This is a genomic window from Dongia sp. agr-C8, assembly GCF_054658695.1.
Map to the genome: position 1 here is coordinate 943,500 of NZ_BAAGHZ010000002.1, position 107,447 is coordinate 1,050,946.

A 107,447-nucleotide genomic window follows, 5' to 3' on the forward strand; every position below is an offset into this window, starting at 1 on the left:
CCGTCGAACAAGGGCTCGTGCAATTCGGCCCGGCTCCGAAGGTCGCGGACGATCTCGCGATAGGCATTGGCCAAGTTGGCGATCATGACCGGGTCGTCGCTCTCCAGCACCCGGGCGACCCCGATTTCCAGGGTGAGACCGACCTGGCGGCGGATCTGCTCGGGTGTCGGTTCGGGCAACCCGTAACGGCGCCAGGCCGCGATCATGCCGGCCACGATGTTGTGCTGGCTGTCCACCAGCGTCCCGTCGCAATCGAAGACCACCAACCGATAACGCCCCAGGTCGGTCATTTCTTGGTCTCGAGACCGGCGAAGGGATCGCCCTCGGTTTCCGCGGAGAAGCCGAAGAACTTCCAGGTCGCCTTCATGTGCGGCGGCAAGGGCGCGGTTGCCTCGATCCAGCCCTTGCGCGGATGCGGGATCTTGATCGAGCGGGCATGGAGATGAAGCTGGCGCGGCAGGTTCTCGCGGGCGAGATGCGCTGCGACGCCGCCATACTTGCCGTCGCCCAGGATCGGCGTGCCGAGGATGACGCAATGGGCGCGCAGCTGGTGGGTGCGGCCAGTCTCCGGCATCAGCGCCACCCAGGCGGCGCGGTTGCCGGCGCGCTCGATCATGGCGTAGCGCGTCACCGCATGTCGGCCTTCCTCTTCGTCGATGCCGACCCGCTCGCCATATCCGCCGGCCTGTTTCGACAGCGGCGCGTCGATGGTGCCGCGGTCCGGCTTCGGGATACCGACCACCACCGCCCAGTAGACCTTGCGCGCCGACTTGTGTCGGAAGGCTTCGGCGAGTTCGCGCGCCGCCTTGGCATTCCGCGCGAGCACCAGCACGCCGCTGGTATCCTTGTCGAGCCGGTGCACCAGGCGCGGCCGTTCCGCCGCCTCGAATTTCAGGCTGTCGAGCATGGCATCGAGGTTCTTGTCGAGGCCGGTGCCGCCCTGGACCGCGAGGCCGGCCGGCTTGTCGATCACCAGCACGTCGGCGTCCTTGTAGAGCACGGCGTCGCGCAGGATCTTGGCGTCTTGTTCGGAAACGACCTTCGGCTTGGGGATGCGCGGCTTGTCCACGTCCGGCGCCGGTGCGATCGGGGGCACGCGAACGATCTGGCCGGCTTCCACGCGGTCGCTGGCCCTGGCGCGCTTGCCGTCGAGGCGGATCTGGCCGGTGCGCAGCAGCTTCTCCAGGCGGCCATGGCCGATCTCGGGGAAATGCTTCTTGAACCAGCGGTCGAGCCGCTGCTCGCCGTCATCCGCGGCAATAGTGACTTGCTGAACGCCGGCCACGCTCAGGCGGCCTGGCGGTCGCGCTTCAGCCAGTTGAGAAGCTGCTCGCTGCTCATCAGGTAGACGCCGATTTGCGCGAGTTCGTCGAGGCCGGCATCGGTCGCGCCCGAGATGGCGTCGGTGGCGAGGACGATGCGGAAATCCCGGTTGGAAGCGGCGTAGACCGTGGAGCGGGGCGAGGTCGGGAAATCGGTGCCGCAAAGAACGATGGTGGTGATGCCGAGGGACTTCAGGTGATCTTCGAGCGGAGTCTGGAAGAAGGCGGAGAGGCGCGGCTTGTAGCAGAGCCACTCGCGATGGCCGATCTCCTGCAGCTTGCCGTCGAGCAGGAGTTCCGGCTCGAGGCGCTGGCCGAGACTCGGCTTCAACTCATCAATCAACTCGGCGCCCGAGGTGCCCGGCATGACGATGCGCTGGCCGGCTTCAATCGCCGCGCGATGGCAGAGATCGACATTGGAACCGTTGCAGCGGTAGAGCCGAAGCGTGTGCACGATCGGCGCACCGGCGCCGCGGAAGGCATCGATCAGGCGACGCATCGCGGGGATGGTGGAGAGCGCACCGGCGACCGTCGCCGGCGAATTGGGAAGAACGAAATCGCGCTGCGCGTCGATGGTGACCAAGGCCACCCGTTCGCGCTCCGGCGCCAGATACTCTTTCATACTGCCCCGAACCTCTTCGAACGGGCTCTCCCCAGATGAGCCCAACCTCAATTCGCCGGAACCCTAGCCTCAGGTCCGAAGGGCTGACAAGCCCAGCCGGTGCATGGCTCAAGCGACTGCCATGCAAGGCTTTTTGTCTTGCTCAACGTCAGATAACTTCCCGGCGACCATGGGCACGTTTCGTGCCGTTCAATCGTTGTTCTCGGCGCCACGCTTGGGTCGCCCGTCGGTTGCGCGCTGCGCACGGAGACGATCCCAGTATTCGAGGCGCTTGACGATCTCGCGCTCGAAGCCGCGTTCCTTGGGCTGGTAGAAGCGGCGCCGCGCCATGCCTTCAGGGAAGTAGTTCTGACCTGAAAAGCCCTCGGCGGTGTCATGATCATATTCATAGCCCTTGCCGTAGCCGATCTCCTTCATCAGCTTGGTCGGCGCGTTCAAGATATGCTTGGGCGGCATGAGAGAGCCGGTCTCTTTCGCGGCGCGAATGGCTTCCTTGTAGGCGGTATAGGCCGCGTTCGACTTGGGCGCGGTGCCGAGATAGATGACGCAATGGGCAATGGCGAGCTCGCCTTCCGGCGAGCCCAAGCGTTCATAGGTGTCCCAGGCGGCGATGGCTTGCGGCAGCGCGTTGGGATCGGCGATGCCGATATCCTCGACCGCGAAACGCACCAGGCGCCGGGCGATGTAGAGCGGATCCTCGCCGCCCGCCAGCATGCGCGCCAGCCAATAGAGCGCCGCATCGGTGTCGGAGCCGCGCAGCGACTTGTGCAGCGCGCTGATGAGGTTGTAGTGGCCCTCCTGCGCCTTGTCGTAGAGCGGCGCCCGCTTCTGCACCGCCTTGGCGAGGGCGGCGGGATCGAGGATCTTTTCGGGCGGGAGCCGAAACAACTCCTCCGCCATGTTGAGCAGATAGCGGCCGTCGCCGTCGGCCATGGCGCGGACCGCGGCGCGGGCGTCGGCATCGAGCGGCAGGCGCTGGTGCATGGTCGCCTCGGCGCGGGCCAGAAGCTGCTCCATCGCCGCATCATCCAGGCGATTGAGCACGAAGACCTGGCAGCGCGAGAGCAGCGCGCCGTTCAGCTCGAAGGAGGGATTCTCCGTGGTGGCGCCGACCAGCACCACGGTGCCGTCCTCGACATAAGGGAGGAAGCCGTCCTGCTGCGCGCGGTTGAAGCGGTGGATCTCATCGACGAAGAGCAGGGTCCCCTCGCCCATCCGCCGGCGCTCGCGCGCGGCCTCGAACACCTTCCTCAGATCCGCGACGCCGGAGAAGACCGCCGAGAGCGGCTCGAAGGCGAGGTTGACGTCCTCGGCCAGCAGCCGCGCCATCGTGGTCTTGCCGCAGCCGGGCGGACCCCAGAGGATCATCGACGAGATCTGGCCGTTCTTCAGCATGCGGCCGATCGGCGCCTCGGGGCCGATCAGATGGTCCTGGCCGACCACCTCCTCGAGCTTGCGCGGCCGCAAGCGGTCGGCCAATGGCCGCGGCGCGTTCTGCTCGAAGAGGCTCACCACCTCAGTGCACCTCGAAGGTCTTGGTCTGCCCGTTGCGGCTGACGGTCAGGGTCCAGTCGTCGGCCGGCTGGGACAAGGCAGCCACCGCGTCCGCGACCGAATAGACGTCCTTGCCGTTGATCTTGATCAAGAGATCACCGGGCTCGAGGCCGAGCTTGTCCGGGTAGGAGCCGCGGCGGATCTTGGCGATGGCGACGCCCTTCCAATCGCTGACGCCGAGCTCGTCGCTGACCGCCGGCGAGAGGTTGACCACCACCGCGCCGTTCAGCGGCTGCTCGCCCTTGAGCTCGGTTTCGTCCCGGGCCGGCTCTTCCGGGGCCTCGATCAGCTTCACCGGCAGATCGAGCTCCTTGCCCCGGCGGATGACATTGAGCGCGGCGGTGCCGCCGACCTTCTGGGTCGCGAGCCGGAAGCGGAGGCCGCCCGGATCGGCGATGCTGCGGTCGTTGACGCCCACGATGACGTCGCCCGGCTGCAGCCCGGCGCGATCGGCCGGGCCCATGGGGTAGACCTGCTGCACCACCACGCCGCCCGGGTGCTTCAAGCCCATGCTGGCCGCGATATCGGCGGTGAGCGCCTCGCCGGAGACGCCGATCCAGGGCTGCACCAGCTTGCCCCCCGTCGCCTCGGCATCGACGATGCGCGCCACCATGTTGGAGGGGATGGCGAAACCGATGCCGATGCTGCCCCCGGTCTTGGAATAGATCGCGGTATTGATGCCGATCAACCTGCCGTCGGTGCCGATCAGCGCGCCGCCGGAATTGCCCGGGTTGATCGCCGCGTCGGTCTGGATGTAGTAGCCGTAGTCGCCGACGCCGATATTGGTGCGCGCCAGCGCCGAGACGATGCCCATGGTGACGGTCTGGCCGACGCCGAACGGGTTGCCGATCGCCAGCACCAGGTCGCCGACATTGATGTCGTCGGAATCCTTGAGCTCCAGGGTCGGCAGGACCTCGCCCTTGGTGTCGATCTTCAGGATGCCGATGTCGAACTTCTCGTCGGCGGCGATCACCTCGGCCGGAAACTCGCGGCCGTCGGAGAGCACCACCCGGATCTCGTCGGCCTTGGCGATGACATGGTTGTTGGTGACGACCAGCCCGTCCGCCCGCACAATGACGCCGGAGCCGAGCGAGTTCTGCACCCTTTCGCGCGGCTGCTGCTCGCCGAAGAACTGCTGGAAGAAGGGATCGTCGAAGAACGGCGACGGCCGCTCCTTCACCACGGTGCGGGTGAAGATGTTCACCACGGCGGGCGCCGCCTTCTTCACCAGCGGCGCGAAGGTCAGCTCGATCTGGGTCTTCGATTGCGGCACCGCCTCCTGCGCGAGGGCGGGGGTCGCGAGGATGAGGGCCAGGGCGAGAGAGGCAGCAAGTCGCAGCATCGTTTCTTCTTTCAGTCCTGCATGATCGGCCGCAGCTTCAAGGCCCTCACCCCAACCCTCTCCCTACGGGCGAGGGGGCTCACCGAGCGCTCGCTGGCAGCGAATTGGAAGGTTGCTGCGACAGCGTCCCCTCGGTGAGCCCCCTCGCCCGTAAGGAGAGGGACAGGGTGAGGGTCTTGCCACAGCGGGCATCTTATCAAGTGGATACGCGCCGCCAAAAAGCAAAAGGGCGGCACCATCGGCGCCGCCCCTTCACGACTTCGGTTCCGGAAGCTTCGCCTTACGCGGCTTCGGCTTCCTCGCCCTTCTTCTCCGCGGTCGGGCCGGAATCCTGGCCCTTGGCGGCGGGATCGCGGTCCACGAACTCGATGATCGCCATCGGCGCCGCGTCGCCATAGCGGAACCCGGCCTTCAGCACCCGGGTGTAGCCGCCCGGACGACCCTTGTAGCGGTCGGCCAGCACGGTCAGCAGCTTGGTGGCCAGCGCTTCGTTCTGGAGGTGAGAGATCAGCTGGCGGCGGGCATGGAGGCCGCCGCGCTTGCCGAGGGTGACCAGCTTCTCGACGATCGGACGCAGGTCCTTCGCCTTCGGCAGGGTGGTCTTGATCTGCTCATGCTTCACCAGGGCCTGGGCCAGGTTCATGAACAGCGCCTTGCGATGGCTCTTGGTCCGATTGAGCTTACGCCCGGACATTCCGTGACGCATGGTTCCTCTCCTCTCTCACTGGCCTTCCGTCGTCTGCTGACGGCAAGGCCGATTGCGGGACCCGAGGGCCGGGACAAACGTGATGTCCTGTACACCGGGTTCGGGCCGGATGGCCCTGTTCGGAAAACTCAGGCTCAGTACGGCTCGTCGAGCCGCTTGGCCAGTTCCTCGATGTTCTCGGGCGGCCAGTTCGGGATTTCCATACCGAGATGGAGACCCATCTGCGCCAGCACTTCCTTGATCTCGTTCAGCGACTTTCGGCCGAAGTTCGGGGTGCGGAGCATTTCCGCCTCGGTCTTCTGCACCAGATCGCCGATGTAGACGATGTTGTCGTTCTTCAGGCAGTTGGCCGAACGGACCGACAGCTCGAGCTCGTCCACCTTCCTGAGCAGGTTGCGGTTGAACGGCGGCTCGGAGGTGCGCTCCTCCGCCATGACCGTGGTCGGCTCTTCGAAGTTGATGAAGAGCTGGAGCTGGTCCTGCAGGATGCGCGCGGCGATCGCCACCGAATCCTCCGGAGTCATCGCACCGTTGGTCTCGATCTGCAGCGACAGGCGGTCATAGTCGGTGACCTGGCCGACGCGGCTGTTCTCGACCTTGTAGGAGACCTTGCGGACCGGCGAGAAGATCGCATCGACCGGGATGAGGCCGATCGGCGCGTCTTCCGGACGGTTCTGCGAGGCGGCGATGTAGCCCTTGCCGGTGTTGACCGTGAACTCGATCGCGAGATTGGCACCCTGGTCGAGGGTACAGAGCACGAGATCCGGGTTCAAAATCTCGATGTCGTGACCCGCTTCGATCTGGCCGGCCTTCACTTCGCCCGGACCCTGGGCCTTCAGGCGCATGCGCTTCGGGCCGTCGCCGGACATCCGCAGCGCGATCTGCTTGATGTTGAGGACGATGTCGGTCACGTCCTCGCGGACACCCGGGATCGAGGAGAATTCGTGCAGCACGCCCTCGATATGCACCGCGGTCACCGCGGCGCCCTGCAGCGAGGACAGCAGCACGCGGCGCAGCGCGTTGCCGAGGGTGAGGCCGAAGCCCCGCTCCAGCGGCTCGGCGACGATCGTGCCGTGGCGCTTGGCGTCGCCGGCGGAATCGACCTTCTTGTTCGGCTTGATCAGCTCGGTCCAGTTCTTCTGAATCACGTTATTCGTCCTTTCGCATCGAGCCCCGCAGCCATCCAATCGCTCGGGCGCTCTAAATTCGAAAAGCGGACCCAGCATGTGGGCCCGCATTCGAAGCAGACTGGCCGGCCCAATGAGTGGGCGGCCGAAACTCAGATCAGACGCGGCGGCGCTTCGGCGGCCGGCAGCCGTTGTGCGGGATCGGGGTCACGTCACGGATCGAGGTGATCGTGAAGCCCGCCGCCTGCAAAGCGCGGAGCGCGCTCTCGCGGCCGGAACCGGGGCCGCGCACCTGGACTTCCAGGGTCTTCACGCCATGCTCCATCGCCTTCTTGGCGGCGGCATCGGCGGCAACCTGCGCCGCATACGGCGTGGACTTGCGCGAACCCTTGAAGCCATTGCTGCCCGACGAGGCCCAGGCCACCGCGTTGCCCTGGTCGTCGGTGATGGTGATCATGGTGTTGTTGAAGCTGGCGTTCACATGCGCGACGCCGGAGGTGATGTTCTTGCGCTCGCGCCGCTTGACGCGTCCGCCGCCCGGTGCTCCGCCTGCCGCCACTGGTTTAGCCATGTCTTCTGTCCGTTCCTTATGCAGCGCTCGATGCGCCGCTCGTTCCAAAAATTACTTCGTCGCCTGCTTCTTGCCGGCGATCGCGACCGCCTTGCCCTTGCGGGTGCGCGCATTGGTATGCGTACGCTGGCCGCGGACCGGCAGGCCCTTGCGGTGACGGAGGCCGCGGTAGCAGCCGAGATCCATCAGACGCTTGATGTTCATCGCGGTCTGGCGACGCAGATCGCCTTCCACGGTGTAGCCCTGGTCGATCACTTCGCGGATCTTCACGACCTCGGCGTCGGTCAGCTGACTGACGCGCCGGTCGGCCGGAATGCCCACCTTCTCGACGATTTCCTTGGCCTTCGCCGGACCGATGCCGGTGATGTAGGTCAGGCCGATGATCACCCGCTTTTGCGTCGGGATGTTGACGCCGGCAATACGCGCCACTGCAGTAACTCCTCAATATTCCCGGATCACGGCAACACGAAACAACTCGGTCACCTGGGTGGTCGAGAGGCGCGCATTATATGAAGATTCGCCTGCCCGTCAACCACTGCGCAAGATCCATGCTAGCGCAAATTTACTCTATCAGATCAAATGCTTAGGCCTTAACTCCGTCCAGCGCCCGGTCGATCTGCCCGGCTACTTCCGACATGGCAGCCATGCCGTCCACCGAATGCAGTAGGCCCTTGGCCTGATAATACGGCAGGATCGGCGCCGTCTGCTGCCGGTAGGCAACCAGGCGGGCCTTCACGGTCTCGGCGTTGTCGTCGGCGCGCCGGGTGAACTCGGTGCTGCCGCACTTGTCGCAGATGCCGTCCTTCTTCGGCCGGGCGAACTTGTCGTGGTAGCCGGTGCCGCATTTGGCACAGGTGAACCGCCCGGAAATCCGCTCGATCAGCGCCGCGTCATCGACCTTGAGCTCGACCACGGCGTCGATCTTCTTGCCCTTCTTCGCCAGCATCGCGTCCAGCGCCTCGGCCTGCGCCACGGTCCGCGGAAAGCCGTCGAAGATGACACCCTTGGCCGTATCCGGCTTGTCGGTCCGGCCGTCGATCATCCCGATCACGATCGCGTCCGAGACCAGCTGGCCGGCGTCCATGATCTTCTTGGCCTCCTGACCCAGCGCCGAACCGGACGCCACTTCCGCCCGCAGCATGTCGCCGGTCGAAAGCTGCACGAGCCCGCGCTCGTCGGTCAGTTTCTTGGCCTGGGTCCCCTTCCCTGCCCCGGGGGGTCCCAGCAGAATCAGATTCAAACCGTCTCTCCCCCGAGTTAGCGGCGGCCCCTCAGCTTGGCCTTCTTGATGAGCCCTTCATACTGGTGCGCCAGCAGATGCGAATGGATCTGCGCCACCGTGTCCATGGTGACCGAGACCACGATCAGCAGGCTGGTGCCGCCGAAGTAGAACGGGATCGCGTAGTTGGCGATCAGCACTTCCGGCAGCGCGCAGACGACGCAAAGGTAGGCGGCACCGACCACGGTCAGGCGGGTCAGCACGTAGTCGAGATATTCCGCGGTGTTCTTGCCCGGACGGATGCCCGGGATGAAGCCGTTGTACTTCTTCAGGTTCTCCGCGGTGTCGTCCGGGTTGAAGACGATCGCGGTGTAGAAGAAGGCGAAGAACACGATCATCGCGCAATAGAGCACGATGTAGAGCGGCTTGCCGTGGCCCAGGTAGGCCATCACGTCCTGCAACCAGCCCGGCGCGCCGGCGCTGGAGCCGTAGAAGCCGGCGACGGTCAGCGGCAGCAGCAGCAGCGACGAGGCGAAGATCGGCGGGATGACGCCCGAGCTGTTGAGTTTCAGCGGCAGATGCGAGGACTCGCCGCCCATCATCTTGTTGCCCATCTGGCGCTTGGGATACTGCACGATCAGCCGGCGCTGGGCGCGCTCGAAGAACACGATGCCGGCGATCACCACCACCACCATGACCGCGACCACCAGCACGAAGATGCCGCTGATCGAGCCGGTCCAGAGCTGGGTCAGCATCTGCTCGACCGCGGTCGGCAGGCGGGCGACGATGCCGGCGAAGATGATGAGCGAGATGCCGTTGCCGATGCCGCGGGCGGTGATCTGCTCGCCGATCCACATCAGGAACACGGTGCCGGCGGTCAGCGAGACGACCGCGGTGATGATGAAGGTCATGCCGGGATCGATGACCGCGGAGCCGCTCGGCCCGGCCATGCGGATCAGGCCGTTGGCCATGCCGAAGGACTGAACCAGCGCCAGGCCGACCGTCGCATAGCGGGTGTATTGGTTGATCTTCTTGCGGCCGCTCTCGCCTTCCTTCTTCAGCGCTTCCAGGGTCGGGACGACCGAGGTCATGAGCTGCATGATGATGGAGGCGGAGATGTAGGGCATGATGCCCAGCGCGAACACGGTCATCCGGCTGATGGCGCCGCCGGCGAACATGTCCACCATGCCGAGGACGCCGCCCGAATGCTGACTGAAGATCTGCGCGAAGGCCGCGGCGTCGATGCCGGGCAGCGGAATATAGGCGCCGATCCGGGCCACGATCAGCGCGCCCAGGGTGAACCAGATCCGCTTCTTGAGCTCTTCGGCCTTGGCGAAGGCGCCGAGATTGATACTGGAGGCTAACTGTTCGGCGGCTGAAGCCATGGTCCTCTTGCCTTCGCGGCTAAACGCGGGAATTGCCCATCAGAGATCGCAATTCCCGCGGAATGTTCAAGCCCCAGCGCTGTTTAGCCAGGTTATTCCTTGGCCGGCTTCTCGGCCTTGGGCTTCTTCGCGGCTTTCGGCTCGGCAGCAGCCTCGGCTTTCGCCGGCTTCGCCGCCTTGGCTTCGGCCTTCGGCTTGTCCTCGCCCTTGGCGGCCTTCTCGGCCTGCGCCTTGGCGAAGAGCTCGGCCTTGGTCGGGCCCTTCGGGGCCTCTTCCTTCACCGGAAGGGTCACCTTCACCGAACCGCCGGCCTTCTCGACCAGGGCGATCGCGGACTTGGAGGCGCCGGCGACTTCGATTGCGAGCTTGGCCTTGAGGTCCCCCTTGCCCAGCAACCGGACGCCGTCGCGCGGGCGGCCGATCAGGCCGGCAGCGCGGAGGGTCTCGGCATTGACCGGCTTCGCCGCATCGAGACGGCCGGCATCGATCGCCTGCTGCAGGCGGCCGGTGTTCACCTCGACGAACTCAAGAGCGAAGATGTTGTTGAAGCCGCGCTTCGGCAGGCGGCGGTAGAGCGGCATCTGGCCGCCCTCGAAGCCATTGATGGCGACGCCGGTGCGCGCGGTCTGGCCCTTGCCGCCGCGGCCGCCGGTCTTGCCCTTGCCGGAGCCGATGCCGCGACCGACGCGGATGCGGGACTTGCGGGCGCCCGGATTGTCTCGGAGTTGGTCCAGTTTCATCGTCATAAACCTTCAGCAGGCGCGTCAATGCGCCAGGTTGTTCAGTTCGCCGGCTCGACTTTCAGCATATGGGCGACCTTGTCGACCATGCCGCGGATCGAGGGCGTGTCCTCGACCACGTTCGAGCGGTTCATCTTGTCGAGACCGAGGGCCCGCAGCGTGGCCTTCTGGCCGGGCTTGCGGCCGATCGGGCTGCCGGTCTGGGTGATCTTGAGCTTGGCCATTGTACCAGTCCTTACTCGCGGGCTTCGGCGGCCGCATCGCCGCGCTTGCCGAGGATGTCGCTCACCTTCTTGGAACGGCGGGCGGCAACCGAACGCGGCGAGTTGCAATGCTGAAGCGCATCGAACGCCGCCTTGATCATGTTGTGCGGGTTCGAGGTGCCGACCGACTTCGCCACGACGTCATGGACGCCGAGCGCTTCGAAGATCGCACGAACCGGGCCGCCGGCGATGATGCCGGTGCCGGCTTCCGCCGCACGGATCACCACGCGACCGGCGCCGAAGTGCCCGTCGGCGTCATGATGCAGGGTCCGGCCCTCGCGCAGCGGAACGCGGATCATCGTCTTCTTGGCATGCTCGGTCGCCTTGCGGATCGCTTCCGGCACTTCGCGGGCCTTGCCCGAGCCGTGGCCGACGCGGCCCTTGCCGTCGCCGACGACGACGATCGCGGCGAAGCCGAAGCGCTTGCCGCCCTTCACCACCTTGGCGACGCGGTTGATGCCGACGAGCTTCTCGATCAGCTCGACTTCCTCAGAACGGTTTCCGCCCCGCTCGCGATCGCGGTCGCGACGACCACCTTCGGATTTCGCCTGACGTGCCATATTCGTTTCCTGTCCTTAGAAGGAGAGTCCGCCCTCGCGGGCGGCGTCGGCCAGGGCCTTGACCCGGCCATGATACTTGTAGCCGCCGCGATCGAAGGCGACTTCCTTGATGCCCTTGGCAACCGCGCGCTCGGCGATCAGCTTGCCGACCTTCTTCGCCGCCTCGATGTTGGCGGTGGTCTTCAGGCCGCCCTTCACGTCCTTCTCGATGGTCGAGGCCGAGGCCAGCGTGGTGCCGGCGGCATCGTCGATGATCTGGACGTAGATGTGCAGGCCCGAACGGAAGACCGACAGGCGCGGACGGCCGCCGGAATTCTTCCGGAGCCCGGTCCGAACCCGCTGCTGGCGGCGGGCGAAAAGCTTGCTGACGTTCGACATGGCGCTTGGCCCTTACCTTACTTCTTCTTGCCTTCCTTGCGGAGGATGTGCTCGCCCTCGTACTTGATACCCTTGCCCTTGTAGGGCTCGGGCGGGCGAACGGCGCGGATTTCCGCAGCGATCTGACCGACCTTCTGCTTGTCGAAGCCGGTGATCGAGATCGCGGTCGGCTTCTCGCATTTGATCGCGATCCCTTCCGGGATCGGGAAGGTCACATCGTGGCTGTAGCCCATCTGCAGCTGCAGGTTCTTGCCCTGCACCGCCGCACGATAGCCGGTGCCGGTGATCTCCAGGTTCTTGGTGTAGCCCTTGGAGACACCCTCGACCATGTTGCGCAGATTGGCGCGGGTCGCGCCCCAGCTCATGCGGGCCTGCTTCGACTCGTTGATCGGCTTCACCCAGACCTTGCCGTCCTTCACGGTGACCTCGACCTCGGCGGTCGAGATCGGAAGCTTCAAGGTTCCGAGCTTGCCCTTCACGGTCGCGGCGCCGCCGGCGACGTCAACGGTGACGCCCTGCGGAACCTCGACTGGATTCTTACCGACGCGGGACATTGCATACGCTCCTTAGAACACCCGGCAGAGCACTTCACCGCCGACATTGGCGGTGCGTGCCTCGCCGTCCGACATGACGCCGCGCGGGGTCGACAGGATCGAGATCCCGAGACCGTTGTAGTAGCGCGGCAGGTCGGCGATCTTCGAATAGACCCGACGGCCAGGCTTGGAGACGCGATTGATCTCCTTAATGACCGGCGTGCCCTCGTGATACTTCAGCTCGATCGTCAGCTCGCCGCCGGGCTTCGAGGCATCCACGGAGAAATCGCGGATGTAACCCTCGCGCTTCAGCACTTCGAGAACGTTCGCGCGCAGCTTGGACGCGGGGCTTGCAACCTTCTGCATGCCCGCCTTCTGACCGTTGCGGATCCGGGTCAGCAGGTCGCCCAATGGATCATTGATTGCCATGCTTCATCGTCTCCCGATTACCAGCTCGACTTGACCATGCCGGGGATCTGCCCGGTGGAAGCGAGGTCGCGCAACGCAATGCGCGAAAGCTTGAACTTGCGATAGGTGGCGCGCGGACGGCCGGTCAGCTCGCAGCGATTGCGGATCCGCACCTTCGACGAGTTGCGCGGCAGCTCGGCCAGCTTCAGGCGGGCGGCGAACCGCTCTTCCATCGGCAGGTCCTCGTTGTCGGCGATCGCCTTCAGCCGGTTGCGCTTGGCGGCGTACTGCTTCGCCATCCGCTCCCGCTTCTTGTTTTTCTCGATCGAGCTCTTCTTAGCCATCTCTTGCTCCTAACGGGCCGGCTCAGTTGTTGAAGGGCATGTCGAAGCCCTTCAGCAAAGCCTTGGCCTCAGCGTCGGTTTTCGCGGTCGTGCAGATCACGATGTCCATGCCGCGAACCTTATCCACCTTGTCGTAGTCGATCTCGGGGAACACCAGCTGCTCCTTCAGGCCCAGCGTGTAGTTGCCGCGGCCGTCGAAGCTCTTGCCGGAGATGCCGCGGAAATCGCGGACCCGCGGCAAAGCGATGTTCACCAAGCGATCAAGGAACTCATACATATGCTGCTTGCGCAGGGTGACCTTGCAGCCGATCGCCATGCCTTCGCGCAGCTTGAAAGTCGCGATCGACTTCCGCGCCTTGGTGATCACCGGCTTCTGGCCGGCGATCGCGGTCAGCTCGGCAACCGCGAGGTTGATCTTCTTGGAATCGGCGGTCGCTTCGCCGACACCCATATTGATCACGATCTTGTCCAGCTTCGGCACCTGCATCGGGTTCGTGTAGCCGAACTCCTTGGTCAGGGCCTCGCGGACGACCTTCTTGTAGTGGTCTTGCAGACGGGCAGCCATATCAGGCCTCCTCAATCAATCGCTTCGCCGGAACGACGGGCGACGCGGATCTTCCGCTCGCCGTCCATCCGGTAGCCGACGCGGGTCGGCTTCTGGGTCTTCGGGTCGATATGGGCGACGTTGGAGACGTGGATCGAGGCTTCCTTCTCGATGATCCCGCCCTGCGCCTGCATGGTCTGGCGCTGGTGGCGCTTCACCATGTGGACGCCCTGCACGATCAGCCGGTTCTCCTCGCGGAGCACCTTCATGACCTCGCCGGTCTTGCCCTTGTCGCGACCGGTGATCACAACCACCTTGTCGCCCTTCTTGATCTTCAGCTTCGTCGCCATTTTCTACCGGTCCTTCCCGCTCACAGCACTTCAGGTGCCAGCGAGATGATCTTCATGAACTTCTTCGCGCGGAGCTCGCGGGTCACCGGGCCGAAGATGCGGGTGCCGATCGGCTCGCCCTGCTTGTTGATCAGCACCGCCGCGTTGCGGTCGAAGCGGATCGAGCTGCCGTCGGTCCGGCGGATTTCCTTCGCGGTCCGGACGATCACCGCCTGGTGCACGTCGCCCTTCTTCACCTTGCCGCGCGGGATCGCCTCCTTGATGGAGACGACGATCACGTCGCCCACGCTGGCGGTGCGGCGCTTGGAACCGCCCAGCACCTTGATGCACTGCACGCGGCGCGCGCCGGAATTGTCGGCAACGTCCAGGTTCGTCTGCATCTGGATCATGGTTGGGTCCTCTTACTGCGCGGACGCGGAGGAATTGGCGGCGTTCGCAACGACCGAAGCCTCGGCCGCCGACACCACTTCCCAGCGCTTGTTCTTCGAAATCGGGCGGCACTCGCGGATGTAGACCACGTCGCCGACCTTGCACGCGTTCGCCTCGTCATGCGCCTGGAAGCGCTTCGAGCGACGAATGAACTTCTTGTAGACCGGGTGCATGACGCGACGCTCGACCGAGACGATCACGGTCTTCGCGTTCTTGTCGCTCACCACGGTGCCTTGCAGGACTCGCCTTGGCATCTCTCTTCTCCTCTACCCGCGCCGCTCAGGAGGCCTTGGCCTGCGCCTTCTGGCGCAGGAAGGTCTCGACCCGTGCGATGTCACGCCGGACGGCGCGCACGCGGGCGGTGTTCTCCAGCTGACCCGAGGCGCGCTGGAAGCGCAGGTTGAACGCCTCCTTCTGCAGCGACACCAGGTCGGCCTTCAGTTGGTCTTCGCTCTTAATGCGCAGATCTTCTGCCTTCATGATCCGATCTCCTACTCGTCACCCAGGCGGGTGACCATGCGCGCCTTGATCGGCAGCTTGGCGGATGCGAGCGCGAAGGCCTCCACGGCGAGGTTCTTCTGCACGCCGTCGATCTCGAACATGATCCGGCCCGGGTGGATACGCGCCACCCAGTATTCCGGCGAGCCCTTGCCCGAGCCCATGCGGACTTCGGCGGGCTTGCGGCTGACCGGCACGTCCGGGAAGACGCGGATCCAGACCTTGCCGACGCGCTTCATGTGGCGCGTGATCGCGCGGCGGGCCGCCTCGATCTGGCGCGCGGTGATACGGCCCGGCTCGACGGCCTTCAGGCCGTAGGCGCCGAAGTTCAGCTCGAAGCCGCCCTTCGCCTTGCCGTGGATCCGGCCCTTGTGGGCCTTTCTGAACTTGGTTCGCTTCGGAGAAAGCATGGTCCCAATTCCTCGTTAGCGCGCGGGCTGAGCTTCGCTGGCGCGCTTATCGGTCGCCAACGGGTCATGCGCCATGATCTCGCCCTTGAACACCCAGACTTTGACGCCGCAGGTGCCGTAGGTCGTCTTCGCCGTACCCTCGCCGAAATCGATCTCGGCGCGGAGCGTGTGCAGCGGAACGCGGCCCTCGCGGTACCACTCCATGCGGGCGATCTCGGCGCCGCCCAGACGGCCGCTGCAGTTGATGCGGATGCCGAGGGCACCCAGGCGCATCGCCGACTGCACCGCGCGCTTCATGGTGCGGCGGAAGGCGACGCGGCGCTCGAGCTGCTGCGCGATGTTCTCGGCAATCAGCTTGGCGTCGATCTCGGGCTTGCGGATCTCGACGATGTTCAGGCTCACTTCCGAGCCGGTCATCTTGGCGAGATCGGAACGCAGCTTCTCGATGTCGGCGCCCTTCTTGCCGATCACCACGCCCGGGCGCGCCGAGTGGATGGTGACGCGGGCCTTCTTCGCCGGGCGCTCGATGATGATCTTCGAGATGCCGGCCTGGGCCAGACGGTCGCGCAGGTATTCCTTCAGCTTCAGATCCTCATGGAGGAGCTGCGCGTAATCCCGGCCAGCGAACCAGCGGCTGTCCCAGGTCCGGTTGATACCGACCCGCAGGCCGATCGGATTGACCTTCTGACCCATTACTTCGTCTCCTCGGCTTCGGCGCGCTCGCGCACGACGACCGTCAGATTGCTCCACTTCTTCTCGACGCGGACGCCGCGGCCCTTGGCGCGGGCGGCGAAGCGCTTCAGCTTGAAGCTGCCGCCCACATAGGCTTCCGCGACGAACAGGCGATCGACGTCGAGCTGGTGGTTGTTCTCGGCGTTGGCAATCGCGGCCTGCAGCACCTTCTTCACGTCGCCGGCGGCGCGCTTCTTCGAGAAGGTGAGCGCAGCCAGCGCCGGCTGGGCGCCCATGCCGCGGATCATCCCCGCCACCAGGTTCAACTTGCGCGGCGTGGTCTGGACCACCGAGGCGACAGCCTGCGCCTCGTTGTCCTTCAGCTTGCGCTCGGTCTTTTGCTTGCTCATGCCGACGGCGCCTTCTTCACCTTCTTGTCGACCGCGGTGTGACCGGTGAAGGTCCGGGTCGGCGAGAATTCACCAAACTTGTGGCCGATCATGTTCTCGGTGACCAGAACGGGCAGGAACTTGTGACCGTTATAGACACCGAAGGTCAGGCCGACGAACTGCGGCAGGATGGTCGAACGACGCGACCACGTCTTGATCACTTCGTTGCGTCCGCTGCCACGGCTCGCCTCTGCCTTCTTCAGCAGATAGCCGTCGATAAACGGACCTTTCCATACGGAGCGCGCCATCTTCGCTTTCCTTACTGCTTCTTCTTCGCGGCCTGACGGCGGCGGAGAATGAGACCGTCGGTCTTCTTGTTGTGACGGGTCTTCTTGCCCTTGGTCGGCTTACCCCACGGGGTGACCCAGGCACGACCGCCGTTGGTACGACCACCGTGCGGGTGATCGACCGGGTTCATGGTGATGCCGCGGACGGTCGGGCGCTTGCCGAGCCAGCGCGCGCGACCGGCCTTGCCGATCGAGACGTTCTGCTGGTCCGGGTTCGAGACCGCGCCGATCGTGGCCATGCACTCGGCCTTGACCATGCGGACTTCGCCCGAGGGCATCTTCAGCAGCGCGTTGCCCTGGTCGCGGCCGACCAGCTGCAGGTAGGTGCCGGCGGAGCGGGCCATCTGGCCGCCGCGGCCCTGCTTCAGCTCGACGTTGTGCACGATGGTGCCGACCGGGATGTTCCGGAGCGGCATCGCATTGCCCGGCTTCACGTCCACGCGCTCGCCGGAGACGACCTGGTCGCCGGCCTTGAGGCGCTGCGGGGCCAGGATGTAGGCCTGCTCGCCGTCCGAATACTTGATCAGCGCGATGAACGCGGTGCGGTTAGGATCGTACTCGAGATGCTCCACCGTCGCGGTCACGTCGAACTTGCGGCGCTTGAAATCGACGATGCGATAGCGCTGCTTGTGACCCCCGCCCTGGCGGAAGTTCACGATGCGGCCGTAATTGTTGCGGCCGCCCTTGCGCTTCTTGCCCTCGGTCAGCGCCTTGACCGGTCCGCCCTTGTGGAGCTCGGACCGATCGACGATGACCAGCTGGCGGCGGCCAGCGGAAGTCGGCTTGAAAGTCTTCAATGCCATGGCGTCAGATTCCCGTCGTCACGTCGATGGTGTTGCCCTCGACCAGGGTCACCACGGCTTTCTTGAAATCGTTGCGCTTGCCGGGGCGACCGCGCCACAGCTTGGTCTTGCCCTGGACCCGCAGCGTGTTGACCGCCTTCACCTTCACCTTGAAGACAGTCTCGACCGCCGCCTTGATCTCCGGCTTGGTCGCTTCCAGCGGAACGCGGAAGGTCACCTGGTTGTGCTCGGAGCCCTGCGTCGACTTCTCCGTCACCACCGGGCGACGGATGATCGTCAGCATCTGGGCTTCGTCGAGCTTCACGACCGGCTTTTCGATCTTGCGCGCGCGGCTCATTTCAAACGCTCCACCAGGTGCTCCACGGCAGCCTTGGTCAGGACCAGGGTGTCGCGGCGCAGGATGTCGTACACATTGGCGCCCTGCTGCGGCAGCACATCCACGTTCGGGATGTTGCGCGCAGCCAGCGCGAACTTCTCATCGACCGCCGGACCGTCGATCACCAGCACCGACTTCAGGCCGAGGGTCTTCAGCTTCGCCGTCAGGTCCTTGGTCTTGCCGGTGGCACCCGTGGTGCCGTTCCAGATGATCAGCTTGCCGTCCTTCACCTTGGACGACAGCGCGGTCTTCAGCGCCAGCTTGCGGACCTTCTTGGTCAGGTCGTGGGCATGGCTGCGCACGACCGGGCCGAAGATGGTCGCGCCGCCGCGGAACTGCGGCGAGCGCAGCGAACCCTGGCGGGCGCGGCCGGTGCCCTTCTGCGAATAGGGCTTCTTGGTCGTGCCGGAGATATCGCCGATCTCCTTGGTCTTGTGATTGCCGGAGCGGCGCTTGGCCAGCTGCCAGTTCACACAACGGGCCAGGATGTCGCGGCGGACCGGACGGCCGAAGATGTCCTTGAAGACCTCGTCGGCGAGGTCGAGCTCGCCATGGGCCTTGCTGTCGATGTCGGTGATCTTGAGTTTCATGATCGCGATTCCTTAGGCGGCCGCTTCGGCTTTGCCCTTGAGGGCGGCCGGCTTCGGCGCCTCCTTCGGCAGAGCGCGCTTCACGGCGTCCTTCACCAGGACGTAGGAGCCTTCATGGCCGGGGACCGCGCCGTGCACGTAGATCAGGCCCTGCTCGACGTCGGTCTCGACGATCTTCAGGTTCTGCTGCGTGACGCGCTCGACGCCGAGGTGGCCGGCCATCTTCTTGCCCGGGAAGGTACGACCCGGATCCTGGCGGTTGCCGGTCGAACCGTGCGAGCGGTGCGAGACCGAGACGCCGTGGGTGGCGCGCAGGCCGCCAAAGTTCCAGCGCTTCATCGAGCCGGCGAAGCCCTTGCCGATCGTGGTGCCCACGACATCGACGAACTGCCCGGTGACGAAATGCGCGGCGGAGAGCTCGGCGCCGACTTCCAGGAGATTCTCCTTGGAGACCCGGAATTCCGCGAGCTTCTGCTTCGGCTCCACCTTGGCTTTCGCAAAGTGGCCGCGCTGGGCCTTGGAGACGTTCTTGACCTTCGCCTTGCCGACGCCGAGCTGCACGGCATTGTAGCCGTTCGTCTCGTCGGTGCGGACCGCGACGACCTGACAATGGTCGACCTTCAGCACGGTAACGGGCACATGGTTGCCGTCAGCGGCGAAGATGCGGGTCATGCCCAGCTTCTGGGCGAGGAGACCGGTACGCATGGCTGCCTCAGTTCTTCAACTTGATTTCGACATCGACGCCCGCGGCGAGGTCGAGCTTCATCAGCGCGTCCACGGTCTGCGGGGTCGGATCGACGATGTCCAGCAAGCGCTTGTGCGTCCGGATCTCGAACTGCTCGCGGCTCTTCTTGTCCACGTGCGGCGAACGGTTCACCGTGAAACGCTCGATGCGGGTCGGCAGCGGGATCGGGCCGCGGACCTGGGCGCCGGTGCGCTTCGCCGTGATCACGATCTCGTTCGTCGACTGATCGAGAACGCGATGGTCGAACGCCTTGAGGCGGATGCGGATATTCTGGCTGTCCATCGTCTAGGTGCCTTTACTCGATGATGCTGGCAACGACGCCGGCGCCGACGGTGCGGCCGCCTTCGCGGATCGCGAAGCGGAGGCCTTCGTCCATCGCGATCGGCGCAATCAGATGCACCTCCATCGAGATGTTGTCGCCCGGCATCACCATCTCGGTGCCCGCCGGCAGCTGCACGGTGCCGGTGACGTCGGTCGTGCGGAAGTAGAACTGCGGGCGGTAGTTGGTGAAGAACGGCGTGTGGCGGCCGCCCTCTTCCTTGGTCAGGATGTAGGCCTCGGCCTTGAACTTGGTGTGCGGGGTGATCGAACCCGGCTTGGCCAGGACCTGGCCGCGCTCGACTTCCTCGCGCTTGGTGCCACGAAGGAGAGCGCCGATGTTGTCGCCCGCCTCGCCGCTGTCCAAGAGCTTGCGGAACATCTCGACGCCGGTCACCGTCGTCTTCACGGTCGGGCGCAGGCCGATGATCTCGACTTCCTCGCCCACCTTCACGATGCCGCGCTCGACACGGCCGGTCACCACGGTGCCGCGGCCCGAGATCGAGAACACGTCTTCGATCGGCATCAGGAACGGACGATCCTTCGGACGCTCCGGCTGCGGGATGTACTCGTCCACCGCCTGCATCAGCTTCAGGATCGCGTCATGGCCGATCTCCGGCTGCTTGTCTTCCAGCGCGCAGAGCGCCGAGCCACGGATCACCGGGATCTTGTCGCCCGGGAACTGGTAGGAGGTCAGCAGCTCGCGCACTTCCAGCTCGACCAGGTCGAGCAGCTCCGGGTCGTCCACCATGTCGACCTTGTTCATGAACACCACCAGCGCCGGAACGCCGACCTGGCGCGCCAGCAGGATGTGCTCGCGGGTCTGCGGCATCGGGCCGTCGGCAGCGCTCACCACCAGGATCGCCCCGTCCATCTGCGCCGCACCCGTGATCATGTTCTTCACGTAGTCGGCGTGACCCGGGCAATCCACGTGCGCGTAGTGCCGGTTCTTGGTCTCGTATTCAACATGCGCGGTCGAGATCGTGATGCCGCGGGCGCGCTCTTCCGGCGCCTTGTCGATCTGGTCGTACGCGGTGAACGTCGCACCGCCGGTCTCCGCCAGCACCTTCGTGATCGCCGCCGTCAGCGACGTCTTGCCGTGGTCAACGTGACCGATCGTGCCAACATTGCAATGCGGCTTGTTCCGCTCAAACTTAGCTTTCGCCATTGGACTGCTCCGTTCCTAGCCGCGTTACGCCATCTTGGCGCGGACTTCGTCCGCAACCGCCTGCGGCACTTGCTCATAATGATCGAAGTGCATCGTGTACTGCGCGCGGCCCTGGCTCATGGACCGCAGGTTGTTCACGTAGCCGAACATGTTGGCGAGCGGCACCATGGCGCTGACCACCTGCGCGTTGCCGCGGCTGTCCATGCCCTGCACCTGGCCGCGCCGGCTGTTCAGATCGCCGATCACGTCGCCGAGATACTCTTCCGGGGTCACGACCTCGACCTTCATCATCGGCTCGAGCAACTTCGGACCGGCCTTCGGAATGCCTTCGCGATAGCAAGCGCGCGCGGCGATGTCGAAGGTCATGACGTTCGAGTCAACGTCGTGGTACTGGCCGTCGATCAGGGTCGCCTTGAAGTCGATCATCGGGAAGCCGGCGATCACACCGGATTCCTTGGCGAGCTTCAGGCCCTTCTCGACGCCCGGGACGTATTCCTTGGGCACCGTGCCGCCGACCACGTCGTTCTCGAACACGAAGCCGCTGCCCGGAGCCAGCGGCTCGAAGCGGATCTTCACCTTCGCGAACTGGCCGGAGCCGCCGGTCTGCTTCTTGTGGGTGTAGTCGTGCTCGACGGTCTTGGTGATGGTCTCGCGGTACGCCACCTGCGGCGCGCCGACGTTGGCCTCGACCTTGAACTCGCGCTTCATGCGATCGACGATGATCTCGAGATGAAGCTCGCCCATGCCCTTGATGATGGTCTGGCCGCTCTCGTGATCCACCGACACGCGGAACGACGGGTCTTCCTGCGCCAGGCGATGCAGGGCGACGCCCATCTTCTCCTGGTCAGACTTCGACTTCGGCTCGACCGCGACCTCGATGACCGGGTCCGGGAATTCCATGCGCTCGAGCACGATCGGGTGCGCGGGATCGCAGAGCGTGTCGCCGGTGGTGGTCGCCTTCAGGCCCGCGAGCGCCACGATGTCGCCGGCGCGGGCTTCCTTGATGTCTTCGCGGGAGTTGGCGTGCATGGCGAGCATGCGGCCGACCCGCTCCTTGTCGCCCTTCACCGTGTTCATGACCTGGGTCGCCGCATTCAGCACGCCGGAATAGACGCGCACGAAGGTCAGCGAGCCGACGAACGGATCGGTCATGATCTTGAAGGCGAGGCCCGCGAACGGCTCGTCGTCCGAGCTCTTGCGGGTCATTTCCTTGTCGCCGTCCACTTCCACGCCCTTCACATCGGGCACGTCCAGCGGCGACGGCAGGTAGTCGATGACGGCGTCCAGCATCGGCTGCACGCCCTTGTTCTTGAAGGCGGAGCCGCACAGCACCGGCACGAAGGTCCCGGCGATGGTGCCCTTGCGGATCAGCTTCTTCAGGGTGTCGATATCGGGCTGCTTGCCCTCGAGATAGGCTTCCATCGCCTTGTCGTCGAGCTCGACGGCCATCTCGACCAGGCGGTGGTGATATTCCTCGGCCCGGGCCTTCATATCCTCGGGAATGTCGCCGACCACGAATTCCGCGCCCAGGCTCTCATCCTTCCAGACGATGCCCTTCATCTGCACCAGGTCGACCAGGCCGGCGAAATCGCTTTCGACGCCGATCGGCAGATGGATCACCATCGGCTTCGCGCCGAGGCGATCGACGATCATGTCGACGCAACGGTCGAAGTTGGCGCCGATGCGGTCCATCTTGTTGACGAAGCAGATGCGCGGCACGCCGTACTTGTCGGCCTGGCGCCACACGGTCTCGGACTGCGGCTCGACGCCGGCAACCGAGTCGAACACGGTGACGGCGCCGTCGAGGACGCGCAGCGAGCGCTCGACCTCGATGGTGAAGTCGACGTGGCCCGGGGTGTCGATGATGTTGATGCGGTGGTCGCGCCAGAAACAGGTCGTCGCGGCCGAAGTGATGGTGATGCCGCGCTCCTGCTCCTGCTCCATCCAATCCATGGTGGCAGTGCCCTCATGGACTTCACCGATCTTATAGGACTTGCCGGTGTAGTAGAGGATTCGCTCCGTGGTCGTGGTCTTGCCGGCATCGATGTGAGCCATGATGCCGATGTTGCGGTAGCGATCGAGTGGAGTGGTGCGCGCCATGATGCGTTCCTAAGCCGCCGTTATTACCAGCGGTAATGGGAGAAGGCCTTGTTGGCCTCCGCCATGCGATGGGTGTCTTCGCGCTTCTTCACCGAGGCGCCGCGGTTGTTGGCGGCATCCAGCAGCTCGGCGGCGAGGCGGTCGGTCATGGTCTGCTCGGAACGGCCGCGCGCGGTGGCGATGATCCAGCGGATCGCCAGCGCCTGGGCGCGATCGGGACGGACTTCGACCGGCACCTGGTAAGTCGCACCGCCGACGCGGCGGGAGCGGACTTCGAGATGCGGCTTCACGTTGGTGAGCGCCTCGTGGAAGGCCTTCACCGGATCGCCCTTGGACTTCTTCTCGACCTGGGCCATGGCGCCGTAGACGATGGTCTCGGCAGCCGACTTCTTGCCCTGGTACATGAGGCAGTTCATGAACTTGGTGAGCACGATATCGCCATACTTGGCGTCCGGCAGGACTTCGCGCTTCTCGGCAGCGTGACGACGGGACATTGCGCGTTCTCCTTACTTCGGCCGCTTGGCGCCGTACTTCGAACGGCGCTGCTTGCGGTCCTTGACGCCCTGGGTGTCGAGCGTGCCGCGGATGATGTGATAGCGAACGCCCGGCAAATCCTTCACGCGGCCGCCGCGGATCATGACGACCGAGTGTTCCTGAAGGTTGTGGCCTTCGCCGGGGATGTAGGAGGTGACTTCGAAACCGTTGGTGAGGCGGACGCGGGCGACCTTACGGAGCGCCGAGTTCGGCTTCTTCGGGGTCGTCGTGTAAACGCGGGTGCAAACGCCACGCTTCTGCGGGTTCGCCTGGAGAGCCGGCACTTTGTTTCGCCCAACCAGTGGCGAGCGCGGCTTACGGATCAATTGGTTGATCGTCGGCATTCTTAGTCCTCACCTCGTGCGCGTCCGGACCGTGTCCATCGGGCGCTTTTCCAAACAGCGATACGCGAAACGACCGACATCCAGGCCTGCCCTCTCGGGCTATACCTCGATGCGGTCTCTTTGTACGCCTGCCCTCAAACTGAGAGAGCTATGTAATTTCAATGCTTTGTAGGGGGGCAGCGTCTGGTTCGTTGCATCCCGGAGGACGGCTGGAACCACCACCTGCCCCGTCAAAGGCGCGCGGAATATATTGATTCGGGCATGGGGCGTCAAGGAAAAGCGGAGAGGCCGATTCGCAAGGAAAACCAGCGGGTTAGTGCGAGTCTTGCGAATCTGTGCATGCACCCATTCCACGCCCCGATCCCGCCCTCCGGACCCGCAGAACCCGCGCGACCTCTACCCCAATGTGAGCTTCCAAATATAGTTAAACTTGTCCCGGAAGGACGCCAGTCATAGCCTCGTTTAGTCGTGGTCATGGGTGGACGAGGTCGACAGTGCGACTTTGGGGCGTTCTCTCCTTATTGCTGGCGGGCCTGCTGACCTGGGCCGGTCCGGCAGCGGCCGAGGCCCGGGTCGCCCTGGTCATCGGCAACAGCGATTACGGCTCCACCTTCAGCAGCCTGCCCAATCCGAAGAACGACGCCAAGCTGATCGAGAAGGCACTGAAGGGCGCCGGCTTCGAGGTCACGACGGTGCTCGACGCCGACCAGAAGCAGATGAAACGGGCCTTTGCCGATTTCGGGGAGAAACTCGCCAGCAAGGGCAAGGATGCCGTCGGCCTCTTCTACTACGCCGGCCACGGCGTCCAGGTGGACGGCAAGAACTTCCTCATCCCGACCAAGGCCGAGATCAGGAACGCCAAGGACGTCGACATGGAAGCGGTCGATGCCGACTGGGTGCTCCAGCAGATGGAGTTCGCCGGCAACCGCATGAACATCATCATCCTCGACGCCTGCCGCAACAACCCGCTCCCGAGTGACAAGCGTTCGGCCGACAAGGGGTTGGCCCGCATGGACGCGCCGAAGGGCAGCTTCCTCGCCTATTCGACCGCTCCCGGTGCCACCGCGGTCGACGGCAAGGGTTCGAACAGCCCCTATTCCGCCGCCCTGGCCAAGGCGATCGAGAGCGACGCCGTGCCGCTGGAGCAGCTGTTCCGCAATGTCCGGGTCAACGTGATGAACGCGACCGGCGAGGAGCAGGTCCCCTGGGATGCGTCATCCCTAACCGGCGAGTTCTACTTCAAGAAACCGGACGGATCCGCGCCCGCGCAGCAGACCGCGGTGCTGGCCCCTGCCCCGGCGCCGGCGCCCAGCACCGGCGATGCCGTCGGCACCAGCCGCACGCCGGAACCGGCAGTGGCGCCCGGCAAGGTGTTCCGCGACTGCCCCGACTGCCCCGAACTGGTCGCGGTCCCGGCGGGCAGCTTCAGCATGGGCGTCAGCACGGGCGACCAGGCCAATCGTCCGGAGGAGAAGCCCGCCCACAAGGTCGACGTCAAATCCTTCGCGATCATGACCAAGGAAGTCACCCGCGATCAATTCGACGCCTTCGTCCTGGCCACCGCGCGCGACACCAGCGGCGGCTGCCAGCAATCGGATGGCGGGAACGGCAAGTGGGACGAAAAGGGCGACTACCTGCATCCGGGCATCGACCAGCAGGGCAACCACCCCGTCGTCTGCGTCAATGGCTACGACGCCGCCGACTACGCGGCCTGGCTGAGCGAAAAGACCGGCAAGCAGTACCGCCTGCCGAGCGAAGCCGAATGGGAATACGCCGCGCGCGCCGGCAAGAAGACGTCTTATCCCTGGGGCAACGATATCAGCGCGAACGGCTGCCGGTTCATCAACGCGATGGATGCCAGTGGGCATAAGAAATACCCGATCAACGAAGCCCTGGGGTGCGACGACAAGTTCACCACCACCGCCCCGGTCGGATCGTTCCCGGCCAATGCCTTCGGCATCTATGACATGCTCGGGAATGTCTGGGAGCTGGTCGGCGACTGCTACCACAATACCTACCAGGGCGCGCCGACCGACGGCTCCGCCTGGGTGGAAGGCTGCGAGACGCCGATCGAAGGCAAGGCGGAGGATGGTCCGTTCCAGCCCATGCGCGGCGGCGCCTGGCTGGAGAATCCCTGGGATTCGCGGCTGAGCGCGCGTTGGGCCGCGACATCCAACGGACGGGAGACATCCATCGGCTTCCGCCTGGCGCGGGATCTCGACTAGGATCGACCTTCACCTTCGGGTAGGAGCGCTGGGGTCCATGGCGAAGCATCCGTTTCGGATCTTCTCCATCATCTGGTTGTTGTTGATCGCGGCCGCGCTTCCGGCCGCAGCCGAGACGCGCCTGGCGCTCGTCATCGGCAACGGCAGCTATGGCGGCGGAATCGGCCCGCTCGCCAATGCGCCGAACGACGCCACCCTCATAACCAAGGCGCTGCAGTCGGCCGGCTTCGCCGTCACCACCGTGATCGATGCCGATCAGAAGGCGATGAAGCGCGCCTTCGCCGATTTCGGGCAATCGCTGGCTGCTGCCGGCGCCGATACCGTCGGTCTCTTCTACTACGCCGGCCACGGGGTGCAGGTGGACGGCAAGAACTTCCTGGTCCCGTCGGGCGCTGCAATCCAGAACCAGGCCGATGTCGAGATGGAAGCGGTCGATGCCAACTGGGTGCTTAAGCAGATGGAATTCGCCGGCAACCGGATGAACATCATCATCCTCGACGCCTGCCGCAACAATCCGCTGCCGCCGGGCACCCGCTCGCTGGAGAACGGGCTCGCCCGCATGGACGCGCCGACCGGCAGCTTCATCGCCTATTCGACCGCGCCGGGCGCCGTGGCGCTCGACGGCGCCGGCAGCAACAGCCCCTATTCGCAGGCGCTCGCCGCCGCGATCGAGAGCCAGCAGCTGCCGCTGGAGCTGCTGTTCCGCCAGGTCCGGGTCGAGGTGATGAGCCAGACGGGCAACAAGCAGGTGCCTTGGGACTCCTCGTCGCTCACCGGCGAGTTCTACTTCAAGGCGCCGGGCGATGCACCGGTCGTCGCGGCGCCCGCACCCGCGCAAGCGGCAGCCGTGCCACCGGCACCCGCGCCGATGCCAGAGCCGGTCACCCGCGGCCAGACCCTGGCGCTGCCAGCTCCGTCCGGCCAGCCCTTCACCGACTGTGCCGATTGCCCGGAGATGATGGTGGTGCCGGCCGGCCGCTTCATGCTCGGTTCTGCGGCCTCGGACGGGAACCACCGCGAGAACGAGGGACCGCAGACCGAGGTCACGATTCCGCTGCCCTTCGCGCTGATGACGACCGAAGTCGCGCGCGACGACTATGCCGCCTTCGTGCTGCAGACCAAACGCGAGGGCGGGAAGGGCTGCTTCATCGCCGACGGCGGCGAAGGCGTCAGCGATGCGAATGCCGATTTCATGCGGCCCGGCTTCGAGCAGGGCGGACGGCATCCCGCGGTCTGCGTCAGCTGGACCGACGCGCAGGATTACGCCGCCTGGCTCAGCCAAAAGACCGGGCAGCGCTATCGCCTGCCGAGCGAGCAGGAGTTCGAATACGCCGCGCGTGCGGGGCGCAACGGCAGCTGGCCCTGGGGCGAGGAGCCTTTCGCCAAGAACGGCTGCCGCGCCGCCAATGTCTTCGACGCCAGCGGCAAGACGAAGTATCCGACCGTCGAGGATGGGCTGCCCTGCGACGACGGCTTCGCGCAGACCGCGCCGGTCGATGCCCTCGCTGCGAACGCCTTCGGCTTGAAAGGCATGATCGGCAATGTCTGGGAATGGGTCGCCGATTGCTATCACCCGAGCTATGCCGGGGCACCCACCGACGGCGGCGCCTGGATCGAAGACGGCTGCACCGAGCGCGGCATCCGCGGCAGCGGCTACCTCAACAACGCCTGGCAAAGCCGCTTCGCCATGCGCAGCAGCGCCGGTCCCAACAGCCGAGAGGCCACGCTCGGCTTCCGCCTGGCGCGCGACTTCTGAGGCCCGTCGCCGCTTTCCATCGCGCGGCGCCGTCTGCTATTCACGCATCAGCATAAGCGCGATGGGACCCAGCAGATGAGTTACGGCCTCTATATCGGCAAGAACCTGACCGCGGACGGGATCGCCTATCTCGCCGGCTACGGCGACGAGCCTTCCAGCCATTGGCTCGAGATCGAGCCCCGGCGGCGCCATGGCGGCGGCGAGATGATCACCGTTGGCGTGACGCCCGCCGCCGACCTGCCCGGCTTGCTGCTGCAGATTCCCCAGGTCGCCGAGACCGCGCGCCATATTCGGGTGAGTTACTCCTACTACAAGGGCGTGCCGGCGCCGCTCACCAACGGCGGCCTCAATGAGCACGGCGTTGCGGTGCGCGACATCTGGTCGACCTCGCGCGCCGATCTCATCGGGATGACGCCGCCGACCCAGACCGGGCCGAACTACAGCGACCTCGCGCGGCTGGTGCTGGAGCGCGCCCGCAGCGCGCGCGAGGGCGTCGCGCTCATCGCCACGATGATCGCGGAGCACGGCTATTCGGACTACGGCGGCAACTCCCACCTGATCGCCGATCCCGACGAAGCCTGGGTGGTGATCGAATGCTCCGGCGGGCAGAAGCTCTGGGCCGCGGAACGCCTCGGCGCCGACAGCATCCGCGCTTCGCGCCCCGGCTTCATCGGCGTCATTCCGGTCGACCAGCCGGACCATCCGGATTTCCTCTATGCGCCGCACCTGGTTGCCTTCGCCCGCAAGCAAGGCTGGTACCGCGACGGCGCGCCCTTCGACTTCAACCAGGTCTACGGCGACGGCAAGGGTCCTTGGGCCGGCATGCAGTGGATCGAGGCGGAGATGCGGGCGCGGGCCGCGCGGCCGGAAAAGATCGGCCTTGCCGACGCCATGTGGGCGGTCCGCACCGAGAAGCTGACCGGCGACACCGCCGGCTACGGCCAGGTCGTGCCGCTGCATCACCCGCGCCACGACGCCTTGCGATATCTCTGGCATACCCAGGTCGGCGCCGTGGCGGCGCCCTTCGTGCCCGTCTTCATGGGCATGCGGGATGTGCCGGAGGAATACCGACAGCATCGCTATCTCACCGTGGGCGAGGCTTCACGCTTCATGGATCTGCGCCATGCGCGCAACGGCAATTCGGATTCAGTCTCGGCAATTCCCCAGGGGATCGAGTCGACACGCTCGGCCGCCCAGGTCTTCAAGCGGCTGCTCTACCTCGTGTTCCAGAACCCGGAAACCTTCCTGCCGGAAGTGATGGAAACCTGGACCGCGGTGGAACGCCGGCTCGCCGCGGCGCAGCCCTCGGTGCTGCGCACGGCCGAAACCTTGATCGCTGCCGGCGAATTGGAGCTGGCGTGCGACTATTTGACCTACTATGGGCGCAGTGAGCTCTCGAATGCGCTGACGCTGGCGGAAACCTTGGCCGAGAGCATTGAAGCCCGGACTCGCGCGCGGTTCGGGATTCGCACGGATGCCGAGCCGCTCGCGCCGGAGCAGATTTGGTAACTCACCCTTGCGTCCGGCGCCGCCGCTGAGATTTGCGCATGCCCCCGATCACCTTTGCGTGGGAACCGTGATCGGGCGTGAGACGAAACTTGCTTGTTGATGCCTCCGCGCGAATTTCTATTGCACGCAACCGGCCCGCGCATAGGCCGGTGTGAGAAGCGTAAAGACTTCTTGAACTTTCATTCACGGATTGCATGACCCACATGCGCCGCGGTGGAGTTGCCAATTTCGCGCGCATCCGTCATTCCACTGCGCCAATCGAAGGGCGCGCATCCGATCCGGTCGCGCCCGTTTCATTTCAGATGATCAACCGTCGAATGCCAGCGGGCTGATGCCGTGGGGGCAGCTGCGCCGCAGGAAAGCGAACCATGCCGAGTGCATCCTTCAACCAACGCGACCACAGAGCGGGCGCGGGCCGCGCGCGTGTCGGGCGGATCGACATCGATCCGGCGACGCGGCGCCTGATCGACTCCGGGGCCGAGCCCTTGCTGGGCCAGTTCCTCCGCACCTGGGAATCCCTCGTTGCCGCGAAGGGCCGTTATCCGTCTCGCAATGAGATCGATCCGGCCGCGCTCGGCGCGAAGCTGCTGCCCAATGTGTTCCTGGTCGATGTCGTCGACACCCCGGGCTTGTCGGCGCCGCGCTTCCGCTTCCGGCTGCTCGGCCAGGCCATCATCGAGCGCGAGCCGACGCGCGCCGGCGCCTTCGTCGATCAGATCGGCGCGACGGCCGACATTGTCGGGATCGAGCATCACTATATCGGTGCGCTCGAGGGCAAGGTCTGGATCCGCGAGGCGAGCCTCGCCTGGAGCGATCCGCGCGGCGGCTATCTGCGCTACCGCGTGATGATGCTGCCGCTCTCGGAAGACGGCGAGACCGTCACCCACCTCATCGGCCTGGCGCTCTACGCGTTCTGACCGCGTTTGCGGCCGCGGAACAGCAGCCACAGGGCGATCGCCATGTTGAGCAGGTTCCAGACGATGCCGTTCAGGAAGGCGGCGCTGTAGGAGCCGGTCCAGTCGAAGATCAGGCCGGTCATCCAGCCGCCGATCGCCATGCCGATCACGGTCGACATCAGCACCAGGCTGACCCGCACCCCGGCCTGCCGCGCCGGAAAGTACTGCCGGACGATCAGCGCATAGCTCGGCACGATCCCGCCTTGGCTCAAGCCGAACAGCGCCGACACGACATAGAGCGAGGTCAGGCCGTTGAACGGGATGTAGAACAGCAAGGTCACGCATTGCAGCACCGAGCCCAGGATCAGCGTGCCGACGCCGCCGATCTTGTCGGCGATCAGCCCCGAGCCCAGGCGGCTGATCACACCCATTCCCAGCATCACCGAGAGCATCTCGGCGCCGCGCGCCGGCCCGTAGCCGAGGTCGGTGCAATAGGCGACGATATGCACCTGCGGCATCGACATGGCGACGCAGCAGGCGACGCCCGCCAGCATCAGGAGCGGCTGCAGAAACTTCGGCGCGGCGAGCAGCTGATGCGCACCGGATCCATTGCCCCCGCCGTTGCCGGCGGGATGATAGTCGGCGATCGCCGGCCGCCGCTTCAGGAACAAGGCCAACGGCAGCATGGTGACCAGGCAGAGGATGCCGATGCCGAGATAGGCGTCGCGCCAGCCGTAGTTCGAGATAGCGTATTCCAGCAGCGGCGGCCAGATCGTGCCGGCGAGATAGTTGCCGCTGGCGACGATCGCGACGGCGAGGCCACGCTGCTTCTGGAACCAGTGGGTGGTGTCGGCCACCAGCGGCCCGAAGGTGGCGCTGCTGCCGAGCATGCCGATCAGGACCGCCTGGATGGCGATGAACTGCCAATAGCTGGTGCTGAAGGCGCCGGCGATGAAACCCAGGCCCAAGGTAGCGGCACCGATCAGCAGCGGCAGCAGGATTCCGAACTTGTCGGCCAAGCGACCCAGGGTGATGCCGCCGATCGCAAAGCCCACCATGGTCGCGGTATAGGGCAGCGAGCCGCCCGCGCGCCCGACGTTGAACTCCTGCTCGATCGTGGTCAGCACCACGACCGGCGCCCAGAGCCCGATCCCGCCCACGGTCGCCAGGCCGAGCGAAGCCGCGACCCGGCCCCAGGCATAGAGACTGTCCGGCGCGTGCTGCGATGTCATGCTTTCCCCTGGCGATTCTTGGAGCGGATTGTCCGCGACAATGCGCCGATCTTGCTATGATATTTCCTCAGGGGGGCGACCGCGCCGGTGGCGGGTCTGCCAAATTGTGAGGGTACAATGTCAAAGAGGCTCGACGGCAAGTCAGCGCTGGTCACCGGAGCGACCTCCGGCATCGGTCTGGCCATCGCCGAACGTTTCGCCGCGGAGGGCGCGCGCCTGCTGCTGACCGGGCGGAACAGCGACAGCGGCGAGCAGCTGGCGAAGAAGCTCGGCGCCGGCTTCATCGCCGGCGATGTGACCGCGCCCGGCATCGCCGACGATCTGGTCCAGGAGACCGTGCAGCGCTTCGGCCGGATCGACATCCTGATCAACAACGCCGGCATCGTGCATCGCGGTACCGCGCTCGAGACCTCGGACGCGGACTTCGCCCGCGTCATGGCGGTCAACGTCGAGGCGGTGTTCCGCTTCTCCCGCGCCGCGGTGCGCCGCATGATCGCGCAGTTCGATGCCACCGGCCATGGCGGCTCGATCGTCAACATCGCCTCGGACTGGGCCTTCGTCGCCGGCCGCGCCGAGCTCGCCTATTGCACCTCGAAAGGCGCCGTCGTGCAGATGACCCGCGCGCTCGCCGTCGATCACGCGCGCCAGGGCATCCGGGTCAACGCCGTGGCGCCCGGCGACGTCGAGACGCCGATGCTGCTCTCCGGCATCGTCCAGCGTGGCCGGAGCGCCGCCGAGGGCCTGGCCGAGAACGGGGCCGCCATCCCGATGGGCCGGGTCGGCCAGCCGCCGGAAATCGCCGCGGCGGTCGCTTTCCTCGCCAGCGACGAGGCCAGCTTCATCACCGGCACGACTTTGCTGGTGGACGGCGGCAATACCGCCATCTGAGGATCAACAGGGAGACCACGAGACCCATGCCCGGCCTAGCCATCAGCGAACGCGCCCGCCAGCTCTATCGCGAGGCCCTGGTCTGGGACGACCATGCCGGCTTCGACCCGGTCGGCGGCGCCGATCGCCTGGAGAATCTGCAGCGCTGGGTGAAATCCGGCGTGCACTATCTCTCGATCAATGTCGGCTATGACGTGATCGACTGGCAGACCAGCCTCGCGGTCCTGGCTGGCTTCCGCGCCTGGCTGCAGCAGCGTCCGGAGCAGTACCGCCTCGTCCGCACCGCCGACGACATCCTGCGGGCCAAGGCGGAGGGCAAGCTCGCCGTCGCCTTCGATCTCGAGGGCATGAACGCGCTGAACGGCAGCGCCGACATGGTCAACGTCTACTATGCGCTGGGCGTGCGGCAGATGCTGTTCGCCTACAATCTCAACAATCTGGTCGGCGGCGGCTGCCACGACGCCGATACCGGCCTGACCGCGCTCGGCCGCGCCGTGATCCGCGAGATGAACCGTGTCGGCATGCTGGTCGATTGCTCGCACAGCGCCTATCGCACCACCATGGAGGCGATGGAGACTTCGGAGGCACCGGTGATCTTCTCCCATTCCTGCGCCAAGGCGCTCTGGCCGCACGGGCGCAACATCACCGACGAGCAGATCAAAGCCTGCGCGCGGACCGGCGGGGTTGTCGGCATCAACGGAATCGGCAACTTCCTCGGCCGCAACGACATCAGCAGCAAGACCTTCGTCGACCACGTCGCCTATGTCGCCGGCCTGGTCGGCGCGGCGCATGTCGGCATCTCATTGGACTACGCCTTCGATGCCGAGAATGTGGACGACCTGGTCAGCGGCAACAGTCGATACTGGCCCAAGGAAGAGTACCAAACCGCCTCGCTCTACCTGCCGCCGGAACAGCTCCCCGAAATCGTCGAGACCATGGTGCAGCGCGGATTCAGCGATGCCGAGATCACCGGCATCCTCGGCGGCAATTTCCTCCGCGTTGCGAAGGCGGTCTGGAAATAGCTATTTCCAGAGCTGGGTCAGCGGGCCGCCGGGCCCGGAGACCGGATCGGAATCGGGGAAGGACAAGGCTGCAATCCGCGCGACCATTTGCGGTGTCGCGACATCGCGGTTGAGGTCGGGATGCTGCTGCGGCGGATAGGCACCGACCACCAGGAAGCCGCCGGTCGATTCCAGCTTGCAATGCCCGGTGCCGGCCGGCAGCACCGCAACATCGCCGGCGTTGACCGTGATCTCCTGCCCGTCCGGCCCGCCGAGCAGCAGCCGCGCGCTGCCGCCGGCGAAGCCCAGGGCCTCATGCGCGGCGGTGTGATAATGGTGATAGGCGTAGACACCGTTGCGCCAGGCGGCGGGCCAGCCGTTGCGGTCGAACATCGCCTCGAACCTCTCCGCCGGATCCTTGCCGGAAATCTCCACCGCGTTGCGATAGAGCAGCACCGGAAGGCGCGGGTTATTCGGCGTCAGCCTGCCCGGCTTCAGCAGCAGGGCCTCCGGCTTCGGCAGCGTCTCAACCATTCGGATGCTCCTCAGGCTCGCAGGTAGCGCTCGATAAGAACCACGTCGATCAGCTCCGGTTGCATATGGCGCTCCGCATACTGGAGATAGGCGCCAGAGGTCAGGAACAGCTCGAAGATCTCAGGATCGATATGCGCATCGTCGCGCATCCGCGCCATGATGGAAATGGACTCCGAAAGCGATTTCGCCTTCTTGTAGGGCCGGTCCGCGGCGGTCAGCGCCTCGAAGATGTCGGCCACCGCCATCATCCGAGCCGCCACACTCATCTCCTCGCGCCGGAGACGCCGCGGATAACCGGTCCCGTCCATCTTCTCATGATGCCCGCCGGCGATCTCGGGCACGTTGCGTAGGTGGCGCGGCAGCGGCAGGCGGTGCAGCATGCGGATGGTTTCGATCATGTGCGCATTGATCTTGAACCGTTCCTCCTCGGTCAGGGTGCCGCGCGGAACGGTCAGGTTGTAGATCTCGCCGCGATTGTACAGCACCTCCGGCACATCGACCTTGAAGCCCCAGGGGTTGTCGGCGGCAATCCGCTCCCGCTCGCCGCGGAATATGATGTGCTCCGGCCGGTCGGCCAGCAGCGGCTCGACCACCGGGAGCGCAGCCGCCGGCGTGCGGGCCTTGCGCTCGGTCTCCTCGTGCGAGAGGCCGATGCGGTCGTCAAGCGTGCGGGTCCAGGTACGCCGGGCGATGTCTTTCACGCGCGCGATCTTCTCCGGCGACATGAACTCGCCCCCGACATTGCTTTCGGCAATGAAGGCGAACTCGTCATCCAGCAGCCGCCACAGCCGCTGCAGGCCCAGCAGGCGCTGTTCGCGGGCCTCGCCGTCGAGGCCGGCTTCTGCGATCTCCTTCCAGCAGGCCACCTCCGCTTCGCGCTTGATGACCTCGAAGCGCATGCGCACTTCGTGCAGCCGGTCGGTGATCGTCTCCAGCTTGGTCGCCTTGTCGATCACATGGTCCGGCGACGTCACCTTGCCGCAATCGTGCAGCCAGCCGGCGATGTGCAGCTCCTCCCATTGCTCCTCGCTCAGCTTGAAGTCCTTGAACGGACCTTCGTCGGCCTCCTCAGCCGCCTTGGCCAGCATCTTCAACAGGGTCGGCACCCGCTGGCAATGGCCGCTGGTATAGGGACTCTTGGCGTCGATCGCCCCGGCCAGCAGCTCGATGATCGCCAGCATCAGCCGCTTCTGCTCCTCGATGAGGCGGTTGGTCTCGATCGCGACCGCCGCGGTGCCGGACACCGCCTCGACGAAGGCCAGGACGTCGGCGCGGGCCGCCTCCTCGCGGCGGATCTCCGGATTCTGCGAGAGCATCAGCACGCCGACCAGATCGCCCTGGCGGTTCTTCAGCGGCAGCGCCATGACACGGAATGCCTGGCGGTGCTCGAAGCCGGGATACCAGAGCGCCATCTGATCCGATGTCACTTCGGTCTCCATGGTCGACCGCCGCATCGCCGCCTGGAGCGCCGGATGATCGTCGTCCGCGGCCGGCCGCAGGTTCGGCGGCGCACCGCCGAGCTGCCCGCCGTCGAACCGCGCCAGCGCCCCGGTCAGGCTGCCGTCCGGCTCGGCCAGATAGACGAAGCCGGCGCGCGCCCCGGTGATGCTGATGGTCTCGGCCAGGATCTCATCCAGCAGCCGGTCGAAGCGCCGCTCGCCGCCGAGCAGAGCCCCGATCGCCAGCAGCCGGCTGATCGTGTTCTTCATGGCGCCCATCGCCACAGCGAGGCGGTCGATCTCGACCACGAAGGAACGCACGTCGAACGGTCCGTCGAACTTCAAGGCATTGATCTCACGCGCCGCCCGGGTCAGGCGGTCGAGCGAGCGGCTGATCAGCCGGGCGATGACCAGCGCCGCCAGCGTCGCGACCGTGAGCGCGGCCAGGCTGATCACGAGCATCCAGCTGCGCTGGCGGTCGGCATCGGCCAGGATTTCGCGCTGCGGCGTCGCGATCGCCAGCGAGATCGATTCCTTGCCGCTGATCAGCGGCACATAGTAGGTCAGCCAGGGCGTTCCATCGACCTCGAAGGAGTTGATCGCCGATTGCGCCGCATAGGAGCGCCCGGCGATCTGCTCCAGGACCGGCCGCTTCAGGTCGGCGATCTTGGGCAGCACCGGAGCGCCGCTTGCGTCCATCGCCGAGGGCTGCTTGGTCTCGCTGTTGGCGAGCACATGGCCCGCCTCGTCGACGATTGCGAGCACCGAATAGGGCGTCGACTTCGATGAACGCAGCGCCTCGGAGAGATAGTCGAGCGTGACATCGACGCCGATCACCGCCGGCCCGTCCGGGCTGCGCTGGCTGATCGTGACGCCGACCTGGCGCGTGGTGAAGAAGACATAGGGGGCACTCATGCTGGGACCGCCGATGCCATCGGCGGCCTTGAACCAGCCGCGCTGGCGCGGGTCATAGGTATAGTTCGGCATCGCCCGGTTCTCGAGCAGTGCCCCGCCCTTGTCGAAGAACAGATATCTCCCCCTGCGCTTGCCCGTCTCGTCCTGCGCCAGGCTTTGCACCAGATAGATCGCGCCGCTCGGCGGTGTGAGCGCTATGCCCCAATCGGATCCAGCGTCGATCGGTCGCGCCAGGATGAAGTCGCCGTTATCATAGCCGACATAGGCCGCCGACAGCTGGACACCGCTCCGCAGCGACTCCAACAGCAGCGCAACGGCGCTGAGGCGCGCTTCTTCCGTCTGCGCGGTGACCAGCCGGCTGCGCGACAGCAGGCGTACCGAAAGCAGCGCCGGCTCGGTGATGCGGCGGAGGCCTTGGCGGGTCTGTTCGCCGGTACGCTCGAACAGTGCGCCGGCGGAGACCAGAAGCATGTTCTTGGTCTGGAGATACTGCGCCGTGATCGTGACCGCCGCGAAGGCGAACAGGAGCGCCACGAACAGCGTTGCGATGTAGGCATAGAGTGAAAAGCCCTTAGGCCTGGGCTGCATGCCTGGCTATTCCCTGGTCAGGAATCCAATTTTACAGGCTTGGCAAATGATTGTCATTCCTGGCCCAAAGCCCAAGCCAGCGCCCGCCCGCCGTCTCGGCCCAGCTGGTGGACCGGCGGCCGCTGACCGCCGGGTCAAGGCTGCGGCGTGAGCTTGCGGATTTCTTCCGCCACCATCTCCTGCAGTTTCCAGAGATGACTGTCGTGGATGCCGTATTCCTCGAGCTTGGTGATGGTCTGGTAAAGATAGTTGGCGCAGGACCCCAGATGTCCCGCGGCCCGCGCCAGGACCCTGGCAACCTCCCGATCCGGCAGCTTGCCGGTATAGTAGCTGGCGCGCGGTCCGGCGTAGAAGGTGAGCGCCCGGACCCTGCCCAGATCGCCCCTGGCGGTGATCCAGCGCAGCTCGCCGAGGTCCTGACGCTGATCGATTTCGCGGCGAAGCAGCTTGCCCAGCTGGGCGAACTGGTCGTCATCGGGCAGGCGGCAGAGCACGCCGTGGCAGGCGCCGCCGTGATCGAGCGCCATCATCAGCCCGGGGCAATCCGGCGTGCCGCGCCAGCGCTTCAGCTCCAGGCAGAAGGAGCGATGCCAGCCATGCGCGGTCGCGCGATGATGTTCGACGAAGGCGCATTCGGGTCGCCAGATCAGCGAGCCGTAAGCGAAGATCCAGAGCGGGCCGCCCTTCTGCGCCGCGATCAGCTCCGCCGTGAGGGCATCATAGTCGGCTTCCGTGAGGTAGACGCGGTCCGGCAGCGGTCCGGGATCCGGCTCCTTGCGCTCGACCAGGGACACCAGTTCGGCGGTCAGCGAGAGCGGCAATTTTCGCAGCGCCTTGGATGAACGGGCACGCATGATGTCCCCAGGATCGAGCTCGACCCAAGCATAACGGCCTTGTGATCCGGGCGCCAGGGCTGCCCGTTTCGCTTCCGGGGAACCGGCACGCGCCATGCATCGTTTAGGGGAACTTGAATTCCTGATCAACGAGAGTGAGAGACGTGATTCGTATAAGCCGTCGCATAGAAGGCCTCATGCCCCTGGCGTTGCCGCTGGGAGCCGCGCTGCTCTTATCCGGCTGCGCCGGCAACGTCGAAGGCAAGATGCTGCACGCACCGGAAACCTTCACCGGCGAATCGACCGGCAGCATCGACGGCAACGGCACGCTCACGCTGACCAGCAACCGCGGCGCGACCTGCAGCGGGCCCTACCGGCAGGTGCCCAACGACAATGCCGGCGAGGTCGCCGGCCATTCTACGGAGAACGGCGTTGCCACGCTCACCTGCAGCGACGGCCGCACCGGCAAGGTGATGTTCACCATCGGCGCGGATCAGGCGGTCGGCACCGGCATGCTCGGCGAGGACATCGTCATGCTGCAGATCGCGGAATACTGAGACCTCAACGCGGCGGGGCGCCGCGATTGGCGAGGACGCGGTCGATGGTCTCGACCAGTTTCGACTGACGGAACGGCTTGTCGATCACCGCCGCGGCGCCGAGATGCTCGGCGACCGAGAGCTGGTCGTATTCGCCGGTGCCCGAGCTTGAGCCTGACATGGCGATGACCGGCGTCCGGATGCCGTTGTTGCGCAGCCAGTTCAGCAATTCGAACCCATCGCCGGCCGGCATGTAGATATCGGTGATGATGATATCCGGCGCGCGGCTGGTGACGGAATCGATCGCCGTCCGCGCGTCTTCGGCGCACTGCACGTCATATCCGACGGACTCGATCATGCGGCGCAACGTCTCCAGCAGTGCGGGGTCGTCATCGACGATCAGCACCGCCCAGGGCCCTTCAGCGATCATCCTGGACTCCGTCGCGACGGCGTTGCGGGACTTGACCGTTCTGTCCATCGGCACGCCACCCTGTTTGGCCTCGCGTCTTGCCTGCGGCGTGGGCGTGGTTAATTTCTTGTAACCTCGCGCCGAAACCACATTCAGCATTCAAACCCGGAAATGGAATTTTGGTTCCGGGAGGCCGCGGCTCGAGGCCTGTGCGTCCTTGGCTAGAGCAGCCCTTCCATCAAGCGGGACCAGAACCCGCGCAGCCGGTCGCCGAGGCTCCGCTGCGCTTCCCAACTCGCCTGGTCGATCTGCTTCGAGGTCTGCTCGCCTTCCTGGAAGATGGCTTCGAGATCCTCGGCCGCCTTCTTCCCCAGGATGACGGCGTCGATCTCGTCATTGAACAGCACGCTGCGGTGATCGAAGTTCGACGAGCCGACGGCAGACCACACGCCATCGATCGTCACGGTCTTCGAATGGAGCACCACGTTCCGGGTCTCGAAGATCTTCACCCCGGCTTCCAGCAGGTCGCTGTAATGCGAGCGCGCGGCCTCGACCGCTGGAGGAGAATCGCTCCTCTCCGGGACCATCACCCGGACATCGACCCCGCGCCGCGCAGCGTCGAGCAGCGCCTCCATTTCGTCCGGCGTCGGCACGAAATAGGCATTGCTGATCCATATCTTGCTCTCGGCGCTGCGCAGCGCCGAGACCAGGGTCACGTAGTAGCGGGAGATCTCTTGCTTCGGCGTGCTGCCGATGACGCGGACGACATGGCTGCCCGCCGCCTTTTGCTTCGGGAAGTATGCCGCCTGATCGAACTTCGCGCCGCCTTCCTCGTTCCAGTGCACGAAGAACAGTTTCTGGATCTCGGCCACCGCCGGCCCTTCGATCCGGATCGAGGTGTCGCGCCAATGCCGCGGCAGGCCGGTTTGTGGATTCTCCTCGCCCGCCTCATCGTCGTCGCTGCCCGGCGATTTGCTCTCGTAGCTCTTGCTCAGGTTGACGCCGCCCATCACCGCGATCCGGCCGTCCGCCACCAGGATCTTGCGATGGTCGCGGTCGTTGCCGTCGATGACGTTGGCCGGGCTGGGATCGATGGGATGAAAGCTGAGCAGCTTCGCGCCGGCCTTCTCGAGGCGGTCGAAGAAGTCGTCCGGGGTCTCGCTGGAACCGTAGCTGTCATAGATGATGTTGACGGCGACCCCCTGCCGCAGCTTCGCGACCAGCATATCGGCCAGCAACCGGCCGTTGCCGTCCGGTGTTTCAAGCGTCACATCCTCGATGGTGTAGTATTCGAGGTTGAGGGTCTCACGGGCCGCGCTGATCGCCGCCCCCATCGCGGCAAAGGTCTGGTCGCCGTCACGCAGGACCTCGACCGCGTTGTCGGCGGTGAGCGGGCTGCCGGCGACGCCTTCCTCGACCTGCAGATGCCGCTGCAGGATCGCGCTGCCCTCGGCGCCGCTTCCCAATCTTTTGATGAGCGCTTGGCTCGCCGCGGGTGTAAGGGGACCCTCGGCGCCCTGCACGACCGGCTTCGACTCCGCGGCCGACTTGGCGATGCTCTCATCGGCATCCGGGACGGCACAGGCCGTGAGGCCTGCCGCCAATGCCAGGACTCCGCAGCGCGTGATATGCAGGATTGAAGACATGGCCCGACGATCCGTTTGCGCCCCGGAAGAACCCACTGGCGAAGCGAAGCGTTCCGTTGGGCGTTCAAGCCGACGCGATCGGTGCGGGGATCTTTTTTTGCAACGCGATGGAATAAAATCGAAAATGAAGCCGACCGCCGTCCTTGCGCTCCTGCTCCTGCTCGCCGCCTGTGCAGCCAACCGGACGGTCGAGGCGCGCATCTCCAGCACCGGCGAAAGCTTCACCGGCACCTTCGATCCCGGCAGCTTCGGCGGCTCGCTGGAGATGGAGAGCGACCGGACGCGGTGCACCGGCCGCAGCACCGGCTCGGAGACGATCGGCACGACCGTCGTCGTGCTGCTTTGCGACGACGGTCGCGCGGGATCGGCGGTACTGCTCGACGGCCCGACCCGGTCGACCGGGACGGGCGTGCTGGGCGAGGATCAGGTCAGCCTGTCGATCTTGCGCTGACCTAGCTCAGGTGGTGCGCCGGTTCGAGGCCGTAGACCGGCGTGGGCAGGCCTTCCATCCGCGCCTTCAACTGCAGCGACAGGAACTGCGAGTAGTGCCGCGACTGGTGCAGATTGCCGCCGTGGAACCAGAGCGCCTCCTGCTGGGTCGGCTTCCACATGTTGCGGAACTCGCCTTCCCAGGGACCGGGATCCTTTGTGGTGTTCGAGCCGAGGCCCCAGACCTTCCCGACCTTGTCGGCGACTTCCTGTGAAATCAGCAATGCCGCCCAGCCGTTCATCGAGCCGTAGCCGGTCGCATAAACGATCAGGTCGGCCGGCAGCTCGCTGCCGTCGGTGAACCTGACGCCGGTCGCGGTGATCCGCTCGACCTTGCCCTGCTTCAGCTTGATCGAACCGTTGCAAATCAGTTCCGAGGCACCGACGTCGATATAGTAGCCGGAGCCGCGACGGTAGTACTTCAAGGGCAGCCCGCTCTCGTCGTCGCCGAAGTCGAGCAGGAAGCCGGCCTTCTCCAGGCGGGCGTAGAAATCGGCGTCACGGCGTTTCATTTCCGCGGTCAGCGGCTTGTGGAGGTCGGCCATCAGCGCGTAGGGAACCGAAGCGGCGATCAGGTCGGCCTGGTCGCAAGTGATGCCGCGCTCGAGCGCATCTTCGCCCCAGAGCGGGTAGGTGAAGAGCTCCATCAACGTCTCCGAGCGCGATACATGCGTCGAGGAGCGCTGCACCATGGTCACGTCGGCGCCGTTCTCCCAGAGATCGGCGGCGATGTCATGCGCCGAGTTGTTGGAGCCGATGACGACGCATTTCTTGCCCTTCCAGTCCTCGCCGCCGGGATGCTGGCTGGAATGGCGCTGCTGGCCCTTGAAATCCTTCATGCCCGGATAGTCCGGCATGTTGGGCAGGCCAGCCTGGCCGGTCGCGAGCACGAGCTGCTTGGGGCGCAAGGTCACCGGCTTGCCGTCGCGCACGACCTCGACGGTCCATTCCTTCTTCGCGGCATCGTATTGCGCATGCTTGCACTCGGTCTTGCCCCAGAAGTTGAGCTCCATGATCTTGGCATAGCTCTCGAGCCAGTCGCCGATCTTGTCCTTGGGCGAGAACACCGGCCAATCGTCGGGGAACGGCAGGTAGGGCATATGGTCGTACCAGACCGGATCATGCAGGCAGAGCGACTTGTAGCGCTTGCGCCAGGAATCGCCCGGCCGCTCGTTCTTGTCGACGATGATGGTCGGAACGCCGAGCCGCTTCAGGCGGGCGCCCAGGGCGAGGCCGCCTTGCCCGCCGCCGATGATCACGACATAGGGCTGCTTCGAATAGCCGAGCGTCGCCTCGTCCTCGGTCTTCTGCTCGAGCCAGGTCTTGCGGCCGGGATGAATGCCGTGCTCGGCGCCGTTCCAGCGCCGGCGGCCCTTCTTCTCCTCGAAACCCTTCAGTTCCTGCGCGGTCGTCAGCAGGGTCCAGGCCTTGTCGCCTTTCAGGCGGAGATGGCCGCGGCCGCGCGCCGCCGCGGTCTCGAAGGTGAACCAGGCCTCGGTGACGCCGTCCTTCTCGGTGGCCTCGCCGTCGAGCTTCCAGTTGCCGGGCCGGGACGAGGCGAGCGTGCCCCTCAGCATGTCGGCGATCGCGTCGCGGCCTGCGACGGTCTTGATGTTCCAGGTGAAGGCGATCAGGTCGCGCCAGTGACTCTCGGTCTCGAACAGTGCCGCCGCGCCGACAGCGTCATTGCCCGCCAGCGCGGAGGAGAAGGCCGAAAGCCAGCGGGTCGCTCGCTCGGTCGGAGTGCTCATGCGTGTTCCTGCCCAATTGGTTGTTTTTCGTTCTCGGAAACGGACCGAAAGCTAAAACTGAAACTGCGCGCGATTCAACCGCGAACCACGCGAAGCAGTCCCGCCGGCCCCGCCGGCCGGCCTCAGTGTGCCGCCGGTTAGGACTCGAGGCAGGCGTAGACGGCGTCGATCAAAGACTTGCGGCGCGGGTCGATGCCGTCGTCGAAGCCGAGCATGCGGTTGGTGACATAGGCGAAGCCGAGCTTCGCCGCCGGGTCGGCGAAGCCGTAGCTGCCGCCCCAGCCGCTATGACCGAACGCGCCCTTGCCGGTGAGCGGGTTGTCGATCTGGAAGCCGGCGGCGAAGGCGGTCGGCGAGCCGAAGCCCTCGTCGATGCCGCGCACCCGCGGCCGTGCGGCCTCGGCGATCGTCTCGCGGCCCAGCAGGCCGGCGCCGCCGGCGGCCATGGCGCCATAGATCTTCGCCAGGCCCGCAGCGGTCGACTGGCCGTTGCCGCCGGGCACTTCGGCCGCGCGCCAGGCGCGGTGGTTGGGCGCCAGCGCCATCGGCGTCGGATTGGCGCAGGAATGCGGGAAGCGCGAGGCGAGCACAACAGGCACCCAGTCGGAGGCCTTCGGCCCTTCGATCATCTCGGCGACGCGGTGCTCCTCGCGCTGCGGCAGGCCGATGAAGAAATCCGCGCCCAGGGGCCCGGCGATTTCCTCGGCGACGAAACGGCCGATGCTGCGGCCGTCCACGCGCCGCAGCGGCTCGCCGGCCAGATGGCCGAAGCTGAGCGCGTGATAGATCGCCCGGCTGCCCGGCTCCCACAGCGGTGCCATCGCGGCCAGAGCCGCGACGTAGGGATGCCAGGCGAGCAGTCCCGCCTCGTCCATCGGCACCGCGAGGCCATTCAATCCCGCCTGATGCGAGAGCAGCAGATCGAGCGTGATCGTTTCCTTGCCGCCAGCGGCAAACTCCGGCCACCAGCGCGCGACCGGCGCCGCATAGTCCAGCTGGCCGCGCTCGACCAGCATCGCGACGGCCAAAGCCACCACGCCCTTGGTGCAGGACCAGACGTTGATCAGCGTGTCCTGCCGCCAGGGCCGCGTCTTCGCCGCGTCGGCATGGCCGCCCCAGAGCTCGACCACCGGCTTCCCATCGAGCACCACCGCGACCCCGCCGCCATGCTCGAGGCCGGCGGCGAAGTTCGATGCGAAGGCCGCGCGGACCCGGGAGAATTTCGGGTCGGTGGTGCCGGCGATCATGCGAGCGTCCGGCTCCAGGCGGCGACGCGGTCGGCCAGGGTCTTCAGATGATCGGCGACGCTGAAGCCGGAGACCGACTTGCGCGGCTTCAAGTCATGGTCGCCGTCCTCGAGCCAGAGCAGCTCGATCGCCTTGGAGAGACGGTAGCCCGCGACCTCGTCCGGCGTGCCGAAGGGATCGCGGGTGCCCTGGACGATCAGCGTCGGCGTCTTCAGAGCGGCGAGATGCGCGGTGCGGAGCTGCTGGGGCTTCTCCGGCGGATGGAAGGGATAGCCGAGGCAGAGCAGGCCGGCGATCCGGCCCTTCGCCAACTCGGCATCGGCGATCATACTGGCGACCCGGCCGCCCATCGACTTGCCGCCGATGATGAGCTTGGCTTTCGCCTGGAGCGCGTCGATCGCGGCCGCATATTCCGGCTGCACGCTCTCGGCCCGCGGCGGCGGCTTGCGCTGCCCCGACCTCCGGGCGGCCATGTAGGCGAACTCGAAGCGCGCAACGCGGAAGCCGGCGGCGGCCAAGGCTCTCGCGGTTGCCGTCATCGAGGCGGAATCCATCGGCGCGCCGGCGCCATGGGCGAGCAGGATCGTGGTGGCGGCCTTCTCGGGTCCGTCAAACAGGAAGTCGGGCATGGAACGGAAAAGGCGATCAGCCGGCCTTGCGGGCCTTCTTCTTGGCCGGCGGGGCGGTTTCGGCGGCGGCCTGCTGCGCGGCGTCGCGGGCCAGGCGGAGGGCCTTAAGTTTCGCGGTCTTCTGCGATTGGGCGTCGAACGCCCGCTCGCGTTCCTTGACGATCTCGACGTCCTTGGCGCGGTCCCGCTGGAACAGCTCGCGGGCCTTCTTGCGCGCTTCCTCGGCCTTGGCTTCGGTCGGTTTCAGCATGGTCGCGTGCCCTTCCCTGCCGCTCGTCTTCTATTGAAGCGCCGGGAGCCGCCGGGCGGATTGCACATCCGCACGGCGGCCCGGCTGTTCGATCAGAGCAGCTTCAGGTTGGCAGCGGCGGCCTTGCCGCGCTCCTCCTGGACGTCATAGCTGACCGCCTGCCCGTCCTTCAGTCCGGAGAGGCCGGCGCGCTCGACCGCGCTGATATGGACGAAGACGTCCTTGCCGCCGTCATCCGGCTGGATGAAGCCGAAGCCCTTTTGCGAATTGAACCATTTCACTTTTCCTGAAGCCATGGCAGCCCTTATGTTCACAAACGACGGTTGCCAGGAATGCGGTTTCACGCAGCGCGGCGATGCCGGGAAGCGACGAAATCGGCAGCTCTTCGGTGAAAGACTGCGCAGCCGACGGCCCCAATGGGGGCGGCCGGATCATGAGCGATTTTCGACAATATTACAATCCGCGTTCCAGCCCCCGCCGAAACCAGCCGCAAGCGCGCCGGCCGGTCCCGGCCGGGCGGGATCACTTTCCCTTGGAAAAGCCGCCGCCCGGCCCGCCGCCGGGCGGGGCGCCGATATAGCCGGCCTTCATCAGCCGGTCCCTGTACTGGGCGCAGAATTGCTGGATGTTGCCGTCGATCCGCGCCGCGGCCGGATCGCCGCCGGGGCCGCCGCTCTGGGTGAAGGAACTGCGGATCGGCCCGGTCGCCACCGCACCGCCGATCCAGCGCTGCATCGCCGCCCGCGAGGCGGGCGTCGCGCGGCCGGTGTCGAGCTGGTCGTAGATCAGGAACTGGTCGTTGAGCGGAATGCCGCTGGCCATCGCCTGGCCGATGCAGCGGGCGACGTCGGCGCGCTGCCCCTCGGGAAAGGCATCGGCCACCTGGGCGCCGTAGGTCCGGGCGAAGGCGCCGGCGAGATCCGGCGCGGCGCGCGGGCCGCCGCCGTGACCGCCGCCCTGCTGGCAGGCGGCAAGGGCGAGGGCGGCGCCGAGGAGAGCGGCGGCGGCGACGGTTCGGATCATGACTTCCCTCACTGGCTTCCCGCGCTGGCAGGCCGCGGAGTGTAGCACGGCCGCCGCCGGTGCGCGCAGCCGGCACGCGCGCGGGGGGAGACTTGCCAGGATGGTGCGAAACGCGCCAGCGGCGCGGCGTGCTGTGTCGAATGTCACTACAGGATGCGCGCGATCTCGGACAGTCTCCGCCGGCTTCGACGTGGGTCGAAGCGAGCAATCACAGCGAGCAACGCAAGGAGACGGAAATGGACAAGCATAAGGGCGCGTGCTTTTGCGGCGCGGTGGAGATCGAGGCGAGCGGAGCACCCGAGGCGATGGGCTATTGCCATTGCAGCTCCTGCCGCTCCTGGTCGGCGGGGCCGGTCAACGCCTTCACCCTGTGGAAGCCGGAGAATGTGAAGGTGACCAAGGGCCAGGCCTTCCTCGGCACCCACACCAAGAACCCGAGCAGCGACCGGCAGTTCTGCACCAAGTGCGGCGGCCATATCATGACCGGCCATCCGGGCCTGGGGCTGACCGACGTCTATGCCGCGACCATCCCGAGCCTCGCCTTCAAGCCCGGCGTGCATGTGAACTACGCCGAGACCGTGCTGCGGATGAAGGACGGCCTGCCGAAGCTGAAGGACTTCCCGAAGGAGTTCGGCGGGTCCGGCGAGATGGTGGCGGAGTAGCGGCGACCGCCCGGGACCGGGGCCGGAGAGACTTGCTCCGGCCCTACTCCACCAGCTTCACCTTGTCGCCCGGCTTCAGCTCGTCGCTTGCGGCGAGGCCGTTCAGCACGCGGAACCACTCGACCTTCTTCTCGGCGACCGCCATACGCTCGGCCAGGCTCTTCACCGTGTCGCCGCGGGCCACGGTGACGACATGGAGCCGCGGCGCCGGCGCCGGCTTGGCCTCGGCGCCCTCGAGCGGACGGAAGCTCTTCAGCGATTCCAGGAAGCCCTGGTCGAGCTCGTTGAAGGTGCGGCGGGGCGTCACGTACATCAGCTTGTAGAGCCGGTTGCTGGTGCCGCCGTCGCGCACCGCGGCCACGCGGATCATGAAGGGGTCCATGGCGACGGTGCCGGTGGCGCCGCGATAGCCTTCGATCTCCAGCGGGCGCACGTTGGCGACCGGCATCTCGTCGCTGATCGAGGTCTCGACATAGGTCACCATCGACTGGGCCCCCGGTGCCTGGTCGGTCTCCAGGATCATCGCCGCGTTGCGGCCGACGCCGAAGGCGCCGCTGCGGTCGGTCCAGAGATCGAAGTCGTCCGGTGCCTCGAAGCTGTAGCCCTGCACCGCGTTCACCAGGCGGTGGCCCTCGACCTTGCCCTCGCGGGGATCGGCGCCGAAGGTCATCCCGTCGATCGCCGCCAGATAGGCGTCGCGATCGGTCTTCGGGGCCAGGCCGGGCGCCGGCGCGGCGTTCTTCGCGGCCTCGCCCTGCACCGCCGCCAGGGCGCGGGATTCGCGCGCCGGCGTCGCCGGATGCGATTCGTCCAGCGCGAAGATGTCGTGCGCGACCGGGTTGCCCTTCATCCCGCCGTCGTCGAGCTCGGACTTCGCATGCTCGGCCTGCAGCATGCCGACCATTCCCTGCGGGTCGTAGCCGGCCAGCGTCATGTAGTGGATGCCGAGCGCGTCCGCCTCGAACTCCTGGTCCTGCGAATAGGCGGTGGACTCGGTCGCCTTCTCGGCCAGCTGCTGCGCCATCGCCAGATCGTCGGCGTTCTTGCTGGAATGCTTGAGCAGGACGCTGAGCACGCCGCTCACCGTATCGCGCTCCTTGCCGCGGAAGTGGAAGGCGTCGACATGGCCGATCTCATGGCCGAGGATCGCCGCGAGCTCGGCCTCGTTGTTGGCGAAGCTCAGCGCGCCGCGGGTGACATAGACATAGCCGCCGGGCAGCGCAAAGGCATTGATCTCCTCGTCATCGAGGATAGTGAAGGTGTAGCTCACGCCCTTGCGGACGGTGTGCTGCGCCAGCGCCTGGCCGACGCGGCTGACATAGGCGTTCAGCCCGGGCTGCGCATACAACCCATAGGCGGCGATCATCTCGACGTTGAGCTTCTCGCCGTAGCGGGCCTCGGTCGCGGCCGACACCCCGGGATAGATCGTCTTGCCGGTGACCGGGTTGACATTCCCGGCGGCGCAACCCGCCAGCGTTGCCGCCAGCAGCAGCGCCGCCAGCCGCATCCAGATCCCCAAACGCATGTTCCCGGCGCCCCGCCGCAAAGTTTGCCCCGCCGCGATATTCGCCCGGCGGTAGCAGCCGGGGCAAGCGGTTTCGGCTGCCGGGCCAAGGCCTTAACCACGAGAATCGGTCGCGGACGCGGGCGGTCGGTCAATCCACGGCGTGGTAGCAGCGGTCGGGATCGGGCCCGGCATTGTCGTCGAGGTAGAAGGCCACATAGTCCCGCTTGATGATGCTGTGGTGGATGTCCTTGAAGAAGAACATGCCGAGATGGCGTTCGCCGAGCTTGACCGTATGCGCCGGATCATAGGTCAGGGTGACGCTGCCATCGGCGCCGAAGGCGTAGCGGCCGCGCACCTCGAGCGGCATCCGGACCCAGGTCGGGTCGGCGGCGAACTCGCCCTCGACCGTGATCTCCGCGCCCTTGTTCACGTAGCCCCCGCCGGCGTCATCCTGCCGCTTGAGGTCCACGGTCACGCGCTGCTCCAACGCCTTCAGGTCGTCGGGCGTGGCGTAGCTGAAGCCGAAGAAGACATCGGTCAGCGGCAGCGTCCCCTGCCCCGCCGCCTGCGCCGCGGTCAGCTCGTTCAGGAAGCGCGCGATCTCGGGCTGGATGCCGGGCACCGACTTGCATTCGGTGGCGGCCAGCGCCGGCGCGGCGGTGATGGACAGCACGGCGGTGATGGACAGCAAGGGGGGGATGAGCGTGGGGGTGAGGGCGGGGAGGATGCGTTGGCGCAGCATGATCCGATTCGTCCGCGGTTGAGCGGCGCGAGCCTGCCAGGATTTCGCCCCGACGACAATTTCATTGCGATGACGGTGCGGTGGATGGGCCGGGGCGTCGACATCGGGCCGTTCTGTATGGGTTCCGGTATGGGTCCGGTCGGGGTTGGGGCCGGCGGTAAACCTCCGGTCCGGGTTGCGTGATTCTGTCCGGGTCCGGTCCGGGTTGCGGCCTGCTGTCCGCGCCCGGCGCCAACCCGGACGGGGCCCGCCCGCCCGGGAGGGCCGGAAACCGCGCCAAGTTCCTGTCGCTGCACGGCTTTTGCGCGCCGTCTGCGTTGCGTCCGTGCGGCAAGATGCTTGATTCTGTCCGGGTCGGGTCCGCGTTGCAGCGCGGTAGGCCGGTGCAGATGCGGCGCGGATTTTCGAATCTGTCTGCGTCGGGTCTGCGTTGCAGCGCGACAGATCCGCGGCGAATGCGGCGCGGAATCTTCGAATCTGTCTGCGTCGGGGCTGCGTTGCAGACTGTAGGCCAGGCGCAAAGTGGAGACTGCAGGCCTTCGCTTGCGCCGGGTCGCGCGGGTCTTCGATGCTCACGATGTCAAACAGCAACCACCCCCGCGCCGCGCGCTTCCGCCTTCGCTAAAGCTTCGGCGGACAGGTCCGCGGGCAGGTTGGCGGACGATTTGGAGGGCCGGCTCGGACTATACCACGATAGGCGCAGCCTGTCCGGTGCGCGCGGGCGAATTCGAAGTTTATTTCTGCGCGCTGTGGAGGGGCGGTGTCATTGCGACGCGACGCAGCGCAGTTCCTGCACCAGCGCCAGGAATTCGTCCGGCTCCTTGCCGAAGATGTCGTGTCCCGTCGGCAAGGAATGCACAATCCAGGCGGGGTCGGCCTTGAGGCGTTCATACTGGGCGGTGAAGGGCGTCTCGGCCCAGCCGGTCGCGTAGATGAACATCTTCTCCCGCACTTCCTGCCAGCGGCCGGTGAGGCGGATGCGCTGGCGGAAAGACGCGAGGGGATGCGGCACGCGCCGGGCATCGCCGGGCGAGGGCGGCGGAGCCACGCTGAAGCCATCGGCCGCCGAGCCGTCGATCGCGAGCTTGCGGAAGTAATCGCCCGCCAGATCCCACCAGGCCTCGCCGTCCTTTGGCACGAAGGCATCGACATAGACCAGCGCGGCGATCCGCTCCGGCATCCGGTCCGCCACCCCGCTCACCACCATGCCGGCGTAAGAATGCCCGCAGAGGACGACATCGTGCAGATCCTCGAAGCTGAGGAGGTTGGCGACGTCGGCGATATGCGTGTCCAGGTTGGGCCGCGCGGATGATGCGAGGTGCACGCGCTCGCCGAGGCCGGTCAGCGTGGCGGTGAAGACTTCGTGGCCGAGGGCGCGGAGCTTGCGGGCCAGCGGCGTCAGCGACCAGCCGCCGCGCCAGCCGCCGGGGATGAGGACGAAGGTGGGCATTCATACAGCTCTGTATATACGGAATGATTCGCCGCATGATTTTAGCATGGAGAATTCCGACGGGAGCGACATGAAGCTCTTCACCATCCCCCTGCGCCAAGGCTTCGGGGGACAAGCTATACTTCGCGGATACGATCGATGAAGCTCTTCACCATCGGCTTCACGCGGACGAGCGCGGCGCATTTCTTCGGGTGGCTGAAGGCGGCCGGCACAGCTATAGACCATGGGGCGGCTGATCGACGTACGGCTCAACCGGACCTCGCAGCTCGCCGGCTTCGCCAAGGAAGGCGATCTCGCCTGGTTCGCCCGCAAACTCTGCGGCATCGAGACGGAAGCGATCCCGGCCCTCGCCCCCACGCCGGAACGGCTCGGCGCCTACCGCGCCGCCGGATCAAAGGGGGGCGAGATCGACTGGCCGGACTACGCGGCGCGCTTCAAGCGCCTGATCGCGCGGCGCCGGATCGAGACGGCGCTCGACCCCGCGCAACTGGACGGCGCCTGCCTGCTCTGCAGCGAGGCGCTGCCGCACCGCTGCCACCGGCGCGTGGTGGCGGAGTATCTCACGGCGAAATGGCGCGGGGTGGAGGTGGTGGATTTGTGAGGGCGGTAGATCTAACTGTGCCGCGCGAAACGAGGGTATTCAGTAAACTGGCACCGTAATCCCCCGGCACCGTAATCTCCCGGGGTCTCGGCCCGTTTGACAGAAGAATCGTACGGTGACCGCGCAGTTGGCAGCGCCAGACCTACAAGGGCGTGACAATTAGGGGCGCTCTGCGCTAAGGCAGAACTAACAATACGAGTATCGCAGGGGTGGGAAGATCCTTATGGAAAGTCTATTCAACAAATGGGCGGGTGAGGTTGTTAGCTCCGGTCTATTTTCCGAAGCAGAACTTGAAGCCATTAGAGATCGCCTAAGTGAAAAAGACGCACGCGGCAAGACCGCGCTGTTTGTCAAATGCCTAATTCGGGAAAAAAATGTACCATTGAAACAGGAAGAGCTGATCCGCCAATTATGGATCAACCGGCTCTTGGATAAGCTAGCCTATCCAAAAAGGCGCATAGCAGTCGAATACCCCATCACGTTTGGTCGAGATACTTCCAAGCGTGCAGATGTGGTTGTCTTCGATGCTGATCGTCCTACGGTTCCGTACATTATCATTGAGGTTAAGCAATCAACTTATAAGGACGGCAAAGAGCAACTGCGTTCCTATGCCCATGCGACCGGGGCGCCGCTGGCGCTTTGGAGTAACAGCAAGCTTGCCGAGGTCTGGCATCGCAAGAATCCAAACTACTTTATGCCTATCCATGTGTTGCCCCGCGCCGATCAAACTATCGAGCAGGTTGTGGATCAGCCGTGGACGATCCAAAAACTGATAGACCTTGAGGAAGAGCGAATCAATGAGGGCAAAAGCGCCCTTTCGCTTCGGGAGTTGATTCAGGACATGGAGGATGAGGTTCTCGCAAACGCCGGCGTGGACGTTTTCGAAGAAGTCTTCAAGCTCATCTTTACCAAGTTATTTGATGAATTGACATCCTTTCGCCGCGGCACTGCGCTTCGCTTCCGCAATCAGAACACGGCCGCCCAGTTGAAATCCGCAATTCAGAACCTCTTTGATGACGCAAAGAAGAAATGGCCGGGCGTATTCTTGGATGACGAACGCATCCGTCTTTCGCCCGATCATCTGCAGGTCTGCATCGGTTCGCTTGAGGAGTGGAAGCTATTCAATTCAAATCTAGACGTCATCGATGATGCTTTTGAGTATCTCGTCTCAAAGTCATCAAAAGGTGAGAAAGGCCAGTACTTCACACCCCGGTGGGTAATCGACATGTGTGTGAAGATGATGAACCCGCAAGAGAAGGAAACAGTTGTCGATACCGCCTGTGGATCGGCAGGCTTTACCGTCCACGCCATGTTCTATGTTTGGAAACAGATCATGGCTGACCTAGGTAAAGACGAGTCGCATCTCTTCACTATGGAAGAGAAGCCTCCGCGTTGTGTCGACTATGTACGCGACAAAGTCTTTGCCATCGATTTTGATGAGAAAAGTGTAAGAGTCTCCCGCTGCCTAAACTTGATTGCCGGAGATGGTGAAACTAACGTTCTCCACCTCAACACACTAGATTGGACGAAGTGGGATGAGACTGTCCGCCAGGAGGAGTGGCAGGACACCTATGGGGAAGGCTGGCGACGCTTGCGCAGATTGCGCGGCGCACCGAAACAGCAAGATTACCGCCACTTCGGCTTCGACGTCCTTATGGCGAATCCACCCTTCGCAGGGGAGATCAAGCAGTCGGATATGCTTGCGCCATACGATTTGGCCCATAAGCGTGACGGCAAACTCGACAAGGCAGTCGATCGAGATTTGCTGTTCATCGAGCGGAACCTAGATTTCCTACGGCCTGGTGGACGCATGGCGGTTGTCTTGCCTCAAGGACGCTTTAACAACTCTTCGGACCAGCGATTGCGCGAGTTCATTATGGAACGCTGCCGGGTGTTGGCCGTAGTGGGATTGCATCCAAACACCTTCAAACCCCACACAGGGACGAAGACGAGTGTCCTTTTTGTGCAGAAATGGAATGACGATGCTACCGCTGGACCGCTCTGCCCTCGGCAAGATGACTACAACATTTTTTTTGCCGCACAGCAGATAGAAAGCGTCGACAACTCAGGCCGAAAGAATTACCGCCGCAATCCCGATGGAACTTACATGCGCGATCGGCACGGACATTTCATCGTCAAGCATGATTTGTTCAATCACGAAGGCCGAACTGAGAGTGGAGTCGCCGAGGCGTTCGAGGAGTTTGCTCGTCAGGAACAGTTAAGTTTTTTTCGAGCAGCCCCTTCAACCAAGGCCGCCTAGACAGCCTGTTGAAGGGGCTGCGCGCTCGAATCGTTAGGCTTCGCGTAGTGTTAAATAGCCAAAGGCTCGATGCAGACTATGCTGCCCATCCAATGGCAGAGTATCTGGATCGGATCGCCGAGCGGCCCGATACTCAACCGCTCTTCAGGCTGCTGGCGGATATCTCATCAGGCCATACACCTTATCAACATGACGTCTCAGAAGGGGAGATTCCGTTCGCGACGGTCGAATGCATCTCACCGCTTCGGTTTAATACTGAGAGGCTCAAACGAATAACATCCGACCAATATGAAAAAGAGTTTGCTCGGCAGAGGATCACCAAAGGCTCCGTGCTATGCACGATAAAGCGGCGGATTTGCCAAGCCTATCCCTGGGTTGATGAGCCAACATATCCGTTGGCGATCAATCAGGATGTGGCGCTACTAGAACCGGTGGAAGGTCTAAATCCAACCTATTTAGCCGCATACCTCTCGTCCGCCGTCGGCCAGTCGTTTGCTGACCGCCAGAAGACTGAGCAGATGAATCCATACATCAGCTTAGTCAATCTGCGCACGATGCCCATAGTTGTCGTATCAGGGACCCTCCAGAAGCAACTCGAAGCAGTGTTTCGGCGCTCGACAGCACTTACGCACTCCTTTGATAGCAGCATAGAAAGAGCAACCAGTTCTCTGCTTGCGCGCCTTGGGCTCGCTAATTGGATGCCGCCTGAGCCACTAAGCTACACCGCTCGAGCGAGTGATGTTTTCTCTGCTGGCAGGTTGGATGCTCAGTACTTCATGCCCGCCAAAGAGCAAGTCCGGCAGTCGCTTCTTGCATTGCCTGGCCAACTTCTTTCCGATCGCGTAGACAGCATACGGGAACAATGGTTTCCGGAGCGGGTCCCGCCGAACACAGTTGTGCGCAACTATGATCTTACGGATGCCCTCACTCCGATCTTAGATATGGAAAAGGAAACAACTGCCGCAGCAGATATCGGCAGTATGAAGAAGACCCTGAGAGATGGTGACATAGCCATCTCTCGACTTCGGGCATATCTCAAGGAGATCGCGGTCGTCCGCACAGACAGTGAGGTCCCTACGGTCGGATCTTCGGAATTTATCGTGCTTCGTCCAAGGGGTCAGACGATCTCGCCAGAAGCGCTCATCGTCTTTCTGCGATCGGCCCCTGTACAGACTATCCTAAAATGGTGCCAGGATGGTTCTCAGCATCCCCGATTCAGTGAAGCTGACCTATTGGGGATTCCGGTGCCCGATGCTGTCGCTGAAGTGTCGCCAGAGATCACCGAGATTGTTCGGGAAGGATTCTCTGCCCGCCATATCGCCCGCCAGTTGCTCAACGCCGCTATGCGCGCTGTTGAAATCGCCATAGATGATGGGGAGGCCGCGGCCTTAAGCTTTCTTACCGATGCCGAGGAAGTAGTGTAATGCCCTTGCCTCCCCATGCGCAAGAATGGATGAACCGAGCGGAGATCGACTACATCGGTCCATTCGTCAAGGCTTGGGCAGCCTTCAATGCATGGTATAGACAAGCCTCTGGGCAAGCGCAGGAACGAGCAATGCTCGATTTTGTTAAGGGGCAGCCGAACCCCGTTCGGCGCGGCATCCTTGCGTTGCTCCGCGACGACAACGCTACTGCCGAAGCTCAATCTCTAAAGCTTGCGATCTCTGACTTGCAGATCCGGCTTGATGCGATCCATTTCGAAGTAAACCGCAAAGGCGTCATCGAACAGATTTCGCTACGTAGCGTATGCATCTATCCCAGAAATTTTCAGCGGGAGCGTATTGAACGTAGTGCATATGAGTTTAAAGCTGAGAAGATCGCGGGCGGTGATATTCAAGTTACAGTCACAGCGCTGCGCCACAATACCGTGAGGTTCCAGCATACTCAGGCGCGGTACGAACCTAACGCCGTGTACGCTCTCCCAGAATTCGCTGCTAACTTATCGGAAGCTCAACAGACGACACTTCGTCAGTTCTATGATGGCTGTAACCCAAGGCCCATGCGTGATCTACTGCGAGGTGGGCCGAGCCGTCTCCAAATAGGCGCAATGGAGTTCCAATGCACCGCTGAGGAACTCCTATCTGGACTAATCGAAACCATCTACGGCATGCGCAATGCGCTCCTCCACGGCGAAGTCGATCCTGATCCTCGCGTCCTCGCTTGCTATGAGCCTGCTTATCGAATAGTCATGCGCTTTCTCGCTTGCGTTCAGTGAGGCTAGTCTAGTCTTAGCCCACTGGCTCGATCTGCGTTCGCAGCTGGCTAAGGTTTGCGCCACCTCACCCAAACTTGTTGTTCTTCGGGAACCCGTTCGGCGGCAGCCTGCCGGCCTGGGCCCTCTGGCCGATCCAGAGCTTGAGATCCGTCTCGGTTCGCGTCTTCTCGCCGAGCTTCCACGTCAACCCTTCGCGCTTCGCGTAGACGCGGGCGTCTGACAACCCGCCGTCCTTGTATTTCTGCAGGGTCACCCCTCGGCCGCGGTTCATTTCCGGGACTTCGCTCAAGGGGAACAGCAGCAGTTTGCGGTTCTCGCCGATGACGGCGACCATGTCGCCGTTTTCCGGGAGCAGGGTGGCGACGACGGCTTCGACGCCTTCCGGGACGTTCAGCACCTGTTTGCCGTTCTTGGTCTGGGCGATGAGTTCGTCCGTCGGCACGATGAAGCCGCGGCCGTCATGGCCGGCGACCAGGAGTTTCTGGCCGGGCTTGTAGATCATCATGGTGACGATGTCGTGCTCGTTGGCGAGGTCGATCCAGAGGCGGACCGGCTCGCCGAAGCCGCGGCCGCCGGGGAGCTTGTCGCAGCCGATCGTGTAGAACTTGCCGTTGGTCGCGAAGATCAGCAGCTTGTCGGTGGTCTCGGCGCGGAGCTCGAAACGGCCGCGGTCGCCTTCCTTGTATTTCGCGTCGGCGCTGACCTCGGGCTCGACATGGCCCTTCATGGCGCGGATCCAGCCCTTCTGCGAGCAGAGGATGGTGATCGGCTCGCGCTCGATCATCACCTCCAGCGGGATGATCTCCGCCGAGGGGGCGTCGCCGAAATCGGTGCGGCGGCGGCCGAGCTCGGTCTTCGGGCCGTAGAGGGCCTTCAGGTCCTTCACCTCCTCGCCGATCTTGTCCCATTGCAGCTCTTCGGACTTCAGCAGCGCCTGCAAGTCCTTCTTCTCTGCCGTGAGCTTCTTGTGCTCGCCCTTGATCTCGATCTCTTCCAGGCGGCGCAAGGCCCGGAGCCGCATGTTGAGGATCGATTCCGCCTGGAGGTCGGTGAGCTTCCACTTCTTCATCATCACCGGCTTCGGCTCGTCCTCGTGCCGGATGATGCGAATGACTTCGTCGATGTTGAGATAGGCGACGAGATAGCCTTCGAGGATCTCGAGGCGGCGGTCGATCTCGGCGAGGCGGAACTTGCTGCGGCGCTGGAGGACTTCCCGACGATGGTCGAGATAGGCCTTCAGCACCTCGTTCAAGGCCATGACGCGCGGCACCTGGTTGGCGTCAAGCACGTTCATGTTGAGGCCGAAGCGGGTCTCGAGGTCGGTGGAGCGGTAGAGCTGCTCCATCAGGTGCTCGGGCTCGACGTTGCGCGACTTCGGCGTCAGCACGATGCGGACGTCGGTGGTGCTCTCGTCGTTGATGTCCTCGAGGAAGGGCAGCTTCTTCTCGTTCAGGAGCTCGGCGATGCGCTCGATCAGCTTCGACTTCGCGACCTGGTAGGGGATCTCGGTGACGACGACCTGGTAGGCGCCGCCCTTCAGCTCCTCCTTCTCCCACTTGGCGCGGATGCGGAAGGAGCCGCGGCCGGTCTTATAGGCCTCGACGATGGTCTCGCGGCTCTCCACCACGATGCCGCCGGTCGGGAAGTCGGGGCCCTTGATGAAGTCCACCAGCTTGTCGACCCGGGCGTTGGGGAATTTCAGGAGGTGCGAAAGCGCGTCGCAGATCTCGGCGACGTTGTGCGGCGGGATGTTGGTCGCCATGCCGACCGCGATGCCCGTCGCACCATTTGCCAGCAGGTTCGGGAAAGCGGCGGGGAGGACGGCGGGCTCCTGCTCGGTGCCGTCGTAGTTCAAGCGGAAGTCGACCGTGTCCTCGTCGAGCGATTGCAGCATCAGGGCCGCGGCCTCGGTGAGGCGAGCCTCGGTGTAGCGCATGGCGGCGGGGTTATCGCCGTCGATCGAGCCGAAATTGCCCTGGCCGTCGACCATCGGGTAGCGCACGGCGAAATCCTGCGCCAGGCGCGCCATCGCGTCGTAGATCGCGCTGTCGCCATGCGGATGGTATTTGCCCATGACGTCGCCGACCACGCGGGCGGATTTCTTGTAGGCGGTGCCGGGGTTGAGCCGCATGATGCTCATGCCGTAGAGGATGCGGCGATGGACGGGCTTGAGGCCATCGCGCACGTCCGGGAGCGAGCGCGAGGTGATGGTCGAGAGCGCGTAAGAGAGATAGCGCTGGCCCAGCGCGTCGGCGAGGTTGGTCGGCTTGATCCCTTCGTTGGGATCGCGTTTCGGGGCTTCGGCGCGGGGTCTTCTGGCCATCTCTACTCACGACTCGGGGAAAGCTGACGGGATTCGGCCTATGGATAGGCCCTCGGGCTTTCACGTCAAGTCGCACGGATAGACCCGTCGACCCCTCACCCCGCCCTCTCCCGCGCCGTCGGCGTAGGCCGACATTCGTCGGCGGGGGAGAGGGGGTTTTATCCGCGCTCCGCGCGTAAGCAGTGGTAGCCGTCTCACCCAGCGGTGAGGGGTCGACGGGTGCGCGGACGCTCTGCGGCCTACATCGCTTCGTTGTGATGGGCGTAGGGGCCGGCGTTGGGTTTCAGGGTTTCCTTGCAGTATTCGGGATTCTCGAAGCCGTTGCCGGTGCAGTTGTTCATCCCGGTGCAGGCACCGACGGCCAGCAGGCCGGCGAGGGCGGCGAGGGAAAGGAGCAGCTTGCGCATGGGTTTTTATCCGTTTCTGGTTCGCGAGAGGGGCGTTTGCGGGAACGCGAGTCTGGAAACAAGGAAACGGGGGCCGGCGTTCCCTGCGATGCCGCAGTTTTTACACCGGGCGGGGCGAAAAACGCTTTTCTTCGCGCCGCAAAGCCTGAGAATGCGGGGCCGAATCGCCAGCTTTCAGAGGATTGGAATGCCGCGCCGCCTTGTGCTTTTCCTGACAGCCGCCTTGCTCTGGGCGGTGCCGGCCGCGGCGCAGAACGACGCGGCGCTGGCCTGGCAGCAGATCCGCGACGGCGCCTATGGCAAATGCATGGCCGATGCGCGCTTCGGCGCCGGCACCGCGCTGCAGGAGAATTGCAGCTGCTCGGCCGACGTGGTGATGAGCCTGATCTCCGACGATTTCAAGCAGGCGATCGCCACCGGCACGCAGGCCGGATTCAAGGGGCCGAAGCTGAAGGTCGATGCCACGGGATTCAACGCGGCGCTGCTGCAGGCCTGCCCGAAGCTCGGGGCTTATATCCAGTAGGCGCAGGAGCGCTGGATCATCCGGCGCGCAGGTTCTGGAGCATCACGGCTGCATCAACCCCCTCCCCAGCCCTCCCCCATCTTGGGGAGGGGGTTTTAGGAAGGCTGCGGCACGAGACCGCGACGATTGTCTCCACGCGCGATCGCTGCCTCCCTCTTCCCGCCCCCAAGATGGGGGCGGGTGGGGATGGGGGTTGATGCAGCCGGAGCGATGGCAAGCCGCGCGCTGACAGAAGATCCAGCGCTCAGAAGCGGTCGATGGCGAAGGGCTTCAGGTCGAGGCCCGCGTCCCTTCCCGCGACCAGGTCGGCGATGATCTTGCCGGTGACCGGGCCGAGGGTGAGGCCGAGATGGCCGTGGCCATAGGCGAACCAGGTGTTCTTGTAGCGGCGGCCCTGGCTGATCACCGGGAGCGAGTCCGGCATCGAGGGGCGAAAGCCCATCCAGTTGCTGCGGCCTTCCTCGTTCAAGTCGCCGAACATGCGGCGGCCGTGTTTCATCAGGATCTCGGCGCGGTCGTAGTTCGGCGCGGCCTCGAGGCCGCCCAGTTCCACCGTGCCGGCGAAGCGCAGGCCGACTTCGAGCGGCGTCACCGCGAAGGAATGGTCGCCGGAATAGAGCGGCATGCGCGGCATCTTCTGCGCATTGGGCAGGGTCACGTGATAGCCGCGCTCGGTATCCAGGGGCACCTTGTGGCCGAGCATGGCAGTGAGCGCCTTCGACCAGGCCCCGGCGGCGACGACGACGCCGTCGCAGGCGATGCTGCCGGTCTCGGTCTTCACCGCGCTCGGGCCTTTCGGGCCGAGGTCGAAGCCGGTGACGCGTTGCTTCACGATGCTGCCGCCGTTCTCGGCGAAGACGCGGGCGGCCTCGCGCACCAGGCGGAAATTGTCGAGGACGTAGGAATTCTCCGGGTAGTAGACCGCGTGGCGGAAGATCGGCTGCAGCGAAGGCTCGAACTGGCGGATCTCCTCCTGCTTCATCACCTGGAAGGGGACGCCGCGGCGCTTCTGCAAGTCGAGGTCCCATTGGTAGGATTCGAATTTCTTGTCGCTCTCGAAGACGCCGAGCCAGCCGGTCTCCTTCAGGATCGCGGTCTCGTTGATGGCGCGGGCGAGATCGCGGTGCACCGCGGTGGCGCGGAGCAGGATCGCGCGCAATGCGATCGAGATCTCCTCGACGCGCTCGGGCTTGGAGGCGGCGACGAAGCGCAGCAGCCAGGGCGCGATCTTCGGCAAGTACGACCAGCGGATCGCCAGCGGCCCGAGCGGGTCCTTGAGATATTTCGGCACGTCCCACATCACGCCGGGGGTCGCGACCGGCGCGCAGGAATCGATCGCCAGCACCGCGGCGTTGCCCTTCGAGGTGCCCTCGCCCGGGTTGCGCTCGTCGATCAAGGTCACGCGCCGGCCGTCGCGCTGCAGGTGAAGCGCCGCGGAGACACCGACGATGCCGGCGCCGATCACGGCGATATGCTGGTTGGACATGGAACCCCTCAGGACTTGGATGCGGCCAGCCGGTCGATGAAGCGCGACCGCGCCTCCCAGCGCTTGTCGGTGATCGGGCCGTGCAGGACGTGGCGGTCGAGAAAATAGCCGGTCAGGCGCAATCCCGCCAGCAGGTCGCTGCGCCCCCACTGCGTGACGCCCATGGGTTCGGCGCGCTCCAGAAGGAACTTCGGCAGCGGCAGCAGCCGGTCGGCATAGCCCTGGCCGCCGGCGCGGCTGACCGCGCGGCCGGTCTTCGGGCTGACGAAGGTCAAGTCGTCGGCGTCGCCGGTCACCGCGCATTTCGAGAGATCGAGGCCGAAGCCGAGTGCCGTCAGCAGCGCCAGTTCCCAGCGCACGTAATCGGCCGGCCAGTGGGGGTCGTCGCCGGTGATGGCGGAGATCAGGGTCGCGGTCGCCTGGTAGACGTCCTCATGCGGCTCGCGCTCGGGCAGCACCACGTCGGCGACGGCGCAAGCCGCGGCCAGGGCGGCGAGCTTCAAGGGATCGTCGAGCAGCACCGCAGAGACGGCGTCGACCGGCTCGGCGGTGAAATTGCCGAGCTGCTCTTCGAGGCGCGCGCGCCAGGTGACTTTCAGCCGATTGCCGATCTCCAGCATCGGCCGCTGCCGCCGCGAGGTGCCGCCCTTGACCAGCCCGAGATGCCGGCCGTGCTCGCGCGTCAAGACCGAGAGCACGGCATTGGCCTCGCCATGGCGGCGGGCGCTGAGCACGATCGCGTCGTCGGTGAAATCCATCAGGTCGTCAGTTCACCGTCGCCTTCGGCTGCTGCTGCAGGCGGTGCACCAGCACGGCGCCGGCCTTCACCAGCGGGCCGCCGACGGGGTCGCGGGCGATCGCGGCGAAGGGGCCTTCGCCGAAGCAGAGGCCGATCGGGGTCAGCAGATTGAGGCGCACGTTGCCCTGCTCCGGCGGCGGCAGGCGCTTCTCGTTCCAGGGGCCGATCTTCGGCAGGATGTCGGCGGCGGCCTTCAGCACCGCGTCGATCTCCTCCTCGAGCTTCGGGTCCTCCGCCGGCCAAGTGGTGACCGCGCCGGCATGGTCGAGATAGAGCGCGCTGCCGTCGGCATAGACCGCGAGGATGTCGTGGCCGGTCTCGCCGTGATCGGCATGCGCCTCGATGATCACACCCAGGATCTCGCGCTCGCCGGATCGGCCCTCGGGGCAGTTCAGCTCGCGCAAGCCGCTCCAGGCCTGGAGATAGTGGCGGCTGTCGAGGTCGGGCAGCCGGGTGATCTCGACCAGCGCGCGGCAGGCCTGGGCGATCTGCCCGGCGGCGCGCGCCTCGGCGGCGCGGGCGAAGCCGGCCCAGGGCTCGCCCTCCAGCTTGTTGCCGTGCTGCGCCCAGTCGGTGAGCGGCAGGTCGCCGAACAAAGTGTCGTAGAAAGCGGGGGTTTGCACAGCCTTAAGACTCCTCCTCGTCCATGGCAGCGAAGATAGCCGGTCTGCCGCGCCGTGGAAGATGGGATTTAGCCCCGGGTCTTCAAGCCAGGATATCGACCGCGGTGACGCGGCCTTCGCCCTCCGCCCCGTTGTAAGAACCCGCGGCGAATTTGGGCGGCGTGGTCTCGATCTTGGTATGGCCGTCGGCATAGGTGATGGTCGTGGTGGTCGAGCCGTCGGGGTTGGTCACGGTGACGCGGCTGATGATGATGGTCGAGGCCGTGGGATCGGTCCGCTCGGCCGCGCTGCCGGGCTTCGCGGTCTGTGCCGCGGGAGCCGTTGCGTTGAGCGCCGCGCCGGCGCCGATGGCCTGGATGGTCATGGGCTCACCTCCTGCCAGTGAGCGTCCCCCGGCCTTGAGGATAGGCCCGGCTAGGCCTCCCAGTCCAGGCCCAGGGCGCGGAAGCGCTCGGGGTCGTCGGCCCAGTTCTCGCGGACCTTGACGAAGAGGAAGAGGTGGACCTTGCGCTCCATCATCTCCTCCATCTCGCGCTGCGCCGCCTCGCGGACCTCCTTGATCCGCGCGCCGCCTTTGCCGACCACGATCGCCTTCTGGCTGTCGCGGGCGACGAAGATGGTCTGCTGGATCTTGGCGCTGCCGTCGTTGAACTCCTCCCAGGAATCGGTCTCGACGGTCAGCGCATAGGGCAGCTCCTGCTGCAACTGGCGGAACAGCTGCTCGCGGGTGATCTCGGCGGCGAGGCTGCGCATCGGCGCGTCGGTCACCTGGTCGTCCGGATAGTGATGCGGGCCTTGCGGCATGCGCTGGGCGAGCGTGGTCATGAGGTCGTCGACGCCGTCGCCGGTCTCGGCGGAGATCATGAAGGTGTCGGTGAAGACGCCTTCGGCGTTCAATTCGGCGGTGAGGCTCAGCAGCTTCTCGCGCTTCACGATGTCGATCTTGTTGAGCGCGAGGATGACCTTGCGGTTCTGCTGCTTAAGCCCGGCGATGATGTTGCGGGTCTCGTCGTCGAGACCCTTGCGGGCGGCGTCGACGATCAGCACGACCTGGTCGGCATCGGCGGCGCCGCCCCAGGCGGCGGCCACCATGGCGCGATCCAGCCGCCGGCGCGGCGCGAAGATGCCGGGCGTGTCGATCAGCACGATCTGCGTGGCACCCTGGGTGACGATGCCGAGCACGCGGCTGCGCGTGGTCTGCACCTTGGGGCTGACGATCGAGACCTTCTGGCCGACCGCGCGGTTGACCAAGGTCGACTTGCCGGCATTGGGCGCGCCCAGGATGGCGACGAAGCCGCAACGACTGCCCGGGGGACTGCCCGGGGGACTGACCGGGGGTGAGGCGGGCTCGGTCATGCGCCCACCCGATCCAGCAGGCGCTTGGCCGCCGCCTGTTCCGCCGCACGTTTGGAACGGCCCCGGGCCGAGGCCGGCTCCTGGCCGGCGACGGTGACCTCGACCTCGAAGACCGGATCATGCGGCGGGCCTTCGCTCTTCACCACGGTGTAGAGCGGCAGCGCGAGGCCCGCGGCCTGAGCCCATTCCTGCAGCGCGGTCTTCGCGTCCTGCGGTGGCTTCGCTTCGGCATCCATCTTCGGGCGCCAGTGGCGCTCGACGAAGCCGCGCGCGGCTTCGAGCCCGCCGTCGAGATAGATGGCGCCGATCAGCGCCTCGCAGGCATCGGCGAGGATGGCGGGATTGGCGCGACCCCCGCCCTCCTCCTCGCCGCGGGAGATGGTGAGATAGCGGCCGAGCGCGATCTCGCGCGCCACCGCGTCGAGACTGTCCTGCTTGACCAGCGCGGCGAGGCGGCGCGCCAGCGCGCCCTCGTCCTCGTCGGGGAAAGCGCGGAACAGCATCTCGGCGATGACGATGCCGAGCACGCGGTCGCCCAAAAATTCCAGGCGCTGGTTGTCGGCGCTCCGTTCATGCTTCTTGCGCAGCTTGCCGCGGCCGGTCGAGACCGCGCTCGGATGCATCAGGGCGATGCGCAGCAGCTCCGGGTCCTTGAAGCCGTAGTCCAGCGCCGCCATCAGGTCGCGGAGATCCGTTGCGGTCTCGCGCCTGGCTGTCGTTCCTCCCCCCGTCATCCCACCGAAACTCAGTCGATGAAATTCAGGAGACGCTGCCAGCGGAGCGCGGTCACCCAGGTGATCGGGTTGCTGAGCTTGAACGTGTCGTCGTAGGACCAGAACAGGATCTTGGCCGGGCCGATCAGGTTCTGCGCCGGCACGAAACCGACCTTGTCGAGCAGGGCGGGATCGGCGATCTCGGTCGCCTGGATCTTGTTGAGGATCTCCTCGGGCGAGCCGTTCTCGAAGTAGATCCTCTCCCAGGACCCCGGGCGGCTGTCGTTAGAGTTGTCGCGGTTGTCGCCCATCATGAAGAACTCGCCCTTGGGCACGACATAGACCGGCGTGTTGTCGTAGCGCCCGGCGTCGCCCTGGGTCTCGATGATCTGGTGCGTGACGCCGCCGGGCAGCGTCTCCATGTACTGCGCCACCGGGCGGCCGACCTGGTCGTCCGGCGTGGTGTACTGGAAGTCGGCGATGCGCTCGCGCTTCACCGCCTCGCCGTTGATGTAGAGCACGCCCTGCTTCATCTGGATGCGGTCGCCGGGCAGGCCGATCACACGCTTGATGAAATCGGTGTCGGGTTCGCCGGGCGGGCGGAACACGACGACGTCGCCGCGCTTCGGGTCATCCGCCCAGACCCGCCCCTCGAACGGCGCCAGCCCCCAGGGGAAGGAATACTTGCTGTAGCCGTAGGCGGTCTTCGAGACGAAGAGATAGTCGCCGATCAGCAGGGTCGGAATCATCGAGCCCGAGGGGATGTTGAACGGCTCGAAGGCGAAGGTCCGGACACCGATCGCGATCACGATGGCCCAGAACAAGGTCTTCAAGAGCTCCCAGATCTCGCGGAGACTCCCGGACTCAGGTTTCGCCATAACTTGTTGTTTCCGTTCCGGTTTTTCCATGCGCCCTGGTTCCCGCGGCGTTCCGGCGGATCAAGCCATCCGACCGGTGGAAAGTCAAGCCGAGCGCGGCGGGCCGCCCGGCGGCGGGGACAGGGCCGCTTTGACAGGGCCACATGGCTCCGTTAGCTTGCGCGGCGATGGGGATGGAGTCCCCCGGGCGGCCCACGCTAAGCCGCCGAACCGCCGCGACAGGATGTAGCGGCTGATGGCTCCTACCGGGCGAGCGCACGGTGGGAGTCTGTCCGAAATCCCCCACCTGCCCTCGTTCATGCCGCGAAATTGCCGCCGCGTTTCCGCGCGGCGGGTGAGAGGAGTTTGGAATGCTCTATGTGATCGTCTTCATCGGTGCGGGCATCGGCGGCATGCTGCGACATGGCGCGAACACGCTCGGCTTGCGGCTGGCGGGCGCGGATTTCCCCTATGCCACCATGACCGTCAACATCCTGGGCTCGCTGGCGATGGGGTTGATCGCCGGCTACTTCGCCTTCCGCGGCGGCGAGGGCGTGTTCGGGTCGATGAGCCAGCACTGGCGGCTCTTCCTCACCACCGGCGTGCTCGGCGGCTTCACCACCTTCTCCGCCTTCTCGCTGGATTTCGCGACGCTCTGGGAAGGCGGCGCGACGGGCGGTGCGGCGGCCTATCTCCTGCTGTCGGTCCTGGGCTCGCTGGTCGCGATCTTCGCGGCGCTGGCCGTCGCGCGATCGGTCTGGGGCTAGCCCCCTAGCCCCCTAGCCCCTTGGTCCAAATTGTGCGGTCCGGGGGGCGGTGCCAACGTTTGCCCATCCAAGGCACCGCACCACAGGGGGAAGAGATGCAGGATCTCCGCAAGGCCTTTCTGTCCGCGACCATCGCCGCGGCGATCGCCGCCCTCGCCGCGCCGGCCTCGGCGCAGATGCTGGCGCCCTGGTTCAAGGACTCCGTCGGCATGAGCGACGAGGACATGACGCAGATGAAGGGCGCGCTGCAGGCGGCGGTGGACCAGAAGAAGGCCGGCGCCACGGCGGATTGGAGCTCCGCCAGCGGCCGCGCCGGCCGTGTCGAGGTGCTGGAGCTGTTCGAGAAGAACGGCATGGAATGCCAGACCGTGAAGCACAGCTTCACCGCCGGCGGCGGCAAGACCTTCACCCTGCCGCTGTGCAAGGTCGCCGACGGCAGCTGGAAGATCGCGTTCTGAGGGCGTCGCCAGATCGGAGCCTTGACGTTCTCTCGCTCGTCATCCCGGCGCTAGGCGCCGGGATCCACGCCTTGGGCATTTGCTCGGAAGAAGGCGTGGATCCCGGGACCAAGTCCCGGCATGACGGCGTAGTAGCGGTGAGGGTGAGCCATTGCGTCAGAGGATTTGGTCGTAGAGATCCTTCCAGTGGGGATTCATGGACTCGATCAGTCGGATCTTGCGCGCACGGGTCCAGTTCTTGATCGTCTTCTCGCGGTAGATCGCTGCTTCAATGCGGTCGTGGGGCTCGGCATAAACGAGCATCTTCAAGCCATATTTCTTGGTGAAGCCGGGCACAGCGCCGGTCTTGTGTTCCCAGGCCCGCGCTGCCATGCGCGCAGTCACACCGACGTAGAGCGTGCCGTTGCGTTTGTTGGTCATGATGTAGACCCAGCCCGACATGACTGGATCGTCGCGCTGCGAACGTGATGTGTCCAGGTCATACTCGGAGGCGCAATAGACTCCGTCATCCCGGGACTTGGTCCCGGGATCCACGCCTTCCTATCGTGCGTCACCCAAGGCGTGGATCCCGGCGCCTAGCGCCGGGATGACGGCAGAGTATGCTGAGACAGCGCGTGTTAGGCCGGATTGGCCGAGATGATCACGATCACGTAGGCCATCTCCTCCTCGTCCGTGATGGACACGTCGATCTGCGGGACCATGCCGGGAGGGGTGATGGTTTTGAGGCGCTCCAATGCGCCGCCGGTCAGGGCCATGGTCGGCTTGCCGCTGGGCAGATTTACGACACCCATATCCTTCCAGAAGATGCCGGCGCGGAAGCCCGTGCCGAGCGCTTTCGAGCACGCCTCCTTCGCCGCGTAGCGTTTCGCATAGGAGGCGGCGCGGTTGGCGCGGCGGTCGGATTTCGCCTGCTCGACCGGCGTGAAGATCCGCTGGATGAACTTGTCGCCGAAGCGCGCGATGGTCTTCTCGATGCGCCGGATGTCGATGATGTCATTGCCGATGCCGATGATCATGGGCAATCACCAGCGGTGATGCACGAGCGGGCGGATGTCGGCGTCGTAGACCTCGCGCACCGCCACCATCTGCTCTTTGGTCAGCGCCGGAAGATCACCGGCGGCGGCGTTGCTCTCGGCCTGCACCACGTTCTTGGCGCCGGGGATCGCGACGGTGACGGCGTCATGCATCAGGATCCAGCGCAGGGCCCAGGCGGCCATCGCGGTGCCGCCGGGGACGAGCGGACGCAGCTTCTCGACCGCGGCCAGGCCGACGTCATAGGGCACGCCGGAGAAAGTCTCGCCGACGTCGAAGGCTTTGCCATGGATGTTGTAGTTGCGGTGGTCGTCCTGGCCGAATTTGGTGTCGGGCTTCATCTTGCCGGTGAGCAAGCCGCTGGCCAGCGGCACGCGGGCGATGATCGCGACGTTTTTCTGCTTGGCGAGGTCGAAGAGTTTGTCGATCGGCTTCTGCCGCAGCATGTTGAAGATGATCTGGATGCTGACGATCGGATAGTCCATCGCCTTCACCGCCTCGTCCACATCCTGGACGCTGACGCCGTAGTATTTGAGCTTGCCGGCCTGCACCAGCTTCTCGAGCCCGTCGAACAAGGCCGCGTTGGCATAGACCGGGGTCGGCGGGCAATGCAGCTGCAGCACGTCGAGGGCGTCGACTTCCAGGTTCTTCAGCGACTGCTCGACGAAGCCGGTGATAGCGGGGACCGTGTAGCCCTCGGCGACATGCGGGCTGAGCTTGCGGCCGGCCTTGGTGGCGACGACGATGTCCTTCTTGCCGCCGCGGCTCTTGAGCACCCTGGCGATGAGCTTCTCGGAGCGGCCCATGCCGTAGACGTCGGCGGTGTCGATGAAGTTGACGCCCTTGTCCAACGCGGCGTTGAGCGCCGCCTCGGCGTCCTGGTCGGACACCGCGCCCCAATCCGCGCCGATCGCCCAGGCGCCGAAGCCGATCGGGTTGACCTGCCAGCCGGTGCGGCTAAAGGGGCGTGGGTGCATGGTGGGGGTTCCTTTGTGCCGTGTGCGTTGAGTTTGCGCCGGGCCAGAGTCTTCGACCCCTCACCCTGACCCTCTCCCGCTAGGGGAGAGGGGATTCTATTGGCTGTGTCGCCTGACGGCTACCCTGTCCCACACCATGTATGAAGGGAGTTTGCTTTCATAGGCCGCAGCTACGAGATCCCCCTCTCCCCCTGCGGGAGAGGGCCCCGTCCGCGAATGCGGACATTCGTCCGGGGGGGTGAGGGGTCTGTCCGTAGAATCAACCCCGGGCGCGTTCGACCGAGTTGATGTTGGGGGTGGCGCGGAGGGCGGCGATCATGTGGGTGAGGTGCTTTACGTCCTTCACCTCGACGTCGATCAGGATCTCGAAGAAGTCGGTCGAGCGGTTGACGATCTTCAGGTTCATGATATTGCCGTTGTTCTTGCCGATCACCGTCGTGAGGGACCCCAACGAACCCAGTTGATTCGCGATCACCACGTTGAGGCGGCCGGTGTGGAAGCTGTCGTCGCCGTCGTTGTCCTTCTCCCATGAGACGTCGATCCAGCGCTCCGGCGTATCGGCGAAGCCTTCCAGGGTCTCGCAGTCGATGGTGTGGATGGTGACGCCCTTGCCGGTGGTGACGATGCCGACGATGCGGTCGCCGGGCAGCGGATGGCAGCAGCCGGCGAAATGCACCGCCATGCCGGGGATCAAGCCGCGGATCGGCAGCGCGAAGGCGCCGCCTTTCGCCTTCTGGCGCTGGCGGCCGATCGGCACCACCTTTTCCGGCGGCGCCACCGGCGTGCGCGAGCCGGGGAAGACCGCGACCATGACCTCGCGGGCGGTGACCAGGCCCTCACCCACCTGGGCGATCAGGTCGTCGGCGGCGTCGGCCTTGAACTTCTTCAGCACGCCGTCGATCGCCTTGTCGGAATATTCGTAGCCGCCGTGCTGGAATTCCTTGGAGAGCAGCGCCCGGCCCAGCTCGACATACTGGTTGCGCTGCTGGGTGCGGATGAAGCGGCGGATGCAGGCGCGGGCCTTGCCGGTGACGACGAAGCGTTCCCAGGTCGGCGAGGGCGTCTGCGCCCGCGAGGTCACGATCTCGACCTGGTCGCCGTTGGTCAGCACGGTGCGCAAGGGCACGATGCGGCCGTTGATCTTGGCGCCGACGCAGCGGTCGCCAATCTCGGAGTGGACCGCATAGGCGAAATCGACCGGGCAGGCGCCGCGCGGCAGGGCGATCAGATCGCCCTTCGGCGAGAAGCAGAACACCTGGTCCTGGAACATCTCGAGCTTGGTGTGCTCGAGGAATTCTTCCGGGCCGGACGCGTGCTCCAGGATGTCCAGCAGCTCGCGCAGCCAGCGGTATTGCCGGCCGTCGATCTTCTCCAGGCCCTGCTTGTAGCCCCAATGCGCCGCGACGCCCATCTCGGCGACCTCGTGCATCTGGCGGGTGCGGATCTGCACCTCGATCCTGAGGCGGTGCGGGCCGATGATGCCGGTGTGCAGCGACTGGTAGTCGTTCGGCTTCGGCGTCGAGATGAAGTCCTTGAAGCGGCCCGGGATCATCGAATAGCTGCTGTGCAGCACGCCCAAGGCCTGGTAGCAGGTCGGCACGTCCTCGACCATGACGCGGAAGGCCATGATGTCCGAGAGCTGCTCGAACTCGACCTGCTTCTTCTGCATCTTGCGCCAGATCGAGTAAGGCGTCTTTTCGCGCCCCGACACGGTGCAGGCGACGCCCTGCTCCTTCAGCACCTTCTCGAGCTCGGCCACCACCTTGTTGCTCAAGTCGGTGCCCTGCTCGCGCAGGAACTGCAGCCGCTGGGTGATCGACTGGTAGGCGTCGGGATTGACCTCGGCGAAGGCGAGGTTCTCCAGCTCGTCTTTGAGCTGGTGCATGCCCATGCGCTCGGCAAGCGGGGCATAGATCTCCATGGTCTCGACGGCGATCCGCCGGCGCTTCTCCGGCGCCTTGATGAAGTGCAGCGTCTGCATGTTGTGCAGGCGGTCGGCCAGCTTCACCAGCAGCACGCGGATGTCGTTCGACATCGCCAGCACCAGCTTGCGGAAATTCTCCGCATGCTTGGTGTTGTCGGACTGCAATTCGAGACGGGAAAGCTTGGTGACGCCGTCCACCAGCCGCCCGATCTCGGCGCCGAACAGCTCCTCGATCTCCTCGAGCGTCGCCTCGGTATCCTCGACGGTGTCGTGCAGCAGGCCGGTGACGATCGAGGCGGTGTCGAGCTTCAACCGCGTCAGGATCTCGGCGACGCCGAGCGGGTGGGAGAAATAGGGATCGCCGGAAGCGCGGGACTGCGAGCCATGCGCCTTCATCGAAAAAACATAGGCGCGGTTGAGGGTGTCCTCATCCGCGCCTGGATCGTAGGCTTTCACTCGTTCGACCAGCTCGAACTGACGAATCATCGACACTTCAGCACCAAACTCCCGAGGGGTGGTTTCCACCCCAGTCGCGTCACTCGCATCCCGTTGCGAAACGCCGAGAGCCTGGTCAGCAGCACGCTTCGATCGCCCATTCCCTCCAGTGATCGATCCGCCTACAAGCGATCCCAGTGCCTCGCCGAACCGGCGAAGCCCGCGAGGCTTGCGCCTCGCCTCGTCCCGCTCAGTCCTCTGTGCCCTCGGCCTCGGCGGCATCTTCGAACTCGCCGTCGATCGCCATGTCGGCGTCCTCGGCATCCTCTTCGGAGATCTGGGCCTGCTGCATTTCCGCCAGCATGTCCTCGCCGGCGCCGACGCCGAAGCCCTGGCCTTCCTCTTCCGGCTCGTCGTTCTCGACATGCTTCTGCAGGCCGGTCACGACCGATTCAGAGAGCGAGGCAATGTTCACGGTCTCGTCGGCGATCTCGCGCAGGGCCACGACCGGGTTCTTGTCGTTGTCGCGCTCAAGGGTGAGCTGCGCACCGGCGGAAATCTCCCGCGCGCGCTGCGCCGCGACCATCACCAGGTCGAAGCGGTTGGGAACCTTCATGACGCAATCTTCAACTGTAACGCGTGCCATTCCAGACAATCTCCAAGAACGAAGCCAAGTTGTTGTAACGAATATATTGTTTATGAACGCGCGAGTCCAGTTGCGCGGGCGGGGTCAGGCCATGCAGCGCGCGCAAGGCGCCGGATTCAGGGCGCCAGGCGGCGGATCCGCTGGGCTTCCGGCAATGATTCCAACAATTCAGCCGGTGTAAGGCCGCTGACCGGGTGGCGCCAGCGGGGTGCGATGTCCCGCAGGGGCATGAGCACGAAGGCGCGATCGGCGAGGCGCGGATGCGGCAGCAGGGGCGAATCCGGCCCTTGGCGCAAGGTCCCGCGATGGTCCAGCAGGTCGAGATCCAGCACCCTGGGCTCGTTGCGGATGTTGCGGACCCGGCCGAAGGCATTTTCAACCGAATGCAGCAAGGCGAGGACATGCTCGGGCGGCAGCTCGGTCGCCACCTCGATCACGGCATTGAGGTACCAGGGCTGGTCCGAGACCGGCACGGGTTCTGATTCGTAGAGCGGCGAGCGCGCGACGATCGTGAGGCCGCGCGCTTCCAATACACGCATCGCCGCCTCGAGCGCCGCGCGCGGCGAGCCGTGTTCGGGGCTCGGCAGATTGGCGCCGAGGCCGATATAGACGCCAGCCTTGGACATATCGAACCCGTATCGATGGTGCCAAAATCGCGGTTGAAATGCGCAACCGGCGTGATTTTACTAGGTCGCACGCCGCTCATAAGCGGCGGCCGATACTTAAAGCGATTTCCTGGGAAGGACAATTCATATGACGACGCGTTTTTATCCGGAGGAGCGCGTGGCGCTCTTCATCGACGGCGCCAATCTGCATGCCGCAGCCCGGGCGCTCGGCTTCGACATCGACTACAAGCGGCTGCTGAAATACTTCCAGGAGCAATGCCGGCTCATTCGCGCCTTCTACTACACGGCGCTGATCGAGGACCAGGAATACTCGCCGTTGCGGCCGCTGGTGGACTGGCTGGATTACAACGGCTTCACCATGGTGACCAAGCCGACCAAGGAATTCACCGACGCTTCCGGCCGGCGCAAGATCAAGGGCAACATGGACATCGAGCTGGCGATCGACGTGCTGGAGATGTCGGACAAGCTCGACCACGTGGTGCTGTTCTCCGGCGACGGCGATTTCCGCCGGCTGGTCGAGGCGGTGCAGCGCCGCGGCGTGCGGGTCTCGGTGGTCTCGACCGTGAAATCGCAGCCGCCGATGGTGGCGGACGAATTGCGCCGGCAAGCGGATGTGTTCGTCGAGCTCACGGAGCTGATGCCTGAAATCGCCCGGCAGCATGCGGCGAAGCCGCAAGGCAATGACGCGAGGAGCCCGGCTCCAGAGCCTGCGACCGAGGATCGTGGCGCCTGAAGACCGTGGAGCCGGACGCCGATTGCCCACTCTGCCCGCGGCTGAAGGATTTCCGCGACGCCAACCGTGCGGCCTTGCCGGATTACTTCAACGCGCCGGTGCCCTGCTTCGGGCCGCATGACGCGAAGCTGCTGATCGTCGGCCTGGCGCCCGGCCTGCACGGCGCCAACCGGACGGGGCGGCCCTTCACCGGCGACTGGGCCGGCGATCTCCTGTTCGCGACCTTGCTGAAGCTGGGGCTTGCCACCGGCAGCTACGAGGAGCGGCCGGACGATACGCTGCAGCTGGTGAACTGCCGGATCGTGAATTCGGTGCGCTGCGTGCCGCCGCAGAACAAGCCGCTGCCGGTCGAGATCACCACCTGCAACCAGTTCCTCAAACCGGAGATCCTGGCCTCAAACGCCAAGGTGATGCTGGCCCTGGGCGCCATTGCGCATGACGCGGCGCTGAAGGCGCTGGGCGAGAAGAAGAGCCGCTTCAAGTTCGCGCATGCGGCGACGCATATGCTGAATTGCGGCCTCACCCTGGTCGATAGCTATCACTGCTCGCGCTACAACACGAATACCGGCGTGCTGACGCCGGCGATGTTCGAGAACGCTATTTCGATAGCCAAAGCAGCGGCGGGTCTCTGAAGACTATCTCCGTCATCCCGGGACTTGGTCCCGGGATCCACGCCTTCCTTTCTTCACGCCGCCAAGGCGTGGATCCCGGCGCCTAGCGCCGGGATGACGGTGGAGTGTGGCGGCAGGTTCGAGACTCAGGGCGCGACCGCGGTGAGATTCATCGTGAGCCGCACGCCGGGCTTCGGGAGTTCGGCGACCCCGATCACCGTGCGCGCGGGGCGGTGCGCGCCCATCATTTCGACATAGGCCACGTTCATCGCCTCGAAGTCCGCCATCTCCAGCAGGAAGATATTGATGTGCAGCACGTGATCGAGATCCGATCCCACGGATTGCAGCATCACGCGGAAGGAGTTCAGGATCTGCCGCGTCTGCGCGGCGACGTCGGGACCGGCGAGCTGGCCGGTCGCCGGATCGACGCCGGCGGTGCCGCCGATGGTGATGAACTGCCCGACCTTGGCGATGTGGCTGTAGGGGCCGATCGGGGTCGGCGTGCCGGGCGGCGTCGAGGTTTCGACTTTGGTTGGCATCGCAAGGCCCTCCCCAACAACGTCATGCCCGGCTTGACCCGGGCATCTCTCTCCAGTGTGCGCACTCGGCACGAGATCCGCGGGTCAAGCCCGCGGATGACGGTTCAAAAAAAATCAGTCGCCGCGGCTGCGGGTCTTCAGCAGCTTGTGCTGGTCGCGTTTCCAGTCGCGTTCCTTCTCGGTGGCGCGTTTGTCGACCTTCTTCTTCCCGTGGGCGAGGCCGAGCTGCATTTTCGCGATGCCGCGCTCGTTGAAATAGATCGATAGCGGGATCAGGGTCATGCCCTGGCGCTCGGTCTGGCCGTGCAGCTTCTTGATCTCGCGGTGCTTCAGCAGAAGCTTCCGCGGCCGCCGCGGCTCGTGGTTGAAGCGGTTGGCGGATTCGTATTCCGGGAAATAGGCGTTGTAGAGCCAGATCTCGCCATCCTTCTCGGTGGCGAAGGCCTCGTTGATGCTGACGCGCCCGAGGCGCAAGGACTTCACCTCGGTGCCGGTCAGCACCATGCCGGCATCGAGGGTGTCCTCGATGAAGAAGTCGTGCCGCGCCTTGCGGTTCTGCGCGGCGAAGCGGTCTTTGGAAGTGTCGCGGGCCATCTTGGGTTCAAGACATACAGCGGGGGCATGAAATAAGCAGCCCCTACTGTCCGATCAAGCCCACTTTCTTCATCGCCGCCTCGACCTTGGCGCGGCTGGATTCCGCGATCGGCGCCAGCGGCAGGCGCAGCTCCGAGGTGCCGTGGCCGAGCAGCGACATGGCGAATTTGACCGGGCCCGGGCTGGTCTCGCAGAACATCGCGTCGTTCAAGGGCATCAGCTTCTCGTTGATCGACATCGCGGTGTCGATGTCGCCCTTGCGCCAGGCGGCGTGCATTTCCGAGGTCAGCTTGGGCGCGGCGTTGGAGGTGACCGAGATGCAGCCATGGCCGCCCTGGATCAGGAACGGCAAGGCGGTCGCGTCCTCGCCGCTCAATTGGCAGAAGTCCTTGCCGATCGCGATGCGGGTGCGGATCGGCCGGGCGAGATCCGCGGTCGCGTCCTTGACGCCGACCACGCGCTCCAGTTTCGCGCAGCGCGCCATGGTGTCGACCGACATGTCGACCGCCGAGCGCGGCGGCACGTTGTAGATCACGATCGGGATGTTGGTCGCGTCGTGGATCGCCTTGAAGTGCTGAAACTGCCCTTCGGGCGTCGGCTTGTTGTAATAGGGCAGCACGATGAGGGCCGCGTCGGCGCCGGCCTTCTCCGCATGCTTGGTGAGGTCGATCGCCTCGTCGGTCGAGTTGGAGCCGGTGCCGGCGATCACCGGGACTTTGCCCTTGGCGACCTCGATGCAGAGCTCGACCACGCGCTTGTGCTCGTCATGGGTGAGGGTCGGGCTTTCGCCGGTGGTGCCGCAGGGGACGACGCCGTTGATGCCCTCGGCGATCTGCCAGGCGACGAATTTCTGGAAGGCTTGCTCGTCCACCGCGCCGTTCTTGAACGGTGTCATCAAAGCCGTGATCGATCCCTTGAACATCCTGCCCTCGCCGCGTCCGCGCGTTTCTTTGTTAACCCAGTCTACACCATGGCCCGGGTTCAATAAGGCGTTGAACCGGCGGGTTTCGGCGCGCGGCGAACATATCGGGCAAGAACCGAACCTGCAAGTCGCCGGGAAACCCGGCGATTCGCCGGAGATGCAATTTGAGAAAACCGTTCTAAACGACTATAATGCCACGGGAATCTTTCTGAGCCCGAGTCGCGGTTTCGGGCAGATATCGGGGTGCGCCGTGCGGCGGGTTGGTCTTGTTCTGCTGGTCTTGCTGGGCTGGAGCCTTGTTTCGAGCGCTGCGCGCGCCGACGCGGGCGGCCTCAGCAGCAGCGACATCGCGATCTACAAGCAGGCCTTCGCCGCCGTTTCCAAGGATCGCTGGGGCGAGGCGATGGCGATCGCGCAGAAGGCCAAGAACCCGCTGCCGCGCAAGGTGATCCTCTGGCTCAATCTCTCCCGGCCGGGTCCGGGCCGCTCCTTCGACGAGATCTCCGCCTTCATGGGCAAGAATCCGAAATGGCCGCGCATGGGCGCGCTGCAGGCGCAGGCCGAGCGCGCCATGCCGGAGGGCTATCCGGCGAAATCGGTGATCGCCTGGTTCAAGGGCCGCGAGCCGCTGACGCCGGAAGGCGCAACGCGGCTGATCGCGGCACTCTCCGCCAGCGGCGCGGCCGACGCCGCGGCCAAGGTCGCCCGCGCCGCCTGGATGGATCTCGACTTCGATTCTGACGACGAGAGCGATTTCCTCGATGCCGCCGGACAATACCTGCGCCCGGCCGATCACGTGGCCCGGCTCGACCTGCTGCTCTGGGACGGCGATGAGGATGCCGCCAAGCGCATGCTCGACCGGGTCGATGACGGCTACCGCCTGGTCGCGGTCGCGCGCATGAAGCTGGCCGACGAAGCCAGCGGCGCCGAAGCGGCGCTCGCCGCGGTGCCGGCCAAGCTCAAGCTGGATCCGGGCCTGGTGTTCGAGACCGCGCGCTACTGGCGCCGGCAGGATGAATTCCAGAAGGCCGCGGCGGTGCTCGACACGCCACCGCTGAAAGCACGCAAGCCGGACAAGCTCTGGGGCGAGATCGAGAACGCGGCGCGCGACGCGCTGGACGAAGGCTCGGTCTCGGTCGCCTATCGCCTCGCCGCCAGCCACGGCTCGGAGAGCGGCACCGCCTTTGCCGACGGCGAATGGCTGTCGGGCTGGATCGCGCTCCGCTTCCTGCAGGAGCCGGACACGGCGGTGCGCCACTTCTCCAATCTCTACAATGGCACCAGCTCGGTCTTCTCCAAGGCGCGCGGCGCCTATTGGGCCGGCCGCGCCGAGGAAGTCCGCAAGAACAAGAAGGCGGCGGACAAGTGGTACAAGCTCGCCTCCGGCAACCTGACCGTCTATTACGGCCAGCTCGCGGCGATGCGGCTCGGCACCAGCACGGCGCTCCGCATCAAGGTCGATCCGAAGCCGACCGCGAAGGAGACCGCCGCCTTCGACAAGCAGGAGCTGGTGCGGGTGATCCGCGCCTTGAACGCGATCGGCGTCAAGGAGCGCACCCGGCCCTTCCTGGTGCGGCTGATCCAGGACGCCGACGAGAAGCTGGCGGATTACCGCATGCTGGCGATCCTGGCGCGGCAGAGCGACCAGGACGACCTGGCGCTGATGGCGGCCAAGAACGCGCGGCAGAACGGCGCCGAGATGGCGGATTATCTCTTCCCGGTGATCTCGGTCCCGGCCGGCGGCAAGGTCGAGCCCGCCTTCGTGCTCGGCCTCATCCGCCAGGAGAGCGCCTTCAACGCCCAGGCCGTGAGCCCCGCCGGCGCCATGGGCCTGATGCAGCTGATGCCCGATACCGCCAAGCAGATGGGCAAGCAGCTGAAGGTCGCGAAGTTCAAGGATTCCCGCCTGACCTCGGACCCGCAGTTCAACATCACGCTGGGCAGGGCTTATCTCGACAAGCTGGTCGATCGCTTCGGCGGCTCCTATGTGCTGGCGACCGCGGCCTACAATGCCGGGCCGAACCGGGTGCGGCAGTGGATGGACACCTATGGCGACCCGCGCCAGGCCGACACCGACGTGGTGGACTGGATCGAGAGCATCCCCTTCGACGAGACCCGGAACTATGTGCAGCGCGTGATGGAGAACCTCCAGGTCTATCGCAGCCGTCTGACCAAGGGTCCGTCGAAACTGGCGCTGGACGACGATCTCCGGCGCGCCGCCGTCAACTGAAGCATCGCAAGCCTGCTCCGGCCGGTATTGTCGGCATACAATTGCGCGCGCGGGGACGGTTGTTGTGACCTGGTAAGCTGTGGAAGAGTATGCGCTCTTCAACGCTTGCAAGGCACGGAACCATGGACAGCTTGGAAAATTCCGCCGGCTTGGCGGTGCAGTTCGCCGATGTCGAAGCCGCCGCGAGAAGGATCGCCGGCAAGGCGGTGAAGACGCCGCTGCTGCACTATCCGCAGCTCGATGAGGCGCTGGGCTTTCGCCTGCTGGTGAAGGCGGAGACCCTGCAACGCACCGGCTCGTTCAAGTTCCGCGGCGCCTGCAACAAGCTGATGCTGGTGAAGGAGCAGAATCCCGCGGCAAAGGCGGTGGTAGCTTTCTCTTCCGGCAACCACGCGCAAGGCGTCGCGGCCGCAGCCGCGATGCTCGGCTTCCAGGCGACCATCGTGATGCCGGACGACGCGCCCCGGATCAAGATCGAGAACACCAAGGCATTGGGCGCCGAGGTCGTGCTCTACCAGCGGCACACGGAATCCCGCGAGCAGATCTCCGGCGACATTGCCGCCAGGACCGGCGCCGTGATGGTGCCGCCCTACGACGATCCCGCGATCATGGCGGGGCAAGGCACGTCGGGCCTCGAGCTCTGCGCGCAGGCTGAAGCGCTGGGGATGAAGGCGGATGTGGTGATAGCACCCGCGAGCGGCGGCGGCCTCGTCGCCGGCGTCGCCACCGCGGTGAAGCACATCTGGCCGGCGGCGCAGGTCTATGCCGCCGAGCCCACGACCTGCAACGACCTGCAGCGCTCGCTGATCGAGGGCAAGCGGGTCGCCAATGCGCCGGGCTCGGTATCGATCTGCGACGCGCTGATGTCGCCGACCCCGGGCGAGCTCACCTTCCCGGTGCATAAAGCGCTGCTCAGCGGCGGCCTCGCGGCGAGCGATGCCGATATTCTGAAGGCGATGAAATTCGCGCTGACCCGGCTGAAGCTGGTGATGGAGCCGGGCGGCGCCTCATCGCTTGCCTGCGCCCTGCTCAACCGCGAGAAATTCCGCGGGCTTACCGTCGCGGTGGTGGCGTCCGGCGGCAATGCCGATCCGGATATGCTGCGGCGGGCGCTGGAAGGCGCGGATTTCGGTCTCTCCTAAAAGCGTCATGCCCGGACTTGATCCGGGCATCTGGCTCCGCTCTGCGCAAGATCCGCGGGTCAAGCCCGCGGATGACGATTTGAGGCTTTAGTTCACCGCGGCCTTGTCGGTGGGAACCAGGGGCTCGGTGTTGCCGAGGCCGAGGACGCGGTCCTTGGGGGCGCCGGCCGGCTTGGCCAGCAGGCCCTTGTCGAGCGCCGCGGCCGCGCCCGGCGAGGAGTCGATGCGCTTGCACATGCCTTCGAGGAAGGCGCCCTGCTCGATCGACAGGCTCTTGTGCAGGATGTCGCCGGTGACGCGGGCGGTCTTCTCGAGCACCACGTTGTCGGCGCGGATCTGGCCGTTGACGATGCCGCAGATCTTCACGTTCTCGGCCTGAACCGCACCGTGGACGGTGGCGCCTTCGCCGACCGTGACGTTGCGGCTCTGGATGTCGCCTTCGACCCAGCCGTCGATCTGGATGTCGCCGCTGCAGACCATGTCGCCGTTAATCCGGAGATCCGGGCTGATGATCGAGGGCACGCTGGCCTTGGTGACCGGCTTGCTGCCGCCGTCCATCATCGAGGTGGACTGGCTCTGCTTGTTAGCCTTTGAAAACATACCGCCCTGCCTTCAAGAAGCCCATGGGATCGAGCGGCTTGCCCTCGAAGCGGACCTCGTAATGGACGTGTGCCCCCGAGCTCCGGCCTGAATTGCCGAGTTTGCCGATCGTCTGCCGATAATCCACCAAGTCCCCGACCTTTACCAGGACGGAATCGAGGTGGGCGTAAACCGTCATGATGCCGAGGCCGTGGTCGATCTCGACCACCCGCCCGTAGCTGCCGCGCCAGCCGGCAAAAACGACCCGGCCAGGAGCGGTCGCCATCACGTCGGACTTGATGGAATCCACCATGTCCAGGCCTTCATGGATGGCGGCCTCGCCGTTCAAGGGGTCGGTGCGCTCGCCGAAGCCGCTGGAGATGTAGTAGCGGTCCACCGGCGTCGAAAGCGGCAGCGAGCGCAGGATCACCTGCAGCTTCTCCCAGCGGCCGACCTCGTCGTCGAGGGTGGCGACGCTTTCCAGCAGCTTCTTCTCGTTCAGGTCCTTGGTGTCGGTCGGGGCCGGAATGAACGGACCGCCCTGCCCCAGCCCGGGCTCGGAGGTGAGGCGCAGCAGATCATCGACCTTGAGCCCGGTCATCTGCACCGTCTTCTCCATGTCGCCGAGGTTCTGCCGGGTGCGCTCGGTCAGATGACTGACAAAGCTCGCCTGGCTTTCCTGCAGGGTGGAGAGGCGCTGCTTCAAATCTTCGATGGTGCCGGCCATGTCGGTGCGGTCGGTCTGCACCAGGTTGCGCTGGGCGATCACGGTCGAGAGCGCGCGCTGGTTCTGGGCGGCCTGGCGGGTGAGGTCGAGATTGGCGACCTTGGTCTCCTCGAGCTGGCGCTGCAGGTCGGCGAGCTGGCGGTTGAGCGCGTCCTGTTTCTCGGCCTCGGCGGCGAGCTGCCCATCCAGCCGGCTCTTCGTCTCGGTCAGTTGGGCGAGGCGGGAGTTCAGCGCCAAGTTCTCGTTATGCTGGGCCGCGACCTGGCGCGCGAGCTGGTCACGGTCCTCGGTGACGCTGTCGCGCTCATCGGTCAGCGCCGTGTTCTTCTGCTGCACGTCGACCAGCTGCTTGCTCAGCGACTGGTTGCGCGCGGCGATCCGCTGCAGATCGGTGTCGAAGGAAGCGAGCTTGTCGCGCAGCGCCAGGCGCAGCTTCTCGCGCAGCGCCTGCTGCTCCTCGGGCGAGGCCGCGGTCAGGGTCCAGAAATCCTGCCCGCTGCCGGTCAGGCGGCGGCGCGCGGCGCTCTCGTCGTCGGAGAGACCGAGCAGATAGGTCTCGTCGGAGACCGCGACGGCGGCGCTCTTGGAGAACTGGTCGAAATAGCCGGTGACCTCGGTCAGCAGCCGCGTATAGGCATCGTCGGCGTTGCGCACCTCGATGTCATGGCTGCGGATCGAAAGCTGCTGGACGCTCATGCCGATCGACGCAGTGATCGCGGAGAAGCCGATGACGGTGAGCGCCACGACGGTGACAACCTGAGTTCGCGCGGTCAGCCGCAGGTAACGGATGCGGCCGTCGCTGCGCAAGATCACGTCACGCGTCGCGAAGACCGCCTGCAATTTCTCTTTTATGTGCAGGAATCTCGTTACCGGCATTTATGCAGCACCGCCCCCGTCGAACCGACTGAGTTTTCACATTAGCTTCGAACTCGAGCTCTCGACCCCTCTGTTGCCAGATTCCCTGCAGGTCGCGAGCAATTTTATTATTATTGTGCGGCTAGCTTTATATCCCCAAGCCGCATATGGCAACCCAAAATCTTGCCGGTAAGGCCTTGTGATGGGCCGGGAAACTGCCTCAATCCGGTCACAGTCCTGTGCCCCGGAATCGGGGCGCACCGGGCCGGATTTATCGCCCTCAGGGGACGACCTGGTAGGCGTATTTGATGTCGCGGCCCTCGGCGAACACGATGCAGCGCCGCTTGTTCATCTTCGCCTGGCATTCGTCGAGCGCCGTGGTCCGCGTCACGGGACTGATCTGGCAGGCATAGTTTCTACACTGCTTCACGTCGGAAGCCTGGCCATCGACCGTGATCATGAACAGGCCATAGCCGATCGCAACGTCGTTGCGCAGGTATTTGACGTAGTCCTGCCACACGCGCTGCGTCATCACCATCTTGCTGCCGGTGAAGCCCGCCGGCGGATTGGCGACACCGGTCGCCGGCGTGATCAGCGATGCGCCGGGCGTAGTCGTCAGCGCCGCGGGCGCGCCGGGCGTTTGCATGGCCTTGAAGTCGGCCGGCTTCTCCGGCTCGGTGCTCTGCGCCTCCGCCGCGGATGAGACGAGCGCGATGGCCGTCGCCGCCAGCACCGCGTGCAAGGACGCCTGCATGATCCGCAACAATGCTGCGCTTCGCTTCATCGCCCGCAATGATAGTCGATCCGCTGCCTCACGTCAGCACGCCGCAGGCGAGGAGTGCGAAGGCAAGGCTCGCCGCAACCCGCGCAACGCGTCGGCCCGCGCCGCCGACCAGGATGACTGGACCTTCGCTGCGGTCGAGGTCGAGCCGCCGCGCGAGTTCACCCGCGCTGCCCTGATAGGCGACGATCGCGCAGCGACGGAACGGCATATAGAAGGCGGGGCAGAGGGCGGTCACCGCCGGGGTGAGGTCGCGTGTCGCGACAACCAGATAGAGGCCCATGCTTCGTCCCTGTACGCCGTTGCAGCTTCCGGGGCCCCGAACCGGAAACCGAAATCCCGCCCGAAACGCGACGGGCCTCGGGTTTGTTCCCGCCACCCCGTTGTTCTACCAGAGGATTTTTATACCCGCTCCGCCAGCGGCTTTACGCATGGACACCCTGCCCGAAAAACGTATTATGCGGTGAAGATTGCAGGGCGATGCATGACGGAGATTTCGGAAGCTGCACGTCGCTTGAAGGAACTGCGCGAGCAGGCCGGGCTGACGATGCGCGCCGTCTCGGAGGCGCTGGGGTGGAGCCTCACCCGCTATCAGCATTACGAGGATCGCTACAAACGCCGCTTCCTGCCCTTCGAGCTGGCGCGCGACCTCGAGGCGATCTTCGTGCCGCATGGCGTCGAATCCGGCGCGGTGTTGGGCCTCGCCGGCATCGAGTCCGGACAGCCGGTCAACCAGCGCCGCGAGACGGCGCCGGCCCGCGCCGCCGCAACGCAAGCGCAACGCGATTTGCCGGTCATGGGGACGGTCACCATGAGCGCCACCAGGGGCGACGGCGATGGTTTCCTGTTCATCCAGGGCGAGGCCAAGGAGTTCGTCGAACGGCCCGCGAACCTGAAAGGCGTCTTCAACGCGCTGGCGCTCTACATGGACGGCGACGTGATGGAGCCGCGCTATTACGCCGGCGAGCTGCTCTATGTGAATCCGAACCGGCCCTTGACCAAGAATTGTTTCGTCGCCGTCGAGCTCGCCGACGGCCAGGGCCTGATCCGCCAATTCCTCCGCCGCAACGAGGACGAAGTCGTGCTGCGCCAGTTCAACCCGGCGAAGGACCTGCACCTGAAGGCGGGCAACGTGCGCAGGATCGTGCGGATTACCGGGGCGGCGGAAGCGGGGTGAGTTCCGTCGCGGCTTGATAAGCGGCTAAATCTCCACCACCACCCGCCCGCGGATCTTGCCGGCGAGAATCTCCGGCGCCAAGCTTGCAACGTTGTCGAGCGTGGCGGTCTGGATCGTGGACTCCAGCTTCTCCATCGGCAGGTCCTGGGCGAGACGCGACCAGGCCAGGCGGCGGCGTTCGATCGGGCACATCACGGAATCGATGCCGAGGATGTTCACGCCGCGCAGCAGGAAGGGGATCACCGTGGTCTCGAGCTTCGCGCCGCCGGCGAGGCCGCAGCTCGCCACCGAGCCATGCGTCATCACCTGCGGCAGCACGGTCGCGAGGGTCGAGCCGCCGACGGAATCGATGACACCGGCCCAGGCCTCGCTTTCGAGCGGCTTGCCGCTCGGCTTCGCGATGGTGTCGCGGGCGATGATTTCGCTAGCGCCGAGTGCCTTCAGATAATCATGCGTCTCCGCGCGGCCGGTCGAGCAGACCGTCTTGTAACCGAGCTGGCCTAGGATCGCGGTGGCGACGCTGCCGAGGCCGCCCGCGGCGCCCGTCACCAGCACCGGGCCCTTGGCCGGCGTCAGGCCATGCTCTTCGAGCGCCATCACCGCCAGCATCGCGGTGAAGCCGGCGGTGCCGATCGCCATGGCGCGGCGCGCATCGAGGCCCGCCGGGATTTTCACCAGCCAGTCGCCCTCGACCCGCGCCTTCTCGGCATAGCCGCCCCAGCGCGCCTCGCCGACCCGCCAGCCGGTCAGCACCACGGCATCGCCCGGCTTGAATTCCTTATGCGCGCTGTCGAGCACGGTGCCGGCGAAATCGACGCCGGGAATATGCGGGTATTGCCGCACCAGCCGCCCCTGCCCCAGCAGGATGAGGCCGTCCTTGTAGTTCAAGGTGGAATGCGAGACCGCGACCGTGACGTCGCCCTCCGGCAGCTTCGCCTCATCGACCTGCTGGATCGAGGATTGGACCTTGCCGTCCTTCTCTTCCAGCATCAGGGCTTTGAACATGCAGAAGCTCCCTAGGCGCGACCGATCGTCTCCGTGAACCGCACCGGCGCGCCGATCGGCTTATTCAGCAACTCATCGTCGCGCATGACGATGTTGCCGCGGATCACCGTCGCCTTGACCCAGCCGGTGATCTTCATGCCGGCATAGGGCGTCCAGCCGCATTTGGTGCGGATCCAGTCGTTGGTGATCTCGCGCTTTTCCTTCAGGTCCACGATCGAGAGGTCGGCATCGTAGCCGAGCGCGATGCGGCCCTTGCCGGCGATGTTGAAGATCCGCGCCGGGCCGGCGCTGGTGAGGTCGACCACGCGCTGCAGCGTGAGCCTTCCGGCGTTCATGTGGTCGAGCATGATCGGCAGCAGGGTCTGCACGCCGGGCATGCCGGAAGGCGATTGCGGATAGGGTTTCGCCTTTTCTTCCTTGGTATGCGGTGCGTGGTCGGAGCCGATGCAATCGACCACGCCGTCGCGCACCGCCTGCCAGAGCGCCTCGCGGTGGCGGGCGTCGCGCACGGGAGGGTTCATCTGCGCGAAAGTGCCGAGCCGCTCGTAGCATTCGGGGGCAGCGAAGGTGAGATGGTGCGTCAGGCACTCCATCGTCACCAGGTCCTTGTTGGCGGCGAGGATCGGCACCTCGTCGCCGGTCGAGACATGGAGGATGTGGATGCGGCGGCCGGTCTTGCGCGCCAAGGCGATGATGCGCTTGGTGGCGCGGAGCGCGGTCTCCTCGTCGCGCCAGACCGGGTGCATCTTCGGCTCGGCGCCGCCCTTGACCAGCGCCAGGCGCTCGCGCAGCCGCGCTTCGTCCTCGGCGTGGATGGCGACCCGGCGGCGGCCGTTGGCCAGCACGCGTTCCAGGCTGTCGTCTTCCGCAACCAGCAGGCTGCCGGTCGAGGAGCCCATGAAGATCTTCACGCCGGAGCAGCCCGGGACCAGCTCGGTCTGGGCCAGTGTCTCGACATTCTCTTCCGAGGCACCGACGAAGAAGGCGTGATCGACCCAGGCGCGGCCCTTGGCGCGGTCGAGCTTGTCCTGGATGTCCTTGCCGTCGAGCGTGTTCGGGTTGGTGTTCGGCATCTCGAAGATCGCGGTGATGCCGCCGAGCGCGGCACCTGCCGTGCCGCTTTCCAGATCTTCCTTGTGGGTCAGGCCGGGCTCGCGGAAATGCACCTGGGTGTCGATCGCGCCCGGCAGCACGGTGAGGCCCTTGGCGGCGATGCTTTGCGCGGTCTTGGCGCGGGCCAGATCGCCGAAGGCGGCGACTCGGCCGCCCTTGACGCCGAGATCGGTCTCGATCGGGCCGTTCACGGTCCAGACCGTGCCGCCGATGACCGTCAAATCGAAGGAATCTTCCATCGGGGGCGATTTCCGGGCTGATGTGAAGGCTGTGAACTGATGTCTAAGGCGCTCAAGCCTCCCAGGCAAGCCCGTGCGGCAAGTCCGTGACCTCGGATCGGGCTTGGGATAGAATGCCCGGCAACGGGAGGAGCAAGCATTGAGCGTGATACCCAGCGTCACAGAAATGCGGGTGAAGCTCGAGGAACTTCGGTCGGAGCACCGGGACCTCGACGACGTCATCCAGCGGCTTGCCGAAACCTCGCCGTTCAACCAGCTGCAGATCCAGCGCCTGAAGAAGCGCAAGCTCGCGCTCAAAGATCAGATCATCAAGCTGGAATCGAAGCTGCTGCCCGACATCATCGCCTAGCGTCCATCGCTTTCAGTCCCCCTGCTCCCCAGCGGGGAGCCATTTACCCTTCGTTTAGAATGAGTTTAAGCGACAACCGGTCACATGGATGCGGGACGGAATCCCGCTAAATTGACACTCGTCAAATTGCCCCGGTGCACAAGACCATGTCCTCCCGTCCCACCTGGACCGAAGCGCTGATGCGCGGCCTGAAGCGCAGCTGCCCCCGCTGCGGCAAGGGCAAGATGTTCGCCGGCTATCTGACGCCCGCCGAATCCTGCGCATCCTGCGGGCTCGCCTTCGAGCCGCTGCGCGCCGACGACGCGCCCGCCTATTTCACCGTGTTCCTGGTCGGCCATGTCGTGATCGCCGGCGTGCTGTTCACCGAGCAGCTCGGGCATCCGCCGTATTGGGTGCAGTCGCTCTGGGTGCCGGTCGCGGTGGCGATGATGGGCGTGCTGCTGCCGCTGATCAAAGGCGGCGTCATGGGCGCCATCTATTCCAGCCAGGCCTCCGAGCACCGCCACCCGGCGGAGTAGCCTCACCCCCACATGCGTCATTGCCGGACTTGATCCGGCAATCCTCCTCCGACGGTGCGAGATGCGCGGGTCAAGCCCGCGCATGACGATTAGGATTTGGGCTCGAAGATTGCGTAGAGCTTCTTCACCGGCTCGACCGTTTCCCAGGTGCCGGAGAATCCGCTCGGGATGACGAAGCTGTCGCCCTTGACGAAGGTCTCGGCCTTTCCCGCCGCGTCGGTCAGCACGCATTTGCCTTCGAGGATCGCGCAGAACTCGCTCTCTCTGTAGCTGACCGGCCATTTGCCGACCGAGGATTCCCAGATGCCGGAGAAGAACTGGCCGGTCGCGTCGGTGAAATAGTTCTGCAGCCGCGTCACCGGCGCGCCGGAGATCGGGTTGCTCGGCTTCCCCTCCTCGACGGCGGGCGGATTGGCCCCAAAGCGAATAATGGCATTCGACATAGCGCGCTCCCTGCTGGCTGATGCGCTGTACTTAGCACAGGCCTGCGGCGTTTTGACATCACCCCCCGGAACTCTATAGTCGGCGGCAGCTTCCCGCAGGTGCAGTTCCCCGCGCAGGTCTTCGTGCCAGAACAAAAAGTCGGATGGGGCGCCGTCTTCAAGGACGGGCTCGGCCTCTACACCATCATGCTCAATCTCGGCATCGGCCTGCACGCGGTCGATGTCTTCATCGTCACCACCGTGATGCCCTCGGTGGTGCGCGATATCGGCGGCGCCAGCTATTACTCCTGGACCACCATGCTTTACATGGTGGCCTCGATCATCGGCGCCGCCACCGGCTCGCCGATGAAGGCGAAATTCGGCGCGCGCCGCGCCTATTGCCTGGGCTCGCTGCTGTTCCTGCTGGGCTCGGTCTCCTGCGCCTTGAGCCCGGCGATGTTCGTGCTGCTGGCGGCGCGGCTGGTGCAGGGCTTCGGCGGCGGCCTCATCATCTCGCTGTCGATGGCGCTGGTCAGCGAGCTCTATCCGGAGCGGCTCAGAAAGCGAATCCTCGGCCTGATCTCCTCGACCTGGGGAGTCGCCGCGCTGATCGGCCCGGCGGTCGGCGGCACTTTCGCGGAGTATGGATTCTGGCGCGGCGCCTTCTGGATCAACGCGCCGATCATCATCGGCTTCATGGCGGCGGCCTGGTTCGGCCTGCCGGAGCGCAGCGCCACGCCGCCGAAACACGGCTTTCCCTGGCGGCGCATGGCGCTGCTCAGCCTCGGCGTGCTCTGCGTCGGCGTGGCCAGCAACTGGCACAGCCTGATCGTGCAGGCGGCGCTGATCGTCGCCTCGGTGCTGCTGGTCTGGCAGACCCTGCGGCTCGATGCGGCGGGAGCGGCGAAGCTCTTCCCCAGCCATCCCTTCTCGCCGAAGACCACCACCGGATCAGCGAGCTGGGTGTTCTTCCTTTCCTCGATGACCCATACGGTGATCGGTGTCTTCCTGCCGCTGGCGCTGCAGGTGCTGCACGGCGTCGATCCACTGGTGGCGGGCTATATGACCGCAAGCCTCGCGGTCTCATGGACCGCGGCCTCGATGGCGACCGCGCATCTGCACGGCCGCGCCGCCTCGATCGCGATCATCGCCGGCCAGGTGATGTGCGTGACCGGCCTCGCGGCCCTGGCCTTCGGCATGGAGCAGGTGCCGACCTACGTCATCCCGATGCTGAACGGATTGGTGGGCCTCGGCCTCGGTTGCTCGAATCTCCATGTGACCGCGGCCACCATGCGTCACGCAAAGCCCGGCGAGGAGACGCTGACCGCCTCCTCCATTCCGACGATCCGCTCGCTCGGCATCGCCTTCGGCGCGGCGGCGGCTGGCGTCATCGCCAACGGTGCCGGGTTGACCGATGCGCTGCTGCCGGCCGACGTGTCGCATGCGGTGCTGACGGTGTTCGGGATCGGCGTGCTGGCGCCGGTGGGCGCGCTCATCCTCGCGCTGCGCTTCACCAGCCTGCTGGCGGCTAGCCCAAACCCGGCCAGGAGCGGGCCAGACTCGGCCGGCGCGACACACTGAGCCACCAGCGCGCAAGACGCCTGGAGGCGGCGATCGCCTTCTGCCCTTCCGGAGTCATGGAGAGGTAGGAGGCGATCGGCATCAGCGCGATGTCGGCCAGGGTGACCTGCGGCCCGATCAAGAGCTCCGACTTCTCGCCGTCATGGGCGGCGAGCGAGATCTGCTCGATCGCCTGCAAGGCGTCGGTCATCGGCTGCACCGCCTCTTCCACCAGGCGCAGGTCGGTGGCGCTGCCGAGGAAGGGCGCGAACAGCCGCTGGGTCGCGATCTTGCCGATCGCCGCGGGGTAGAGGTATTCGCGGATGATGCCCTGGATCTCGACCATCATCGCCCGCGGGCGAGCGGCGGAGGGCTGCAGCACGGGACCTTCGAAACCCTCGTCGACATAGCGCAGGATCGACTCGCAATCGAACAGCGCGAAGTCGCCCTCGACCAGCTTCGGCTGCTGGGCGGCGAGATAGCGCAGAAGGTCGGCGAGGCGGAAGCCGCGGGCCCGCAGGATGTCGGGCTCGATCAGGTGATAGAGGACGCCCTTCTCCTCCAGCGCGACCCGGGCCGCGCAGACGAAGCTGCTGTTCGCCGGGCCATGGAGCTCGATTTCCGCCAATGCGCCTTCCCCCGCTGGTAGGCCGCAAGTTACCGGCCGCGCGGAAAGCCGGTCAACTTCCTTGACCGCGCGGGGCCAGCGCCTATCCTCGCCGCATGCGCTTCGATTTCCTCAGCCATTGCCGCCCGGGACTGGTGCTGAAGACCCGCGACCGGCGCGACGCGCGGATCACCGCGGTCGATGCGGCGGCCGGCCTCATCTCCGGTGAGGTGCCGATGCTGGGAGCCTGCGCCTGGCGCGCCGATGGGCGCTATCACCGGGCCCCGGGCGGGGCCGCGGGCCCCTGGGACTTGATGCCGCCGGCACCGGAAAGCGCGGCGACCGGGCAGCGGCGCGAATCCCTGGCCGCGGCGCTGAACGCCGATGACGGCAATCCCGGCTGCTGCGACTAGACCGCGGCGGGCTCGCGCGGCGTGACCCTGACGCCCTGCGCGCCGCGGCGGCGCTGGTCGGGGATCACGATGGTGACCGTGGTGCCGACGCCGACCTCGCTGTCGATGTCGATCGTGCCGCCGTGCAGCTCGCAGATGCCCTTGACGATCGAGAGTCCGAGACCGGTGCCGCGATAGCGGCGCGCGATGTCGCTGTCGATCTGGCCGAAGGGCGAGAGCGCCTTCTCGATGTCGGCGGCGGCGATGCCGATGCCGGTATCGGCGACGCTGAACACCGCCGCGCCCTCGGCGTTGCGCCGGTAGCGCAGCGTCACGTTGCCCGCGGGCGTGAACTTCACCGCGTTCGACAGCATGTTGAGCAGGGCGCGGAACACGGCGCGCGCGTCGGCCTGGATCACCAGCGGCGTGGCCGGCAGGTCCATCACCAGACTGAGACCCTGCAGGCCCGCCTGGTGGCTGACCTGGCGGCCGGCGTCGTCGGCGATGGCCGAGCAGTCGCAGAGCTCGAGCCGCAGCTCCAGCTTGCCGGCCTCGAGCTTCGAGAAGTCGAGGATGTCGTTGATCAGGCTGAGGAGATGCAAGCCGCTCTTGCGGATGTCGCGGATGTAGCTGCGGTAGCGCGGGTTCTCGATCGCGCCGTAGAGCTCGACCTCAAGCACCTCGGAGAAGCCGATGACGGCATTCAACGGCGTGCGCAGCTCGTGGCTGACATTGGCCAGGAACTCGGACTTGGCGCGGTTGGCGACCACCGCCTGCTCGCGGGCCTCGATCAGCGCCTGCTCGCGCGCCTTCAGCTCGGTGAGGTCGCGGGTGACGCCGATCTGGCCGGCGCCGCCGGGCATCTCGAAGCGGCGGGATTCGATCAGGCGGCCCTTGGGCTCGCGGTAGAGCCGGCGCCGGATCGGCTCGCGCTCGCCGCGCTTGGCCGCGGGCACGTCGCCGCACCATTCGCTATCGTCGTCGATCAGCTCGTAGCCGCCGTCGCGCAGCTTCCAGGCGATCAGATCCTGCAGTTTCATCCCGGTCTTCAGCACGCCCGGCGGGAAGTTCCACATCCGCTCGTAGGTCTGGTTCCAATGGCGGATCTCGCCGCCGTTGCCGAGCACCACGATGCCCTCGTCGATCGAATCGATGGTGACGCCGAGCAGGCTCGCCGCCTGCTGCAGGCTGGCATTCTTCGCCGCCACCAGATCGGCATAGCTCTCCGCGGCCCGGCGCGTGCGCAGGAGCTGGTCCAGCGCCATCACGCAGAGGGTGGCGAGCAGCAGGGTCACCAGCGCGATCGGCACCAGCAGGCGGTCGATCAGATGCTGCCCCGGCTGCGGCGGCCGCCACGTGAGATAGGCCACCGGCGTGCCGTCGGCGCCGACCAGCGGCTGACCAATCGCGCCGGATTCGATCGCCGCGGCGGTCCTCAGCCCCTCGACCCGCGTCGCCAGCGCGATCGCGTTCAGGCTGGCGGCATCGAGCGCGGTCAGCATCACCAGCACCGGCTGCGGCGCGACCGGGCCGGCGGGCCGGATATAGGGCGTGACCGCGGCGGCGGCGGCGAGATAGACGGTATCGCCGCGGCCGAGCACGGCATGGACCGGCACCGGCACGTCGGTCGCGCGCGAACGCGCCGCGTCCATCAGTTCGGCGAAGCCGCCGATGAATTCCGGCAGCGTGCCGCGCGCGACCTCGCGCGGACCGATGAAGCCGTAGAGCACGCGGTCGTCGCCGCCGACCGCCAGGATGCCGGTGACCTGCGGGTAGCTGGCGGGGATGGTGAGCGGCCCGATATTGTCCCTGGCCCAGTTCGGCGAGAAGCGGACCGCCAGATTCTCCACCGCGGAATCCCACCAGGCGTAATCGCGGGCGATCGATTCAAGGGTCTTCGCCCGGTCGCTGACCTGGCCCGACATCTCCATCAGCGAGGTCTGCGCCGCCTCGCGGTCGAGCCCGACGCCGCCAAGATAGGTGAGACCGAAAACCGCGCCGACGCCGATCGCGAACAGCATCAGCACCGGCGCCGCGGGTCGCCAGCGCTCGAGCCAGCGGCGCAGGCGCGCCTGCCCCCTGGCGGAAACGCCGCGCGCGTCGCCGCTGAAGGGATTCTGGTCCTGCTGCTGTCCTCGGCCCACCCGTACTTCCGATCTCGCCGGAGATGGGCGCGCAGTCTAACAGCGGCCTCCCGGCGGTTCACGGGGATATACGGTTAGGAACGCTGGGTCCAAGCTTTCCGGCGGGTTGCCCATCCTGCCGCGGGTCCCGTCTCGATTCCCGGAACCGGCCGGAAGAAAAGTTCGAAATTGAACAGTTGCCGCGCTGCAACAGCGATCACTTAGATATTATATGACAATAGCTTAGCGGGTTACCGTAGAGTCACTTTAGATGCTTGACTTTTCGCTTGTGCAGCATCATCTTTTGCAGTGCGACAACGGAAATCTCCCCTGACAGTACGTTGTCGCGGCGCCCCTCATGGGCGTTTCCTCCCAGAACTTGGGCCGTGCCAGACGCACGGCCCTTTTTTTTGAAACGTTTCAATAATGAGCCGGTTCGCCGCTCAGCCCTGCGGCAACGAGGTGTCGCCGTCGCCGAGCGCGCGCTGCATCAGCACGCTGTCCAGCCAGCGTCCGAACTTGAAGCCGACCGCCCGGAAGGTGCCGACCGCGGTGAAGCCGAGGCTGGCATGCAGCCCGATCGAGGCGCGGTTGGCGCTGTCGCCGATCACCGCCAGCATCTGCCGCTTCCCCGCCGCCGTGGCACCTTCGATGATCGCGGTCAGCAATTGACGGCCGATGCCGCGTCCGATGGCACTGGGATCGAGATAGACCGAATCCTCAACGCTGAAGCGATAGGCGCTGCGCGGCCGATAGGGCCCGGCATAGGCATAGCCCAGCAGCCGCTCATCCTCGCAGGCGACGAGATAAGGGAGGCCGAGCTCGACGATGCTGCGCCAGCGCCGCTCGAACTCGGCGAGATCGGGCGGCACTTCCTCGAAGCTCGCGGCACCGTGCAAGACATGGCCGGCATAGATCTCGCGCAAGGTCGCGAGATCGCCGGCGGCGGCGGGGCGAAGCGTGACGCTCAACGCCGGCGGATCAAGGCCGGCGCCTCGCGGGCCAGCATGGCGATCAGGCGTTCCAGCCGCGCCTGGGTCTCCTGGAACTGCGGCAGTCGCTCGAGGGTCTGCTCGTCCATGTAGATCGAGCGGTTGATCTCGATCTGCAGCACATGGATGCCTTCGGTCGGCCGCCCGTAATGCTGGGTCACATAGCCGCCGGAATAGGGATTGTTGCGCCGGACGTTGGCGCCTTCCTTGCGGAGATGCGCCTCGGCCGCGGCGGTGACGGCGTCGGCGCAGGAAGCGCCGAAGCAATCGCCGAGCACGAAATCGACCCGCGAGCGCCCGAGGTCGCGCTCGCCCTGCCCTCCGACCGAAGGCATCGAGTGGCAGTCGATCAGCAGGCAGCCGCCGAACCGCTCGCGCGTCTCCTGCATCAGCGCGGAGAGCGCCTGGTGGTAAGGCCGATAGCAGCGCGCGATCCGCTGCTCGGCTTCGGCGAAGGGCAGCTTGCGGCCGTAGATCTCGCGGTCATTGGCGGCGAGACGCGGGATGCTGCCGAGCCCGGCGGCGACCCGCGGCGAATCGGTGATCGCGGCCTCGGGCAGCCGGTCCTCGAACATCACCGGATCGAGCTCGAAGGCCTCGCGGTTGGCATCGACATAGACCCGCGGGAACAAAGCCTTCAGGACCGGCGCGCCGTGGCTCGGCCCGGCGGCGATCAGCTCGTCCACATAGCAGTCCTCGCTCAGGCGCAAAGTGGCGCGGTCGAGCTTGGCCATCTTCAGGAATTCCGCCGGGTAATGGTCGCCACTGTGGGGCGAGGCCAGGACCAAGGGCGTACTCTGCCGTGCCGGGCGGAGGATTGCGAACGCCGCCGGGTTTTCGGCCTTCTCCCCCGGGGCGGCGGCTTCCGGGGATTCTGGGGATTTGGGCAGGGCCGTGCCGTTGCTCATGCCCATAGATTTAGTGAATTCCGGGCGGGCTGTCAGCGCCTGGATGCCAATGGTTTGCCCCGAGGCTTACCGGAACCAATAAAGCGGTTGATTTCCGGTGCTTGCAAAGCGCCGGAGGGGGTGGTATCTCGCGTGCCGCCGGCCAGACCGGCACCCTTGTCCCGGCCCCGCGTCCGGGGCTGCGTTTTCCAAAAACGCTGTGATATCGGGCGGTTAGCTCAGCGGGAGAGCACTACGTTGACATCGTAGGGGTCACTGGTTCAATCCCAGTACCGCCCACCATCATTCTTCCAGCTCCTAACCCATCTGACGCGGCGGCCCTGCGGCGCCGTCGGCCTCCTGGCTTCATTGCGCCTGCTGTGATCCGGCCGGACGGGACGCTCGTACAAGCGCTGAAGGCCGTTCGACAGGTCGAAACGGCTTGTCTCGACAGCGGAGCATCGCGAAGCCATGCGACAGAGACGAAGCGTCAAACGGATCCTGGCCACCCTGGTCGTGGTGGCCGCGGCCGGCAGCGTCAGCGGTACCTCGGCGGCGTATGCGAACCCGACGGCGGGCGAGATCGACCCGCTGCAGCTCTATGGGCCGGAACTGCGCTTCGACGTCCTGCGCAACGGCGAGAAGATCGGGCAACACAAGGTCGCGTTCCGCAAGACCGCCGACAGCATGCGGGTCGAGTCGCGCTCCGATCTCGAGGTCAATGTGCTGTTCCTGACCGCGTATAGCTTCCGCTACCATTCGGTGGAGAATTGGCGGCGCGGCGAGCTGACCAGCCTCGATGCCACGACCAACGATGACGGCGACTTGCGGCGCGTCGAAGCCCGGCGCGAAGGCGCGGTCTTGAAGGTCCGGAGCGATGCCGAAGAATGGTCGGGGGCGTCGCCGGTCTGGCCCACGACACATTGGAACATCGCGCAGACCGCGGCGCCGGCGGTGCTCAACACGCTGACCGGTGGGCTCAACCGCGTGGACGTGAAAGAATTCGGGGTCGAGACCGTGATGCTGCCCGACGGCCCCCGTCCGGCGCGCCGCTTCGTCTATTCCGGGGACCTGTCTTGCGAGTCCTGGTATGACGCGGACAATCGCTGGGTGAAGCTGCGTTTCGCTGCCGAGGACGGCTCGACGATTGAATATCTCTGCCGGAATTGCGGCGAACCGAAGCGTTCGTCCGCTTCCTCGACCCAGCAGGCCGACGTCGGCGGCGCTGCGGGTGGTCTCGATTGATGTTTCAGGGCGGCGGCGCCGTCGGGACGCCTTACTCGGCAGCGATTTGCGGCTGAGCGATCGACCGAGCGTCGGCGCCCGGCGCGAGACCGGGCATGGCTTGCTGGTTGCGCAGCGGCCAGCGCTGGAACACCAGCGTCGCTTCGCCGACGGCAATGCCCCATTTGCTCACCCGGGCACGGTTCATCAGGATTCCGTCCGGCTGCAGGAACATCCAATCGTCGAACGACACGCGCCAGGTTCCGTCGCCGACCTTCAGGTCCATCTCGTAGCGCCAGTTGAGCGCGTTCCCGGCGGCAAGACCCTTGGCCTCGCCGATCACGTCGCCGGCGCGGCCCTTGTAGCCGTCGACGCCGTCCTTGGTGATGCGCCAGACCCGCTCGTCGGTTTCACCGTCGGCATAGCGGAAGCGCTCTTCCATGACGAAGACGTCGCCTTGCCAGGCACCGTCGATGTCGACGACGAACTGCCGGCGCAGGTTTGCGAAGCGGTCCTCGAAAATGCCCCAGCCGCGGGTCTTGCCGAGGAAGAACTCCTCGACGCGGAGTTTCGGTTCCGCATTGGCGAACTGCTCTGGCTTCATGCTGCTGCATCCTGTCAACGTCGCCAGCAAGAGCAGCCCCCATGCAACACCCACTCTCGCTGACACCATGGCGCTTCCCGTCTATTCGAAGGGGCGCACCCGCCGCCCCAGCCGGCGCCGGATCGCGGTTTGGCGCCGGGCGGTGAGCGGATGGCCCCAGATGATGGCGATCGACACGAGCTTCAGTACGATGGGAATGAGGGCGTAGATCACCACCAGGCCTAAGAGCGCTTGCGGGGGATTGGCGCCGGCATTGGCGTCGAAGCCGAGCCAATCCAGAGCCGGAAAGGCGAATCCGACCGCCCCGGCCAGAGCCAGCTTCGACACCATGCTCCACAGCGCGAACAGGAAGCCGGCGCGCGGCCGTCCGAACCGCCAGGCATCGTAGTCGACGAGATCGGCCTGCATGGCGGGCGGCAGCGCCAGGTCGGCGCCGAGCGCTGCTCCGGTCACGATGCACACGACCAGAAAGATCGGCCATTGCCCCGGCGGGATGAACGGCACCGCCACGAAGGCGGCGCAGCAGATCAGCATCGCCAGGCACCAGGTCCGGTGCTTGCCGAGGCGCCGGCTGAGCCACAGCCAGAGCGGGATCGCGGCGATGCCGGCGGCGAAATAGGCGAAGATCAAGGCGCCCTGCAGCATTTCGCCGACCTGCAGGCCTTGGCGCAGATAGAGCGGGAACAAGGCGGCGGGCAGGCCGTTGGCCAGGCCGTTCAGGAACCAGGCGAGGGTCAGGCGCAGGAAGGGACGGTTGCGCTGCAGGCCCGCCATGAGTGCCGCGGCATCCTGTCGGACGGCGGCACGGCCGGCCGACTCCGGTTCAGGCACCAGCCAGAGCAGCAGCGCCAGGCTCGGCGCGCCGATCAAGATGGCGGCGAGACCGACCGAGGCCTGCGCCTCGCCCAAGGACCAGCCGAGATGCGGCATCGCCGCCAGCAGCGCGCCGGCGGTCAGCACGCCGAACAGGCCGGCGCCTTCGCGCACCGCGGTGATGCGCGCGCGTTCATGATAGTCAACCGAGAGCTCGGCGCCCCAGGCGGCATAGGGAATGGCCACCAGGGTCCAGCCGAGATAGAGCAGCGAGGCCCAGAGCAGCAGGTAGAAAGCGCTCGCCGCGGCCGGCGGCAGGAACAGCTGCATCATCGCGCAGCCGCCGAGCAGCGCGCCGGCGGCGATCCAGGGCTTGCGCCGCCCGAAGCGTGTGGGCCGGCCGTCGCTGAGCAGGCCGATCAGCGGGTCGGTCACGACATCGAGCAGCCGTGCCGCCAGCATCGCCGCGCCGACCGCGCTCAAGGAAAGGCCGACCGTGGTGGCGTAATAGCTCGGCAGCTGCACGTAGACGGGAATGGTCGGAATCGCCAGCGCGATGGCCGGCATGCCATAGACCAGGAGTTGCCAGAGCGGCAGGCGCGGCGATTCCGGGCGATGCCGCATCATGATCGCCGCATCCGGCGCCGCTCGACGTTCCGCATGGGCATGGCTTGACGGCGGCGCATTCGGGGCGGCCCATTTTCATGATTGTTCCCGGAACGGGGCGGGTCCGGCTTTCCCGTCGCGTCGTTACGTCGCGCGTGGCGTCTTGGATCACCGGATCATCCCCGGCCCAGGCTCGAGTTGAGGCCGCGACAGGATCATCCGCGGGCGCGGGTCGGGGTTGAATCGCTTGCCCCGGTCACCACATCAGGCGTCCGGTGATCCAAAGCGAGAGGCTGCGCCCGTGATTGATTCCAAGAAGCTGCTGACGGACTTCCTTGGCCCCAATGCCGCGGGCGTCCTGGATCAGGCCATGGGCAAGGCCAAGGTCGCCGCCGGCAGGGTGAGCGAGAGCAAGACCGGCACCTTCGCGGCCGGCGCGGCGGCCGGTGGCCTGCTCGGCATGCTGCTCGGCTCCAAGAAGGTGAAAAAGCTCGGCGGCAACCTGCTCACCTATGGCGGCGCCGCCGTGCTCGGCGGGCTCGCCTACAAGGCCTGGCAGAATTGGCAGCAGGACAAACCGGTCGCAAGCGCGGGCGGCACCGTCGAGTTCGCACCGGCGCCGCGCGAAAGCGCCTTCGATCCCGCGACCGGCAGCACCGCCGACGATGCGCCCTTCGCGCTCGCCCTGGTGCGCGCGATGATCGCCGCGGCCAAGGCCGACGGTCACATCGATGCCGCGGAGCAGCGCGCGCTGTTCCAGCGCATCGAAACGCTCGGCCTCGATGCCGAGGCCAAGGCCTTCGTTTTCGACGAGCTCTCCCGTCCCACCAATCTCGACGCCATCGCCGCCTTGCCGCGCAGCCAGGAGCAGGCGGCGGAAATCTGGCTGGCCTCGCGCCTCGCCATCGACCCCGACGACGCCCGGGAGAAAGCCTATCTTGCGGCGCTGGGTGCCAAGCTCAGGCTGCCCCCGCCGCTGCTGGCGCATCTCGAGAGCCAGGCTGTCCTGGCCCTGCCGGCGCCGGGCGCGGAGACCCGCGCTTCGGCTTAGGCGAACCGTTTCTGCAGCATCGCTTTCCCGCGCACCTACAGCGGCAGGCTTCCGATCCGACCTTCAGGCCGGAGGCTGAAGTCTCACGGTTCTTCCATGCCGTGGCGCTTGGCCCAGTCGAAGGGGTAGAGCGCGTAGAAATAGGCGCAACGGCGGCCGGTCATGTCGTAGTCCAAGGTGCAACCCTCCGGCAGCCAGACGATGTCGCCGACATGGCATTCCATCTCGCCCTGGTCGGTGCGGACGATCATGCTGCCTTCGTGGATGAACAGGATCTCGTCGTAGAGCGTGGTCCAGTGGACCTTGATATTCTCGGCGATCTCGAGGCCGCCGCCCATGTGTTGCGAGATCTTGCCGTTGATCACCCGGGCGATCGTGGTCTCGCCGCCGGGCGCCTTGCACGGGATGAACGGCAATTCGTTGCGCTTGAAATGAATGGCATTCGGCATCGTGCCCTCCTGCTGGGTGGTTTCTTTACTTGCTGACGCGTGACGTGGTGATGCCGCCGGGCGCGAGGCCCGCGAGCGCGCGCACGATCGGCCCCGGCGGCTGGTCGAGATGGTCGAGCCGGTCCTTGCGCGCGATCGCCGCCCGCACCATGTGCGCGCCGATGTAGCGGATCGGCTCCGGCGGCAGCCAGCGCTCCGCCGGCCGCACCAGGCCACAGCCCGACCATTCGTCCTTGAGGTCGAGGGCGAGCGAGGCGAGGATCCGCCCGGCGATCGGCGTGGTCGCGACGCCGTTCCCGGAGAAGCCGTAGCCGTAGAAGATATGCGGATGGTTGGGCAGCGCGCCGAACAGCGGCAGGCCGCTGCGCGTGCGGTCGATCGGGCCGAACCAGCTGTCGGCGAAGGGCACCTTGGCCAGCTCCGGATAGCCGCGCTCGACGCAGGCGCGGATCACGTCCTCGCGTGGGCTACGGCCTTCCCAGCGCCCGCCGTTCAAGCCGCCGAAGCCGATCACCCCGCCGGTCACGCCGGGATTGAAGCGGTGATCGCGCGTGGTGCGGAAACCGGTGACGAAGAGCTGGGAGTCGCCCATCAGCGGCTTCTCCTTGTAGCCGAGCTTCTCCAGCAGATCGGGGATGGGCTCGGTGACGGCGTCCTCGCTGGCGATCACCAGGATCGCCGAGCGGAGCTCCGGGATCGAGGTCGACCATGCGTTCATGGTGAGCACGACGCGCTCGGCGGTGATCGATCCGTTCGCCGTGTGCACGACCGCGGGCCGGCCGCGCTCCAGCCGGGTCATCGCCGAATTCTCATAGACGCGGACGCCGCGTTTCAGCACCACCTTGCGTAGGCCACGCGCCAGCTTGCCGGGATGGATGGTGGCGGCGGTCGCATCGTGGATGCCGGCCAGGAACGCCTTCGTGCCGGTCATCGCGGTGATCTCGGCCGCGGTCACCTCGCGGAACGGCGTCAGGCCGTGCTGCGCCAGCGCGGCGAGGATGCCGCGCCAGGAGCCGACATGACGGCGGCAGGTGGCCCCCCAGATCCAGCCGTCGCGGCGGAACTCGATGTCGATGCCTTCGGTGCGGAAGAAGGCGTCGAGTTCGGTCGCGGAATTGCCGAAGACATGGCCGAGCCGGATCGCGTCCTGGGTGCCGCAGAAGGCCTGCAAGGCGGCGAACTTGGCCCATTGCGAGAGCACCATGCCGGAATTGCGGCCGCTGGCGCCGCCGCCCAGCACATCGGCCTCGACGATGGCGATGTCCAGTTCCGGCTTGCGCTGCTTCAGCTCCAGCGCGGTCCACATCCCCGCCATGCCGCCGCCAACGATGCAGACATCGGCGCGCTCAGCGCCTGCCAGCGCCGGCGCGTCCTGCTCGCCGGGCTGGATGGCTTCGCGCAGCCAGGGCCCGCGACCGGCGATCCGGGTCTCGCCCATATCAGCTCTCACCCATTTTCAGCTCTCCAGGCCCAGCGCCTTGCCGCGCCGGCGGATCTCGTCGGTCAGCGGCGCCGCGGCGCGGGCATTGAGGTCGAACAGCACCGTGGTCTGCAGGCTGGTGCCGTGCAATTCCCCGGTCTCGGCGTTGCACAGCTCGTGCAGGTATTCGGCGGATTTGTTGCCGAGCCGCTTCAGCGTGGTGCGCACCACGAGGAGCGCGCCGGCGCGGACCTCGTGCTTGTATTCGATGACCTGCTTCACATCGGCCCAGCCGAGGCCCTTCTCCTTCAGCTCGTTGTAGGGAGCGAGCATCGACAGGAAGTGGAACGCGGCGCCGTCATAGAGCGCCGCATAGAACTGCGTGTTCATATGCCCCATGGAATCGCAGTTCCAGGGATAGGCGACCCCGCGATAGGTCTCGACCGGATTTGCCATGGCTAGAAGCCGACCTGGTCGCCGCCCTTGAGCTGCAGCATGGCGCGGGCCTCGGCCGGGGTGGCGATCTGCAGCGAGAGATTCTCCAGGATGCCGCGGATCTTGGTCACCTGCTCGGCATTGCTCTTGGCGAGCTGGCCGGGGCCGAGATAGATGCTGTCCTCCATGCCGACCCGGACATTGCCGCCCATGGTGGCGCCGATGGTGGCGAGATTGATCTGGTGCCGGCCGGCCGCCAGGATCGACCACTGGTAATCGCTGCCGAACAGCCGATCGGCGGTGCGGCGCATATGCATCAGGTCTTCGGGATGCGGGCCGATGCCGCCCAGCACGCCGAAGATGGTCTGCACGAAGAGCGGCGGCGTCAGCAGCTTGCGATCGACGAAATGCGCCAGGGTGTAGAGATGGCCGATGTCATAGCACTCGCATTCGAAGCGGGTGCCGCAACCGTCGCCCAGCTCCTTCACGAAACGCTCGATCTGGGCGAAGCTGTTGCTGACCACGTTCTCCTTGGTCCGCTCCACATAGGCCTTCTCCCAGGGGTATTTCCAATCGGTGATCTTGTCGGTCACGTGGAAGATGCCGAAATTCATCGAGCCCATGTTGAGCGAGCAGAGCTCCGGCTTGGCGCGCAAGGGTGCCGCCAGCCGGTCTTCCATGCTCATGCCGAGCGAACCGCCGGTGGTGATGTTGATGACCGCGTCGCAGTTCTGCTTGATGCGCGGCAGGAACTGCATGAAGACCTTCGGGTCCGGCGTCGGGCTGCCGTCCTCCGGGTTGCGCGCGTGCAGGTGGATGACCGCCGCACCCGCCTCGGCGGCGGCGATCGAATCCGCGGCGATCTGGTCGGGCGTGATCGGCAGATAGGGCGACATGGTGGGCGTGTGCACCGAGCCGGTGACCGCGCAGGTGATGATGACCTTGCGGCCGGACTTGCCCTTCGGTTTCGCTTCAGCCGTTGCCGTGCTCATGCCGGATACACTCCCCATTCTTGACACTGTCGTTGGGCCAATATTAGCATCACAGGATCTGTGATCACAAGATATCAGGGCATGGGCGCGGGATCGGCTCCAGGAAATCCGCGAGCCGCGGCAGCCTTCGGGTATGATCCGGGCCGCACCGAAGACGAAGGGAAGAACCACCATGAGCAGCCTGCGTGCCGATACCGCCAAGACCGGGCGTCAGACCAACCAGCATCTGGAATCGGCGGTCGCCGAGGCGGAGCAGCGCTACATCGCCGCCAATCCCGGCAGTGCCCGGCTGAACCAGGGCGCGCGGGCGACGATGCCGGGCGGCAATACCCGCACCACCCTGCATTACGGCCCCTTCCCGCTCGCGATCCGCTCCGCCCAGGGTTCCAAGGTCATCGACGTGGACGGCCACAGCTATGTGGACTTCATCAACGAGCATACCGCCGGCGTCTTCGGCCATACCGAGCCGGTGATCCAGGCGGCGCTGAAACAGGCGATCGACGACGGCATCACCCTCGGCGCGCCGAACATCTATGAGCATGACCTGGCCGCGGCGATCCTCGCCCGCTTCCCCTCGATGGCGCGGCTGCGCTTCTGCAATTCCGGCACCGAGGCCAACCTGCTGGCGCTCGGCACCGCCCGCGCGGTCACCGGCAAGCCCAACGTGCTGATCTTCGGCGGCGCCTATCACGGCAGCCTGCTCTATTTCAGCCATGGCCCCTCGCCGCTCAATGCGCCGATCCCGGTGATCGAATCCGTCTACAACGACGTCGAGCGCGCGGTCGGCGATATCGCGAAACACGCCTCGACCCTGGCGGCGGTGATCCTGGAGCCGATGCAGGGCGGCGCCGGCGCCATCTGCGGCACCCCGGAATTCCTGAAGGCGCTGCGCGATGCCTGCAGCAAGCACGGCGTGCTGCTGGTGTTCGACGAGGTGATGACCTCGCGCCTGGGGACGGGCGGGCTGCAGGGCAAGCACGGCATCACGCCCGACCTCACCACGCTCGGCAAGTATGTCGGCGGCGGCATGACGATCGGCGCCTTCGGCGGCCGCGGCGACATCATGGACCGCTTCGACCCCAGCCGGCCGGACGCCTTCCCGCATGGCGGCACCTTCAACAACAACGTGCTAGCGATGGCGGCGGGCCTCGCCGGCTTCACCAAGGTGCTCACCCCGGCGGCGCTCGAGCGGATGAACGGCCTCGGCGATTCCTTGCGCGACCGGGCCAACGCGCTGGCCGCCAAGCATGGCCTGCCGGTACAGACCACCGGCGCCGGCTCGATCTTCGCCATCCATTTCCACGATGGCCCGATCCGCAACAGCCAGGACCTCGACGACGGCGAGAAGGGTCGCGAGCGCGACATCGCCGCGCTGAAGAAGCTCTACCAGCTCGACATGTTCGAGCGCGGCCTCTATGTGACGCGCCGGATCCTCGGCAACCTCTCGCTGGTCAGCAGCCAGGCCGACGTCGACCTGCTGATCGACGCCCTGGACGAGTTCCTGGTCAACCGCGGCACCCTGATCCGACAAGTGATGGGATCCGACAAGTGATGGGATCCGCCAAGTGATGGGATCGGCCAGGTGATGGGCTGATCAGCCGGCCTTCTTCCGGAGATAGGCCGGCCGCAGCCAATTCTCGACATGCTTCACGGCGCGCGCCGCCGTGAAGCTCAGGACGAAATAGATCATACCGATCAGGAAATAGGTTTCCTCGCTGCGGAAGGTCTCGCTGATCACGTATTTGCCCTGGCGCAGCAGCTCCTCAACACCGATGAAAGAGACCAGCGCGCAGTCCTTCAGCACCGAGATGAAATAGCCGCCGACGGTCGGGATGGCGATCGCCATGGCCTGCGGCAGGATCACCTTCCAGTAGACCGCGAATCGGCTCATCCCCAGCGCCATGCCGGCCTGGTACTGGCCGGGATCGATCGCCTCGATCGCGGCGCGGAACACCTCGCTGAGGTAGGCGCCGATCACCACCGAGAGGCCCACCACCGCGGCCCAGAATTCCGGCAGGCTGATGCCGTAGCGCGGCAGCGAGAAATAGACGAAGAGCAGGATCACGATCAGCGGCACGTCGCGGCAAATCTCGACATAGACCCGCACGAACCATTTGGCGAAGCGGCTCTTGGTCTGGGTCACGATCGCGCAACAGATGCCGATCGCGATGCTGACCGCCATGCTGCAGAAGGTGAGCTCGAGCGTGACCGGCACGCCTTTCAACAGGCGCGGCAGATAGCGCGGCACGAACTCGGTGAAGAACTCCCACATGCAAGCCCCCTCGTGTGATCAGCTCTGTCCGGCGAATCCCCCTCGCCGAAAGAAAAAGCCCGCCGACCGGGGTCGGCGGGCCACGCGACAGACTACACGAAGGTCAGCTGCCCATCATCGACTTGCGGGACAGCGACTCGTCCCAGAGGCCGTAGCTCTCCAGGATCTTCTGGCGCTCGCCGGCCTCGTCCATCTTGTCCCAGGCAGCGTTGATGGCGGCGAGCAATGCGGTGTCTTCCTTGCGGACGCCGACGCCGGCGCCACCGAACTTGTAGCCGGCCGCCGCCTGCTTGTCCTTCCATTCCGGCTTCGGCTCGAGCGCCATCGGCTCGCCGATCGCCCGGATGTTCGGGGTCACCTTCTTCTGCTCGCCGAGGCTGGTGAAATCTGCGACCACCGCATCGACCTGCTTGTTCTGCAGGGCCATGAACGGCGCCGCGAAGTCGTCGAACGACTTCACCGAGCCGCCCCAGCCCATCGAGACCAGCTTGTTGGCCTGCATCTCCTCGACCGTGCCGACCGTGGTGCCGATGATCTTGCCGGCGAGGTCCTCGGGTTTCTGGTAGGGCGAATCCTCGAGCACCGCGATGCGATCGCTCTCGAAGTAGTAGGGGCGCGAGAACTCGATGCCGGAGCCCTGGCGGCGCTCCTCGGTGACCGTCATGCCCGAAAAGATGATGTCGAAGCGCTTGGCCTTGAGGCCCGGGATCAGCGCGTCCCACTCGACCGGCACGTATTCGAACTTCGAGATGCCGAGATGCGGCAGCATCTTCTGCAGCATCTCGTATTCCATGCCGCCGTAGCTGCCGTCCTCGTTCTGCCAGACCCAGGGCTTGAGGCCCATGACGCCGACCCCGACCTTGATCGTGCCGGCCTTCTTGATGTCATCGAGCGTGTCGGCCATGACGATCCTGGGCGCCAACGCCCCCAGGGCAACCGTCGCGCTCAGGCCGATGCTCGTGCGAAGTAACGTTCGACGCGAAACCGTCTTCAACATGGTCTGCTCCCTGTTTTGTCCGCCGCCCCACGCGACGGCTGCTTATTGCGCTTCGAGGGGATTCACCCGCGTTCTGCCCCGCCCAGCCGGACCGGCGCCCTTCGGGCGCTCACTTGTGACTTGTGATCACGGCTGATGTAATGCTAAGAAACTTATACCGCGACTGTCAAGCCGACGAGACCCGGAATCGGTCCTCGTGTAGGATCGGGCGGCAATCCTTCGTGCGCGATTCGGGCTGGCTTCCGGCCGAGTCCCGGCGGTATCAGTTCACCAGTTTTGACGGCCCAGCCGACGATCATGGCATTAGCAGCAGCCCAGACCCAGCAGCGTCCCGCCTTCGGCCTCGCCAAGCTCGAGCGCGAGACCCTGCATGAACGCGCCTATGAGGAAGTGAAGAAGGCGATCATGGGCGGGGCGATCGCGCCCGGCGAGCCGATGACGATCCGCGCGCTGGCCAAGGCGCTCGGCACCAGCGTGATGCCGGTGCGCGAGGCCTTGCGCCGGCTGGTCGCGGAGCGCGCGCTGGAGCTGCTGCCGAACCGCTCGGTCTCGCTGCCGGTAATGACGGCCGAGAAATTCGACGAGATCGTGCGGATCCGGCTGGCCCTCGAGGGCCTGATGGCGGAGACCGCGGCGAAGCACATCACGCCGGACGAGCTGAAGCGGATGTCGCGCCTCAACGACGAGATGATCGCCAAGCTGCGGCAAGGCTCGAAGAAATACCTGGCGCTGAACCAGGAGTTCCACTTCCAGCTCTATCTCGCGGCCCGCATGCCGCAGGCCATGTCGATCGTGGAGACGCTCTGGCTGCAGATCGGCCCGTTCCTCCATCACGTGACGACCGACTTCGGCAGGTCGGACTTCCTCGGCCATCACGAGGCCATGCTGAAGGCCTTGGCCAAGCGGGACGGCAACAAGGCGCGCGCCGCCATCGAGGCCGATATCAGCGAGGCGGCAGAGACCATCCTGTCGTCGCTGCGCGAAGCCTGATCGCGCCGCGCACCTGCACACGTTGTTAGTCAAGCAGGCAGCTGCAACCTAAATGGGTAGCCGAGACTGAGCAGCAACCTCTCGCTGCGAGCCCACCCATAATGTAAGGTGTCAGTTTGACAACGTGCAGAGGGCTGCCCTCCGGGAACGCCGATGATTTCCCGCAAGCGGGTGTTCGATAAGCTCGACAAGGCCCAGGGTAGATTCCTGGACCGCCTGCGGCCATGGGCCTTTCCCGGCCATGGCGTCACGCTGCCCCCGGTGCTGATGTTCGCGCTGCTGAAATCGGGCAGCGTTTACATTCAGCGTGCGTTGCGGCGGACCCTCGAGGTCGAGGTCCGGCACGTCGGCGGGATCGGCGCCAGCGGCAACTGGTTCTCCTATCCGGAGCTTTGCCGCTTCGCCCAGGGCAACGCCGTGTCGCGCGAGCACATGCCGCCCCGGCCGGAGTTCGTGAAGGTTCTCGCCGACTTCAACATCCGCCGCGCCGTGGTGCATGTGCGTGATCCCAGAGGCGCCATCCTCTCCTGGACCAAGCAGATGGAGCGGAATCTGCCGACGCGCGGGCTGAGCTACGTCGGCTTCTCCTGCGAGCAGGACGTGCCGGAGGCCTATCTGCAATGGAGCTTCGAGGAACGCCTGCGCTGGCAGATCGAGCACATGATGCCGCGCATGGTCGCCTGGATCGACGGCTGGCTCGAGATCGCCGATAGCAGCGACAAGGTCGAGTTCCTGGTCACCGATTATGCCGAACTGGCGCGCGACAGCCGGGCCTACATCCGCAAGCTCCTCGACTTCTATCAGATCCCCTATCGCGAGGACTGGCTGAGAATTCCGCGACGGGAAGTCGGCCGCAACAACATCCACTCGCCGATCCCCGATCCCACCGCGCGCCCGCCGCTGAGCCCGGAGATTTCGGCGCTGGCGAACGCCGCGCTGCCCTGCCGCCTGATCGACCGCTTCGGCTGGGCGCGCGCCTAGGCTGCGGACCTGCGCGGGGGCATACCAACGCATGACTTGGCCGGCGGCGAGCGTCATGCCATATGACGGTCCCCTGCCTTCATTCCCGCCCAGGAGACCGATTGATGCCGACGATCAAGACCAAGGACGGAACCGAGATCTTCTACAAGGACTGGGGCGCCAAGGACGCGCAGCCCATCGTCTTCCACCACGGCTGGCCGCTCTCCGCCGACGATTGGGACAACCAGATGATGTTCTTCCTGGAGAAGGGCTTCCGCGTCATCGCCCACGACCGGCGCGGCCACGGCCGCTCCAGCCAGACCGACACCGGCAATGAAATGGACACCTATGCCGCCGATGTCATCGCGCTGGCCGCGCATCTCGACCTCAAGAACGCGATCCATGTCGGGCATTCGACCGGCGGCGGCGAGGTGGTGCATTACGTGGCCCGCGCCGAGGCCGGCCGGGTGAAGAAGGCGGTCATCATCGGCGCGGTGCCGCCGGTCATGCTGAAGTCCGACAAGAATCCCGGCGGCCTGCCGCTCGAGGTGTTCGACGGCTTCCGCGCTGCGCTGATCGCCAACCGCGCCCAGTTCTTCCTCGAGATCCCGACCGGCCCGTTCTACGGCTTCAACCGGCCGGGCGCGAAGGTCTCCGAGGGTGCCATCCGCAACTGGTGGCGCCAGGGCATGATGGGCGGCGCCAAGGCGCATTACGATTGCATCAAGGCCTTCTCCGAGACCGACTTCACCGAGGACCTGAAGAAGATCGAGGTGCCGGTGCTGGTGATGCATGGCGACGACGACCAGATCGTCCCTTATGCGGATTCGGCGCCGCTTGCGGTGAAGCTGCTGAAGAAAGGCGAGCTCAAGACCTACAAGGGCTTCCCGCACGGCATGGCCACGACCCATGCGGACGTGATCAACGCCGACCTGCTTGCCTTCTTCAAGAGCTGATCTTTCCAGGACGGACGAATGTCCGCATGCGCGGACGGGGGCGCCGACGATAAGTTGATCGTCGGCGCCGCCTAATCGCGGTAGAACGTCGGCGATGGACGCCCTCACCGCCTATGCCGGCCTGTTCACCGCCGCTTTCCTCTCCGCCACGATTCTGCCCGGCTCCTCCGAGGTCGTGCTGGTGATGCTGGCGTTCGAGCGCAAGCTCGACGTCACCATGCTGCTGCTGGTCGCAACCGTCGCCAACACCCTGGGCAGCGTGGTCGGCTGGATCATGGGCCGCTGGTTCGCCGGACTTTCCGACCGCCGCTGGTTCCCCGCCTCGCCGGCGCAGATGGAACGCGCATCCCGCTGGTTCGGCCGCTATGGCGTCTGGGCGCTGGCACTCGCCTGGGTGCCGCTCATCGGCGACGCACTGACCATAGTCGCCGGCGTCCTCCGGGTGCATCTCGGGCTGTTCACCGCCCTGGTCGGACTGGGCAAGGCGCTGCGCTACGTGGCCGTGCTCTACGGCGCCGATATCCTGCACGCCTTCATTTGAAGAACCGGTTCTCCGGCCGCGGCAATCCGAGATTCTCGCGCAAGGTCTTGCCCTCGTATTCCTTGCGGAACAGGCCGCGGCGCTGCAACTCGGGGATCACGCGATCGACGAAATCGTCGAGGCCTTCGGGCACGTAGGGAAACATCACGTTGAAGCCATCGCAGGCGAGTGTCGAGAACCATTCCTCCATCTGGTCGGCGATGGTCGCCGGCGTGCCGACCAGCTCCAGCGCGCCATAGGAGCCGCCGACGATTTGCGCCAGTTGCCGCACGCTGAGGTTCTCCCGCGCCGCCAAGTCGACCAGCCGCTGGCGGCCGCTCTGGCTGGCATTGGTCGGCGGGATCTCCGGCAGCGGCCCGTCGAGATCGAAACCGGAGACATCGGTGCCGAGCGCCACCGAGAGCGAGGCGATGCCGCTGTCGGGATGGACCAGGCTATCGAGGTGTCGCTTCTTCGCGCGCGCCGCCTCCACCGTGTCGCCCACGAGGACGAAGACGCCGGGCAGGATCTTCATGTGATCGGGCGATCGGCCGAGCTTCGCCATGCGGCCCTTCACGTCGGCGTAGAACTTGCGCGCCTCGACGATGCTGGTCTGGCCGGTGAAGACCGCTTCCGCGGTCTCGGCGGCGATCTGGCGGCCGGCCTCCGAGGCGCCGGCCTGGACGATCACCGGCCAGCCCTGAATGGGGCGCGCAATGTTCAAGGGCCCCTTGACCTTGAAATGCTCACCCTTCCAGTTCAGCGTATGGAGCTTCTCCGGATCGAAATAGATGCCGCTCTCAACGTCGCGGATGAAGGCGTCGTCGGCCCAGGAGTCCCACAGGCCGGTCACCACGTCGAAGAACTCGCGGGCACGGGCGTAGCGCGCGTCGTGCTCGACATGCTCGTCGCGGCCGAAGTTCATCGCCTCATGCGGATTGCCCGAGGTGACCAGGTTCCAGCCCGCGCGGCCCCCGCTCAAGTGATCCAGCGAGGCGAAGCGCCGCGCCACGTGAAAGGGCTCGTTATAGGTCGTCGACGCCGTCGCGATCAGGCCCAGCCGCTCGGTGACGACGGCCAGCGCGGGGAGCAGCGTCAGCGGCTCGAAGGAGGTGACCGTGCCGCTGCGTTTCAGCGCCTGGATCGGCATATTGAGCAGGGCCTGGTGATCGGCCATGAAGAAGG

120 protein-coding genes, 1 tRNA gene, 1 pseudogene and 1 riboswitch (2 of these 123 cut by a window edge) are annotated in these 107,447 nt (G+C 65.7%); of the genes and pseudogenes, 33 read left to right on the forward strand and 89 right to left on the reverse strand.

Annotated elements, in window-relative coordinates; genetic code table 11:
* From ACYQ4T_RS11965 to rpsL, 36 genes and pseudogenes are all read right to left on the reverse strand, one after another.
* Positions 1-290 carry the start of an HAD-IA family hydrolase gene (locus tag ACYQ4T_RS11965; RefSeq protein ID WP_459854169.1) on the reverse strand. The gene continues 394 nt to the left of window position 1, outside the view, so 290 of the gene's 684 nt are visible here — the first part of the coding sequence; its start codon is at positions 288-290; the stop codon falls past the left edge of the window.
* Positions 287-1,285, reverse strand: a complete 999-nt coding sequence (locus ACYQ4T_RS11970) for an RluA family pseudouridine synthase (protein ID WP_459854172.1) — start codon at positions 1,283-1,285, stop codon at positions 287-289. The genes ACYQ4T_RS11965 and ACYQ4T_RS11970 overlap by 4 nt, the downstream gene beginning before the upstream one ends.
* A 2-nt stretch (positions 1,286-1,287) precedes the next feature.
* Complete coding sequence (locus ACYQ4T_RS11975) at positions 1,288-1,944, reverse strand: cysteine hydrolase family protein (RefSeq protein WP_459854174.1); 657 nt, start codon at positions 1,942-1,944, stop codon at positions 1,288-1,290.
* 189 nt (positions 1,945-2,133) lie between these two features.
* Positions 2,134-3,459, reverse strand: coding sequence for a replication-associated recombination protein A (locus ACYQ4T_RS11980; protein WP_459854177.1), 1,326 nt, complete (start codon positions 3,457-3,459; stop codon positions 2,134-2,136).
* A gap of 1 nt (position 3,460) precedes the next feature.
* The gene (locus ACYQ4T_RS11985; protein WP_459854180.1) at positions 3,461-4,840 is read right to left on the reverse strand and encodes a Do family serine endopeptidase; all 1,380 of its coding nucleotides are present in this window, start codon (positions 4,838-4,840) and stop codon (positions 3,461-3,463) included.
* Between the two features lie 280 nt (positions 4,841-5,120).
* Positions 5,121-5,546 carry a 50S ribosomal protein L17 gene (gene rplQ, locus ACYQ4T_RS11990; protein WP_459854183.1) on the reverse strand — a complete coding sequence of 142 codons (426 nt, stop codon included), beginning with the start codon at positions 5,544-5,546 and terminating at the stop codon, positions 5,121-5,123.
* 134 nt (positions 5,547-5,680) lie between these two features.
* A complete protein-coding gene (locus tag ACYQ4T_RS11995; protein WP_459854185.1) occupies positions 5,681-6,694 on the reverse strand; it encodes a DNA-directed RNA polymerase subunit alpha in 1,014 nt (337 codons plus the stop codon).
* A gap of 136 nt (positions 6,695-6,830) precedes the next feature.
* Positions 6,831-7,244 (reverse strand): 30S ribosomal protein S11, encoded by a 414-nt coding sequence (rpsK, locus tag ACYQ4T_RS12000; RefSeq protein WP_395021881.1) that lies wholly within the window; start codon positions 7,242-7,244, stop codon positions 6,831-6,833.
* Between the two features lie 51 nt (positions 7,245-7,295).
* Positions 7,296-7,673 (reverse strand): 30S ribosomal protein S13, encoded by a 378-nt coding sequence (rpsM, locus tag ACYQ4T_RS12005; RefSeq protein ID WP_395021883.1) that lies wholly within the window; start codon positions 7,671-7,673, stop codon positions 7,296-7,298.
* Positions 7,674-7,827: 154 nt separating this feature from the next.
* Complete coding sequence (locus ACYQ4T_RS12010; RefSeq protein WP_459854189.1) at positions 7,828-8,484, reverse strand: adenylate kinase; 657 nt, start codon at positions 8,482-8,484, stop codon at positions 7,828-7,830.
* Between the two features lie 17 nt (positions 8,485-8,501).
* Positions 8,502-9,848: a preprotein translocase subunit SecY gene (gene secY / locus ACYQ4T_RS12015; RefSeq protein WP_459854192.1), complete on the reverse strand. Its 1,347-nt coding sequence runs from the start codon at positions 9,846-9,848 to the stop codon at positions 8,502-8,504.
* 263 nt (positions 9,849-10,111) lie between these two features.
* Positions 10,112-10,588, reverse strand: a pseudogene (gene rplO / locus ACYQ4T_RS12020) (50S ribosomal protein L15); the annotation flags it as partial.
* A 41-nt stretch (positions 10,589-10,629) separates the two neighbouring features.
* A complete protein-coding gene (gene rpmD / locus ACYQ4T_RS12025; RefSeq protein ID WP_459854195.1) occupies positions 10,630-10,812 on the reverse strand; it encodes a 50S ribosomal protein L30 in 183 nt (60 codons plus the stop codon).
* An 11-nt stretch (positions 10,813-10,823) separates the two neighbouring features.
* Positions 10,824-11,411: a 30S ribosomal protein S5 gene (gene rpsE, locus ACYQ4T_RS12030; protein WP_459854197.1), complete on the reverse strand. Its 588-nt coding sequence runs from the start codon at positions 11,409-11,411 to the stop codon at positions 10,824-10,826.
* 15 nt (positions 11,412-11,426) lie between these two features.
* On the reverse strand, positions 11,427-11,789 hold the full coding sequence (gene rplR, locus ACYQ4T_RS12035) for a 50S ribosomal protein L18 (protein ID WP_459854200.1): 363 nt from the start codon (positions 11,787-11,789) through the stop codon (positions 11,427-11,429).
* Between the two features lie 17 nt (positions 11,790-11,806).
* Positions 11,807-12,343 (reverse strand): 50S ribosomal protein L6, encoded by a 537-nt coding sequence (rplF, locus tag ACYQ4T_RS12040; RefSeq protein ID WP_459854203.1) that lies wholly within the window; start codon positions 12,341-12,343, stop codon positions 11,807-11,809.
* Between the two features lie 12 nt (positions 12,344-12,355).
* Positions 12,356-12,751, reverse strand: coding sequence for a 30S ribosomal protein S8 (gene rpsH, locus ACYQ4T_RS12045; protein ID WP_459854206.1), 396 nt, complete (start codon positions 12,749-12,751; stop codon positions 12,356-12,358).
* Positions 12,752-12,768: 17 nt separating this feature from the next.
* The gene (gene rpsN / locus ACYQ4T_RS12050; RefSeq protein ID WP_395021893.1) at positions 12,769-13,074 is read right to left on the reverse strand and encodes a 30S ribosomal protein S14; all 306 of its coding nucleotides are present in this window, start codon (positions 13,072-13,074) and stop codon (positions 12,769-12,771) included.
* A 22-nt stretch (positions 13,075-13,096) separates the two neighbouring features.
* Positions 13,097-13,639: a 50S ribosomal protein L5 gene (rplE, locus tag ACYQ4T_RS12055; RefSeq protein WP_395021895.1), complete on the reverse strand. Its 543-nt coding sequence runs from the start codon at positions 13,637-13,639 to the stop codon at positions 13,097-13,099.
* Between the two features lie 11 nt (positions 13,640-13,650).
* The gene (gene rplX / locus ACYQ4T_RS12060) at positions 13,651-13,968 is read right to left on the reverse strand and encodes a 50S ribosomal protein L24 (RefSeq protein ID WP_395021896.1); all 318 of its coding nucleotides are present in this window, start codon (positions 13,966-13,968) and stop codon (positions 13,651-13,653) included.
* Positions 13,969-13,988: 20 nt separating this feature from the next.
* Positions 13,989-14,357 (reverse strand): 50S ribosomal protein L14, encoded by a 369-nt coding sequence (gene rplN / locus ACYQ4T_RS12065; RefSeq protein ID WP_028096610.1) that lies wholly within the window; start codon positions 14,355-14,357, stop codon positions 13,989-13,991.
* Between the two features lie 12 nt (positions 14,358-14,369).
* A complete protein-coding gene (gene rpsQ / locus ACYQ4T_RS12070) occupies positions 14,370-14,651 on the reverse strand; it encodes a 30S ribosomal protein S17 (protein ID WP_459854211.1) in 282 nt (93 codons plus the stop codon).
* A 25-nt stretch (positions 14,652-14,676) separates the two neighbouring features.
* Complete coding sequence (gene rpmC / locus ACYQ4T_RS12075; RefSeq protein ID WP_395021899.1) at positions 14,677-14,877, reverse strand: 50S ribosomal protein L29; 201 nt, start codon at positions 14,875-14,877, stop codon at positions 14,677-14,679.
* Positions 14,878-14,888: 11 nt separating this feature from the next.
* The gene (rplP, locus tag ACYQ4T_RS12080; RefSeq protein ID WP_395021900.1) at positions 14,889-15,305 is read right to left on the reverse strand and encodes a 50S ribosomal protein L16; all 417 of its coding nucleotides are present in this window, start codon (positions 15,303-15,305) and stop codon (positions 14,889-14,891) included.
* Positions 15,306-15,320: 15 nt separating this feature from the next.
* Positions 15,321-15,998, reverse strand: a complete 678-nt coding sequence (rpsC, locus tag ACYQ4T_RS12085; protein ID WP_459854215.1) for a 30S ribosomal protein S3 — start codon at positions 15,996-15,998, stop codon at positions 15,321-15,323.
* The gene (rplV, locus tag ACYQ4T_RS12090) at positions 15,998-16,387 is read right to left on the reverse strand and encodes a 50S ribosomal protein L22 (RefSeq protein WP_395021902.1); all 390 of its coding nucleotides are present in this window, start codon (positions 16,385-16,387) and stop codon (positions 15,998-16,000) included. Before rplV ends, rpsC begins: the two co-directional genes overlap by 1 nt.
* Positions 16,384-16,674, reverse strand: coding sequence for a 30S ribosomal protein S19 (gene rpsS / locus ACYQ4T_RS12095; RefSeq protein WP_459854218.1), 291 nt, complete (start codon positions 16,672-16,674; stop codon positions 16,384-16,386). The genes rplV and rpsS overlap by 4 nt, the downstream gene beginning before the upstream one ends.
* 11 nt (positions 16,675-16,685) lie before the next feature.
* Positions 16,686-17,516, reverse strand: coding sequence for a 50S ribosomal protein L2 (gene rplB, locus ACYQ4T_RS12100; RefSeq protein WP_395021905.1), 831 nt, complete (start codon positions 17,514-17,516; stop codon positions 16,686-16,688).
* Positions 17,517-17,520: 4 nt separating this feature from the next.
* Positions 17,521-17,853 carry a 50S ribosomal protein L23 gene (locus ACYQ4T_RS12105; protein WP_459854221.1) on the reverse strand — a complete coding sequence of 111 codons (333 nt, stop codon included), beginning with the start codon at positions 17,851-17,853 and terminating at the stop codon, positions 17,521-17,523.
* Positions 17,850-18,482, reverse strand: coding sequence for a 50S ribosomal protein L4 (gene rplD / locus ACYQ4T_RS12110; RefSeq protein WP_459854223.1), 633 nt, complete (start codon positions 18,480-18,482; stop codon positions 17,850-17,852). The genes ACYQ4T_RS12105 and rplD overlap by 4 nt, the downstream gene beginning before the upstream one ends.
* A gap of 12 nt (positions 18,483-18,494) precedes the next feature.
* On the reverse strand, positions 18,495-19,187 hold the full coding sequence (rplC, locus tag ACYQ4T_RS12115) for a 50S ribosomal protein L3 (protein WP_459854226.1): 693 nt from the start codon (positions 19,185-19,187) through the stop codon (positions 18,495-18,497).
* Between the two features lie 7 nt (positions 19,188-19,194).
* Positions 19,195-19,509 (reverse strand): 30S ribosomal protein S10, encoded by a 315-nt coding sequence (gene rpsJ / locus ACYQ4T_RS12120; RefSeq protein WP_379953391.1) that lies wholly within the window; start codon positions 19,507-19,509, stop codon positions 19,195-19,197.
* A gap of 13 nt (positions 19,510-19,522) precedes the next feature.
* Positions 19,523-20,713, reverse strand: coding sequence for an elongation factor Tu (gene tuf / locus ACYQ4T_RS12125; RefSeq protein WP_459854229.1), 1,191 nt, complete (start codon positions 20,711-20,713; stop codon positions 19,523-19,525).
* Positions 20,714-20,737: 24 nt separating this feature from the next.
* Complete coding sequence (gene fusA / locus ACYQ4T_RS12130; protein ID WP_459854231.1) at positions 20,738-22,813, reverse strand: elongation factor G; 2,076 nt, start codon at positions 22,811-22,813, stop codon at positions 20,738-20,740.
* A 23-nt stretch (positions 22,814-22,836) separates the two neighbouring features.
* Positions 22,837-23,307 carry a 30S ribosomal protein S7 gene (rpsG, locus tag ACYQ4T_RS12135; RefSeq protein ID WP_459854234.1) on the reverse strand — a complete coding sequence of 157 codons (471 nt, stop codon included), beginning with the start codon at positions 23,305-23,307 and terminating at the stop codon, positions 22,837-22,839.
* A 12-nt stretch (positions 23,308-23,319) separates the two neighbouring features.
* Positions 23,320-23,691, reverse strand: coding sequence for a 30S ribosomal protein S12 (gene rpsL / locus ACYQ4T_RS12140; protein WP_395021916.1), 372 nt, complete (start codon positions 23,689-23,691; stop codon positions 23,320-23,322).
* A gap of 494 nt (positions 23,692-24,185) precedes the next feature.
* Between rpsL and ACYQ4T_RS12145 the strand changes: the two genes are divergently transcribed.
* The 4 genes from ACYQ4T_RS12145 (at position 24,186) to ACYQ4T_RS12160 (ending at position 30,098) form a co-directional block, all read left to right on the forward strand.
* The gene (locus ACYQ4T_RS12145; RefSeq protein ID WP_459854238.1) at positions 24,186-25,916 is read left to right on the forward strand and encodes an SUMF1/EgtB/PvdO family nonheme iron enzyme; all 1,731 of its coding nucleotides are present in this window, start codon (positions 24,186-24,188) and stop codon (positions 25,914-25,916) included.
* Positions 25,917-25,953: 37 nt separating this feature from the next.
* Positions 25,954-27,672 (forward strand): SUMF1/EgtB/PvdO family nonheme iron enzyme, encoded by a 1,719-nt coding sequence (locus tag ACYQ4T_RS12150; protein ID WP_459854241.1) that lies wholly within the window; start codon positions 25,954-25,956, stop codon positions 27,670-27,672.
* A 75-nt stretch (positions 27,673-27,747) separates the two neighbouring features.
* Positions 27,748-29,181, forward strand: a complete 1,434-nt coding sequence (locus ACYQ4T_RS12155) for a C69 family dipeptidase (protein WP_459854243.1) — start codon at positions 27,748-27,750, stop codon at positions 29,179-29,181.
* A gap of 368 nt (positions 29,182-29,549) precedes the next feature.
* Positions 29,550-30,098, forward strand: coding sequence for a PAS domain-containing protein (locus tag ACYQ4T_RS12160; RefSeq protein WP_459854246.1), 549 nt, complete (start codon positions 29,550-29,552; stop codon positions 30,096-30,098).
* Here the strand turns inward: ACYQ4T_RS12160 and ACYQ4T_RS12165 are convergent.
* Positions 30,086-31,309 carry an MFS transporter gene (locus ACYQ4T_RS12165; RefSeq protein WP_459854249.1) on the reverse strand — a complete coding sequence of 408 codons (1,224 nt, stop codon included), beginning with the start codon at positions 31,307-31,309 and terminating at the stop codon, positions 30,086-30,088. The two genes, ACYQ4T_RS12160 and ACYQ4T_RS12165, sit on opposite strands and share 13 nt — an antisense overlap.
* Before the next feature lie 117 nt (positions 31,310-31,426).
* Here ACYQ4T_RS12165 and ACYQ4T_RS12170 point away from each other — a divergent pair, with 117 nt between their 5' ends.
* Entirely contained in the window at positions 31,427-32,197 is a 771-nt protein-coding gene (locus ACYQ4T_RS12170; protein WP_459854252.1) for an SDR family NAD(P)-dependent oxidoreductase, read from the forward strand.
* A gap of 26 nt (positions 32,198-32,223) precedes the next feature.
* Complete coding sequence (locus tag ACYQ4T_RS12175; RefSeq protein ID WP_459854254.1) at positions 32,224-33,219, forward strand: dipeptidase; 996 nt, start codon at positions 32,224-32,226, stop codon at positions 33,217-33,219.
* On the opposite strand, the gene ACYQ4T_RS12180 is transcribed toward ACYQ4T_RS12175, so the two are convergent.
* The 3 genes from ACYQ4T_RS12180 to ACYQ4T_RS12190 form a co-directional block, all read right to left on the reverse strand.
* Positions 33,220-33,732, reverse strand: a complete 513-nt coding sequence (locus ACYQ4T_RS12180; protein WP_459854257.1) for a cupin — start codon at positions 33,730-33,732, stop codon at positions 33,220-33,222.
* A gap of 11 nt (positions 33,733-33,743) precedes the next feature.
* Positions 33,744-36,674: an HD domain-containing phosphohydrolase gene (locus tag ACYQ4T_RS12185; RefSeq protein ID WP_459854260.1), complete on the reverse strand. Its 2,931-nt coding sequence runs from the start codon at positions 36,672-36,674 to the stop codon at positions 33,744-33,746.
* Between the two features lie 134 nt (positions 36,675-36,808).
* A complete protein-coding gene (locus tag ACYQ4T_RS12190) occupies positions 36,809-37,528 on the reverse strand; it encodes a gamma-glutamylcyclotransferase (protein WP_459854263.1) in 720 nt (239 codons plus the stop codon).
* A 176-nt stretch (positions 37,529-37,704) separates the two neighbouring features.
* Between ACYQ4T_RS12190 and ACYQ4T_RS12195 the strand changes: the two genes are divergently transcribed.
* Positions 37,705-38,064 carry a hypothetical protein gene (locus tag ACYQ4T_RS12195; RefSeq protein WP_459854266.1) on the forward strand — a complete coding sequence of 120 codons (360 nt, stop codon included), beginning with the start codon at positions 37,705-37,707 and terminating at the stop codon, positions 38,062-38,064.
* A 4-nt stretch (positions 38,065-38,068) separates the two neighbouring features.
* On the opposite strand, the gene ACYQ4T_RS12200 is transcribed toward ACYQ4T_RS12195, so the two are convergent.
* The gene (locus ACYQ4T_RS12200; protein ID WP_459854269.1) at positions 38,069-38,473 is read right to left on the reverse strand and encodes a response regulator; all 405 of its coding nucleotides are present in this window, start codon (positions 38,471-38,473) and stop codon (positions 38,069-38,071) included.
* 200 nt (positions 38,474-38,673) lie between these two features.
* The gene (locus ACYQ4T_RS12205) at positions 38,674-40,098 is read right to left on the reverse strand and encodes a phospholipase D-like domain-containing protein (protein WP_459854272.1); all 1,425 of its coding nucleotides are present in this window, start codon (positions 40,096-40,098) and stop codon (positions 38,674-38,676) included.
* Between the two features lie 124 nt (positions 40,099-40,222).
* Here ACYQ4T_RS12205 and ACYQ4T_RS12210 point away from each other — a divergent pair, with 124 nt between their 5' ends.
* Complete coding sequence (locus ACYQ4T_RS12210; RefSeq protein WP_459854275.1) at positions 40,223-40,549, forward strand: hypothetical protein; 327 nt, start codon at positions 40,223-40,225, stop codon at positions 40,547-40,549.
* Between the two features lies 1 nt (position 40,550).
* Here the strand turns inward: ACYQ4T_RS12210 and ACYQ4T_RS12215 are convergent, their stop codons facing one another.
* The 6 genes from ACYQ4T_RS12215 to ACYQ4T_RS12240 form a co-directional block, all read right to left on the reverse strand.
* Entirely contained in the window at positions 40,551-42,338 is a 1,788-nt protein-coding gene (locus tag ACYQ4T_RS12215) for a flavin-containing monooxygenase (RefSeq protein WP_459854278.1), read from the reverse strand.
* Positions 42,339-42,475: 137 nt separating this feature from the next.
* Positions 42,476-43,585 (reverse strand): serine hydrolase domain-containing protein, encoded by a 1,110-nt coding sequence (locus ACYQ4T_RS12220; RefSeq protein ID WP_459854281.1) that lies wholly within the window; start codon positions 43,583-43,585, stop codon positions 42,476-42,478.
* Complete coding sequence (locus ACYQ4T_RS12225; RefSeq protein ID WP_459854284.1) at positions 43,582-44,214, reverse strand: alpha/beta hydrolase family protein; 633 nt, start codon at positions 44,212-44,214, stop codon at positions 43,582-43,584. The genes ACYQ4T_RS12220 and ACYQ4T_RS12225 overlap by 4 nt, the downstream gene beginning before the upstream one ends.
* Before the next feature lie 16 nt (positions 44,215-44,230).
* Positions 44,231-44,464: a hypothetical protein gene (locus ACYQ4T_RS12230; RefSeq protein WP_459854287.1), complete on the reverse strand. Its 234-nt coding sequence runs from the start codon at positions 44,462-44,464 to the stop codon at positions 44,231-44,233.
* Between the two features lie 92 nt (positions 44,465-44,556).
* Entirely contained in the window at positions 44,557-44,760 is a 204-nt protein-coding gene (locus ACYQ4T_RS12235) for a cold-shock protein (RefSeq protein WP_395021947.1), read from the reverse strand.
* 226 nt (positions 44,761-44,986) lie between these two features.
* The gene (locus tag ACYQ4T_RS12240) at positions 44,987-45,487 is read right to left on the reverse strand and encodes a hypothetical protein (RefSeq protein ID WP_459854290.1); all 501 of its coding nucleotides are present in this window, start codon (positions 45,485-45,487) and stop codon (positions 44,987-44,989) included.
* Between the two features lie 236 nt (positions 45,488-45,723).
* Between ACYQ4T_RS12240 and ACYQ4T_RS12245 the strand changes: the two genes are divergently transcribed.
* On the forward strand, positions 45,724-46,149 hold the full coding sequence (locus tag ACYQ4T_RS12245; protein ID WP_459854293.1) for a GFA family protein: 426 nt from the start codon (positions 45,724-45,726) through the stop codon (positions 46,147-46,149).
* 43 nt (positions 46,150-46,192) lie between these two features.
* On the opposite strand, the gene ACYQ4T_RS12250 is transcribed toward ACYQ4T_RS12245, so the two are convergent.
* The 3 genes from ACYQ4T_RS12250 to ACYQ4T_RS12260 all read right to left on the reverse strand — a co-directional run bounded on the left by ACYQ4T_RS12250 (position 46,193) and on the right by ACYQ4T_RS12260 (position 49,848).
* The gene (locus ACYQ4T_RS12250; RefSeq protein WP_459854296.1) at positions 46,193-47,674 is read right to left on the reverse strand and encodes a M48 family metalloprotease; all 1,482 of its coding nucleotides are present in this window, start codon (positions 47,672-47,674) and stop codon (positions 46,193-46,195) included.
* Positions 47,675-47,804: 130 nt separating this feature from the next.
* Positions 47,805-48,398, reverse strand: coding sequence for a hypothetical protein (locus ACYQ4T_RS12255; RefSeq protein WP_459854299.1), 594 nt, complete (start codon positions 48,396-48,398; stop codon positions 47,805-47,807).
* A gap of 763 nt (positions 48,399-49,161) precedes the next feature.
* Positions 49,162-49,848, reverse strand: a complete 687-nt coding sequence (locus ACYQ4T_RS12260) for an alpha/beta fold hydrolase (protein ID WP_459854301.1) — start codon at positions 49,846-49,848, stop codon at positions 49,162-49,164.
* Positions 49,849-50,071: 223 nt separating this feature from the next.
* Here ACYQ4T_RS12260 and ACYQ4T_RS12265 point away from each other — a divergent pair, with 223 nt between their 5' ends.
* The 4 genes from ACYQ4T_RS12265 (at position 50,072) to ACYQ4T_RS12280 (ending at position 54,924) form a co-directional block, all read left to right on the forward strand.
* Positions 50,072-50,449 carry a DUF488 domain-containing protein gene (locus tag ACYQ4T_RS12265; RefSeq protein ID WP_459854303.1) on the forward strand — a complete coding sequence of 126 codons (378 nt, stop codon included), beginning with the start codon at positions 50,072-50,074 and terminating at the stop codon, positions 50,447-50,449.
* A gap of 223 nt (positions 50,450-50,672) precedes the next feature.
* Complete coding sequence (locus ACYQ4T_RS12270; protein WP_459854306.1) at positions 50,673-52,709, forward strand: N-6 DNA methylase; 2,037 nt, start codon at positions 50,673-50,675, stop codon at positions 52,707-52,709.
* Positions 52,710-52,801: 92 nt separating this feature from the next.
* On the forward strand, positions 52,802-54,133 hold the full coding sequence (locus ACYQ4T_RS12275) for a restriction endonuclease subunit S domain-containing protein (RefSeq protein WP_459854309.1): 1,332 nt from the start codon (positions 52,802-52,804) through the stop codon (positions 54,131-54,133).
* Positions 54,133-54,924, forward strand: a complete 792-nt coding sequence (locus tag ACYQ4T_RS12280; protein ID WP_459854312.1) for a hypothetical protein — start codon at positions 54,133-54,135, stop codon at positions 54,922-54,924. The genes ACYQ4T_RS12275 and ACYQ4T_RS12280 overlap by 1 nt, the downstream gene beginning before the upstream one ends.
* A gap of 64 nt (positions 54,925-54,988) precedes the next feature.
* On the opposite strand, the gene parC is transcribed toward ACYQ4T_RS12280, so the two are convergent.
* On the reverse strand, positions 54,989-57,247 hold the full coding sequence (gene parC / locus ACYQ4T_RS12285) for a DNA topoisomerase IV subunit A (protein ID WP_459854314.1): 2,259 nt from the start codon (positions 57,245-57,247) through the stop codon (positions 54,989-54,991).
* Between the two features lie 239 nt (positions 57,248-57,486).
* Positions 57,487-57,654 (reverse strand): hypothetical protein, encoded by a 168-nt coding sequence (locus ACYQ4T_RS12290; RefSeq protein ID WP_459854316.1) that lies wholly within the window; start codon positions 57,652-57,654, stop codon positions 57,487-57,489.
* A gap of 187 nt (positions 57,655-57,841) precedes the next feature.
* Here ACYQ4T_RS12290 and ACYQ4T_RS12295 point away from each other — a divergent pair, with 187 nt between their 5' ends.
* A complete protein-coding gene (locus tag ACYQ4T_RS12295) occupies positions 57,842-58,177 on the forward strand; it encodes a hypothetical protein (RefSeq protein WP_459854317.1) in 336 nt (111 codons plus the stop codon).
* 244 nt (positions 58,178-58,421) lie between these two features.
* Here the strand turns inward: ACYQ4T_RS12295 and ACYQ4T_RS12300 are convergent, their stop codons facing one another.
* From ACYQ4T_RS12300 to lepB, 7 genes are all read right to left on the reverse strand, one after another.
* Positions 58,422-59,663: an NAD(P)/FAD-dependent oxidoreductase gene (locus ACYQ4T_RS12300; protein WP_459854319.1), complete on the reverse strand. Its 1,242-nt coding sequence runs from the start codon at positions 59,661-59,663 to the stop codon at positions 58,422-58,424.
* A gap of 8 nt (positions 59,664-59,671) precedes the next feature.
* A complete protein-coding gene (gene recO, locus ACYQ4T_RS12305; RefSeq protein WP_459855182.1) occupies positions 59,672-60,424 on the reverse strand; it encodes a DNA repair protein RecO in 753 nt (250 codons plus the stop codon).
* Positions 60,425-60,428: 4 nt separating this feature from the next.
* Positions 60,429-61,085, reverse strand: a complete 657-nt coding sequence (locus tag ACYQ4T_RS12310) for a hypothetical protein (protein WP_459854321.1) — start codon at positions 61,083-61,085, stop codon at positions 60,429-60,431.
* Between the two features lie 82 nt (positions 61,086-61,167).
* Positions 61,168-61,449: a hypothetical protein gene (locus tag ACYQ4T_RS12315; RefSeq protein ID WP_459854324.1), complete on the reverse strand. Its 282-nt coding sequence runs from the start codon at positions 61,447-61,449 to the stop codon at positions 61,168-61,170.
* Positions 61,450-61,499: 50 nt separating this feature from the next.
* Complete coding sequence (era, locus tag ACYQ4T_RS12320) at positions 61,500-62,441, reverse strand: GTPase Era (RefSeq protein ID WP_459854326.1); 942 nt, start codon at positions 62,439-62,441, stop codon at positions 61,500-61,502.
* Complete coding sequence (rnc, locus tag ACYQ4T_RS12325) at positions 62,438-63,175, reverse strand: ribonuclease III (RefSeq protein WP_459854329.1); 738 nt, start codon at positions 63,173-63,175, stop codon at positions 62,438-62,440. Before rnc ends, era begins: the two co-directional genes overlap by 4 nt.
* An 11-nt stretch (positions 63,176-63,186) precedes the next feature.
* Positions 63,187-64,032, reverse strand: coding sequence for a signal peptidase I (gene lepB / locus ACYQ4T_RS12330; RefSeq protein ID WP_459854332.1), 846 nt, complete (start codon positions 64,030-64,032; stop codon positions 63,187-63,189).
* A 160-nt stretch (positions 64,033-64,192) separates the two neighbouring features.
* Positions 64,193-64,284, forward strand: a riboswitch (Fluoride riboswitch).
* 98 nt (positions 64,285-64,382) lie between these two features.
* Here lepB and crcB point away from each other — a divergent pair.
* Positions 64,383-64,778, forward strand: a complete 396-nt coding sequence (gene crcB / locus ACYQ4T_RS12335) for a fluoride efflux transporter CrcB (RefSeq protein WP_459854334.1) — start codon at positions 64,383-64,385, stop codon at positions 64,776-64,778.
* Positions 64,779-64,873: 95 nt separating this feature from the next.
* Complete coding sequence (locus ACYQ4T_RS12340) at positions 64,874-65,236, forward strand: hypothetical protein (protein WP_459854337.1); 363 nt, start codon at positions 64,874-64,876, stop codon at positions 65,234-65,236.
* Between the two features lie 156 nt (positions 65,237-65,392).
* On the opposite strand, the gene ACYQ4T_RS12345 is transcribed toward ACYQ4T_RS12340, so the two are convergent.
* The 6 genes from ACYQ4T_RS12345 to folK form a co-directional block, all read right to left on the reverse strand.
* Entirely contained in the window at positions 65,393-65,677 is a 285-nt protein-coding gene (locus tag ACYQ4T_RS12345) for a GIY-YIG nuclease family protein (protein ID WP_459854339.1), read from the reverse strand.
* Between the two features lie 176 nt (positions 65,678-65,853).
* Entirely contained in the window at positions 65,854-66,252 is a 399-nt protein-coding gene (gene acpS, locus ACYQ4T_RS12350; protein WP_459854342.1) for a holo-ACP synthase, read from the reverse strand.
* 6 nt (positions 66,253-66,258) lie between these two features.
* Positions 66,259-67,245, reverse strand: a complete 987-nt coding sequence (locus tag ACYQ4T_RS12355; RefSeq protein ID WP_459854345.1) for an aldo/keto reductase — start codon at positions 67,243-67,245, stop codon at positions 66,259-66,261.
* Positions 67,246-67,504: 259 nt separating this feature from the next.
* Positions 67,505-69,655 (reverse strand): RelA/SpoT family protein, encoded by a 2,151-nt coding sequence (locus tag ACYQ4T_RS12360; RefSeq protein WP_459855184.1) that lies wholly within the window; start codon positions 69,653-69,655, stop codon positions 67,505-67,507.
* Between the two features lie 199 nt (positions 69,656-69,854).
* Positions 69,855-70,250: a DNA-directed RNA polymerase subunit omega gene (gene rpoZ / locus ACYQ4T_RS12365; RefSeq protein ID WP_395022415.1), complete on the reverse strand. Its 396-nt coding sequence runs from the start codon at positions 70,248-70,250 to the stop codon at positions 69,855-69,857.
* A 116-nt stretch (positions 70,251-70,366) separates the two neighbouring features.
* The gene (gene folK / locus ACYQ4T_RS12370; protein WP_459854347.1) at positions 70,367-70,876 is read right to left on the reverse strand and encodes a 2-amino-4-hydroxy-6-hydroxymethyldihydropteridine diphosphokinase; all 510 of its coding nucleotides are present in this window, start codon (positions 70,874-70,876) and stop codon (positions 70,367-70,369) included.
* Between the two features lie 127 nt (positions 70,877-71,003).
* On the opposite strand from folK, the gene ACYQ4T_RS12375 reads away from it, so the two are divergent.
* Together ACYQ4T_RS12375 and ACYQ4T_RS12380 are read left to right on the forward strand one after the other, a co-directional pair.
* Complete coding sequence (locus ACYQ4T_RS12375) at positions 71,004-71,609, forward strand: LabA-like NYN domain-containing protein (protein WP_459854350.1); 606 nt, start codon at positions 71,004-71,006, stop codon at positions 71,607-71,609.
* A 5-nt stretch (positions 71,610-71,614) separates the two neighbouring features.
* The gene (locus tag ACYQ4T_RS12380; protein WP_459854352.1) at positions 71,615-72,241 is read left to right on the forward strand and encodes a uracil-DNA glycosylase; all 627 of its coding nucleotides are present in this window, start codon (positions 71,615-71,617) and stop codon (positions 72,239-72,241) included.
* A 125-nt stretch (positions 72,242-72,366) separates the two neighbouring features.
* On the opposite strand, the gene ACYQ4T_RS12385 is transcribed toward ACYQ4T_RS12380, so the two are convergent.
* The 3 genes from ACYQ4T_RS12385 to dapA all read right to left on the reverse strand — a co-directional run bounded on the left by ACYQ4T_RS12385 (position 72,367) and on the right by dapA (position 74,275).
* Positions 72,367-72,759, reverse strand: a complete 393-nt coding sequence (locus ACYQ4T_RS12385) for a RidA family protein (RefSeq protein WP_459854354.1) — start codon at positions 72,757-72,759, stop codon at positions 72,367-72,369.
* A gap of 114 nt (positions 72,760-72,873) precedes the next feature.
* Entirely contained in the window at positions 72,874-73,353 is a 480-nt protein-coding gene (gene smpB / locus ACYQ4T_RS12390) for an SsrA-binding protein SmpB (RefSeq protein WP_395022411.1), read from the reverse strand.
* Positions 73,354-73,396: 43 nt separating this feature from the next.
* A complete protein-coding gene (gene dapA, locus ACYQ4T_RS12395) occupies positions 73,397-74,275 on the reverse strand; it encodes a 4-hydroxy-tetrahydrodipicolinate synthase (RefSeq protein ID WP_459854356.1) in 879 nt (292 codons plus the stop codon).
* 250 nt (positions 74,276-74,525) lie between these two features.
* Here dapA and ACYQ4T_RS12400 point away from each other — a divergent pair, with 250 nt between their 5' ends.
* Together ACYQ4T_RS12400 and ACYQ4T_RS12405 are read left to right on the forward strand one after the other, a co-directional pair.
* Positions 74,526-76,505, forward strand: coding sequence for a lytic transglycosylase domain-containing protein (locus tag ACYQ4T_RS12400; RefSeq protein ID WP_459854359.1), 1,980 nt, complete (start codon positions 74,526-74,528; stop codon positions 76,503-76,505).
* 122 nt (positions 76,506-76,627) lie between these two features.
* A complete protein-coding gene (locus ACYQ4T_RS12405) occupies positions 76,628-77,647 on the forward strand; it encodes a threonine ammonia-lyase (RefSeq protein WP_459854362.1) in 1,020 nt (339 codons plus the stop codon).
* An 87-nt stretch (positions 77,648-77,734) separates the two neighbouring features.
* On the opposite strand, the gene ACYQ4T_RS12410 is transcribed toward ACYQ4T_RS12405, so the two are convergent.
* The 4 genes from ACYQ4T_RS12410 to ACYQ4T_RS12425 all read right to left on the reverse strand — a co-directional run bounded on the left by ACYQ4T_RS12410 (position 77,735) and on the right by ACYQ4T_RS12425 (position 80,872).
* Positions 77,735-78,247, reverse strand: coding sequence for a bactofilin family protein (locus ACYQ4T_RS12410; RefSeq protein WP_459854364.1), 513 nt, complete (start codon positions 78,245-78,247; stop codon positions 77,735-77,737).
* Positions 78,231-79,793, reverse strand: coding sequence for a peptidoglycan DD-metalloendopeptidase family protein (locus ACYQ4T_RS12415; protein WP_459854367.1), 1,563 nt, complete (start codon positions 79,791-79,793; stop codon positions 78,231-78,233). The genes ACYQ4T_RS12410 and ACYQ4T_RS12415 overlap by 17 nt, the downstream gene beginning before the upstream one ends.
* A 295-nt stretch (positions 79,794-80,088) precedes the next feature.
* Positions 80,089-80,562 (reverse strand): hypothetical protein, encoded by a 474-nt coding sequence (locus tag ACYQ4T_RS12420; RefSeq protein ID WP_459854369.1) that lies wholly within the window; start codon positions 80,560-80,562, stop codon positions 80,089-80,091.
* Positions 80,563-80,620: 58 nt separating this feature from the next.
* Positions 80,621-80,872: a hypothetical protein gene (locus ACYQ4T_RS12425; protein WP_459854371.1), complete on the reverse strand. Its 252-nt coding sequence runs from the start codon at positions 80,870-80,872 to the stop codon at positions 80,621-80,623.
* A 201-nt stretch (positions 80,873-81,073) separates the two neighbouring features.
* Between ACYQ4T_RS12425 and ACYQ4T_RS12430 the strand changes: the two genes are divergently transcribed.
* Entirely contained in the window at positions 81,074-81,766 is a 693-nt protein-coding gene (locus tag ACYQ4T_RS12430; protein ID WP_459854373.1) for a LexA family transcriptional regulator, read from the forward strand.
* A gap of 24 nt (positions 81,767-81,790) precedes the next feature.
* Here the strand turns inward: ACYQ4T_RS12430 and acuI are convergent, their stop codons facing one another.
* Both acuI and ACYQ4T_RS12440 read right to left on the reverse strand, forming a co-directional pair.
* On the reverse strand, positions 81,791-82,771 hold the full coding sequence (gene acuI, locus ACYQ4T_RS12435) for an acrylyl-CoA reductase (NADPH) (protein WP_459854376.1): 981 nt from the start codon (positions 82,769-82,771) through the stop codon (positions 81,791-81,793).
* A gap of 11 nt (positions 82,772-82,782) precedes the next feature.
* Positions 82,783-84,123, reverse strand: a complete 1,341-nt coding sequence (locus ACYQ4T_RS12440) for a dihydroorotase (protein WP_459854378.1) — start codon at positions 84,121-84,123, stop codon at positions 82,783-82,785.
* 166 nt (positions 84,124-84,289) lie between these two features.
* Between ACYQ4T_RS12440 and ACYQ4T_RS12445 the strand changes: the two genes are divergently transcribed.
* Both ACYQ4T_RS12445 and ACYQ4T_RS12450 read left to right on the forward strand, forming a co-directional pair.
* Positions 84,290-84,472 (forward strand): YdcH family protein, encoded by a 183-nt coding sequence (locus tag ACYQ4T_RS12445; protein ID WP_028099835.1) that lies wholly within the window; start codon positions 84,290-84,292, stop codon positions 84,470-84,472.
* A 146-nt stretch (positions 84,473-84,618) separates the two neighbouring features.
* Positions 84,619-84,990: a DUF983 domain-containing protein gene (locus ACYQ4T_RS12450; protein ID WP_459854381.1), complete on the forward strand. Its 372-nt coding sequence runs from the start codon at positions 84,619-84,621 to the stop codon at positions 84,988-84,990.
* A gap of 89 nt (positions 84,991-85,079) precedes the next feature.
* On the opposite strand, the gene ACYQ4T_RS12455 is transcribed toward ACYQ4T_RS12450, so the two are convergent.
* Positions 85,080-85,433 (reverse strand): cupin domain-containing protein, encoded by a 354-nt coding sequence (locus tag ACYQ4T_RS12455; RefSeq protein WP_459854384.1) that lies wholly within the window; start codon positions 85,431-85,433, stop codon positions 85,080-85,082.
* Positions 85,434-85,556: 123 nt separating this feature from the next.
* Here ACYQ4T_RS12455 and ACYQ4T_RS12460 point away from each other — a divergent pair, with 123 nt between their 5' ends.
* On the forward strand, positions 85,557-86,993 hold the full coding sequence (locus ACYQ4T_RS12460) for an MFS transporter (protein WP_459854386.1): 1,437 nt from the start codon (positions 85,557-85,559) through the stop codon (positions 86,991-86,993).
* Here ACYQ4T_RS12460 and ACYQ4T_RS12465 read toward each other — a convergent pair.
* The gene (locus tag ACYQ4T_RS12465) at positions 86,941-87,600 is read right to left on the reverse strand and encodes a glutathione S-transferase family protein (RefSeq protein ID WP_459854389.1); all 660 of its coding nucleotides are present in this window, start codon (positions 87,598-87,600) and stop codon (positions 86,941-86,943) included. The two genes, ACYQ4T_RS12460 and ACYQ4T_RS12465, sit on opposite strands and share 53 nt — an antisense overlap.
* Positions 87,601-87,695: 95 nt before the next feature.
* Between ACYQ4T_RS12465 and ACYQ4T_RS12470 the strand changes: the two genes are divergently transcribed.
* Positions 87,696-87,992 (forward strand): hypothetical protein, encoded by a 297-nt coding sequence (locus ACYQ4T_RS12470; protein ID WP_459854391.1) that lies wholly within the window; start codon positions 87,696-87,698, stop codon positions 87,990-87,992.
* Here ACYQ4T_RS12470 and ACYQ4T_RS12475 read toward each other — a convergent pair.
* From ACYQ4T_RS12475 to ACYQ4T_RS12485, 3 genes are all read right to left on the reverse strand, one after another.
* Positions 87,989-90,115, reverse strand: coding sequence for a sensor histidine kinase (locus tag ACYQ4T_RS12475; protein WP_459854394.1), 2,127 nt, complete (start codon positions 90,113-90,115; stop codon positions 87,989-87,991). The two genes, ACYQ4T_RS12470 and ACYQ4T_RS12475, sit on opposite strands and share 4 nt — an antisense overlap.
* A gap of 422 nt (positions 90,116-90,537) precedes the next feature.
* A complete protein-coding gene (locus ACYQ4T_RS12480; protein ID WP_459854396.1) occupies positions 90,538-91,065 on the reverse strand; it encodes an N-acetyltransferase family protein in 528 nt (175 codons plus the stop codon).
* On the reverse strand, positions 91,062-92,000 hold the full coding sequence (locus ACYQ4T_RS12485) for an N-formylglutamate amidohydrolase (protein WP_459854399.1): 939 nt from the start codon (positions 91,998-92,000) through the stop codon (positions 91,062-91,064). Before ACYQ4T_RS12485 ends, ACYQ4T_RS12480 begins: the two co-directional genes overlap by 4 nt.
* A 201-nt stretch (positions 92,001-92,201) precedes the next feature.
* On the opposite strand from ACYQ4T_RS12485, the gene ACYQ4T_RS12490 reads away from it, so the two are divergent.
* Both ACYQ4T_RS12490 and ACYQ4T_RS12495 read left to right on the forward strand, forming a co-directional pair.
* Positions 92,202-92,276 (forward strand) — tRNA-Val (locus ACYQ4T_RS12490).
* A 168-nt stretch (positions 92,277-92,444) separates the two neighbouring features.
* Positions 92,445-93,218 (forward strand): DUF6134 family protein, encoded by a 774-nt coding sequence (locus ACYQ4T_RS12495; protein ID WP_459854402.1) that lies wholly within the window; start codon positions 92,445-92,447, stop codon positions 93,216-93,218.
* 31 nt (positions 93,219-93,249) lie between these two features.
* On the opposite strand, the gene ACYQ4T_RS12500 is transcribed toward ACYQ4T_RS12495, so the two are convergent.
* Positions 93,250-93,801, reverse strand: coding sequence for a DUF3833 domain-containing protein (locus ACYQ4T_RS12500; RefSeq protein ID WP_459854405.1), 552 nt, complete (start codon positions 93,799-93,801; stop codon positions 93,250-93,252).
* Between the two features lie 81 nt (positions 93,802-93,882).
* Positions 93,883-95,241 (reverse strand): MFS transporter, encoded by a 1,359-nt coding sequence (locus tag ACYQ4T_RS12505; protein ID WP_459854407.1) that lies wholly within the window; start codon positions 95,239-95,241, stop codon positions 93,883-93,885.
* A 280-nt stretch (positions 95,242-95,521) separates the two neighbouring features.
* Between ACYQ4T_RS12505 and ACYQ4T_RS12510 the strand changes: the two genes are divergently transcribed.
* Entirely contained in the window at positions 95,522-96,271 is a 750-nt protein-coding gene (locus ACYQ4T_RS12510) for a tellurite resistance TerB family protein (protein WP_459854410.1), read from the forward strand.
* 83 nt (positions 96,272-96,354) lie between these two features.
* On the opposite strand, the gene ACYQ4T_RS12515 is transcribed toward ACYQ4T_RS12510, so the two are convergent.
* Genes ACYQ4T_RS12515 through ACYQ4T_RS12530 form a run of 4 tightly spaced genes read right to left on the reverse strand, consistent with a single transcriptional unit; the run spans position 96,355 to position 99,567 of the window.
* Positions 96,355-96,720 carry an AraC family ligand binding domain-containing protein gene (locus ACYQ4T_RS12515; protein WP_459854412.1) on the reverse strand — a complete coding sequence of 122 codons (366 nt, stop codon included), beginning with the start codon at positions 96,718-96,720 and terminating at the stop codon, positions 96,355-96,357.
* Positions 96,721-96,745: 25 nt separating this feature from the next.
* Entirely contained in the window at positions 96,746-98,170 is a 1,425-nt protein-coding gene (locus tag ACYQ4T_RS12520; protein ID WP_459854415.1) for an NAD(P)/FAD-dependent oxidoreductase, read from the reverse strand.
* 6 nt (positions 98,171-98,176) lie between these two features.
* Positions 98,177-98,596: an acyl-CoA thioesterase gene (locus ACYQ4T_RS12525; RefSeq protein ID WP_459854417.1), complete on the reverse strand. Its 420-nt coding sequence runs from the start codon at positions 98,594-98,596 to the stop codon at positions 98,177-98,179.
* A gap of 2 nt (positions 98,597-98,598) precedes the next feature.
* Entirely contained in the window at positions 98,599-99,567 is a 969-nt protein-coding gene (locus tag ACYQ4T_RS12530) for a beta-keto acid cleavage family enzyme (RefSeq protein WP_459854420.1), read from the reverse strand.
* A gap of 172 nt (positions 99,568-99,739) precedes the next feature.
* On the opposite strand from ACYQ4T_RS12530, the gene ACYQ4T_RS12535 reads away from it, so the two are divergent.
* Positions 99,740-101,119 (forward strand): aspartate aminotransferase family protein, encoded by a 1,380-nt coding sequence (locus tag ACYQ4T_RS12535; protein WP_459854422.1) that lies wholly within the window; start codon positions 99,740-99,742, stop codon positions 101,117-101,119.
* 42 nt (positions 101,120-101,161) lie between these two features.
* On the opposite strand, the gene ACYQ4T_RS12540 is transcribed toward ACYQ4T_RS12535, so the two are convergent.
* Both ACYQ4T_RS12540 and ACYQ4T_RS12545 read right to left on the reverse strand, forming a co-directional pair.
* Positions 101,162-101,839: an amino acid ABC transporter permease gene (locus tag ACYQ4T_RS12540; protein WP_459854424.1), complete on the reverse strand. Its 678-nt coding sequence runs from the start codon at positions 101,837-101,839 to the stop codon at positions 101,162-101,164.
* 103 nt (positions 101,840-101,942) lie between these two features.
* On the reverse strand, positions 101,943-102,743 hold the full coding sequence (locus tag ACYQ4T_RS12545; RefSeq protein WP_459854427.1) for a substrate-binding periplasmic protein: 801 nt from the start codon (positions 102,741-102,743) through the stop codon (positions 101,943-101,945).
* A 390-nt stretch (positions 102,744-103,133) separates the two neighbouring features.
* Between ACYQ4T_RS12545 and ACYQ4T_RS12550 the strand changes: the two genes are divergently transcribed.
* The 4 genes from ACYQ4T_RS12550 (at position 103,134) to ACYQ4T_RS12565 (ending at position 106,283) form a co-directional block, all read left to right on the forward strand.
* Positions 103,134-103,826, forward strand: coding sequence for a GntR family transcriptional regulator (locus ACYQ4T_RS12550; protein ID WP_459854429.1), 693 nt, complete (start codon positions 103,134-103,136; stop codon positions 103,824-103,826).
* 153 nt (positions 103,827-103,979) lie between these two features.
* The gene (locus ACYQ4T_RS12555) at positions 103,980-104,807 is read left to right on the forward strand and encodes a sulfotransferase domain-containing protein (protein WP_459854432.1); all 828 of its coding nucleotides are present in this window, start codon (positions 103,980-103,982) and stop codon (positions 104,805-104,807) included.
* Positions 104,808-104,911: 104 nt separating this feature from the next.
* Positions 104,912-105,742, forward strand: coding sequence for an alpha/beta fold hydrolase (locus ACYQ4T_RS12560; protein ID WP_459854434.1), 831 nt, complete (start codon positions 104,912-104,914; stop codon positions 105,740-105,742).
* Between the two features lie 94 nt (positions 105,743-105,836).
* Complete coding sequence (locus ACYQ4T_RS12565; protein WP_459854437.1) at positions 105,837-106,283, forward strand: YqaA family protein; 447 nt, start codon at positions 105,837-105,839, stop codon at positions 106,281-106,283.
* Here ACYQ4T_RS12565 and ACYQ4T_RS12570 read toward each other — a convergent pair.
* Positions 106,276-107,447, reverse strand: partial view of an LLM class flavin-dependent oxidoreductase gene (locus ACYQ4T_RS12570; protein WP_459854440.1) — the 3' portion only. It continues 157 nt past the right edge of the window; only the last 1,172 of its 1,329 coding nucleotides appear in the window; its start codon lies beyond the right edge, outside the window; the stop codon is at positions 106,276-106,278. The genes ACYQ4T_RS12565 and ACYQ4T_RS12570 overlap by 8 nt on opposite strands.

What these genes read in the sequence shown, in the direction of transcription:
- ACYQ4T_RS12250 (WP_459854296.1), bottom strand. Translation starts at nt 47,674, where the DNA reads ATGCGTTTGGGGATCTGGATGCGGCTGGCGGCGCTGCTGCTGGCGGCA.
- rpsG (WP_459854234.1), bottom strand. Translation starts at nt 23,307, where the DNA reads ATGTCCCGTCGTCACGCTGCCGAGAAGCGCGAAGTCCTGCCGGACGCC.
- ACYQ4T_RS12535 (WP_459854422.1), top strand. Translation starts at nt 99,740, where the DNA reads ATGAGCAGCCTGCGTGCCGATACCGCCAAGACCGGGCGTCAGACCAAC.
- ACYQ4T_RS12235 (WP_395021947.1), bottom strand. Translation starts at nt 44,760, where the DNA reads ATGGCTTCAGGAAAAGTGAAATGGTTCAATTCGCAAAAGGGCTTCGGC.
- rpsC (WP_459854215.1), bottom strand. Translation starts at nt 15,998, where the DNA reads ATGGGTCAGAAGGTCAATCCGATCGGCCTGCGGGTCGGTATCAACCGG.
- ACYQ4T_RS12180 (WP_459854257.1), bottom strand. Translation starts at nt 33,732, where the DNA reads ATGGTTGAGACGCTGCCGAAGCCGGAGGCCCTGCTGCTGAAGCCGGGC.
- ACYQ4T_RS12220 (WP_459854281.1), bottom strand. Translation starts at nt 43,585, where the DNA reads ATGATCGCCGGCACCACCGACCCGAAATTCTCCCGGGTCCGCGCGGCC.
- ACYQ4T_RS12175 (WP_459854254.1), top strand. Translation starts at nt 32,224, where the DNA reads ATGCCCGGCCTAGCCATCAGCGAACGCGCCCGCCAGCTCTATCGCGAG.
- ACYQ4T_RS12515 (WP_459854412.1), bottom strand. Translation starts at nt 96,720, where the DNA reads ATGCCGAATGCCATTCATTTCAAGCGCAACGAATTGCCGTTCATCCCG.
- ACYQ4T_RS12280 (WP_459854312.1), top strand. Translation starts at nt 54,133, where the DNA reads ATGCCCTTGCCTCCCCATGCGCAAGAATGGATGAACCGAGCGGAGATC.
- ACYQ4T_RS12275 (WP_459854309.1), top strand. Translation starts at nt 52,802, where the DNA reads ATGGCAGAGTATCTGGATCGGATCGCCGAGCGGCCCGATACTCAACCG.
- rplQ (WP_459854183.1), bottom strand. Translation starts at nt 5,546, where the DNA reads ATGCGTCACGGAATGTCCGGGCGTAAGCTCAATCGGACCAAGAGCCAT.
- ACYQ4T_RS12470 (WP_459854391.1), top strand. Translation starts at nt 87,696, where the DNA reads ATGCGCTTCGATTTCCTCAGCCATTGCCGCCCGGGACTGGTGCTGAAG.
- ACYQ4T_RS12215 (WP_459854278.1), bottom strand. Translation starts at nt 42,338, where the DNA reads ATGAGCACTCCGACCGAGCGAGCGACCCGCTGGCTTTCGGCCTTCTCC.
- ACYQ4T_RS12265 (WP_459854303.1), top strand. Translation starts at nt 50,072, where the DNA reads ATGGGGCGGCTGATCGACGTACGGCTCAACCGGACCTCGCAGCTCGCC.
- ACYQ4T_RS12190 (WP_459854263.1), bottom strand. Translation starts at nt 37,528, where the DNA reads ATGCGTGCCCGTTCATCCAAGGCGCTGCGAAAATTGCCGCTCTCGCTG.
- ACYQ4T_RS12560 (WP_459854434.1), top strand. Translation starts at nt 104,912, where the DNA reads ATGCCGACGATCAAGACCAAGGACGGAACCGAGATCTTCTACAAGGAC.
- rplX (WP_395021896.1), bottom strand. Translation starts at nt 13,968, where the DNA reads ATGGCGACGAAGCTGAAGATCAAGAAGGGCGACAAGGTGGTTGTGATC.
- ACYQ4T_RS12170 (WP_459854252.1), top strand. Translation starts at nt 31,427, where the DNA reads ATGTCAAAGAGGCTCGACGGCAAGTCAGCGCTGGTCACCGGAGCGACC.
- rpsE (WP_459854197.1), bottom strand. Translation starts at nt 11,411, where the DNA reads ATGGCACGTCAGGCGAAATCCGAAGGTGGTCGTCGCGACCGCGATCGC.
- ACYQ4T_RS12270 (WP_459854306.1), top strand. Translation starts at nt 50,673, where the DNA reads ATGGAAAGTCTATTCAACAAATGGGCGGGTGAGGTTGTTAGCTCCGGT.
- rplE (WP_395021895.1), bottom strand. Translation starts at nt 13,639, where the DNA reads ATGGCTGCCCGTCTGCAAGACCACTACAAGAAGGTCGTCCGCGAGGCC.
- ACYQ4T_RS12300 (WP_459854319.1), bottom strand. Translation starts at nt 59,663, where the DNA reads ATGTCCAACCAGCATATCGCCGTGATCGGCGCCGGCATCGTCGGTGTC.
- ACYQ4T_RS12260 (WP_459854301.1), bottom strand. Translation starts at nt 49,848, where the DNA reads ATGCCCACCTTCGTCCTCATCCCCGGCGGCTGGCGCGGCGGCTGGTCG.
- rplV (WP_395021902.1), bottom strand. Translation starts at nt 16,387, where the DNA reads ATGAGCAAGCAAAAGACCGAGCGCAAGCTGAAGGACAACGAGGCGCAG.
- ACYQ4T_RS12290 (WP_459854316.1), bottom strand. Translation starts at nt 57,654, where the DNA reads ATGCGCAAGCTGCTCCTTTCCCTCGCCGCCCTCGCCGGCCTGCTGGCC.
- ACYQ4T_RS12205 (WP_459854272.1), bottom strand. Translation starts at nt 40,098, where the DNA reads ATGTCTTCAATCCTGCATATCACGCGCTGCGGAGTCCTGGCATTGGCG.
- fusA (WP_459854231.1), bottom strand. Translation starts at nt 22,813, where the DNA reads ATGGCGCGCACCACTCCACTCGATCGCTACCGCAACATCGGCATCATG.
- ACYQ4T_RS12420 (WP_459854369.1), bottom strand. Translation starts at nt 80,562, where the DNA reads ATGCAGGCGTCCTTGCACGCGGTGCTGGCGGCGACGGCCATCGCGCTC.
- ACYQ4T_RS12440 (WP_459854378.1), bottom strand. Translation starts at nt 84,123, where the DNA reads ATGGAAGATTCCTTCGATTTGACGGTCATCGGCGGCACGGTCTGGACC.
- rnc (WP_459854329.1), bottom strand. Translation starts at nt 63,175, where the DNA reads ATGACGGGGGGAGGAACGACAGCCAGGCGCGAGACCGCAACGGATCTC.
- ACYQ4T_RS11975 (WP_459854174.1), bottom strand. Translation starts at nt 1,944, where the DNA reads ATGAAAGAGTATCTGGCGCCGGAGCGCGAACGGGTGGCCTTGGTCACC.
- parC (WP_459854314.1), bottom strand. Translation starts at nt 57,247, where the DNA reads ATGGCCAGAAGACCCCGCGCCGAAGCCCCGAAACGCGATCCCAACGAA.
- ACYQ4T_RS12540 (WP_459854424.1), bottom strand. Translation starts at nt 101,839, where the DNA reads ATGTGGGAGTTCTTCACCGAGTTCGTGCCGCGCTATCTGCCGCGCCTG.
- rpmD (WP_459854195.1), bottom strand. Translation starts at nt 10,812, where the DNA reads ATGGCCAAGCTCAAGATCACCCAGACCGGCAGCCCGATCGGCCGCAAG.
- rpsK (WP_395021881.1), bottom strand. Translation starts at nt 7,244, where the DNA reads ATGGCTAAACCAGTGGCGGCAGGCGGAGCACCGGGCGGCGGACGCGTC.
- rpsQ (WP_459854211.1), bottom strand. Translation starts at nt 14,651, where the DNA reads ATGCCAAGGCGAGTCCTGCAAGGCACCGTGGTGAGCGACAAGAACGCG.
- ACYQ4T_RS12505 (WP_459854407.1), bottom strand. Translation starts at nt 95,241, where the DNA reads ATGATGCGGCATCGCCCGGAATCGCCGCGCCTGCCGCTCTGGCAACTC.
- rplR (WP_459854200.1), bottom strand. Translation starts at nt 11,789, where the DNA reads ATGTCGAACGTCAGCAAGCTTTTCGCCCGCCGCCAGCAGCGGGTTCGG.
- rpsL (WP_395021916.1), bottom strand. Translation starts at nt 23,691, where the DNA reads ATGCCGACGATCAACCAATTGATCCGTAAGCCGCGCTCGCCACTGGTT.
- ACYQ4T_RS12425 (WP_459854371.1), bottom strand. Translation starts at nt 80,872, where the DNA reads ATGGGCCTCTATCTGGTTGTCGCGACACGCGACCTCACCCCGGCGGTG.
- ACYQ4T_RS12495 (WP_459854402.1), top strand. Translation starts at nt 92,445, where the DNA reads ATGCGACAGAGACGAAGCGTCAAACGGATCCTGGCCACCCTGGTCGTG.
- ACYQ4T_RS12230 (WP_459854287.1), bottom strand. Translation starts at nt 44,464, where the DNA reads ATGCTGAAACCGACCGAAGCCAAGGCCGAGGAAGCGCGCAAGAAGGCC.
- rplB (WP_395021905.1), bottom strand. Translation starts at nt 17,516, where the DNA reads ATGGCATTGAAGACTTTCAAGCCGACTTCCGCTGGCCGCCGCCAGCTG.
- ACYQ4T_RS12295 (WP_459854317.1), top strand. Translation starts at nt 57,842, where the DNA reads ATGCCGCGCCGCCTTGTGCTTTTCCTGACAGCCGCCTTGCTCTGGGCG.
- rpsH (WP_459854206.1), bottom strand. Translation starts at nt 12,751, where the DNA reads ATGGCAATCAATGATCCATTGGGCGACCTGCTGACCCGGATCCGCAAC.
- ACYQ4T_RS12150 (WP_459854241.1), top strand. Translation starts at nt 25,954, where the DNA reads ATGGCGAAGCATCCGTTTCGGATCTTCTCCATCATCTGGTTGTTGTTG.
- ACYQ4T_RS12455 (WP_459854384.1), bottom strand. Translation starts at nt 85,433, where the DNA reads ATGTCGAATGCCATTATTCGCTTTGGGGCCAATCCGCCCGCCGTCGAG.
- ACYQ4T_RS12555 (WP_459854432.1), top strand. Translation starts at nt 103,980, where the DNA reads ATGATTTCCCGCAAGCGGGTGTTCGATAAGCTCGACAAGGCCCAGGGT.
- ACYQ4T_RS12210 (WP_459854275.1), top strand. Translation starts at nt 40,223, where the DNA reads ATGAAGCCGACCGCCGTCCTTGCGCTCCTGCTCCTGCTCGCCGCCTGT.
- rpsJ (WP_379953391.1), bottom strand. Translation starts at nt 19,509, where the DNA reads ATGGACAGCCAGAATATCCGCATCCGCCTCAAGGCGTTCGACCATCGC.
- rplD (WP_459854223.1), bottom strand. Translation starts at nt 18,482, where the DNA reads ATGAAACTCAAGATCACCGACATCGACAGCAAGGCCCATGGCGAGCTC.
- ACYQ4T_RS12550 (WP_459854429.1), top strand. Translation starts at nt 103,134, where the DNA reads ATGGCATTAGCAGCAGCCCAGACCCAGCAGCGTCCCGCCTTCGGCCTC.
- smpB (WP_395022411.1), bottom strand. Translation starts at nt 73,353, where the DNA reads ATGGCCCGCGACACTTCCAAAGACCGCTTCGCCGCGCAGAACCGCAAG.
- ACYQ4T_RS12530 (WP_459854420.1), bottom strand. Translation starts at nt 99,567, where the DNA reads ATGAGCACGGCAACGGCTGAAGCGAAACCGAAGGGCAAGTCCGGCCGC.
- ACYQ4T_RS12545 (WP_459854427.1), bottom strand. Translation starts at nt 102,743, where the DNA reads ATGGCCGACACGCTCGATGACATCAAGAAGGCCGGCACGATCAAGGTC.
- ACYQ4T_RS12565 (WP_459854437.1), top strand. Translation starts at nt 105,837, where the DNA reads ATGGACGCCCTCACCGCCTATGCCGGCCTGTTCACCGCCGCTTTCCTC.
- rpsS (WP_459854218.1), bottom strand. Translation starts at nt 16,674, where the DNA reads ATGGCGCGCTCCGTATGGAAAGGTCCGTTTATCGACGGCTATCTGCTG.
- rpsN (WP_395021893.1), bottom strand. Translation starts at nt 13,074, where the DNA reads ATGGCTAAGAAGAGCTCGATCGAGAAAAACAAGAAGCGGGAGCGGATG.
- ACYQ4T_RS12240 (WP_459854290.1), bottom strand. Translation starts at nt 45,487, where the DNA reads ATGATCCGAACCGTCGCCGCCGCCGCTCTCCTCGGCGCCGCCCTCGCC.
- ACYQ4T_RS12375 (WP_459854350.1), top strand. Translation starts at nt 71,004, where the DNA reads ATGACGACGCGTTTTTATCCGGAGGAGCGCGTGGCGCTCTTCATCGAC.
- ACYQ4T_RS12405 (WP_459854362.1), top strand. Translation starts at nt 76,628, where the DNA reads ATGGACAGCTTGGAAAATTCCGCCGGCTTGGCGGTGCAGTTCGCCGAT.
- ACYQ4T_RS12485 (WP_459854399.1), bottom strand. Translation starts at nt 92,000, where the DNA reads ATGGGCATGAGCAACGGCACGGCCCTGCCCAAATCCCCAGAATCCCCG.
- acuI (WP_459854376.1), bottom strand. Translation starts at nt 82,771, where the DNA reads ATGTTCAAAGCCCTGATGCTGGAAGAGAAGGACGGCAAGGTCCAATCC.
- ACYQ4T_RS12355 (WP_459854345.1), bottom strand. Translation starts at nt 67,245, where the DNA reads ATGCACCCACGCCCCTTTAGCCGCACCGGCTGGCAGGTCAACCCGATC.
- dapA (WP_459854356.1), bottom strand. Translation starts at nt 74,275, where the DNA reads ATGTTCAAGGGATCGATCACGGCTTTGATGACACCGTTCAAGAACGGC.
- ACYQ4T_RS12340 (WP_459854337.1), top strand. Translation starts at nt 64,874, where the DNA reads ATGCAGGATCTCCGCAAGGCCTTTCTGTCCGCGACCATCGCCGCGGCG.
- ACYQ4T_RS12225 (WP_459854284.1), bottom strand. Translation starts at nt 44,214, where the DNA reads ATGCCCGACTTCCTGTTTGACGGACCCGAGAAGGCCGCCACCACGATC.
- folK (WP_459854347.1), bottom strand. Translation starts at nt 70,876, where the DNA reads ATGTCCAAGGCTGGCGTCTATATCGGCCTCGGCGCCAATCTGCCGAGC.
- ACYQ4T_RS12160 (WP_459854246.1), top strand. Translation starts at nt 29,550, where the DNA reads ATGCCGAGTGCATCCTTCAACCAACGCGACCACAGAGCGGGCGCGGGC.
- rplN (WP_028096610.1), bottom strand. Translation starts at nt 14,357, where the DNA reads ATGATCCAGATGCAGACGAACCTGGACGTTGCCGACAATTCCGGCGCG.
- crcB (WP_459854334.1), top strand. Translation starts at nt 64,383, where the DNA reads ATGCTCTATGTGATCGTCTTCATCGGTGCGGGCATCGGCGGCATGCTG.
- ACYQ4T_RS11985 (WP_459854180.1), bottom strand. Translation starts at nt 4,840, where the DNA reads ATGCTGCGACTTGCTGCCTCTCTCGCCCTGGCCCTCATCCTCGCGACC.
- era (WP_459854326.1), bottom strand. Translation starts at nt 62,441, where the DNA reads ATGACCGAGCCCGCCTCACCCCCGGTCAGTCCCCCGGGCAGTCCCCCG.
- ACYQ4T_RS12155 (WP_459854243.1), top strand. Translation starts at nt 27,748, where the DNA reads ATGAGTTACGGCCTCTATATCGGCAAGAACCTGACCGCGGACGGGATC.
- secY (WP_459854192.1), bottom strand. Translation starts at nt 9,848, where the DNA reads ATGGCTTCAGCCGCCGAACAGTTAGCCTCCAGTATCAATCTCGGCGCC.
- ACYQ4T_RS12500 (WP_459854405.1), bottom strand. Translation starts at nt 93,801, where the DNA reads ATGAAGCCAGAGCAGTTCGCCAATGCGGAACCGAAACTCCGCGTCGAG.
- rplC (WP_459854226.1), bottom strand. Translation starts at nt 19,187, where the DNA reads ATGCGTACCGGTCTCCTCGCCCAGAAGCTGGGCATGACCCGCATCTTC.
- ACYQ4T_RS12445 (WP_028099835.1), top strand. Translation starts at nt 84,290, where the DNA reads ATGCGGGTGAAGCTCGAGGAACTTCGGTCGGAGCACCGGGACCTCGAC.
- tuf (WP_459854229.1), bottom strand. Translation starts at nt 20,713, where the DNA reads ATGGCGAAAGCTAAGTTTGAGCGGAACAAGCCGCATTGCAATGTTGGC.
- ACYQ4T_RS12525 (WP_459854417.1), bottom strand. Translation starts at nt 98,596, where the DNA reads ATGGCAAATCCGGTCGAGACCTATCGCGGGGTCGCCTATCCCTGGAAC.
- ACYQ4T_RS12430 (WP_459854373.1), top strand. Translation starts at nt 81,074, where the DNA reads ATGACGGAGATTTCGGAAGCTGCACGTCGCTTGAAGGAACTGCGCGAG.
- ACYQ4T_RS12165 (WP_459854249.1), bottom strand. Translation starts at nt 31,309, where the DNA reads ATGACATCGCAGCACGCGCCGGACAGTCTCTATGCCTGGGGCCGGGTC.
- ACYQ4T_RS12200 (WP_459854269.1), bottom strand. Translation starts at nt 38,473, where the DNA reads ATGATCGCTGAAGGGCCCTGGGCGGTGCTGATCGTCGATGACGACCCC.
- rplP (WP_395021900.1), bottom strand. Translation starts at nt 15,305, where the DNA reads ATGCTTTCTCCGAAGCGAACCAAGTTCAGAAAGGCCCACAAGGGCCGG.
- rpoZ (WP_395022415.1), bottom strand. Translation starts at nt 70,250, where the DNA reads ATGGCACGCGTTACAGTTGAAGATTGCGTCATGAAGGTTCCCAACCGC.
- ACYQ4T_RS12245 (WP_459854293.1), top strand. Translation starts at nt 45,724, where the DNA reads ATGGACAAGCATAAGGGCGCGTGCTTTTGCGGCGCGGTGGAGATCGAG.
- ACYQ4T_RS12450 (WP_459854381.1), top strand. Translation starts at nt 84,619, where the DNA reads ATGTCCTCCCGTCCCACCTGGACCGAAGCGCTGATGCGCGGCCTGAAG.
- ACYQ4T_RS12385 (WP_459854354.1), bottom strand. Translation starts at nt 72,759, where the DNA reads ATGCCAACCAAAGTCGAAACCTCGACGCCGCCCGGCACGCCGACCCCG.
- lepB (WP_459854332.1), bottom strand. Translation starts at nt 64,032, where the DNA reads ATGGCGAAACCTGAGTCCGGGAGTCTCCGCGAGATCTGGGAGCTCTTG.
- ACYQ4T_RS12360 (WP_459855184.1), bottom strand. Translation starts at nt 69,655, where the DNA reads ATGATTCGTCAGTTCGAGCTGGTCGAACGAGTGAAAGCCTACGATCCA.
- ACYQ4T_RS12185 (WP_459854260.1), bottom strand. Translation starts at nt 36,674, where the DNA reads ATGCAGCCCAGGCCTAAGGGCTTTTCACTCTATGCCTACATCGCAACG.
- rpmC (WP_395021899.1), bottom strand. Translation starts at nt 14,877, where the DNA reads ATGAAGGCAGAAGATCTGCGCATTAAGAGCGAAGACCAACTGAAGGCC.
- acpS (WP_459854342.1), bottom strand. Translation starts at nt 66,252, where the DNA reads ATGATCATCGGCATCGGCAATGACATCATCGACATCCGGCGCATCGAG.
- ACYQ4T_RS12345 (WP_459854339.1), bottom strand. Translation starts at nt 65,677, where the DNA reads ATGTCGGGCTGGGTCTACATCATGACCAACAAACGCAACGGCACGCTC.
- ACYQ4T_RS12105 (WP_459854221.1), bottom strand. Translation starts at nt 17,853, where the DNA reads ATGAGCCGCGCGCGCAAGATCGAAAAGCCGGTCGTGAAGCTCGACGAA.
- ACYQ4T_RS12315 (WP_459854324.1), bottom strand. Translation starts at nt 61,449, where the DNA reads ATGACCATCCAGGCCATCGGCGCCGGCGCGGCGCTCAACGCAACGGCT.
- ACYQ4T_RS12195 (WP_459854266.1), top strand. Translation starts at nt 37,705, where the DNA reads ATGCCCCTGGCGTTGCCGCTGGGAGCCGCGCTGCTCTTATCCGGCTGC.
- rplF (WP_459854203.1), bottom strand. Translation starts at nt 12,343, where the DNA reads ATGTCCCGCGTCGGTAAGAATCCAGTCGAGGTTCCGCAGGGCGTCACC.
- ACYQ4T_RS12410 (WP_459854364.1), bottom strand. Translation starts at nt 78,247, where the DNA reads ATGTTTTCAAAGGCTAACAAGCAGAGCCAGTCCACCTCGATGATGGAC.
- ACYQ4T_RS12255 (WP_459854299.1), bottom strand. Translation starts at nt 48,398, where the DNA reads ATGCTGCGCCAACGCATCCTCCCCGCCCTCACCCCCACGCTCATCCCC.